Raw genomic sequence first — 115343 nt, 5'->3', positions numbered from 1 at the left:
TTGCTCCTTGGCAAACTAGAGCTAATGAAGATAAAATACTTAGTAATTTTTTCATAATTTTCCTCCAATTTTTAGTAAAAAATAATATTCAAATACCTTTATATTTGTAATACTTTATTATTGTAAAAAAATTAATTAAAAATTTCAAATCAGAGTAAATAAAAAAGAAGCTTTAACGGGCTTCTTTTTTATTATTTAATGTTGTATTCTCTTGAATCACGTAATTCAACAACGTCTAATCATTTTTCAATTTGTTTTTCGTATTCTTTAGTTCCTTCAATAACTGTTAATAAAGGATCTTGAGCTTTAATAACTTTTAATTGGAAGATTGATTCAAAGTATGTATCAATTCCTCTTAATAAAGCTCCACCACCACAAATAGTAATACCATTTCTAATAATATCTCCAGCTAATTCAGCAGGAGTATTTTCCATTACTTCAACAATTAAGTCAGTAATTTTTGAAAATGGTGCTAATAAAGCATTTTTTACTTCATCTGGTGAGATAACAACTTCTCTTGGTAACCCTGAAATTACGTCACGTCCGAATGCACGGAATGTACGTCCATTATCGATTTTTGTTAATGCACCGATCTCTACTTTAATTTTTTCAGCGGTTTTAATTCCGATTAATACGTTGTACTCTGCACGAATGTATTTTCTAATTTCTTCGTCAAAGTGATTTCCAGCTGTTTTGATTGATCTAGAAATAATAATTTCTCCAGCTGAAATAATAGCGATATCAGTAGTTCCTCCACCAATGTCAACAACTAAGTGACCACTAGCGATTGAAATGTTAATTCCAGCACCGATTGCTGATAATTTAACTTCTTCTTCAACAAGAACATTTTTTGCTCCCATATCCGCAACTACTTGTTTTAATGCTCCTCTTTCAAGTTCAGTAACTCCTGAAGGGCAGGCAAGAACTACTAAAGCATTTTTAAGAATATCAGATAATTTGATACGTGAGAAAATAATTTTAATTAGGTCTTTAGCTGCGTCTAAGTCAGCGATAACCCCATCAACTAAAGGAACAACCATTCTTACGTCTTCGTTTGTTTTACCAACCATTTCGTAAGCTTGTTCTCCAAAAGCGATAACTGTGTTTGTGTGAACGTCGTATGCCATTGTTGAAGGTTCATTATAAATGATACCTTGTCCACCTAGGTATGCAACTACGTTAGCAGTTCCTAAGTCTAAAGCAACGAATTCTCTTTTACGATCTCATGATGCCATTCTATTTTCCTCCTTTGTAAAGAAAAAACCCTTCGTGTATAATTATACATTATTTGTATGTAAAATACTAGTGTATATCTGAAAGGTTTTTGTTATGAAAATTAAACAAGTAATAATTGTAGAAGGTAAGTCAGATACTGCAAAACTTAAAATTATTTTTGGCGAGTGTAATATTGAAACAATTGAAACAAATGGACTAGCCTTAGACAATTCAACTTTAGAATTGATAAGAGATATTAATAAAGCACGTGGAGTAATAATTTTTACAGATCCAGATGGACCTGGAGTTAAGATTCGTGACGTTATTAATTCCTATTTAGATTTTAAATGTTTTAATGCATTTATCAACAAAAAAAATATAAAAAATACAAAAAAAATTGGTATAGCAGAAGCAGAAGAAAAAGATATTAGAGAAGCACTAGATAATTTAATAATTTTTAATAGCAACAATAAACAATCTATATCTTGAGAAGACTTTTTAAAAAATAATTTTTACTTGCCAGATAACAGAAAAAAAATTGCAGAACACTTTAGTTGAAATGAAAAAATAAATTCAAAAAAACTTTTTAAGTGAGTAAATTTAATTGGATTAGATATAGAAAAGATAAAAAAAATCTTAGGAGAACAAAATGGAACCTGCTAAAAAAAAGTTTGGCCAAAACTTTATAACTGACAAAAATTTAATAAAAAAAATTATAAATATTTTAGATCAAGAACCAGATCATTTAATTATTGAAATTGGTCCAGGTAGGGGAGCTCTTACTTTAGAGTTATGTAATCGATTTAAAAAAGTAGTTGCTATTGAAATAGATAGTGATATGGAAATGATTTTAAAATCTAATATACCAAACAACAATTTAGACTTGATCATTAATGATGTTTTAAAAATAAATTTTGAGAATTTGATAAAAGATAAATATAACAGAATTTCAATAATATCAAATACTCCATATTACATAACAAGTGAAATAATTTTTAAAACTCTTAAAATAAGTCAAAAAATAAATAAAGCTGTTTTTATGGTACAAAAAGAAGTGGCAGAAAGAATTTGTGCAAAAGCAAATGAAAAGAATTACAATAATTTATCTGTTGCTTGTCAATTTTATAGTAATTTGAAATATGAGTTTACAGTCAAAAAAAATCTTTTCACTCCAATCCCAAAAGTAGATTCTGCAATAATTTCAATGAGTTTTATTCAAGACAACATTGGTAAAGTAAATGATGATATAAAGTTTGTTTCTTTTGTAAGAAAGTTATTTAATAACAAAAGAAAAACTATTTTAAATAATTTAACAAATATAACTAATAACAAACAAAAATCTTTAAAGGTTTTAGATGAGATAAAAATAGATTCAAATAAAAGACCTGAAAACATTAGTCTAAATGAGTTTATTAATTTATTTAATGAGGTACAAAATGAAAAAAATTAAAGCTTTTGCAAAAGTTAATCTTTATTTAGAAGTATTCCCGAAGGACTCTAATGGTTATCATAAAATTAATTCTTTAATTACATATGTAAAAGATTTATATGATGAAATAATTATTGAAAAAAATACAAATGAAGATATTGTTGTTTGTAATATCAAAGAGCTTGAAAAAACAAATTTTATATACCAGGTTCTTAAAATTTTAAGAAAAAATTTAGTTATAAAAGATTTTTATAAAATTACTTTAAAAAAAAATATACCAATAGGAGCAGGTCTTGGTGGTGGAACTAGTGATGCTATAAGTTTAGCAAAGTTCTTTAAATGTGATAAAGTTAGTGCTGAACAAATTTGTAAAAAAATCGGTTATGACTCTTATTTTTTTTATTCAAAGTATAAAACTGCTTTAGTATCAGGTTATGGAGAACTAGTTAGTAAATATAAAAAGAAAATTACTATAAGAAAAAAAGATTTAATATTTACAAATATAAATTGTGATACAAAAAAAGTTTATGAGGCTTTTGACAAACTAGACTATGAACATACAGAAAAACAAAATAATTTAACAAAAGCAGCTTGTAAATTATATCCTATTTTAAATAATTACTTAAAAATCGGACAAATGTCTGGAAGTGGCTCAACTTTTATTTATAAATATAAAATTGAAAATATAAAAAAAAGTTTCTAGTAACAGAAACTTTTTTAAACTAATGTTTCAAAATCCAAAACTTTATTTGCTCATAAAGTTGAGAAGTTTATGTCATGAGTTGTTAATAATACTGTTCCCTTAAAAGCCTGAATAGCTTCTAACAAAGCTTCTTTGGCAAGAACATCAATATGGTTTGTAGGTTCATCTAAAACAAGCAAGCTACAAGGAATCATACTCAACGCCGCTAATCTTATTCTTGTTTGTTCTCCCCCTGACAATTTTTCCATTGGTTGCATCATTAGAGAGCTTTTTAAACCAAATTGTCCAATCTTAGCCCTTGCTTCTGAATCACTAATATCAGGAAACTTATTTAGTAAATATTGAACAGGTGTTATTCCGTGTACATCTTCAATTTGTTTAAAGTAGGCATACTGAACCCCGTTACCTAATTCAACACTTCCTTCATATGCATTGATTTCTGTTGAAACTGTTTTTAAAAAAGTTGTTTTACCAATTCCATTTTTTCCACTAATAATACATTTTTCACCTTCTCTTAACTCAAAGTTTAATGCGTGTAATAGTGGATGATCATATCCAATAACTAAGTTTTTTGCTTGTAAAACAACAGCTGTAGAAGGTCTTTTATACATAAAACTAAATTTAGGTTTTACTAATTCACGTCTTTCTTGTAAAACATCAATTTTATTTAAAGTTTTAACTCTTGATTGTGCAGACCTAGAAGTACTAGCTCTAGCAATATTTTTAGCAATATATGTTTCTAGTTTTTTAATTTCTTTTTGTTGTGAAACAACTGCTTTATCATATTGATCTTTTAGCATTTGTGAGTCTTGTAAATATTTATCATAATTACCAACAAATCTTGTTAATCTAAAATTATCTAATGCATAAATTATATTGCAAGTCTTATTTATAAAATCATTATCATGAGAAACCATAATAAAGGCTTTTTCATATGCTTGTAAAAATTTAGCTAATCATTCAACTTGTTGAATATCTAAAAAGTTTGTAGGTTCATCTAGTAATAAAAAATCATTTCCGCTTAACAAAAGTTTAGCAAGCATAACTTTTCCTTTTTGTCCTCCAGATAGTTCTCCCATTTTCATATTCAATTTATCTAAACCGATTCCTAAACCATCAATTAAGTTACCGATTTTTTTATCAATCATATCAAAGTCATTGTGATTTAGTATGTCTTGATATTTTAACGCTTTAACTAACTCGTTTTCATTATATTCTATTGCCATATCTTCATAAATTTTATGAATTCTAGATTCTAATTCATATAAGTCTTTAAAAGCAAACTTTAAGTATTGATCAACTGTTAAATTTAGGTCAACATCTTGATGCTGATCTAAATAACCTATTTTTGTTTTTTCATGAATTTTTACTTCACCTTTGTCTGGTACTATCTTCTTTGCAATAATATTTAATAATGTAGTTTTTCCAGCACCATTTGGACCAATTAGTGCTATATGCTCTCCTTTATTTAATTTAATTGCTGTGTCTTCATATAGTTTTTTATCACCATTTTTGTGCGTAATATTATTTATACTAACTAATCCCATATATTTAACCCCCTAAAAACCCTTATTCAAGGGCATTTTAATAAAAAAATTTATCAAATTACTATTATTTTGATACTTTTTAGCTAAAAAAACATTGCGTAGAAGGCCAAAAGTTTTTTATCAAATGGATAATTATTCAACAATATACTCTCAAATTCAACGTTTTTTCCGCATACAAAAAAAATTATAATGTATTTCTCCCAATATAACAAACTTTTTATTATTTAATATTAATTTTTTTATGCTTATTTAAATTTGTTATTATTAAGGGGGAGATAAGTTTTATGGACAAAAGTAACATTAAAATATTTGGATTATCAGCAAGTAAAGAATTAGCAAAAAAAGTTTGTGATGCTTTAGGAGTAAAAGAATCAGTTGCAATGACTTCAAAATTTGAGGATGGAGAATTAATAGTACAATCTCTAGACTCTGTTAGAGGGCAAGAAATTTATATAATACAATCTACCAATAACCCAGTTAATGAAAATTTAATGGAGTTATTAATTGCAATTGATGCATTTAAACGTGCAAGTGCAGCAAAAATAAATGTTGTGATTCCATACTTTGGATATGCAAGACAAGATCGAAAAGCAAGAGGAAGACAACCAATTTCGGCAAGACTAGTAGCCAACTTATTAGAAACTGCAGGTGCAAATCGTGTAATTATGGTAGACATTCATTCAACTCAATCAATGGGATTTTTTAATATCCCAACAGATAATTTTTCAACTGCACAAACAGTCGCAGAAGATATCATATCTAAAATAATAGAAAAAAAATTAAATCCAGAAGAATGTATTTTAGTTTCACCAGATCATGGAGGACTTACTAGAGTTCACAATGTTGGTAAGTATACCGGGAACATTGCAAAAGGAATTGCTGTTATTGCAAAAAGAAGACCAGAACCAAATAAATCAGAAGTAGAATTTATTTTGGGGGAAGTTAAAGATAAAGTTTGTTTTGTAATTGATGATATGATTGATACAGCAGGAACAATAATAAACGGAGCAAAAGCTTTAAAAGAAGAAGGTGCAAAAGACATTTATTTAATAGCTTGTCATGGAGTATTTAGTGGACCAGCTGTTGAAAGAATGAAAAGCGCAGTTCAAGAAAGAGTAGTTAAAGAAGTTATAATAACTGATACTATTGAGCAACCAAAAGAAAAATTATTTGAAGGGTTAAAAATTATATCAGTGGCAGGATTGTTAGCAAACATGATTAAATCATCATACGAAAAACATCCTTTAACAGATGTATATCAAGAATACCAAGATTCAATTGTTGAGAAAGTGGAAAAATACATTAAGGAGATAATATAAAAATGGCCAAGTTAATAGTTGGTCTTGGAAATCCAGGAAAACAATACGAATTAACAAGACACAACACAGGATTTATAGCTATTGATTTTTTACTAGATTATTATCAATATCAAAACACAAAAGAAGATTTTAAGTCAATTTTATATTTTTCAAGTATAAATAATGAAAAAGTAATTTTTGCTAAACCTCAAACTTATATGAATCTTTCTGGCGAAGCTTTAATTATGATTATGCATTTTTATAAAATAAAAACTGAAGATATAATAATCATATATGATGACAAAGATTTAGAACTTGGAAGAATTAGATTTAGAGAACAAGGAAGTTCTGGTGGACATAACGGAATAAAAAATATAATTAAACATTTAGGATGTGAAAAGTTTAATCGTATAAAAATTGGTATTGATCCTCCAGCAGAAAATTTTAAAATTGTAGATTGGGTTTTAAGTAAATTATCTCAAGAAGAAATTCAAATAATAAAAAGTAGTGTTAATAATATAAAAAATTTTGTTAAAGACTTTGCAGCCAAAACAGAATTCAAAAAAATAGTGAGTGCTTATAATAAATAAAAGGAGAGACATGAAAAAATATAACACATTAGTGGTAGTTGGTTCACAATGAGGAGACGAGGGAAAAGGAAAAATTACAGATTACTTTTCTCAAATTACAAATCTTGTAGTTAGATACTCAGGCGGAGACAATGCTGGACACCAAATTAATTTTAATGGAGAAAAACATAAAGTTAGAATTATTCCTTCAGGGATTTTTAATAGAAATGTAGTTAACATTATTGGAAATGGTTGCGTAGTCAATTTAGAACAATTGAACGAAGAATTTGATATGATAAAAAAAACTTTTATAAATCATGGAACATTATTAATTTCAAACAGAGCACAATTAGTTTTACCTTATCATATTCAAATTGACGAAGCTCAAGAATTAGCAAGAGGTAAAAACAAAATTGGTACAACAAAAAGAGGAATAGGTCCAGCTTATCAAGATAAAGTTTCTCGTTCAGGAATTAGAGTTGGGGATGTAGGGCTGCCTAATTTTAAAGAAAAGTTTAAAAAAGTTTGAGAGTATCAAAAAGTTTTTTTAAAAAAAATGTTTGATGTTGAAATAGTTGATTTTGATCATACATATAACTCATTAATTGAAAATTATAAAAAAATAAAAGAACAAGTTATTGATTGCGGAGAATATTTAGAATCTGCAATTAAAGAAGGTAAAAAAGTTTTATTCGAAGGTGCACAAGGTGCAATGTTAGATATTGATCATGGAACTTATCCTTTTGTTACAAGTTCAAATTGTTCTGCGTCAAATGTTGCATTAGGGTCAGGAATAAGTTTTAAATATATTGATTCAGTTCTTGGAGTTGTTAAAGCATATTCAACTAGAGTTGGAGCGGGAGGGTTTCCAGCAGAACTTTTAGATGAAATTGGTGATGGTATTAGACAAAGAGGAAATGAATATGGATCTAATACAAAAAGACCAAGAAGAGTTGGATGAATTGATTTAGTTGCGTTAAGATATGCAATTAGAAGTTCAGCTATAGATAAAATTTTTATTACATTACTTGATGTTTTATCAGGACTAGATGAAATTAAATTATGTACTTCATATAAAATGGAAGACAAAAGTATTTCTTCTCCACCACCAACTGCAGAAGAGTTTGAAAAATGTGAAGCAGTATATCTCTCAACACCAGGTTGAAAAGAAGATATAACAAATGTTAAATCATTTTCTGAATTACCAGATGCTGCAAAAAACTATTTAAAATTAATTGAAAAGTTTTGTGAAATTAATGTTGCAGGTTTCTCTGTTGGACCAGATAGAAAACAAACTGTATTGTTAGAAGAAATTTTTTAATAAACAACAGGAGAAAATAAAATGATAAATAGATATTCAATTAAAGAAGTAGAAAAAATTTGAGATGAAAAAAATAGATTAGAAATATGATTAGATGTTGAAAAGTTTGTTGTAGATGCGTGAAGAGAACTAGGAATTGTTTCAAAAGAAGAAACAAATTTAGTTTATAAAAATGCAAAAATTGACGTTGAAAGAATGTTAGAAATTGAAAAAGAAACTAAACATGATGTTGTTGCATTTACAAGAGCGGTTTCTGAAACTCTTGGAGCAGAAAAAAAATGAATTCATTTAGGATTAACTTCAACAGATGTTGTGGATACTGCACAAAATAAAATGATTCAAATGTCAAATGATTTAGTTCAAGAAGCAATTGAAAAACTTTTAGAGGCTGTTTTAGAAAAAGCAAATGAAAATAGAAAACAAATTATTATGGGAAGATCTCACGGTATGTGAGGAGAACCAACTTCATTAGGGTTAAAATTTTTATTATGATTTGATGAAATAAAAAGACAAGAAGAAAGATTTAAATTAGCTCGTAAGCAAATTGAAGTTGCAAAAATTTCAGGATCTATGGGAAACTATGCAAACATCGAAATGGAAGTTGAAGAATTTGTTGCAAAAAAAATGAACTTAAATGTTGATAATATTTCTACTCAAGTTACTCAAAGAGATAGACATGCTTTTTTAATAAGTGTTTTATCAAACTTGGCTTCAACACTTGAAAAAATTGGAATTGAAATAAGACATTTTCAAAGAAGTGAAGTTAATGAAGTGTGTGAAGGCTTTGATAAAGGACAAAAAGGTTCAAGTTCAATGCCACATAAAAAAAATCCTATTAGTAGTGAAAATGTTTCAGGTTTAGCAAGATACATTAGAAGTTTTGTTACAATGGGATATGAAAATAACTTATTATGACATGAAAGAGATATATCTCATAGTTCAAACGAAAGATTAATGTTACCAGATGTTTATAACATTATGGTTTACATTTTAAATCGTATGACAAACACAATTAAAAATTTAGTTGTGAATAAAGAAAATATCGAAAATCACATTAAAGAAGCAAATAACTTATTTTTTAGTCAAAGAGTATTAACTTACATATTAATGAAGTATAATTATTCAAGAGAAGAAGTTTATGATTTCATTCAAGCTTGTACTTTAGAAGCGCAAAAAACTGGAACTGACTTTAAAAAAGCTTTAAAAGATAAAGGTATTTTAAATTTTATTAAAAGTGAAAATGAGTTTGATCAACTATTTAATATACAGTTTTTCTTAAGAAATGTAGACAAAATCTTTGAAAGGGTGTTGAAAGAAAATGGAAGAAAAAATTAATTTAATTACGCTAATAACAGAAGAAGAAATAAAAGGTGCAATTCGAAAAATTGCTGTTGAACTTGCAAAAACATATGAAGGTGAACAACTTACAATAGTTGCAGAACTTTCAAGTGCTTTTGTTTTTGTTGCGGACCTAATTAGAGAATTGCCAATTGATGTTACAATTCAATTTATAGTTAAAAATAAACAATCAGATGCTAGATCTGTAATTGATCTAGGAGTTGAAACATCATTAAAAAACCGTCATGTTTTACTTGTAACTGATGTATTTTATAGAGGAAACACTTTGAAACAAGTTTATGACATTGTCCAATCAGAAGAGCCTTTAGATGTAAAAGTCTTAGCACTAATTGATAAAAAATGCAAAACTAAAAACGAAGAAATACCAGTTATATCATTATTTAGTACAGAAGATGTATTGTTAGTTGGATATGGTTTAACACATAACGAAAGTTATCGTGGGTTAAAAGGTATTTACAATTTAGTTTTAGAAGGATAGAAAAATGAAAAAAACATTTTATGTATCAACTCCAATTTACTATCCAAGCGGAAAGTTACATATTGGACATACATACACATCTACTTTAGCAGATGTAATGGCAAGATATAAAAAAGAAAACTTTTATGATGTTTTCTTTTTAACTGGTTCAGATGAACACGGACAAAAGATAGAACAAAAAGCAAAAGAACAAAATAAATCACCAAAAGAATATGTGGATGAAATTGTTTTAACTTTTAAAGACTTATGAGAAAAATTAGACATAAAGTATGATCGATTTATTAGAACAACAGATGAAGATCATATTAAAGCTGTTCAAAAAATCTTTTCTTTTTTGTTAGAAAAAGATTTAATTTTTTTATCTGATTATAAAGGTAAGTACTGTATAAGTTGTGAGGAGTTTTTAACTTTTGAGCAAATGGATAAAGATTTTGTTCATAATGTTTGCAAAAATACCGCAATTGATTTTCAAGAAGAAACTTATATGTTAAGAGTTTCAAAATTTCAAAAGTACTTACAAGATTTATTTAAAACAGATTTCTTAGAACCTGAATCAAGAAAAAATGAAATGTTAAATAGTTTCATTAATACTGGTTTAGAAGATTTATCTGTAACAAGAGTAAGTTTTAAATGAGGTATACCAGTTTTAGAAAATGATAAACATATTATTTATGTTTGAATAGATGCTCTTTCAAATTACATAACAGCTTTAGGATATGGTAGTGATAACACTTCACTATTAGAAAAATTTTGAGCAAAAGATAGTGAGATTTTACAAATTGTTGGAAAAGAAATTACAAGATTTCATTCAATCTATTGGCCAATTATTTTAAACTCACTTAATTTAAAAACTCCTGATAAATTATTAAGTCATGGTTGAATAATTAGTGGTGGTAACAAAATGTCTAAGTCACTTGGAAATGTTATAGATCCAATTGAATTGCTAAAAAAATATTCTAGTGATGCAGTTAGATTTTATATTATAAATAACTTACCCACTGACAAAGATGGAGAATGAACAGAAGAATTATTTATAGAATCATTTAATATAAATCTTGCTAACAATATTGGTAATTTATTGTCTAGAGTTTCAAACATGATAATAAAATATTTTGATGGACTTCTTCCTAAAAAAGAAGTTGCTAAAAATAATTATTTAGTTAAAATTGGAGAAGAAACTATTGTAAATTACAAAAAGTTTATGGACAAGTATGATATGTCTAGTGCTATAAAAGAAGTTTTAAAATTATCTCAGGAGTGTAATAAATTTATTGAAGACACAAAACCATGAGCTCTTGAAAAAGAAAATAAATTAGATGAATTAAATGAAGTATTAACAATTTTACAAAAAAATATAATTATAATTTCATACTTATTAAAACCAATTTTAACAAAAAGTTTTTCATCTATGATTGAACAAATGGGATTGAAGCATCAAGAAATAAATTTTGATAGTATCGAAAAAAATAATTTTAATTATAAAAAAATAATTGATAAATTAGTTTTATTTGAAAGAATAAAAAATTAAAAGGAGGTCTTGCTATGGAGGCTGATATTGTAGTTGTTGGTGCAGGTCATGCCGGCGTTGAAGCAGCACTCGCTAGTGCAAGACTTGGTAAAAAAACAATTCTAGTAAATTTATATGAAGACAAAATTGCAACAATGCCTTGCAATCCTTCAATTGGAGGACCAGCAAAAGGAATAGTTGTAAGAGAAATTGATGCACTTGGTGGAGAAATGGCAAAAGCAGCAGATGCTACAGCTATACAAATGAAGTTATTAAACTCATCTAGAGGACCTGGTGTTTGAGCTTTAAGAGCACAATCAGATAAAATAAAATATTCTAAATATATGCATGATGTTGTTGTAAGTCAAAAAAACTTACAACTTTTAATTGGTGCTGTAAATGATATTATTTTAGATAAAAATAATAAAGTTGTTGGAGTTAAACTTGAAGATAAAACTTTGATAAATTGTAAAGCAGTAATTTTAACTACAGGAACTTATCTTACAAGTTTAATTTATAGAGGAGAAGAAAAATTTCAAAGTGGTCCTAACGAAGAAAGAACTACAACAGGATTATCGAAAGTATTTAAAGATTTAAACATAAAAACTTTTAGATTTAAAACAGGCACTCCTCCAAGAGTTAAAAAAGACTCAATAGATTTATCAAAAGCTAATTTAGAACCAGGAACAAATATGAAATTAGCTTTTTCTTTTTCAACATCTAATCCTATTGAGTTTGAAAAACAAGAACCATGTTATTTAATTCATTCTACTTTAGAAACTAAAGAAATAATTGAAAAAAACCTACATAGATCTGCTATGTACTCAGGACAAATTGAATCAGTAGGGCCAAGATATTGTCCAAGTTTTGAAGACAAGATTGTAAGATTTAATAAAAAAGATACACATCAAATTTTTTTAGAACCAGAATCACTTTCCCTTGACACATTATATGTTCAAGGTTTTTCAACTTCAATGCCTATAGAAGTTCAAGAAAAAATGTTAAAAAGTTTACCTGGATTTGAAAATGTAGTAGTAGATAAATGAGCTTATGCTATTGAATATGATTGTATTGATCCTCAACAATTAAAATTAACTTTGGAGCTAAAATATATTGAAGGGCTTTACACTGCAGGGCAAATAAATGGAACAAGCGGCTATGAAGAAGCTGCTGGTCAAGGATTAATTGCTGGAATTAATGCTGTTAAAAAAATTAACAATGAAAGACCATTAATTTTAAAAAGAAACGAATCATACATTGGTGTTATGATTGATGATTTAATTAACAAAGGTGTAATTGAACCATACCGGTTATTGACAAGTCGTGCTGAGAATCGTTTATCACTTAGAAATGATAATGCAGAAATAAGATTAAAAAAATATGGATACGAAGTTGGATTAATCAACGAAGATCAGTTTAAAGAATTTATAAAATATAAAAAGGAAATTGATCAAACAATTGAACTTTTAAAAACATTAAGATTTTCTCCTAAAACCGATTTAGCAAAAGATCTTTTAAAAAATGGAGAAGCAGAACTAACTCAAGGACTAAGTGCTTATGAAATTTTAAAGCAACCTAAAGTAAAATTAAATACTTTAAAAAAACATATTGCTGAGTTAAATTTACTTTCTAATAACCAATTACAAAATATTTTAATAAATATTCGTTTTGAAGGTTATATTAAAAAAGAAAACGAAACAATAGAAAGATTTAATAAATTAGAAGCAAAGCAAATTCCTTTAGATATAGATTATTCTAAAGTTGAAAACATTGCAGTAGAAGCAAAACAAAAGTTAGAAAAAGTAAGACCACTTTCAATTGGCCAAGCTTCAAGAATAACAGGAGTAAACCCTGCAGATATTCAAATGCTTTTATTTTATTTAAAGAAAAAATATAATGAGGCTAAATAAAAAATGATTAATATAAATAAAAAAAATAAATTCAAAAATAAAGTTTTTGAATTTTTGGTATTGTTTTCAATGACGTTTGGAATAGTTGTTGGATCTGGGATATATTTAAAAAACTCAAGTGAAAATGGAGTACTTGCTGCAGCAGGAAAAAATCCATACATTGCAATTGCTGTATGAATATTTGTTGGTGTAGTTGCATGTATGATGATGTTATCTTATATTGAAGCATCAAGTGCAATGAAAAATGAAGAACATAGTACATTATCAAAGTTTGCAGAAAAATTTGTTGGTAGAAAATGAGGAACAGTTACAGCAATTGTGTTTGCTGTTTTCTACATCCCTTTATTAACAACTATTGGATCTCTATTTTTAATCAATTCATCGTTTCAAGCAGTAGATGCTTTTATGTTGAGCACATCAAATAAAGGTATTGACGACTATCTAAGAAAAGAAACAAGAATAATACTAGAAATATTACTTAGCATAATTATTTTACTAGTTATTCAATATTTAAATTACAAAAGCGATAAAGGTGGAAAGCTTTTACAAATTATATGTTCAACAATAAAATTTATACCTTTAATAATGGTATTGGTTGGAGGAATTGCTTTATATACAAGCGGACAAGTCCAGTCTAACTCATTTAATAGTGAGCATGAGCCTTTTAAAGTAAATCAAATATTTGCAGCACTAATACCAGTATTGTTTGCATTTGATGGTTTTATTGATTCTGTCACTTTACAAAAAGACATAGAACATAAATCTGTAGTTGCTCCAGCGATGTTGTCAGGAATAATTGCTTGTGCGTTATTTTATCTACTTGTAACAGTTTCTATTTTTATATCTTCTGATGATGGAAATGTTTTAAACTTGTTCAAAGCATATCCTGCATTAGCTTTGGTATTTAAAATAATTATAGTTTTAACATTAATAACTTCTGTTAATGCATATTCAAATGTATATACAAAAGTAATTAAAGCAGCTATTTTAGAAAACAGTTATGTAAAAAACTTAAAAAATATTAATTTATCTAATAAGAAATTACAAATAACTGCAATACTAATTAACATAGGAACTCTAATATTTTTTGTAACAGTTTCATTACTTGTTACTTGAAAATCTAGAGAACCAGATTACTTTTTAGCATCGTACTATTCTGCGGACACAGCAATTCTATATGTATTTATAATATATGCAGTTATTATTGGAGGAATATTAAATAATAGAAGAACAAAGAAAATAGAAGTTAAAAAATTAAAAGGAGGTTTTTTAATTGGAGTTATAACTTTAAGTTTATTAAGTTTTATGATTTTGTATATGTATTATCTTAGTTTAATTGATAGTATAGTTATATTTTCAAAAACTAAGGACGCAAATAGTTTAATAATTCCTATATTGTGAGCAATATTTTTAGTCATCGGAAGCGGCATATATTATTTCAATGAATTTAAAATTAAAAAACAAAATAGCAATATTTCAACTAGTATTAAACTATAACCTGTCAATATATGGTAATATAATGATTGGTTATTTTTTTGTCATGAGGTTTATATGTGAGATTGATCTAAAATAGAAGAATATATTGGATGTTTAAGTGAAGAAAAAAAAAGTTTGCTTATAACCTACAAAGAATTGCTTCAAGAAGAAAATCAAAAATATAATTTAACAACTATTATTGATGACCAAGAAATTTATTTAAAACATTTTATAGACTCAGTTTTGTTTATAAAAGAGTTTGAAATTAATAATCAAAAAATTATGGATATAGGTACAGGAGCTGGATTCCCAGGACTTGTTATAAAAATATTATTTCCTGATACATCAGTGTTTTTAGTAGAATCTAATAATAAAAAAATAAATTTTTTAAATCTTGTGATTAATAAATTAGGTTTAAAAAATATTTATACAGTTAATAAAAGAGCAGAAGAATACAGTACTGAAACAAAAGAACAGTTTGATATTGTAATATCAAGAGCAATGGCACCATTAAATATTTTATTAGAAGTTGGTGTTCAAGCAATAAAAATAAAAGGACATTTTATTTGTTTGAAAGCAAAAAATGTTTTTCAAGAAATTACACAATTAAATGGTAAAGAACACTTGATTGGGTTAAAATTAATAAAAGAACAAAACCTGTTAATTGAAAATATAGGAGAAAGAATCAATCTGTTTTATGAAAAAGTAACTAAAACAAATGATAATTATCCAAGATTGTATTCACAAATAAAGAAAAAACCGTTAGGAAGTTAAAAATAGGAGAACAAATTTATGGCAAAAATTATTTCTGTAGCTAACCAAAAAGGAGGAGTTGGAAAAACTACAACAGCTATTAATTTAGCATGTGGATTAGCAATGGCTGACCAAAAAGTATTGTTAATTGATATGGATCCTCAGTTCAATGCAACAACTGGAGTTGGATTTGAAATTGATAATAAAACATTGAGTATGTATCATGTTTTTGTTGGTGAAAAAACACTTGAAGAAATTATTATTAAAGATATCAAAAAAAATGTAGACCTTGCTCCAAGTTCAATTGATGTAGCAGCAGTTGACCTTATTTTGTTGGAACAAAAAAACAATAATCAAAATGTTTTAAAAGACCAAATAAATTTAATAAGAGACAAATATGATTTTGTTATAATTGATTGTCCTCCAAGCTTAGGGCTTATTAATAGAAATGGTTTAGCAATATCAGATACTGTACTTGTTCCTATTCAAGCGGAACATTATGCAATGCATGGGGTTGCTCAACTTTTAAGAACAATAAAAAAAGTTAAAGAAACTTTAAATAAAAATTTAACAGTAGAAGGAGTTTTGGTAACAATGTTTGACTCTAGAACAAGATTAGCACATGATGTTTTAGAAGAAATTATGAAAACTTTTGGTAACAAAGTATACAAAGCAATTATCCCAAGAAATATTAAAATTTCAGAGTCATCAATTGAAGGTCAATCAATTTTTGAGTATGACAAAAGTGGACCTGGAGCATTAGCTTATGTTGAGTTTGTAAAAGAGGTGTTGAAAGAAAATGGCCGCATCTAAAAAGAAATATAATTTTAAAGGACTAGATGACATATTTGGAGAATCAGTTACAGATATAATTGATGTAATTGAAAATGATAAAAAACTTGCAAAAGAAAAAACTTTAATAATATCTGTAGACTTATTAAAACCAAACCCTTATCAACCAAGAAAAGTTTTTGAGCAAGAAGAACTTGTTAATTTAGCAGAATCAATAAAACTACATGGAATAATTCAACCAATCATAGTTAATGATAAAAATGAAATAGTTGCAGGGGAAAGACGTATGCGTGCTGCAAAACTAGCAGGATTAAAAGAAGTACCTGTTATAGTTTTAACTTTGTCAAATGCACAAATGGAAGAGTTTGCAATTATTGAAAATATTCAACGTGTTGATTTAACAGATATTGAAGAAGCAAATGCTTATAAACAATTATCAATGAGTTTAAAATTAAAACAAGAAGAAATTGCGATTAGAGTTGGAAAATCAAGATCTCATATTGCTAATATAATGAGACTTTTAAATTTACCAAAAAAAGTTCAAGATGCTTTATTGCAAAAAAAAATAACAATGGGTCAAGCAAAACCACTACTAACAATTTTAGGAAATGAGTCATTATTAGAAGATATATTTCAAAAAACTATCGATCAAAATTTAACTGCTAGAGATGTTGAAAACTTAGTAAAAAATGCTGGAAAAGAAAAACAAGAAACAATTAAAGAACCAAAAAGTCCAAATATAATTCAAACAGAAAATAGAATTATGAGAAGACTTGGTACAAAAGTTACTATTGATAATAAAAAAATTACAATTGGTTATTCAAGTGAAGCTGATTTAAATAGAGTATTGGAAATTTTAGGATTATTAGAAGAAGATTAATTTTAGAAACAGGAGATAACAATGGGATTACAAGTCGGAATTGTTGGATTGCCAAATGTAGGAAAGTCAACTTTATTTAATGCAATTACAAATTCAAAAGTAGAAGCAGCTAACTATCCTTTTGCAACAATCGAACCTAATGTTGGTGTTGTAGAAGTGCCAGATAGAAGATTGGATAATTTAGCAAAAATATTTGGAAGTAAAAAAACAATTTATACCACAATTGAGTTTGTTGATATTGCAGGATTAATAGCTGGAGCAAGTAAAGGTGAAGGGCTAGGTAATGCTTTTTTAGCAAATATTAGAGAAACTGATGCTATTTGTGAAGTGGTAAGATGCTTTGATTCAAAAGATATAACTCATGTTGAAGGGTCAGTTGATCCAATAAGAGATGTTGAAATTATAGAATTAGAATTAATATTATCTGATGAAGCAAGTGTTAAAAAAAGGTTAGCAAAAGTAGAACCAAAGTTTAAATCAACAAAAGAAAAAAATATAATTGCTGAATACAACTTGTTAAAAAAATGTGAGCAACAATTAAGCGAGGGAAAATTATTAAATAAACTTGATTTTGATTCTGAAGAAGAATCTTTATTAAGATCATTTCAATTGTTAACAACAAAAAAAATAATCTATGTTGCTAACGTATCTGAAAGTGAAATCTTATCAGATAATGATTATGTAAAAAAATTAAAAGACTATGCAAAAGAAAATAACTGTGAAGTTGTTAAAATTTCTGCAAGAATTGAAGAAGAATTAAGCGAATTAGACTCAGAAGAAAAAGAAGTTTTTTTACAAGATGCAGGTATTGAAGAACCAGGTTTAGAAGTTTTAATTAAAGCAGCATATAAAACTTTAGGTTTAAAAACTTTTTTTACAGCTGGTCCAATTGAAGCAAGAGGATGACAGTTTAAAAATGGTTATACTGCACCTCAATGTGCAGGAATTATTCATACTGATTTTGAAAAAGGTTTTATTAAAGCAGATGTATATAAATGTGAAGATATTTTTGAACTTGGAAGTGAACAAGCTTTAAAAGCAAGTGGAAAAATTAGACTAGAAGGTAAAACCTATTTAGTAGAAGATGGAGATGTTTGTTTCTTTAAATTTAATAATTAAAACTTATCATTTGATAAGTTTTTTTGTACTTTATTTATAACTATAATCAATTAATAGATTTATCAAACTTAATTAATTAGGTATAATCTATTAGAGGTAAATTTATGTTTAAAGTAGGTTTTTCAAAAGACATGCACAGGATTTTTCCGTTATCTAAAAATGGTATATTAGGCGGAATGAATCACCAAAGTTTTCCTAAAATTATGAATGCATATAGTGATGGAGATGTATTGTTGCATTCATTATGCGAAGCTTTTTTAGGGGCAATGGGATTAGAAGATTTAGGAACATATTATAATAGCAAAACTAAACCTAAAGATTTTAGTTCACTTGAAATTGTTAATGATATTTTAAAATTATTAGAAGAAAGAAATTATAATATATCAAATATCGATATATTAATTGAATTAGAAAAACCAAATTTGAAAGATATTAAACCTGCAATAAAAAATAATATAGCAAAATTATTTAATATTAATTTAGATCAAGTATCTATAAAAGCAACTACAACAGAAAAATCAAATTATGAATTTATTTCTGTTTTTAGTAATGTATTAATTTATAAAGGAGAAAAATAAAATGGCAAAGTTTAGATTAAGATATGCACCTTCACCAACTGGATTTTTACACATTGGTAATACAAGAACTGCACTTATGAATTATTTATTTGCTCATCATTATGGTGGAGATTTTATTGTAAGAATTGAAGATACAGATATTGAAAGAAATGTAGAAGGAGCTATTGAATCACAATTTGATAATATGGATTGACTTGGGATTAGTCCTGATGAATCGTTTTTAAAACCTGTTGCAAAATATGGTGAATATATGCAATCAAAAAAATTTGATCGTTATAAACAATTAGCGCATGATTTAATTGAAAAAGGATTTGCTTATAAATGTTTTTGTACACCTGAAGAACTTCAAGTAGATAGAGAAGTGCAAGAAGCAAAAGGAATTGTTGCAACAAAATATAATCGAAAATGTTTAACAAGAACTGATTTAAAAGAGCAAGAAGGTAAACCTTATAATATAAGATTTAAAGTTCCAGATGAAAAAATAATAAAAATAAATGACATAGTTAGAGGAGAAGTTGAGTTTAATACAAAAGAGCTAGGAGACTTTGTTATTTTAAAATCAAATGGTATTGCAACTTATAACTTTGCAGTTGTTATTGATGATGTTGATATGGAAATTACTCATGTTGTTAGAGGAGAAGAACATATTTCAAATACACCAAGACAGTGTTTAATTTACTCTGCATTCGGATGAAAAGAACCTATCTTTGGTCATTTAACTCTAATTGTTGATGAAACTAAAAAGAAACTATCTAAAAGAAGTGGTAATGCAATGTTTTTTATTTCTCAATATCGTGAACAAGGATATTTACCCGAAGCTCTATTTAATTACATCTCTTTACTTGGATGAAGTCCTAAAGGAGAGCAAGAAATTTTTTCAAAAGAAGAATTTGTAAAAATGTTTGATGAAGCAAGGTTTTCAAAATCACCAAGTACATTTGATATGTTAAAAATGAAATGAATTAATCATCAATGAATGAAAAAAATGGATGAATCTTCTTATTTAGAATTTACAAAAAAATTTATTGATTCAAATAGATTTGATATTTCAAAAAAAGATAATGATTGATTAAACAAAGTTTTATTACTTTTTAAAAAAGAATTAGAATATGGAGAACAAATTAATAATCATTTAGATATATTTTTTAATGATGTAGCGATAAGCGAACAAACAAAAAAAACTTTATCAACACTTTCAGACTATGAAAATATGATTAAAGATTTAAAAGAAGGATTATCTAGTCTTGATATTTTTGAAGAAGAACAAATTAAAACTATAATCTCAGAAGTAGGAAAAAAACATAATAAAAAAGGAAAAGACTTGTTTATGCCAATTAGAATTTTTACAACTGCCTCAGAGCATGGACCAGAATTGGCAAAAACAATTTCATTAATAGGAAAAGAAAAAGTAATGAATAACATAAGTTCATTGGTGTAGGTGGGTTATGGAATATATAAGAGATAATGTTCATGGGGATGTAAAAATTGAAGAGTCTGTTATTGCAGATTTAATAAACACATCTGAGTTCCAACGTTTAAGAAGAATTATTCAGCTTGGTGGAGGTCAATTTGTTTTTCCTGGTGCAAATCATACACGTTTTTCACATTGTATTGGTGTGTATCAAGTAATTAGAAAGTTTTTGGCTAATGAAGATATTAAAAGTCAAATAAATAATTATGACAGAAAAACAGTTTTAATTGCTGGACTATTACATGATATTGGTCATGGTCCTTTTAGTCATACTTTTGAAAAAATTTCAAAAGCTCAACAACATGAAGTGTATACAATTGATATTATTCTTGGCAATACACAAGTTAATAGTGTATTAAAAAAACATTTAATAGATCCAAATGATGTTGCAAATATTATAAATGGAACACATAAAAATACATTTTTGAACTCTCTTGTATCAAGTCAATTAGATGCTGATCGTTTAGATTATCTTTTAAGAGATTCTATTAATACTGGAGTAGATTATGCAAATTTAGATTTAGATTGAATAATTAGAAATGCAAGATGTAAAGATAAAAAATTAGTTTTTAGAAAAAAAGCTTTATATGCAGTTGAAAATTTCTTACTTGGTAGATTTTTTATGTTTAAACAAATTTATCATCACAATGTTAGTTATAGATTTGATTGCACTTTTAAATCTTGATATATGAGATTAAAAGATTTGTATTTGCAAAATTATAATTTCAAAAACAATGAAGTAGTTGAAGTTTTTAAAGACTTTTTTGATGATAAGGTATGTAATTTAGAAACTTATTTACGATTAGACGATTATTCTATGATTGAGTTTATGAAAAAAACATCAGAAGAAGATGATGAAGTACTAAGAGACTTTTCAGATCGTATGATTAATAGAAGATTCTTAGCAGTTTCAACAAACATTGAACAAGAAAAACTTAACAGCTGGAAAAATAATGTCAAAAAAGAATATCAAAAGTATTACTTTGATAAAATTGATAAAATAACTTTAACAATATATTCAAAAGATGAAGAAAAAAAGAAAATATATTTCATAAAAGAAGATGGATCATTAGTTGAAATGAGTGAAATCTCTGAAATTTTAAGAGAAGTAACAACAAATATTGAAAAAAATTTGTTTGTTTTTGTAAATGATAATGTACAATAGAATTTATGGAGGAATTTAAAAATGGCAACCACACCAACAATTGAATTAGCATATAATTACTTACAATCAAATAAAGGTGATGCTAGTTTTGAAGACATCTGAAACAATATTTCAAAAGATATTCCAGCTTCTAAAAAGTCTAAAAATGAAATAATCGCTGAACTATATAGTGATTTAGTACTAGATAATAGATTTGCATTGACTTCAGAAGGTAAATGAGGTTTAAGAGATTATTTAAAATTTGATGACATTAAAAAGCAATATGATTATGTTGATAAGTTCGAAACTACAGAAGAATTTGATGATTTAGATTATATGAGTTCAGAATCATCTTTATTTGACGACGGAGACACAACTAGCAAATTAGAAACTGCTAAGTTAAAGCTAAATGCAGATGATTATGACGACGAAGATGACATTGATGAATTAGATGAAGAAGAAGATGAAGAATCTGATGAAATTACATTAGTAGATTTAGAAGACGATTATGATAATTAAACTTAAGATAAAGTAGTTTTTTGTGACTACTTTTTATTTTTTAAAGGAGGTAAGACAATGGCAAAATATATTTTTATAACAGGAGGAGTTGTTTCTGGTTTAGGAAAAGGAATTACAGGAAGTTCACTAGGAGTTTTATTAAAAAATTCTGGATTAAAAGTGTTTATGCAAAAATTTGATCCTTATTTAAATATTGATCCTGGAACTATGAATCCAATTGAACATGGAGAAGTTTATGTAACTGTTGATGGTGGAGAAACAGATTTAGACCTTGGACATTATGAAAGATTTATTGATGAAAATTTATCAAAAGTTTCTTCATGAAGTGCTGGAAGAATTTATTCAGAAGCTCTTAATAAAGAAAGAAAAGGTGGGTATTTAGGAAAAACGGTTCAAGTTATTCCTCATATTACTGATTTAATTAAAGAAAAAATTTATAAAGCAGAAGAAAAAAGTAAAGCAGATATTATAATTAGTGAAATTGGTGGAACAGTTGGAGATATTGAATCACAACCTTTCATAGAAGCAATTAGACAAGTAAGAATGGAAAAAGGAAAAAACAATGTTATGTTTATCCATGTTGCATTGTTACCTTATTTAAAAGTTTCAGGTGAATATAAAACAAAACCAATTCAACACTCAGTTAAAGAAATGCTAAGCTTAGGAATTCAACCTGACATAATTGTTGCAAGAACAGAAAGTTCAATAAAAGATCGCTTGAAATCAAAAATCTCATTATTTTGTAATATACCAATTTCAAATGTTATAGTTTGTCCAGATAGTGATTCAATTTATAAAGTGCCTTTAGTTTTAAAAGAAACAAAAATGCATGAAATTGTAGCTAAACATTTAGATTTAAAAATTAAAGAACTTAGGCTTGAAGGATGAGAAAAATTTAATCAAGACATAATTGAATCAAAAGAAAAAATAAAAGTCCATATTGTTGGAAAATATGTTGAGCTAAGTGATGCTTATCTATCGGTAATGGAATCATTAAAAATAGCAGGATATGAATTTCATAAAAAAATTGAGTTTGTTTGAGTTAACTCAAGATTTTTAAATAAAGACAACATTGATTCAGAACTTGAAGGAGCAAAAGGAATACTTGTTCCTGGAGGTTTTGGAGAAGAAGGTGTAGAAGGAAAAATCTTAGCAGCAAATTTTGCCAGAACAAAAGACATTCCTTATTTAGGAATTTGTTTAGGAATGCAAGTTGCATGTATTGAATTTGCAAGAAATGTATTAGGATTAAGTGAAGCTCATTCTACAGAAATCAACCCTACGACAAATAATAAAATATTTGATCTTATGGAAGGTAAAGATAGAGAAAATATTGGAGGTACTTTAAGATTAGGAGAGTATCAAGCGGATTTAAAACCAGGCTCACTTGCTAATAAACTTTATAATTCAAACATTGCTATTGAAAGACATCGTCACAGATATGAATTTAATAATGATTTTATAAAACAATTTGAAGATAACGGAATGATTTTTTCAGGAAAATATTTAGAAAAAAATTTAGTTGAAATTGTTGAAATACCTAATCATAAATTTTTTATAGCAAGTCAATATCATCCTGAGTTTACATCAAGACCAATTAAACCAAATCCGTTATTTAAAGGATTTGTAAAAGCTATAATAGACAATAAATAACATTGTTTTAAAGAATAATGATAATAAAGAAACTTATAGTTGTATAATAGATTGTGGGAGGAATATTTTTATGTCAAGAAAATATCATGCAAAGCTAGTTAATGCTAGCAAAATGGTTAAAGATGCACACACTGGAAAATATGCAATTGGGCACTTTAACATTAACAACCTTGAATGAGCGAAGGCTATTTTAGAAGCTGCGCAAGAATCATCAACACCAGTTATAATTGCAACTTCAGAAGGTGCAGTTAAATACATGGGAGGTTTAAAAACAATTGTAGGAATGGTAAATGGATTATTAGATGAAATGAACATTACTGTACCAGTTGCTTTACACTTAGACCATGGACAATCAGTTGAGATGGCTAAAAAATGTATTGAAGCAGGATATTCTTCAGTAATGTTTGATGGATCACACTTACCATACGAAGAAAACTTAGCAAAAGTAAAAGAGTTAATTGGATTTGCTAAAGAACACGAAGTTTCAGTTGAAGCAGAAATTGGTTCAATTGGAGGAAACGAAGATGGAGTTGTTGGTTCTGGAGAACTTGGAGATCCAAAACAAGCAGAAGAAATGTCAAAAACAGGAATTGACTTCTTAGCAGCAGGTATTGGAAACATTCATGGTAAATATCCTGAATGATGAAAAGGATTATCATTTGACACATTAAAAAGCTTACAAGATGCTTGCGATATGCCAATGGTTTTACACGGTGGTTCAGGAGTTCCTCAAGATCAAGTTGAAAAAGCAATCAGCTTAGGTATTTCAAAAATTAATGTAAATACTGAATTACAATTAGCATTTAGAGATGCAACAAGAAAATACATCGAAGAGAAAAAAGACTTAGACGATGAAGAAAAAGGATTTGATCCTCGTAAATTATTAAATCCTGGATTCAAAGCAATGAAAAATACATTTGTAGAACTTACAAAAGTATTTGGATGCTATGGAAAAGCTAAATAGTTAGTGAAGGATAGATGAAAATGCATTTAACAGCTGATGAAAAAATTAAAATCATTGAAGATTTTAAAAAATCAGGCGTTACAGCATCAAATTTTGCGCCTACAAGAAACATAAGTGTTGTTTCCTTGAGAAATTGAATTAAAAAATATGAACAAGGTGGCATAGACGCATTAAAAACAAAATACGAAAAATAGGTTAACACCTATTTTTTTTCTAAAAAAGTTTAAAATATTTAAAAGGAGTTAAGAGAATGGAAAAACAAATAAAAATTCATGTAGATAGTTTAGATTGTGCTGCATGTGCTGCAACTATTGGTAAAGCATTTGAAAAAATTAAAATCATTAACCACAATGTTATTATTCCTTTAAAAGAAGTTTATGTTAATTTTGATGAAGAACAAATTGATGAAGAACAAATTTTAAAAACTTTAAAACAAAGTGGATATAAAGGCAAATTAGTTAATGATTAAAAAAATCAATTTTGGAGTTTTAATATTATTATGATTAATCGGTATTTGAATAATTATAAGTATGTTTTTGCATAATAAAACTGATAACACTTATATTAACGTTGGTCATAATAGATATTTTTTATTATCTCTTGGACTATTTTCAACTTATATTTTTGGATATAAATATATTAAAAGATGCTATTTTGAGATTTTTAAATGAAAAAAATTAGGTATGAATTTTTTAGTTTTTTTGTCAACACAAACTGCAATTTGTTTTTCAATTTATCAATTTATAATAAATGAAAATCTAGATTTAATAGAAGTTACGATTTTTGTTAGTTTGTTTTTGCAAACTGGTGATTTAATAAATGATAAATTAAAAAGTTTTATAGCAACTGATTTAAAAAATATTTTATCTATTCAACCAAAAAAAGTTTTGTTGATTGAAAATAATGAAGAAAAATTAGCAAATACAACTTCTATAAAAGTTGGATCAATAATTAAAGTTCTAAAAAATCAAATTATTCCTTTAGACGGTAAAATTATTAGTGATGAGGTTTTATTAAATACTCAAATAATTGATGGAGAAAATGAATCTAAAAGATTTGTAAAAAACGATGTTATATTTGCTGGAATGTTAAATTTATCTGAAGAGTTAATTTTTAAAAACACACAAAATAGTTTTGATTCATTTTTATCTAAAATAACTATGAAAGTATCATCGATTCAATCTGAAAAATCAAAACTTAAATCAACAATCGATATGCTAATAACAATTTTTACTCCAATAGTTTTATTACTATCTTTAATAGGTTTTTTAGTTTCATACTTTTGATTAAACTATTATAGTTTTTATGAAAGTATAAAAACTTTAATAACAGTTTTGGTTTCTGCATGTCCTTGCGCTATTGGTATAGCTATACCTTTAGCAATTGCTATAGGATCATCTAAGGCTGCAAAGCAAGGAGTTATTTTTAATAAACCTGATGCTTTTTATAAATTAGCAAATATTAATGTTATTGGTTTTGATAAAACTGGAACTTTAACTGTAGGAAAAGTAAAAGTTAAAAGTTATGAAGGAAGGCAAAATTATTTAAATATAATTGCTTTGATAGAAGAACAAATTGATCATCCAATTGCGAATGGATTTAAAAATTATATTAGAGAAATAAACTATGAAACTTCAAAATTAGAGGTTAAAAAAATAGAAGATTTAAAATATAAAATAAATAGTAAAACCTATGAACTGTTACCAATCTTTAAATACAAAAACGAAATGAAGTCAAGTATTAATATAGATTTTAAAAGTATTGACAATACAGCAACTTTACTTTTAGAAGATAATGTAGTAGTTGCAAAAATTGAATTTGAAGATGAATTAAGAAGGGATGCAATTTTAGCAGTTAACAAATTAAAGAAACAAGGATATGAACTTGTAATTGTTACTGGAGACAACTATACAATTTCTAAAAATGTTGCTAAAAAATTAAATATAAAAAACTTATACGCTGAACAATCAGCTGAAGATAAATTAAATGTAATTAAAGATTTTCAAAATCAAAAAAAAGCAATTGCTTATGTAGGAGATGGAATAAATGATATTCTCGCTATACAAAAAGCAGATCTTTCAATTTCAATATTATCAAAAAATGCTTTTTTAAATCTTGAGTCTGATATTAGCTTATTAAATCCAAATATTGATTTAATAGTTGAATCAATAAAATATGCCAAGTATACAAAAAAAATAATATTTACTAATTTATTTTGAGCGTTTATATATAACGCTATTGTATTACCACTTGCGATTTTTGCAATATTAACTCCATTTATAGGAATGATAGCAATGTTTTTTTCAACATTATTAGTATTATTAAATTCATTACTGTTTAAATTAAAAAAATAATGTTAATTAAATATTTACTATATATTTAAAAAATATGGTATTATTACTTTTGTATGACCTATATTATATGGTTTTAAAAAAGGAGTTGGAAATATGCCAAAAACAGATATACATCCAAAGTACTTCGAAGCTAAATTTGTATGTACAACATGCTCTAATGAATTTATTTCAGGTTCAACTAAAGGAGAAGAAGTTAGAATAGATACTTGTTCAAACTGTCATCCTTTCTACACAGGTAAACAAAATTTTGCAAATGCAGAAGGAAGAGTTGAAAAATTTAAAGAAAAATTTGTTAAAAAAGAAGCTAAGGTTGCCGAAAAAGAAGCAGCAAGTAATAAACAAAAAGAAGCTAACAAAGCTAATAAGTCTGCAAAGTCTAAATAGTTTTTCGAAATCTTTATAAAAAAATCTTGAATACTTAAATTGTATTTAAGATTTTTTTATTCAATTAATATTTAATTATCAAAAACTTTTTTAAGATGCTTATCAATAAATTTAGATATTTCTTCTTGAACAGGACTAGATCTATCATTTATCATTCTTCAATCCTTGTTATACTGAGGAAGAGCTTCCTTAAGTTTTTTATATTATTGTTATATTTAACCTCACATTCTGCTAGTTTTTCACTAATCTTCATGGCTTTATCTAATGCAGCTTTTACTAAATGAATAAACATATCTTGAATTTCACTTAGTTCGTTAAACTCAATCTCGTATTCGTCTTGTAGATTAGTTAATTTTATAAAATCTTCATTTTCTAAATAAGATTTATCATCATAAATTGCTATTATTTCCTTCATTTCTTTAAGTTTTATTTCTTCATTTTCTATTATATCCTTTTTTTCAGTGGCTAATAATGCAGCTTTTTCCACACCTATTTTACAAATATCAAATAATTTTTAAGTTGTTTTTCATATAAATCAACTTTTTTATTTAAGTTTTTATTCTCTGCTGCTAGTTTTATAAGTCTATCTCTTTTATCAACATTTTTTTTTAAATCTTTTTATGTATTTTTCTAAAAAATTTATAAAATCTTTCATAAATATCCCTTTCCTTAGACTTGCTTTTGATATATTTTATAATTAATAAAAAAATAATATATTTTAAGGTAATTTATAGACTAAAAAAAACTTAATTAATATTAATCAACTTTATATTAATTAAAAGACCTTTTTGATATTTTAAATGAAAATAATAGAATCTAAATAGATATCTTATAGCTTTAAAAGTATATTTTGAATCAAAAAAAGGAAACATAGTTTCCTTTTTTATCATCGGGTATATTTCGACCCTTTCCTCGTAATGGCTTTCGCCAACCCAAACCATTTAGATTTGATTAAGAATATTTTATAATATATATTTTCTATTTTCAAGTATAAATTATTTATATTAAACTTTAAATTGTCAATAACATATGATATTTTCCCTATATATAACAAATAAAAATTTCCCAAATATATAATTTATAATGGGGGATTTAAATATGAGGAGATATTTAAAAATGAATGAAAAAAATAAAATGGAAATAATTAAAGCTGTAATTGATGAAAAACTATCTAAAAAAGCTGCAGCTATAAAAATCTGTCAAACAATAAGAAATGTTAACTTATTAATTAACAAATATAAAAAGTATGGTTACACAGCATTTATCCACAAAAATACTGGAAGAATATCAAATAAAAAAATAAAACATCAAATAAGTGATCAAATTATTGACTTGTACATTAATAAATATGAAGAATATAATTATAAACACTTTTTAGAAAAGCTTTTATCAAACCATCAAATAAGTGTTTCATATACTTACTTAATCAATTTATTAAAAAAGAATAATTTATATTCACCAAGAATTCATAAAGTAACTAAAAAAATGATTAAACAAAAAATTACTAACTTATTAAAAAATGAAAATATTAAAAAACTTGAGAAACGAGAGTATTTGAATACTTTGCTTTCAATAGAAAATATTCATCCTATGCAGAATCGAAAAACAGAGTTTGGTGAGCGCTTGCAAACTGATGCTTCAGTCCACTACTGAGTTGATAATGAGAAATGGTATTTACATGGTTTTATAGATGATGCAACAGGTAAAGTTTTAGCTTTATATTTTGATAAAGAAGAAACTCTTATGGGATACTACAATATAACAAAAAAAGTTTTATTGGAGTATGGGGTTCCAAAGGAGATACTTACTGACAAAAGGACTGTATTTTGAAGTCAAAAAGAAAAAGAGTCAGATCTTCACTCTGACTCTTTAACACAATACGGATTCTTATGTCATAACTTAGGAATAAAGCTAACAACTTCAAGTGTTCCTCAAACAAAAGGCCGTATTGAAAGGTTGTGAAATACACTTCAAGATCGCCTACCAAAGGAACTCAAAGAAAATAATATATCAAATATAAATGAAGCAAATTCATTTTTAAATGAATATATTAAAAAATATAATTCACAGTTTTCCCTTCAATTAAATAATATCATTAACTCTTTTGCTATTTTTAAAGAACATAAAAACATTGACTTTTATTTATCAAGAAGATTTGAAAGAACTATTAATAAAGGTTCTACAATAAAATACCAAAATAAATTTTATTTACCACATTCGAATGGCGAGCCAGTCTTTTATAAAAATAAAACAAAAATTTTTGTAGTAGAAACTTTTGATGGGCAATTATATTCAAACTCTTTTAGTGAATGAATGCCTTTAATTGAAGTTCAACAAAACTCCACTTATAAAGAAGCTTATGAAGATAAAAGTGTTTATGATATACAAAAAACACATAAGCAAATTAAAACAAATAGTCCATGAAAATATACTAATTGAATATTTTACAAAAACTCTAAAAATAAAGTTTTGGGAAAAATTGATTAGTTATTGACAGTATAAATTATTTATATTAAACTTTAAATGTCACTATCACTTTAAATAAAAATTAATAAATTCTTATTTTTAAGCATCAAAAATTCTTTCGTTTTCTTCTGAATCTAAAAATCTTTTAATTTTCATATTAATATCATAAGCTATGCCTTTAAGTTCTTGTTCGATATAATCTCACTTTTCTAATAATATTAGTGATTCTTTTCAAACTTCTTTTTGTTTTTTATTTGTTTCTTCACTTATTTTATTTATTTCTTCATTTCATTTATTTATTTCTTCACTTCTTTTATTTATTTCTTCATTTCATTTATTTATTTCTTCATTTCATTTATTTGTTTCTTCACTTCTTTTATTTATTTCTTCATTTCATTTCAAAGCTTGATTAAATTTTTTATTTGTTTCTTCAATTTTTTTATTTGTTTTTTTCATTCATTTTTTATGCTCTTTTAAAAAATCATCCATAAAATATCCTTTCTCTAATAATTTAAATTTTACTATTAATTTCATTTTATAGTTTTTTTGTTATTAAATTTATTTTAAATTTAGATCATTAACAATTTATTATATAAACTGTTCTTTAATTTTAGTGCAAAAATATATTAATTAAATTTTTTATAGTGATTTTTAATAAAAAAAACACTAAAAGTGCTTTAAATCATGTTCAAAGGGGCCACCCTACCTAAAAATACTTAGGCCTGTATCTCTTCCTTTTTTTGGAAGTATTAATATTATACAAGATATTTTTAATAATTAAATTATTTATAAATTTAACTTTTATTTGTAATTTTTAACCAAACTCACTATAAATCAAAAAAAGGAAACATTGTTTCCTTTTTTATCCTCGGGTTTTTTCAACCCTGTCTGTGTAATGGCTTTTGCCAACCCAAACCATTTATATTTGATTAAGAATATTTTATATTATATATTTTCTATTTTCAAGTACAAATGATTTATTTTAAATTTTAAATGTACTATCACTTTAAATTAAAATTCTTAAAAAAACATTAATTAATTTTTTATTTTTAAGCATCAAAATCTCTATCTTGATTATCTGAATCTAAAAATCTTTTAATTTTCATATTAATATCATGAGCTATGCTTCTAAGTTCTTGTTCAATATAATCTCACTTTTCTAATAATATTAAGGATTCTTTTCCAACTTCTTTTTGTTTTTTATTTGTTTCTTCATTTCTTTTATTTATTTCATCATTTCACTTATCAAGTTTTTTCATTCTTTGTTCGTGCTTTTTAAAAAATCATCCATAAAATATCCTCTCTCTAATAATTTAAATTTTACTATTAATTTCATTTTATAGTTTTTTTTATTAAATTTATTTTTAGTTTTTTTAACCGTTTTAAGTCTTATGATTTTCCAACATAAAGCTTTTAGCTTTGCTTAATTTTAATTTATTTTAGCATTTATATGTTGTTATTATCAAACAACCTTATATATGTTTAATAAGGTTTTATTTATTTTAGGGTTTTTGTTATACAATAAAAAGAGCAAAGGAGGTACTATATGAGTTTTTATATAAGAAATGCCAAGTTTTTAAATAAAAAAGTACTTCCTCAAGATGTTACTTTTGATTTAAATGATGGAGAAATAATTAATGTAATTTCAAGTGAAAAAAATTTATTAAAAAACTTCAAAAATATATTACAAGGAAAACATTTAGTAAAAAGTGGTTATTTTAAAGTTGATGGATATGACAAAGTTAATAAAAACTGAACTAGTAAAAAAGTAGCTCTTATAAAGCCAGGAGTGAAACTTTTAAGAAAATGACCAGAAAAATTATGACTATACTATTCTTTACTGTTAAATAAGAACTTTTATAGTCAAGCAAAAATAAACTTTATAAATTCTAAATACACTTATCTTTCTTTTGCAACTTCTAAAAACAATAAAACTGATTTAGAGATGAGAGATAAAGTTGAAGAAATGGTTGAAAAGTTTATCAAAAACTCTATTGAAATAGAAGAACAATGATTAAAAGAATTTTTAGATCATATTATTGATTTTAATGATACAAAAATTGATAACGATAATAACGAAATCCCAGATCACATTAAAATTATTATTAAAGATTATTATTTTTTAAAAGAAACTAATAGCAATCTTGAATTACTACAAACTTTTTTACAAAGTCTTTGAGATAAAGTTTATTCTTTTATAGATTTAAATTCTTTATGTAATTGTGAGTATAATGCAAAAAATAATAAAGATAAATCTATAAAGAAAAAAGCAAAAGAACTTTCTTTTAAACAACAAAATTTTGTTATCAGAAAACAGTTAAAAATTATAGATTTAAAAATTAGCACAATAAAAAGAAAGCTTACAAAAAATAGATTTATTATTAAAAGCTTAGAAAACCAAATTAAATTTGAAATTACAAAATTAGAAAACTTTTTTATAAAAAAAATAAGAACTGTTGATGGATTGTTTAATTGAAGACAACTTGCAATTGATCAACGTTTTGAATTTAGAAAAAAACAAGAAAAAATGTTTTTTGAAGCATTATTAGATGAGTCAACTATGATTAGAGGAAAAATAGTTGAAGTTATGCATAAGTATCATAAATATGTTTTGGAAAATAAAATTGAAGATGGAAATAAAAAAGAATTTAATAAAAGTAAGCAAGAGTATAAAGATGCTATAAAAAAAATATCTGTTCAAGCAAATGAATGAATCGATTTAACTGCAAAAGATTTAAAGATGAACTTTAGTATTAAAAACAATTTATTTAAGTTCAGTTCTATTAACAATGTTTACTTTCAGCTGTTAGAAGCAATCTATAATAAGAAATACAACATAGTTTTTTACAATGTGTTTCAAAAATTATCACGTGAAGAAAGTGATCAATTAGTTGAAGTTGTACAAAACTTAAAAAAAGTTAACAAAAAATTTTGTGTAGTATTTTTAGAAAACAGTTTAGAAAATATTTATAAATTAAAAGATAGAGTTTATTTAGTTCAAGAATCAAAAATTGAGGAAACAAATTTTTCAAAAATATTAAAAGAAAAATGAAATACATATGGAAGTGCTTTTTTTCATAATAAAAATAGATTAGCTTATACATATGATGGTAAAAATTTAAAAATAGCAAAAGAAAAATTTAAATTAAAAGAAGAAAATTTAAAACTAAATGAAAAAGGACAACTACTTGTTGATCCTTTAAAAATTTTTTCAACAAAAAAAGATTCTCAAGGAGATTGTATAGAATTTTCTGGAATTGTAAATTTAACAGATTCATTCAAAGATAAAAATGTTTATGAGTTTAATTCTAAACATGGTATAAAATTATTTTTTTATTCACCTAATAAATATGAAGGAAAAGAAAAAATAAAAGTTTATCTAACAAAAGATTCAATACTTAAATTTATATAGGAGGCAATATGTTTAATAAAAAAGATTCACAAAAATTAGTGAATAAAATAAAAGAATATAAAAACATAATAATTGCAAAACATGAAAGTCCAGATTGAGATGCACAAGGTAGTGCTATTGGCATGAAAGATATAATTGTGAATAACTTTCAAAATAAAAATGTTTTTATTGTAGGACATATTGTTGGAGACGAAACAAAAATTTTTGAAGATGAAAAACTACTTAATGACGAAATTATAAAATCATCTTTATTAATAACTGTTGATACAGCAAATTTAGAAAGATTAGACTTTCAAAATAAAAATGAAGTAAAAGAAATTTTTAAAGTTGATCATCATATTAAAGTTGATAATTATGGAAACGAAGAATTAGTTGATGAGTCAGCAATTGCTTGTACTCAAATAATTGCTTTATGAGCAAAAGAAAATAGTTTTACACTTACAAAGCAAGGTGCAGAAGGTTTGTACTATGGATTAATTACAGATTCAAATCGTTTTATGTATGATAAAACAAACAATGAAACATTTGAAGCTGCAATGTTTTTAATAAGTTTTGGAATTGAAATAAAAAAAATATATGACTCATTATATTTGAAAAATTTAAAGTCAGTTAAATGATTGAATAAAGCTTTTCAAAAGGCTGAATTTGTTATGGGATATCCAATTGCTTTTATAAAAATTGAAAATGCAGATCATGAAAATTTAAACCTACACGAAGAAGAAGTTAAATCAGCTTTATATACAATGTCAAATATAAAAGAAATAGCAATTTGATTTATTGCATATGAATCAATTCTTTCAGACAAAATAAAAGTTTCAATTAGATCAAGAGATTATGATGTAAATAAAGTAGCAAAAATGTATAATGGTGGTGGACACAAACTTGCAAGTGGAGCAAAACTAAATAATTTTAAAGAAGTAGATAATTTGATTGAAGATTTAAAAAAATTACTTGATAATAAACTATAGCGTAAAAGTTTTTGAAGAGGAAATTATATGAGTTACAGAATAAATCCTAAAAGTAAAACAGGTTGAATAGAATTAATAACTGGTTGTATGTTTGCTGGAAAAACAGAAGAGTTTATTAGAAGAATAAAACGTTATGAATATGCAAGACAAAAAGTTTTAGTTTTTAAACCTGAAATGGATAAAAGATATGCAGAAAAGAGTGTTGTTTCTCACTCAGGAATAAAAGTTCCTGCATATTCTGTTTCAAATAGTGAGCAACTTTTAGAAGTTATAAATAAAGATCACGACTTTGATGTTTTAGCAATTGATGAAGTACAATTTTTTGATACAAATATAATTTCTATATTAGATGATTTTGCAAATCAAGGAAAAATAATTATAGTAAGTGGATTAGATAAAGATTATAGAAATGATCCATTTCAAAATGTTGATAAACTTTTATATATAGCAGAGTATGTTGATAAACTTTATGCAATATGTTTTGAATGTGGTGGAAATGCAAGTAGAACTCAAAGAATTGTTAATGGAGTGGCTGCAAAATTAGATGAACCTTTAGTTCAAATATCTGGATATGACAAATATGAAGCAAGATGTAGACATTGTTACATTGCTCCAAATTAGAAAAGGAATTTTATTATGAATAAAAAAACAATAGAAGCGTTAGATACAATTTTAAAAAGAGTAGAAAAGATTGATGAAGATTTATTAAAAGACAATATTATTTCAGATATCAAATTAATGACAGAACTAAATAAAGAAAGATCAACTCTTGAAGATAAAGCAAATAAATATTTAGAGTATAAAAAAGTTTTAACTGAACTAGATGATGCAAAAGATGTTTTGACAAATGAAAAAGATCCTGAAATGAGAGAGCTTGCAAAAATGCAACTTGAAGAAGCACAAACTCAAATTGAAAAATTAGAAGATGAAATACAACTGTTGCTTTTACCAAGAGATCCTAACGATGATAAAAATGTTATTTTTGAAATTAGAGGAGCTGCTGGAGGAGATGAGGCAAATATCTTTGCGGGAGATTTATTTAGAATGTATACAAAGTATGCAGAAAAAAATAACTGAAAAATAGATATTCTTGATCAATATGAATCAACAGCTGGGGGATTTAGTCAAATTTCATTTATGGTAAAAGGTGATGGAGTATATTCAAAAATGAAATATGAATCAGGAAGTCATAGAGTTCAAAGAGTTCCTAAAACAGAATCAAAAGGAAGAATTCAAACTTCAACAGCAACAGTAGCGGTATTACCAGAAATTAGTGATGTTGAAATAGATATTAAACCATCAGACTTGAGAATAGATACTTATAGAGCAAGTGGAGCTGGAGGTCAACATATTAACACAACTGACTCAGCAGTTCGTATTACTCATATTCCAACAGGAATAGTTTCTTCATCTCAAGACGGAAGAAGTCAACATGATAATAAAGACAAAGCAATGACAATGTTAAGAGCAAGAATTTATGAAAGTCTTTTAGAAAAACAACAGTCAGAAGCAGCAAGTTTAAGAAAAAATGCTGTTGGTACTGGAGCAAGAAGTGAAAAGATAAGAACTTATAATTATGCCCAAAACAGAGTGACAGATCATAGAGTAAATGTATCTTTGAATAAACTTGATCAATTTATGGAAGGAAACATAGACGAAATAATTGTTGAGTTAATTAATGAGGCTCAAAAACAATTAATCGCTGATCAAATTGAAAATGCAAGCTAGAGAATTATTTGAAAAAAACAAAAATATTATTCAAAAAAACCAGTTTGAAGAATTAATCATGCATATAAAAAAAATATCTTCAAAAACTTTTTTGTATGATATTTTTTTATCTAAAACAGAAATTAAAAAATTTAATAAGTATTTAAATAAAATAAAAAAAGATTATCCTTTAGAATATATAACTAAGAAAAAATACTTTTTTGAAAATGATTTTTTTGTTAATAAAAAAGTTTTAATTCCTAGACCGGAAAGTGAATTACTAGTTGAAGAGTTATTAAAATACGATTTAATTAAAAAAATTATAATTGATATTTGTTGTGGCTCTGGTTGCATTGGTATAAGTATTAAACTAAAAAATAAAAATGCAGATTTATTTTTATCAGACATATCAAAACAATGTTTAAAAGTTACTAAAAAAAATTTAAAACGCTTTAATATTGAAGCAAAAGTTTATAAAGAAGATTTTTTAAATGTTATATTTAAAAACAATTTAACTCCAGACTTTTTAGTAATTAACCCACCTTATATTGAAATTGATGATAAAAACATTGGTACTAGTACTTTAAAACATGAGCCCAGTTTAGCATTATTTGCAGATCAACTTGGATATAAATTTTATAATATATTATTTGCTGATTTAGATAGATTATTTTTAATTAATAAGAATTTAGTAATTATTTGCGAGTTTGGTTTTAATCAAAAGGAGCAATTAGAATTAAATTTTGAAAAATATAGAGTAAAATATAAAATAGAATTTAATAAAGATTATTCTGGTCACTGAAGATATTTTAAAATCACAAATAAGGAGACTTATGACTAAAAATTTGATACATGACAAAAAAGATAACTTAACCGCAAAATCAGTTATAGCTTGCGGTGTTTTTCTTTTAATATTTTTATCATCAATAACATTTATAGGTATTTATTATGGTAATCCAAATATGAGAGTATATGTAAAAAATTACCAAATGATTAATGATATTTTTGGTTATAAAGCAGCTCCATCACCTTTATTTATGGAAATAGCAATGTGAATGGGTTTATCACTTCTTTTAATCGCTTTTATAAATATATTATGTTCAAAATTTGTTTATAGAAAAAAAGCTAAAAAAAGTTATTTATTACATATTTACATAGTTATGATTATTGCCTTGTTATTAATATCAAGTGCTCTTTTTACAATAGCAGAATATAATTATTCTTTTTTTTACAGCTTATATTGTTATATTGCTCAAATGAATAAAACAGATAATGAAACTTTAAATAATATTATTGATTTATATAGTAACAATTATGTAAATAATTACAATTTTCAATGAAGTGGAGATATTCTTTCTTGATGAGTTTGTCTATTTCAAACTATTATGATCATTATTTATTTTTCAATGTTCAATAATAATTTTAAAACTAGAACTAAATCAAGTTCTGAAGAAGCAACTGTTGTCAAAAAAAACTTAGGTGAAAGTAAAATCGGATTATTAATTAGCAAATTAAGTTTAAGTTCAGAAAAAAATATAAGTATAATTTTATTAATTAGCTCATCTATAATTTTTGTAACTCAGTTTGCTTTTGTTATAAACTTGTCTTCTTCAAACTCATTATTGTCTTCAATACTGCAATGATCATTTATTGCTTCATCTTTGTTAAAAGATCAAGCAACAGAATTTTATAATGCGATTAGCGATTTAAATTTATCCTATTTTATAGTTGTTCATTTACCAATTGTTGCATCTTCATTTTTACTAGCAACAATTTGTGTGTTTGCAATTATTTATGTGAAACGAATTGAAACTACAAGAACATTTTTTATATCTCAATTTTTATGCATGTTTATTGAAATATTAGTTGTTATAGGAATAAATTCTTATTCAAATCATGAAATAAATCGACTAATTGATGTATGAAAAGAAAAAGATTTAGTAAGCTCAATTGCAAATTATGTTGATAGAATACCATTTTTAAATACTAACTTTTTAAATAATGAGATTTCATATCCATGATTATCAGGAAATCAATTTACTTGTGAAATTATAATTTCTTTATGCGTGACTTTAACAGTTAATATTATATTAGTATCTAAAATGAGAGATGTAATTAAAAAAGCAAAGTTTATAGATTCTTCACAGAATAACAACTTGCAAAACAATAGCAAAAAAAATTCCTTATAAGGAGTTTTTTTGGTAATGTTTCTTTTATGCTACAATTTTATTAAAAGGGGTATATAAAATGCTTTTAAGTCCTTTACAAAAAGAATTAGCAATTAAGCTTTTGAAAAGTAATGAAATAATAATATTACCAACAGACACTATATATGGATTAAGTGCTTTAGTTAGTGAAGAAAATAGAATTAAAATAAATAAAAAGAAAAATAGTTCTTTAGATAAACCATTAATAATTTTAGTTTCCAGCTTAGATCAAGCTAGCAAGTTTATTGACTTAAATGAAGAAATAATAAAAGTTTTAAAAGATGATCAACCAACAACTGCTATTTTTAAAAAAGAGTTTGCTAATGAAACATATGCAATTCGTTTAGTTAAAAGAAAAGATATTTGTGAAATAATTGAAAATGTAGGTCCTATTTTTTCAACAAGTGTAAATATTTCAAATGAAAAATTTTTATCAAATCAAACAGAACTTGAAAATTTTATAGGAAAAAAGAATTGTTTTTATACAGATTTTTTAGATGCAAAACCTTCAAAAATCCTTGATTTTACTAGTAAATCTATAAAAAGATAGAATATATAATACCAAAGTATAATTGCTATTGCAACAATTTATACAACTTTTTTACATTTTTTGTGCTATAATTAAAGTGTTAAAAAGGAGGTATTTCTATGTATGTAAACCCGTTTGAAAGAATGCGTAAAAAAAGAGAAGATGAAGAAAAAGCAAAATTAGAAGCTGAAAAAGAACGTGAAAAATATGCAAGATTAGGGGCACAAATGGGGTTGACTCAAGAAAAAGGAATTATGCCTTCTTTTATCAAAAGTCTAATTGGAGAACAAAAAAACAAAAATATTCCTCCATTTGGGATGTCAATCACTTCAAATGAACCTATTTCAAGCACAGATAATACTATTACAAGCTTTGAAAATGAAAGCAAAAAAATTAATATTCCAAATATATCTGAATTACCACTTACAAGTGATCAAAGCATTTTAAATAATTTTAATACAAACCATTTAAATGAACACTTACCAAGTTTTGCACAACCAAGTGTTACACAAAGTTTTGCACAACAACCAATGGAAATGCCAAGTTTTAATCAACCAAATATGCCTCAACCAATAGACATACCAAAACCAAGTTTTCCACAACCAAGTGTTACACAAAGTTTTGCACAACAACCAATGGAAATGCCAAGTTTTAATCAACCAAATATGCCTCAACCAATAGACATACCAAAACCAAGTGTTACACAAAGTTTTGCACAACAACCAATGGAAATGCCAAGTTTTAATCAACCAAATATGCCTCAACCAATGGACATACCAAAACCAAGTTTTGCACAACCAAGTGTTACACAAAGTTTTGCACAACAACCAATGGAAATGCAAAGTTTTAATCAACCAAATATGCCTCAACCAATGGACATACCAAAACCAAGTTTTGCACAACCAAGTGTTACACAAAGTTTTGCACAACAACCAATGGAAATGCCAAGTTTTAATCAACCAAATATGACTCAACCAATGGAAATGCCAAGTTTTAATCAACCAAATATGACTCAACCAATGGACATACCAAATCAAAGCAAAGAAACGTTTAACCAAAATAACAATGATTTTGAAAAAGACCTACCTGGACCCATAAAAAGTATTTTATCATCTGACTTTGATGAGCAAACTTTTAAAAATAGTTATCAAAAAAATAATATTAAACCATTAACTTTTGAATCTCAAGAAATAGAAAAAAATAGATTTATTGATCCAAAAGTAGCTTGCTTAATGTTTAAAGATTTAATTGAAAATGTTGAAAAAAATAGTTTGAAAAAACAATTTTATGGACTAGTAGAAAATGGTTCTAAGAAACTGTCTGAAGATTTTGTTGATTTAATTGATATGGATAAAATTGAAGAGATTGAACTTGAAGAAGTTTTCTTATATGGAACACCCTACTTATTTTTATTAAAACAACTTATAAGCTCACTTCCAGAAGTTGATTTAGAAGATAAAAGAGTATTATGAGAAAAATGTTCATTGTTTTTAGTGGCGACAGAATATGGAAAAACAGGTTCTGATGTTGATGATATTATTGAGGAAATGGATATATTTGATCCAATTGGTTCAATAAAAAGTGAGTTCAAATCATTATTAAATGGATATAAGTTATTGGATAAATCAATCTTTGTAGTATTAAAAGGTTTTGAAAAATTGGATGAAATAAAAATTTATGAAAGTTTAAGCTTTTTATACAAAATACTGCATAAAGTAAAACCAATTAAATTTGTATTTGACATAAGTGCTCACATTTTAAAAGACTTTAAAGATAGTGAATTATTGAAAAAAATAAATCATTTAGTTGAAATAGCTATTTTTGAAAATGAAACTCATAAAGCAAAAGTATTTAACAATCAAGTTGAACCACCATTATTTGAGCAAAATGATTTTGTAAATACAACTGATACTTATAACTTTTCAAGTGATGATTTATTAAAATTTCCCAGCGAACATGCATTTGGGATACCAAACGAAAATAATTTAAGTAGTTTTACACAAAACCAACAAACAAGTTTTGATCAAAATATAAATCAACCTAGAGATAATTTAGTTAGTTCATCACTAAAATCACCTTTGGGTGAAATGAACTTAAATATGGAAAATCATTATTCAAACAACAATCAAAACCACTCTTCTATACCGACTTACCCTGGATTTGATTTACCAATAAATCAACCAATGATAAATCAATCTCAATCAAATGTAAGTTTTGGATTTCCAAGTAGTTTAAAAATTGAAGAAGAAGATCAAGTTCAAAAAGAAGAATATGATTCAGGAATTGATAAAAGCATTAGAATTCGAATAGATTTAAATTTAAAACGAAAAGAACAAGAGCTTAAAGAGAGAGAAAGATTAGAAGAAGAAGAGCGTTTAGAAAGACAAGGAGGAAGGGTTGGATTCAATCCTGCAATCCTTGTCGAAAACAATGAATTACAATACAAACAAAATCAAAACAATAGTTTTATAAATCATTTTGATACAAACAACTCAAGTTTAGTGGCAAAGAATGTAGCACTAGACCCAAGAAGCTATGACGAAGTCAATGGAAAATTGAGAGATATGGCTACAACATTTGCGCAAAGACCGGCAATTAATATTGCAGACAGTAAATATCAACAGGGAGGACAGAAAGATGAAAATCTTTTAAAAGTAACTGGTGATTGAAGCAAATTAAATAAATAGGAGGACCGAAATATGTTTTTATTACTTATAATACTTGCATGATCATCAGTTATGGTCGGTGCAACATTTCTAATGGCATTTGGTGTTTTATCTTTGTTAATAAAGATGTGATCATCTAGTGCATTTATGCAAAATCTATTCAACTTTTTCTCAAATCAACCTTTTGGCTTAAATTTCTTTAAATCAGGAAAATCAGCTGTTTCATTACAAAATGTAGCTGCAGGAAGTATTACTCAAACAACAATTATTATAATTGCAGCTGTAATGATAATTATAGCAGTATTCTTATATGTGATTGCAATAGTTGAGCTTGTAAGAGCTAAAAAACGTCAAAAAATATCAAAACCTTACGTTAAAGCTGTTTTAGTTTTATTGCCAGTATTAGGATTACTATACGGGCAAGTAATAACATTGTTATTATCAGGAACTTTGATTTTAGCATGAATATTATTAGAAGCAGTATTGTTTGATTCTGAAGCATTAAACAATTATGCAGAAGAAAGAAACCTAATTTCAATTTATAAAGAAGAAAGAAAATTTGAAAGAGAGGTAAATAAAGAGGGAAAGTTCACTGGCAACGCAGATTCAGTAGTCCAAAACAAATTAAAAAAGGTGTTGGACCTAACTGAGAAAGCAAACACAATTGATAATTCTGCGTTGCCTAATTCAAGCTCTTTAGAAACAACTCAAAAAGTAGAATTATCTGAAGAAATAAATAAAGAAGAAAAAGTAAATAACTCAAGTAAAGCTTATTTGGTTTGAAAATCTAAAAAAGATCAACTTGAAACTTTAAGAATTGATCTAACTAGTAAATCTGATAAATTAAATGAAAATGTTAAAACAAAATTTGCTAACAAATTTAATAGTAAAGTTTTAAAACTAAATTGTTTAGCAAGTCATTTAAACTTACCAGATGAATATAAAGTTAAATATCTAACATTTGATGAAGAAAAATCTGTAGAAACAATATCTGAAAACTTAAACATTGAAAATGAATTAAGTGAAGTTGTAAATACAAACTTCCAAACAAGTTCAATTGATGAAGCAACTTCTGCATTTGGAGGAGACTCATCAACTGCTATTGATTATGATATTGAAGATATGCATGAAAGATATAGTGGCGGAAATAAACCTGGTATACCTCAAGATTTTGTAATTCCTGAAACCTCAGTTAAAAGAACTCAACTATCAAGACAAAACTATGAAAATCAACTTAAACAGTTTATGGCATATGCAATCAACTTAGATTTTAATGACTTAAAAGTAAGTGGAGAAAATGCAAATGCAAGTAAAGTTGAAGTTTATAATGATAAAAACTTTGTCGAAAAAAATCTATTAAAAGAAGTTGCTCAAAAAAAACAGCATCAAGAAGAAGTAATAGCAAAAAAAGCTCAAGAGCTTGGAACTATGCCAGGAACAATCTCTGCTCCACCAAGTTTCACTAATGTTGGATTTGAGGATACAAATTCAGATACAAATGATAACAACTTTGTTATTCCTAAAATCAAAGGAAATGAAAGAGTTATTGAGTCTAAAGAAAATTACAAAAAAAATCTTGATCAGTATGTAAAAAATGCCGTAAATGAAGATTTAAATGAATTACCTTCTGCAAGTTATGACTCTGTCGACTTAATAAAAGATGTTTATTCTGATAAAAACTTCAAAGTTGAAAATAAACTGCTTGAAGTTGCTCAAAAAAAACAGCATCAAGAAGAAGTAATAGCAAAAAAAGCTCAAGAGCTTGGAACTATGCCAGGAACAATCTCTGCTCCACCAAGTTTCACTAATGTTGGATTTGAGGATACAAATTCAGATACAAATGATAACAACTTTGTTATTCCTAAAATCAAAGGAAATGAAAGAGTTATTGAGTCTAAAGAAAATTACAAAAAAAATCTTGATCAGTATGTAAAAAATGCCGTAAATGAAGATTTAAATGAATTACCTTCTGCAAGTTATGACTCTGTCGACTTAATAAAAGATGTTTATTCTGATAAAAACTTCAAAGTTGAAAATAAACTGCTTGAAGTTGCTCAAAAAAAACAGCATCAAGAAGAAGTAATAGCAAAAAAAGCTCAAGAGCTTGGAACTATGCCAGGAACAATCTCTGCTCCACCAAGTTTCATTAATGCTGGATTTGAGGATACAGATGAAAATCAAGAAATGCCAAATAGATTTGTAGCACCTCAAACTAAAGTGTTAAAAAATGATGAAGCAGAATCTATTAGACAATATAAAGAAAGTCTAAATAGATACAAACAAAATGCTGTTAATATTCATTTTAGCGATTTAAGAGAAGGTGACTCATTATCAATTTCATTATTAAGTCAAATTTTAAAAGATAAAAACTTTAAATTTGAAAATAAACTGCTTGAAGTTGCTCAAAAAAAACAGCATCAAGAAGAAGTAATAGCAAAAAAAGCTCAAGAGCTTGGAACTATGCCAGGAACAATCTCTGCTCCACCAAGTTTCATTAATGCTGGATTTGTTGATATAGATGAAAATCAAGAAATGCCAAATAGTTTTATTGCACCAAAAGCTGATTCTATAAAAGAAGAAATTATTGAACAAAACTCAACCAATTCAATGCCTCCAGTACAAAAACTCGAAGAAGAACACATAGTTCCTTCAATGCCTACAGTACAAGAACTCGAAGAAGAACACATAGTTCCTTCAATACCTACAGTACAAGAAATTAATGTAACTGCTAACACTTTTGAGGCAAGCGAAAATAGCTCATTATTACATAAAAGCATTGAAACTCCTAGTGTATCAAATGCATCAAATTCAGTTTTAGATGAAAAAATTGTTTCAGAATTAGAAAAAAGAATGGAAAGACTTGAAAGTGCAATAAGCTCTTTAAATAATGATAAAGCAATGAATGCTTTAAAAGATCAATTTGAACAAATCACTAAACAATTAGACAAAATTAGTAATGATGTTGGTAGTATGAAAAATACAAGTCCAAAATCAATAATTGATATTTTAACAAAAAGACATACTTATAATCAAAATAATGGTTAATACCATTATTTTTTTATACTATATAAGTATGAAAAAAATCTCGATGAATGATATATCTAGTTATGTCAGTTATGGCATAAATGAACAAAAGTTTTTTATAAAAAAGGATTTTAAACCAGCTAATATATACTTAGAAAAACTTCGTAAAAACTGCACGGGTGGATATATCAACATTATGAATACTTATGATATTCTAATAGAAAACTTCCCATATATTAATAACTTAAGTAAAGACACAATAAATAATTCTATAAATCAACAAGAATGTGTAAAAGATATGATTTATAAAAGTGTTTATCATAAAAAAGAACAAAATTTAAGATTTATAAAAAATGAATGCAATAATAAAGTTCATATTAATATGGTAAAAAGATTTATAACTGAGATTAATGCTTTTATTTATAAGCACAAGATTCATGAGGTATTTGCAAATAAGATATTTATGCACATTTCTTATAAAACACCATTTATTGGACGAGTTGATCTATTATTAAAGTCAAAAGACGAATATTTTCAAATTGAAATTAAAACAAGTAAAGTAAATTTCATTGAAAAAAACAACGCTAGTTTATTTTTAAATAAAGCTTTAATAGAAGATTCTAAGGAAATTAAGATAAAAGAATCCTTTATATTAAACATTCGAGAAAACAAAGTCATACAAGAATATCAAAAACCTAAAAAATCTCTGGAAAAAATCATTTTTGCAAAAAATTTTTAATTTTGTAAATTTCACACACTTTTTATTCTTTTCATAGTATTATTATCTTGCAACTAAACAGCATGAAATTTAGGGGCAAATGTAAGCAAATAAGGGCTTTTTTACAAGTGCTTTATAAAGGTTTAAAGCAAATAATTAAAGAATATCAATTAAACTTTTACTTTTATACAAAACAATCATATGAACAAGTTTTAAACTTTACTTACATATTCTAAATTTCTTTCCAATATTTTTTAGTTTCATAAGGGCGCTTTTTTTGTTGTCTTTATATGCAAAAAACAAAATAAAAGCTGTTTATAGTTGTTAAAAATAAGTGATTAAAGAGAGAATATAATTTGGAAATAAATTAATCACAGTTGAGAGAGGATTCATTATTATGGCAAAACAAAAAAATAGCTACTATAACGACTCAGTTTCACCTTTACAATACGCACTGGATGGATTTAAAGGAAAAATGAGATCAGTAAACTGAAATGTGATTAATGACGAAAAGGATTTAGAAGTTTGAAATAGAATTACACAAAATTTTTGATTACCTGAAAAAATCCCGGTATCAAACGATCTTAAATCTTGATCTGAATTAACACCAGATTGACAACAATTAATTACAAGAACATTTACAGGTTTAACCTTGTTGGATACAATTCAAGCTACTATTGGAGATGTAGCTCAAATTGATCACTCATTAACAGATCATGAACAAGTTATTTATACTAACTTTGCATTTATGGTAGCAGTTCATGCCAGAAGTTATGGAACTATCTTTTCAACACTATGTTCAAGTGACCAAATTGAAGAAGCACACGAATGAGTAATAAATTGTAAATCTTTGCAAGAAAGAGCAAAGGAATTAATACCTTACTACACTAGTAGTGATCCATTAAAATCTAAAGTAGCAGCAGCATTGATGCCAGGATTTTTATTATATGGAGGGTTTTATTTACCATTTTATTTATCTTCAAGAGGTAAATTACCAAATACCTCAGATATAATTAGACTAATTTTAAGAGATAAAGTTATTCATAATTATTATAGTGGTTATAAATATCAAAGAAAAATTGAAAAGCTAAGCGATCAAAAGAAAGCAGAAATGAAAGAATTTGTTTTCGACCTTTTATATAAATTAATTGATTTAGAAAAAGCTTATCTTTATGAACTTTACGATGGATTTGGTCTTGCAGAAGATGCAATTAGATTTAGTGTATACAATGCAGGTAAATTTTTACAAAACCTTGGTTATGAATCACCATTCAGTGAAGAAGAAACAAGAATTGAACCCGAAATATTTACACAATTATCTGCTAGAGCAGATGAAAATCATGATTTCTTCTCAGGTAATGGATCTTCTTATGTAATGGGTGTTACTGAAGAAACATTGGATGAAGACTGAGAATTTGACTAATGCATGACGATGTAATTAGAGTTAATAGCGAAAACGTCGTAAGACCAAAAGGAGAAATAATGGTAGTTTATTTCTCTTCAATATCAAATAATACACACAGATTTATGCAAAAATTGGACTTACCAAATCAAAGAATACCTTATGATTTAGAAGAACAATTAAATGTAAATCAAGATTATATTTTAATAACACCAACATATGCGGGCGGAGGAACCATTACAGCAGGAGCTGTTCCAAAGCAAGTCATAAAGTTTTTAAATAACGAAACAAACAGAAGTTACTGTAGGGGCGTAATAGCTTCTGGTAATACCAACTTCGGAGACACATATGCGATTGCAGGACCAATTATTTCAAAGAAACTGCAAGTTCCTTTGTTGTACCAATTTGAGCTTTTAGGAACCGAACATGATGTTAAAGAAATTAGAAAAATAATTAAGGACTTTTGACAAGAATAGGAGATTTATGGAAACAAAAGAAAAAGTATTGACTTTATCAGGTGCTAAAGAGTCTGATGAGTATATAACATTAAATGCGAGAGCTAAATTATTTACAGCTAAAGGTGATGATAATTTTAAATTAGACGCTGAGGCTGCAAAAGTATATTTAAAAAATCATGTAGAACCAAATTCTGTAAAATTTAAATCAACAGAGGAAAGAATTAAATTTTTAGTTGAAAATGGATATTATGAAAAAGAAGTGATTGATTTATATACAATTGAACAAATAGATCAAATCACAAAAGAAGCTTATGGATTTAATAGAGAATTTCCAAGTTTTATGGGGGCTTTGAAGTTTTATAATGCTTATGGATTAAAAACTTTTGATGGAAAACAATACTTAGAAAATTATGAAGATAGAGTTGTTATGAATGCATTGTTCTTAGGAAATGGGAAGTTTGAAGATGCAAGAGCTATAATGAAGCAAATTATGTTAGGAAGATTTCAACCAGCAACACCAACATTTTTAAATGCAGGAAAACAACAACGTGGAGAATATGTTTCATGTTATTTATTAAGAGTAGAAGATAATATGGAATCAATTGGTAGAGCGGTTACAACTTCTTTACAATTATCAAAACGTGGTGGTGGAGTGGCTTTATGTTTAACTAACTTAAGGGAATATGGAGCTCCCATTAAAAAAATTGCTAACCAAGCAACTGGAGTAATTCCTGTTATGAAAATTTTAGAAGACTCATTTTCATACGCGAATCAATTGGGGCAAAGACAAGGTGCGGGTGCAGTTTATTTACAAGCTCACCACCCAGATATTATGAGTTTCTTAGATACTAAAAGAGAAAATGCTGATGAAAAAATTCGTATTAAATCATTATCATTAGGAGTGGTAATTCCTGATATTACATTTGAATTAGCAAAAAATAATGAGGAAATGGCTTTATTTAGTCCATATGATGTTCAAAGAGTTTATAAAAAACCAATGTCAGATATTTCAATTACACAAGAATATTACAATATGGTAAATAATCCTGAAATCAAAAAAACATACATTAATGCAAGAAAATTGTTCCAAACAATTGCTGAATTACACTTTGAAAGTGGATACCCTTACATTTTATTTGATGACACTGTAAATAATAGAAATGCTCATTGTCAAACAGGAAGAATTGTTATGAGTAACTTATGTAGTGAAATTGTACAAGTAAGCACACCAAGTGAATTTACAGATGACTTAGGATTTAGCAAAGTTGGAGAAGATATTTGTTGTAACTTAGGAAGTATGAATATTGCAAAAACTATGGAAAGTGGACAAGAATTCTCAGATGTTATTTTTAGATCAATTGCTGCTTTAGATTTAGTTTCAAGAGCAAGTAATTTATCAAGCGCTCCTTCAATTAAAAAAGGAAATGATAATAACCACGCCGTTGGATTAGGAGCAATGAACTTACACGGATTTTTAGCAACAAACTTTATTTACTACAACTCAAAAGAAGCAGTTGATTTTACAAACATGTTCTTTTACACAATGGCATTCCATGCTTTTAAAGCTTCAAATAGATTAGCAAAAGAATATGGACCATTTAAATCATTTGCAAAATCATCATTTGCAGATGGATCATATTTTGACAAATACACAAATTGTGAAGAATCTAAATGAACTCCAGACACTGTTACAGTTAAAGAGTTATTTAAAAAATACAATGTCTCAATTCCGACTCAACAAGATTGAAAAGAATTGGTAGAAGATATAAAAGTAAATGGTATTGCAAATTCACATTTACTAGCAGTTGCACCAACTGGTTCAATTAGTTATTTATCTTCATGTACACCAAGTTTGCAACCAGTTGTAGCACCAGTTGAAACTAGAAAAGAAGGAAAATTGGGCAGAATTTATGTGCCTGCATATAACATAAACTTTGAAAATATGGCTTATTATGCATTAGGGGCATATGAAGTTGGTCCCAATCCAATTATTGACATTTGTGCAGCGGCACAACAACATGTTGATCAAGCAATTTCACTAACTCTATTTATGACAGATAGTGCAACAACACGTGATTTAAATAAAGCTTATATTAAAGCCTTTAAACAAGGCTGCGCATCAATTTATTACGTAAGAGTAAGACAAGAAGTTTTAGAAGATAGTGAAAATTATGAGTGTGACGCTTGTGTTGTTTAAAAAAATTCCTTTTAAAGGAATTTTTTTATTATAATCTATTTATTGGGGTGAAACGATGTATATAGATAAAGAACCTAGAATTAGGTCGCAAATGTCAAAATCATTAGGTAAGTTTGCTTGAGCTTGAGTAGGTCTAAACGGTGTCCTTTTATTATGTGCAATTATTTCACTTAGTGTAATTGATTTTAAAAACGGACCTGAGTTTACTATTTTTCAATTAAAATTTACAGATATTTGTTTAGTTATTATTTTAGTAAATGTACCATATCTACTTGGTTTAGTTAAAGAAAGTAGTTTTGAATCATATTCAATTTATGTTTGTATAATTTTATTTTTTTATGAAGTGTTTATTTTAACAACACAAATATTGTTTGCTTTAAATATTTTTAAGTTTAAAAATAAAAAACTACATAAAATATTATCTTATCTAAGTATTTTGCATATATTTGTTTTAACTGATTTACTTTTTCCTATAATTGTTTTTTGTCATAAGTATGTAATTTATACTTTAAATAAGGATGCGGTTTATATGAAAAAATATAATCAAGCTCAAAAACCAAAAGATGATTCAGAAGATAGATTTGAAAAATTTAAAAAAACTATAGAAGATAATAAAGATGAATAAAAAAGACAGTTAATAAATATTAATCAAAATTTAAATTAACTTGTTATTTAATAGAAAAGAGATTTACAATGACTGAAAAAAATTCTATAATAGCAAAATGTGAAAAAAATATAAAACAATTATATACACAATCAAAAAAAACTTATCGTAACTTTTTATACAATATTATTTTATTTATTATTTTATTTGCTGTAGTTATTATTAATGAAATCGTTTTTAAACATAATTTAAAAGTTAAGTTAAAAGTTAATTATGTTTGTATTGCTTTTTTTATATATTTAATATTTATATTTACTATAATTGGGTGATTTTCTACAGAGTATTATTACAATAATTTAAAAGTTTTTGAATATGATATAAATTTGAAAAACTCACAAACTAAAATTTTTAGAATCGTAGAGTTAAACTCTGTAAGATATATTTTTATAAATATAGTATCAAGTTTTGCTTCAACTTTAATATTTTCATATTTAATATATACAACTTTTGAAGAATACACAAGTCATAAGATTTATGTAGAAATCGGTATACTTTCAATTCACTTATTGTTAATTCCTGCATTTGTTAAAATGTTTGAAACTATTTTAGAAATAATAAATAAATATAAAAAATTATTAAATCACTATTTAACAGCTCAATTCGATAGTTTAAAAGATTTATTTGAAGATGCTAAGTTTGATTCAAATTATACTCATGTTAATTTTGAAGAATATAATTTAAAATCTAAACATAATATTTTCTTATTGTGTTCAAAAACATTCGATGAAGAAGATAAAAAAATAATCAGAGAAACAAATGAAAAAATCCTAAATCGATATAAAGAATTATGAAAAGAGTATACACAGTTATACACAATTTTTAGACAAGCAGATCACAAAAAAAATAAAGCTATAATAAAAAAATTAAGAAACGTTTTAATTATTTATATAAATATTTGAAATGACTTTTTTATTTTTTAATTTAATCAATGTTACTAATTTGTTGCTAATATGTAGAAAAATGATAAAATTAATATATTGTATTAGCAAGGAGAATAGTATGACAAAAGAAGAGTTAAAACAAAAAGTGGTAAGTATTGATGATAAAGCTTCAGCTAAACACGAAGAAATTCAAAATCAAAAACAAGAAATAAAAAGAGCAAATATTCGTTTAAAAAAACTAAAGAGAGAATTAAAAAATATCAAATCTGAAAAAAAATTAGTCAAATCAAGTTACAAAAGCTCAAATATGTAATTTTAATAAAAAAAATCAAATATCATAATCTGGGAAAAATAAATTCTACAGTTTTAAATATTAACGTCAGCACAAGCTGACGTTTTTCTATTTAAAACTTTTTGTATTCTTTTGTTATTATACCAATCTACATACCAATTTATATGGTTAAAAATTTCATTAAAGTTCATTTTGCTTGTATTAATATGATTTAGCTATTCTCCTTTTAAACAACTAAAAAAATATTCAATTTCTCTATTATCTAAGGAATTACCAATTCTACTTATTGAAGTTTGGCAATTCATTTGTTTTACTAATTCAGTAACCTCGTTACTTGAATATTGAGAACCATGATCTGAATGTAGAATAAAGTTAGATTTATTAATTTTAGTTATAGTATCAACAACCAACTGTGTATTGTTATTTTTTGACAAGCATCATGACTCAATTTTTTTAGTTTTATGACTAATAGCTGCAGATAAATAATAATTATTTCCTTCAACCAAACCAGGTATGTAAGATACATCAGTTGCAATAATATTATCAATGATTGGATTATAATCACGTTTAACTAAGTCTTTATATTTAGCATAAATATTTTTTTATTCTTGTTTTTATTACAAAACCTCATCTTTTTAAATAATGTCTTAAAGTTCTATCATTTATAAATATTTTTTCTTTTTCTAGTAATATACTTATTTTTCTGCTGCCATAGATAAACTTAGACTCACTTAATATATTCATAACTTCACTTTTTAAATTATTGTATTTATAACTTCTAATTTTTTGTTTTTTATAAAAAGTTGTTATATACATTGATATAATTCTTGCTTTCATACTAATATTTAGGGATGTTATTTTATTAATTGCTTCTTTTTTTCTTTTATCTCTTTGATTTTTTATTCAATCTTCAATTATTCGTGTTTTTGTTCTTCTGTTAGATCATCAATTATTCCAGGGATGTCAGAATCATCTCTCTTTTTATATCTTCCTGAACCTTTTTTCTGTTTAAACTTTTCATACCATAATTATCTAATAAATAAGCCTTTTGTTTTATTCTTTTTTGAAGAATTCGCAAAAATTTAATTTCTTTTGCTTTAAATTTACGAAACTTTTGTTCAGTTATTTTAATTCCTTGTTTTTTATATATTCCAATTATTTCAACTCATTGTTCTATTGATAAATTTTTGACATAAAAAATTCTACACCTCTTTCTTGTGTAGAATTTATTTTTCCCTGTTTATATCAATTGTGATTTTTTTAGTTAAAACTCAATTATTTTAGGATATTTAGATTTTAACTCTACTTTTAAATCGTCATATCCAACGTTTTTTAGTTCTTTAAAATAGTCTTTTGTTGCTTTTGCTTTGATTTTATTTTTACTTGCTGAAATAAGAATAAAAATACCAATGATTACAATACATAACACTGCCCCAACAATTTTAAGACCAATATTAGATCCCTCTTTATTATTTAAATATTGAATATCTGCTTTGGTATACACTAAATCTCTTGTTGAATCAATATAAGAGTTTCTTGCTTTTTCTAATTTGGCAGCATCCCTTAAAAACGCTGCAAGATAATATAATTCATAATCGGTTAAACCGGCAAAAACTCTATCTTCTATATAAACTTCTTCTTTTACTGGAGGTCTATAAACAGGATTAATTTGTACTACAGGAGCAACTGGTTCTGGTGCTTGAACTTCTGGTTTTGGTTTAGGAATTTCAATATAAGTAAAGTTTTGTTCAACAACCGGTGGGTCGGCTTTATTTGGTGTTGTAATCACAACTGGCTGGATAACTTTTGGAGAATCAACTTTTTTTCTAACATCAATTACAGGTTTTTCGCCAGGCATATTTACAGTTGGTGTCGAATTTCTTTTTAAACTAATGTTTAAATTTTCTCTTTTTGGTTTTTCTAATTTATCAAAACTTAATTTTCTTCCTGTTGCACTTCACGAATTATCAATTAAATCTTCGATGTTTGACTGTTTTCTTTCACCTTGGAAATTTGGTTTAGATGGTTTTGGTGGTGTAGCTTTTTTAACAAAAGTGACAACAAAATTAGTTTCACGATCACTTGTACTTTTTGATTGACTTTGAATAGTTAAGTTATCTTCGTAATATAACTGTAATAAAACATGTTTAACAGTTGGGTTGGAAACTAAATTAGTAGGTAAAGAGTTATATAATTGTTGAACACTTATAGTTCTTGATTTTTGAATTATATCTAAAAGTTGTTGTTTTGTAGCTTGATATTGCGGTGATGATCTATCACTTGTAAAGTTTGGTCCACCAGTATTTGTAATACCTCTTGTTCTTAAAGCATTATTTCTACAAAAATCTGCTCAATCTAGAAATTCCCTTGAATTTGACTCTCCTCATACCATATTCTTGCTACCTCTTTTCTTCTATGATATTATAATAACAAATTAAGATAATATTCCATAATCATAGAAAAGAGTATAAATAAATGCAAAAAGAAATAAAGCCAATTGAATATGAAAAAATAATAACTAATGCAATTAATGAAGTATACAAAAATTTTCAAAAAAATGTTTCAAAAGACTTTATAGTTCCAGAAACAATTCAAGATTTATTTAAACAATTAAAAGAAATTAAATCAAAAAAAGATTTAGATACCTTTGGACTAACATTTGATAAGTCTTTTCCTGATTGAAAACCAGCAGTTGAAAATAGTGATCAATTAATTATGTTAAATCATTTAATGTCAATCTTTCAAAACGCAGCAGTTGTAATCATGTCAATTGATAATAACTTAGAAGAAGAAAAACTACCTAAAGGTGTTGTAAGTGAAATGGGTGGATTAGATATAATTGTAACAACAACTGTTCAAGCATTTGGAGTTAAAGCAAATGAACTTATTAAAGCTTATGAAGAGAGAGTAAAAAATGATAGCGAATTAAACATGTATGAAAATATTCACAACAGTTTAAAAAAAATTATTAATATTCCAGCAGAACAAGCTTTTAGAGATTTAGTACAAAATTTAGTTGATTTTTTTGAATCATATTTCTTAGCTTATAAAAAACTATCAGAAGCAAAAGAAATTAATTGAACTAAAGATAAAATAGATATGTTAATGGATTATGTAAATTCATTTTACTTATTAGCATTGTTTATGAGATTAGTATTAACTTATCCAAAACAAGAAGGATTAATGACTGAAGAAGTATTTAATCGTATTGTTCCAAATATCAATATTTATTAATTTATAAAAATTTAAAGTCTAATAGGAGGAATAAGGCAGTGTCAATAGCAGCGATTTTACTATGATCCAATCATAATAATAGATAATTTAATAAACAAATAATTTCTTAGTAAGATCAATTTTTTTTACGTCTAACAGAAGTTAGATTTTTTTGTTTTATAAAAACAAAAATTAGAATGAGGAAAATAATATGAGATTTATAGACACAGCCAAATTTAATATTAGATCTGGAAATGGCGGAAAAGGTGCCATTGGATTTGATATTTTTTATAAAGGAAAACCGGATGGAGGAAACGGAGGCAATGGAGGAAACATTGTTTTTATAAGTGATAAAAACGTTTCTAACTTAATGGATTTAAAAAGTAAAAAAATTTATATAGCAGAAAATGGAACTGATGGTAAGAAACAAAATAAAAACGGTAAAAATGGAAAAGATACAATTATTTATGTGCCAGTAGGAACATCAGTTTTTAATGAAAAAAATGAGCTTTTAGCAAGATTTGATATAAATAATCAAAAAATAGTAATAGCAAAAGGTGGACAAGGAGGAAGAGGAAATAGAAATCTATATGATAAAAATAAAGTTGCAACTATGCATGAATTTGAATATGGGAAACCAGGAGCAAACTTTAATATAAGAATTGAAATAGATGTTTTAGCTGATGTTGGTTTTGTAGGACTTCCCAATGCAGGAAAGTCAACAATGTTAAGAGTCATATCAAATTCAAAACCTGAAATTGCAAACTATCCCTTTACGACTTTAAAACCACACTTAGGGATTTGCGTTGATAAAAAAAATAGAACCTTTACAGTGGCAGATTTGCCAGGTTTAATAAAAGGAGCAAATCAAGGGAAAGGTTTAGGTGTAGAATTTTTAACTTATATTGAAAAATGTAAAATAGTTTGTCACATTATTGATATGAGTGGAAACTATGGGACAGAAAATGTAGTTAAAAATTATGAGATTATAAGACATGAATTAAAATCTTATAATTTAGATTTAGATAAAAAACCAGAAATTGTAGTTGCAAACAAAATAGATTTAGAGTTAGCAAAAAATAATTTAGATTTATTTAAAAAAACTTATAAAAATATAACAATTATTGAAACATCAGGACTTATGAAAAATAATATTGATAATTTATTATTAAGAATAGGAGATTTTATTGATCAATTAGATAAAAATATTGAATAGAAAATATATTTTAAATTGTTTATACTATTAATAATATTTATTGAGGTGAATTATGAAAAAATTATTAATTAGTTTAAGCTCTGTTTTTGTTCCATTCTCTGTTTCTTTATCCGTTGTTGCATGTAATAACAACGAAACAAGCGGACAAACAACTACTGATAATCCAAAAGAACCAGAAAACCCAAGTAACCCACAAACACCATCTGAACCAAACAATCCAGGAACAAATACTAATCCTGGATCAAATCCAAATAATCCACAAACTCCAACTGAACCTGAAAATCCAGTTGTTCCCGAAAACCCTTCAGAACCAGAAGGTTGATCAAAAAATAAACTATTAATTGGTTATTGATATGATTGAGGTGGAAATTATCAAATTAAAATTAATTTTAATGAGATTGATGATTCTTATAATGTAATAAATTTATCATTTTTATATGCACAAACTGCAAACGCAATGCCAATATTTCAACCAAGTAATCCTACTGAAGTTAAAAATGGAATTAAATACTTACATAGTAAAAATAAAAAAGTGTTAATTTCAATGGGTGGACAAACTGGAGAAGGAATGCGTTTTAATGAAAACCAAAAAAGTGATTTAAAACAAACTATCTCAAATGTAGTTAAAGAATATGATTTAGATGGAATTGATTTAGATTGAGAAGGAAGTTGTTTGGCGGATAGAACAAGTCAAAAAGTAACTTCTGAAGCATTAATTGAAATAAAAAATGAATGAGCAAAACAAAATAAACATTTTTTTATAAGTATGGCCCCAGAACTTCCATATTTAAAAGAAAGTACAGAAGCAAGCGGAAATAGTTATATACCATTTTTTAAACAATTAGATAAATACTATGATTGAATAAACCCTCAATGTTATAATGGATGAGCTTATGGCCCTTATGTTGATCAAGAAGAAGCAACAGAACTAGGGTTAGGATATGGTAGCGTAATTACAAATGATGATTATGCAAACAGAGGTATATTTTATTATTTAATGACAAAATATTTAACTACTAAAAAAAGTAATTTAAACGGATTTTATTTAATAGATCCAAATAAATTTGTTTTAGGAGCCTCAACAAATGAGCCTGCAGGAAGAGGTGCTGCATATGAAGGTGCTATTAATAAATTTTATGAGTTAACAAAGCAAAATAATATTAACATTAGAGGTTTAATGACTTGAGCATTAAATTATGATGGATATGATGGACCAATAGAAAATGCTGGTCAAACAACATGAAAAAAATGAAGTTTTGCTAAATGATTTAGAGATACTTTTGCTAAGTAACATAATCATTTAAAACTTCCTTTTTTTTGTTTAATTTATTTCTCTTTTTAATTTGGTTAGGAAATCAGATAATACTTCTATATTCTCCTAATGTTCCTCCCCCGCCGCCACTAATACCACCATATATGCCAACCAAAGCTAAAACAGTTATTCCACCAATCACTGTTATAATAGAAGTTAATCAAAAGAAACAAGTTGCAAATAGTGATCTTTTTTTGGCATAAGATCAAAGGTTAATACCAATTCCATGAATAATAACTAATAAAATAAAACCAATTATTGAAAAGGCAACTATTACAATAGTTTTATTTTCACTACTCATTGCATATAAATTTGTTATCATTATTTCGTACTCCTTTATATTTATTATATTTTACCTTTTTATATATAATAATAAAAAATTTTTATACAGTATCACTTTTTACTATATAATATATTTTGTGTGTGAAACAATACACTCGGTAAAGTGGAAAAGAGGAAAACCTAAAAATGGCAACAATAAACCAATTAGTTAGAAAACCAAGAAAAGCAAAAACTTGAAAAACTAAAGCACCAGCTTTAAATAGAGGTGTAAATACATTACTTAAAAAAGTAACTAAAATATCTTCACCTCAAAAAAGAGGAGTTTGTACAAGGGTTGCAACAATGACACCTAAAAAACCAAACTCAGCTTTACGTAAATATGCAAGGGTTAGATTAACAAACGGAATGGAAGTAACAGCTTATATTCCTGGAGAAGGTCATAACTTACAAGAACATAGTGTTGTTCTTATTCGTGGTGGAAGGGTAAAAGATTTACCTGGGGTACGTTACCACATAATCCGTGGAACTTTAGATACAACTGGAGTAAATGGAAGAATGCAAGGTCGTTCTTTATACGGAACAAAACGTCCAAAAGAAAAAAAATAAGAGTGTATACACAAATTAACAATTTAAATAAAATGAAAGGAAAAACAACTCAATGCGTAAACATCAAGCAGAAAAAAGAGATGTGCTTCCAGATCCAATTTACAGTTCAAAATTAGTTACTAGAGCAGTAAACAAAATTATGTTGGATGGTAAAAGAGGAACAGCACAACACATTCTATATAAAGCTTTTGAAAAAATTAAAGAAAAAACTGGAACTAGTCCAATCGAAGTTTTTAATAAAGCAATTGAAAACATTAAACCTCACTTAGAACTTAAAGTTCGTCGTATTGGTGGAGCTAACTATCAAGTTCCTGTAGAAGTTTCAGGAGATAGAAAAGTTACATTAGCATTAAGATGATTAATTAATTATTCAAGATTAAGAAATGAAAAAGAAATGATTGATAGATTAGCTAATGAAATCATTGATGCATCAAACGGTATTGGTGGTTCTGTTAAAAAACGTGAAGATACTCACAAAATGGCAGAAGCAAATAAAGCATTTGCTCATTATCGTTGATAATAGCAAATTAATTAAATATATATAGGAGAAAAAAATATGGCAAGAGAATTTAGTTTAGATATGACCCGTAACTTTGGTATTATGGCTCATATTGATGCTGGAAAAACAACTACAACAGAACGTATTTTATTCCATACAGGTAAAATTCACAAAATTGGTGAAACTCACGAAGGTGAATCACAAATGGACTGAATGGCACAAGAACAAGAACGTGGAATTACTATTACTTCTGCTGCAACAACAGCATTCTGAGCTGATCACCGTTTTAACATCATCGATACTCCAGGTCACGTTGACTTCACAGTTGAAGTTGAAAGATCATTAAGAGTTTTAGATGGTGCGGTTGCAGTTTTAGATGGACAAAGTGGAGTTGAACCGCAAACTGAAACGGTTTGAAGACAAGCAACAACTTATAAAGTTCCAAGAATCGTTTTTGTTAACAAAATGGACAAAACTGGAGCTGACTTCTTATATTCAGTAGAAACAATTGGAACAAGATTAGGAGCAAAAGCAGCTCCAATCCAATTACCAATTGGAGCAGAAGATCAATTTGATGGAATCATCGACTTAGTTGAAATGAAAGCATGACATTTTGATGGTGCTGCAGAAGAAATAGCAAAAGAAATTGAAATCCCAGTTGATTTAAAAGATACAGCTGAAGCATTAAGAGCTCAATTAGTTGAAGCAGCAGTTGAATACGATGAAGAATTAATGATGAAATTTTTAGATGGTCAAGAAATTACTATTCCAGAACTAAAATCAGCAATTCGTAAAGGAGTTATATCTGCAGAATTCTTTCCGGTTTTAGCTGGAAGTGCATTTAAAAATAAAGGTGTTAAATTATTATTAAATGCAGTTGTAGATTACTTACCATCACCTTTAGATGTACCTTCAATTAAAGGACATTTATTAGATGGAACTGAATCAGAAAGACATTCATCAGATGACGAACCTTTCTCAGCTTTAGCATTTAAAATTATGACAGACCCATTTGTAGGAAAACTAACATTCTTTAGAGTTTATTCAGGAATCCTTACAAAAGGAAGTTATGTACTAAATGCAACTAAAGATAAAAAAGAAAGAGTTGGACGTTTATTAAAAATGCATGCTAACAATCGTGAAGAGATTGAAGAAGTTTATGCTGGAGATATTGCAGCTGCAGTTGGTTTAAAAGATACAACAACTGGAGATACTTTATCAGATGAAAAAAATCCTATTATTTTAGAATCAATGATATTCCCAGAACCAGTTATTCACTTAGCTTTAGAACCGAAAACTAAAGCTGACCAAGAAAAATTAGGGTTATCATTAAACAAATTATCAGAAGAAGATCCAACATTTAGAACTTATACAGACGAAGAAACTGGACAAACAATTATTGCTGGTATGGGTGAATTACACCTAGACATTATAGTTGACCGTTTAAAACGTGAATTTAAAGTTGAAACAAACGTTGGAGCACCACAAGTTTCATATCGTGAAACAATTAGAGAAGCTACAAAAGCTGAAGGAAAATATGTTAAACAATCAGGAGGACGTGGACAATATGGTCACGTTGTGATTGAATTTGAACCAAATCCAGATAAAGGATTTGAATGAGTTGACAAAATTGTTGGAGGAAAAATTTCAAAAGAATATATTAATGCTGCAAGAGTAGGATTAATTAATGCTTTAGAAAACGGAATCATCGCTGGTTATCCAATGATCGATGTTAAAGCAACAATTGTTGATGGATCATACCATGATGTCGATTCAAATGAAATGGCATATAAAATTGCAGCTTCAATGGCTTTAAAAGAATCTGCAAAAAGAACAAAACCTGTCATACTTGAACCAATTATGTCAGTTGAAGTTACTGTTCCAGATGAATATTACGGAGATGTAATGGGAAATATTTCATCAAAACGTGGATTAATTGAAGGATCAGAACAAAGAGGAAATGCTCAAACAGTTAAAGCAAAAGTTCCATTATCAGAAATGTTTGGATATGCTACTGAACTAAGATCATTTACTCAAGGACGTGGAAATTACACTATGATTTTCAGTCACTACAACGAAGCACCAAAAAGCATCGCTGAAGAAATTATTAAAAACGCAAGTAAATAAAATATTTATCTACTATAAAAAAAACTATTGTATTTTGACAAAAATAAATTACAATTAAGTAAGACATTTGTCGCAAATTCAAAATGAAGGGGAGAAATCAAAATGGCAAAAGAATCATTTGACCGTAGTTTACCTCACGTTAACATTGGTACCATTGGACACGTTGACCACGGTAAAACTACTTTAACAGCTGCTATTACAAAAGTATTAGCCGAAAAAGGAGGAGCAGAATTTAAAGATTATGCAAACATCGACAATGCTCCTGAAGAAAGAGAACGTGGTATTACTATTAATACAACTCACGTTGAATATAAAACAGATAAAAGACACTACGCACACGTAGACTGTCCAGGGCATGCCGATTATGTTAAAAACATGATTACAGGTGCTGCACAAATGGATGGGGCTATCTTAGTTGTTGCTGCAACTGATGGACCTATGCCTCAAACAAGAGAACACATCTTACTATCAAGACAAGTCGGAGTTCCTGCAATTGTAGTATTCTTAAACAAATGTGACATGGTTGATGATGAAGAATTAATTGACTTAGTTGAAATGGAAGTTAGAGACTTATTATCAAGTTATGACTTTGATGGAGACGGAGCACCAGTTATTAAAGGTTCTGCTTTAGGAGCTTTAAACGGTGATGCTAAATGAGTTGCTAAAGTTGAAGAATTAATGAACGCAGTTGATGATTACATTCCAACTCCAACACGTGACAAAGATAAAACTTTCTTAATGCCAGTAGAAGACGTTTTCACAATTACAGGACGTGGAACTGTTGCTACAGGTAGAGTTGAAAGAGGAATTGTTAAAGTTAACGAAGAAGTTGAAATCGTTGGATTAGTTGAAGAAAGCAAAAAAGTTGTTGTTACAGGATTAGAAATGTTTAGAAAATTACTAGACTTTGCTGAAGCTGGAGATAACGTTGGAGCTTTATTAAGAGGGGTAAACAGAGAAGATATCGAACGTGGACAAGTTCTTGCAAAACCAGGAACAATTAAACCACATACTAAATTACAAGCTTCTGTTTATGCTTTAACTCAAGAAGAAGGTGGACGTCACAAACCATTCTTTAATAAATACCGTCCACAATTCTACTTCCGTACAACTGATGTTACTGGTGAAGTAAAATTACCAGAAGGAACAGATATGGTTATGCCTGGGGATAATGTTGAATTAACAGTTGAACTAATTAAACCAATTGCTGTTGAACAAGGTACTAAATTCTCAATCCGTGAAGGTGGAAGAACTATTGGTGCTGGAAGCGTAATTTCAATCGTTGAATAATTAAAACAAGTAAAACAAAAATCTTTTTTAAAATAAGTTTTAATACTTAATTTAAAAAAGATTTTTTTTAGGAGAAAATATGAGTATTAAAGTTAATGATTATTGAAATAAGTATTTAGAAAAAAATAAATTAAGTAAGAGCTTAAAATTTACTGAAGCATTTTATTTTGGCAACACAAAAGAGATGGCTGATGAATTAGGTGATTTAGTTGCAAGAGGTATTAAAACTGCTACAACATCATGTGATGTTTTATATGATTTAGAAAAAGAAAATAAACCAAAAGTGGGAGATATATCTATAGTTACTGATTTTAAAAATAACCCTATATGCATAATTAAAAACTTAAAAGTTACTTATTTATATTTTAAAGATATGACTTTTGATTTATGCGAAAAAGAAGGGGAAGATATAGATTTAAATTCTTGAAGAAAAAAACATACTGCTTTTTTTAGTGATGCTTTTAGAAAAAAAACAAATAACATTTAGCGAAAATGAGGTTATTATTTTTGAAGAATTTAAAGTAATTTATATATAAATTACATATAACTTTTTTAACTAAGAAAAATAATTCTATAGTTTTTATTTAGCTGTACATATTAACTTATTTTATTATTGTTAAATGGATAGTTATAATAATTACATTAGTGAAATTAGATTTAAATTTTTTTGCAAGATAGTAGGTATAAATAATGACATAAATAAAGAAATTAAAAAATATAGACATAATCTTTTAAAAAAAGAGTTGCCAAAGCAAAAATATTAAAAAAAATATAAACCCATTAAATTGACTTTCTAATATTAAAATTATTTTATATTTTAATATTAGCAATTTTGATAATAGCTGTTATACTAACATTTACATTTCACAAATTTTTTCAAAACACATCTATGGTTGTATATTTATCAAGCATAATTTTTCCAGCAATTGCGGGAGTTATTATTTGTGTTTCTTATAAAGTAATAGAAAGTTTAAAACATAGAAATCTTATTAATCTGACTGAATTAAATTAAACTAAAATATTTGAAAGTTGTTTATCAAATAAGGAAATTAACATAAAAAATAAAAATAGCTACTTCATATTTTAAATACTCTGACGTTAGTAAAGCATTAAATAGTTTTGATAAAAGAAAATAAATATGGATAATAGTATTGTTTTTACATTCAAAAATAAAGAGTTTGAATTAATACACTCGATTTATATATCAATTTCAAGTTACAAAAATTATTTTTAAGAGTCAAAATCAGCTCAGAGCAAAATTGTATGATAAAAAAACCCGATAAATATGAATAAGATCATTTTTACAATTTAATATTAAATAATGAAAATAAAATAGAATATGATATTATAACTTGCTAACTATAAGATATTTGTAAAATAAGATCAACTCAATACCATTTAAATAAAAGTATTTATAATGACATTGATGTTAAAAAATTTATTTTATATTTATTGGGTAATGAAACTAACATATCAAAAAACTATTTTGAAGCACAAAGCAAAGTAATTATTTTTTGGTATTAAAAAAACTAAAAACTTTATTAAAATATGTATATAAACAAAACAAAAACCTTAGGCTTAAGGGTTTTTGTTTTGTTATTCTAATTTGTTTTTTTAATTCTATTTTGATATTTTGTTTTAATTTTTATTATTAATTCTTCTCATCATGTATTGTGTAATTTCATATCTTTGTCTTTTTTATATATTGGTTTAAAAAATATTGTTAAACTTAATCCGATTCATAAATAAAGGTTACCCACAGATAAAATAAACACCAATACTCAAGGTCTAGGTCATTTTAATCCAAATGCACCAGTTACTTCTCCAACAATGAAATCAGTTCCAAAATATAAATTATATATTTCCACAAGTGTAACAGTAATTAAACCAGTTAACATTGATTTTAGAAGTGCTTGTTTTCCAAATTTATACTCTGTATGTCCGTATAAGTACATATATAGTGCACCAAACATAATACAAGCGTGTCCAAAGAAAAATGTAAATCAATTTAAGAAGTTGGAGTCTCAAAATAAGGGTTTTTCAGTTGGGAATATAAATGTTACAACTGGTCCCATTATCATAAATGGAAAAAAACATTCCATTAAAAGTTTATTTGGAAAAATTAAGATAATTATTATTACATAAGAGCAAATTGTACAAAAATATAATAAAAAATAATTTATCGGATTTTGATACCATTGTTGTCCTACATATGTTGTTGGATTACTATTTTCAATATAATTTTGTTGATGAATGGGTCCTAAATATACAGTTCTTTGCACTTCTGTAAAAAGCAAGAAAACTACTAATACAATTCGGATTGTTAAATAAACTTTTTTGTTTCTATAATAGTTTGGGAACATCGAAAGTGATGCTCACATAAAAACCGCTAAAACTATAGCTATAGCTCATGCTAAATTTTCCATTAATATCTATCCTATTCTATTCATATAATTAATGATAACAATTTATAAACTAAAAGATTTTTAAGTTGGTAATATCTTTTTACAATTCATTTAAAATAATATATATAAATAGATAGTTAAGAGAGCTTGTTTATGAAAAATGATTATGATAAGAAACTTTGACTTATAAAAAAAGTAAAAACATCTAAACTAGAAAAATTTAAAATGATTAGTCAAGAGTATTGCAATAAGGCTATTAGTGGTGTTATTACAAAATATCAAGTTTATGATGTTAAAAGTTTAGAAAAACTAGATAGCAACATTTCAGGCGTATATATAATTTTTTCTTTAGATTTAGGTAATAATTTAAAGTTTAGTTATATTGGTGAATCAAAAGATATAAAAAAAAGATGAAAATCTCACATCAACAATTATAAAAATAGCAAACCTGCTGCAAAAAAGCTAATCTATAAAGAAAAAGATTTAAATAATATTAGATTTGCGATTTTAAAACAAGAAGAAGATCAAAACAAAAGATTAAAAAAAGAAACTTATTATATTTATCAGTTTCGCTCGAAGTTTACAAATATAAATTCAAAACTAGCTAATATGAAAATGAGATGTGATTTCGGACATGGTGTAAAAAAAACGTATTTAACTTATGATAAAAATAAGGCAAAGTTCAGACTTTATATTTTTGGAGTGTGTAAAAATAAGCAATGTAATAATAAATTTATAATTAGTTAGGTTATAAAATTATGATAATATCACTAATAAAGGAGAACTTAAAATGATCACATGTAATCAAAAGTCTTTTAATATCACATTAAAAGCAATAACAAAAGAGAGCGACGTAAATCCACTTGTTATTAAAGAAAATAAAGAGTTTACATTAATATCTGAAGAAAAGACTTTATATGTATGTATGTGCCCTAAAATGACTTTATTTAAAATGCAGGCATTTATCTTAGATTTTGTAAAATCAAATAATATGGATTTAAATGTTGATTTAGATTCTTTTGTAGAAATTTATCAAAACAAAGAAGAAGTATTGCAATTACTAGTTGAAACATTTATGTTTGCAAATCACAAGCAAATTGAAATGAAAACAGAAGAAACCAAACATAAATCATATGATTTAATATTTTCAGCACAGTATGAAAACATTTATGAAAATTCTAAAATTAAATTAGAGTATCAAAACTTTGCAAGAGATTTACAAGATTTGCCTCCAAATTTAGGAACATCAATAACTATTGCTGACAAGATTATTGAAAAAGCAAAAGAAAATAAAGAAATTAAAGTAACAGTTTATGGCAAAAAAGAAGCTGTAAGTTATGGAATGAATTTATTTTTAGCAGTTAATGCAGGATCAAATATTGATCCAAGAATTGTAGTTTTAGAATATTGTGGAGATTCAAGTAAACCGAAAACAGCATTAGTTGGAAAAGGAATAACTTTTGACTCTGGAGGATATAATTTAAAACCTGGAAACTACTTAAAAAATATGAAATATGATATGTCTGGAGCAGCAGTGGTAAGTGCAACTGTAATGGCTCTTGCTAAAAGAAAAGCAAAATGTAACGTTGTATCAGTTGCGATGTTAACCGATAATAAAATTGGTGGATTAGCAACACTTCCTGAATCAATTGTTAAATCAATGAATGGGTTAAATGTTGAAATTGCAGATACAGATGCTGAAGGAAGATTGGTTCTTGCTGACGGAATGACTTATGCAATTAGAGAAGCAAAAGCAGAAAGATTATTTACTGTTGCAACATTGACAGGATCAATATTTTCAGCATTAGGAAAATGACAAACAGGAGTGTTTGCAAATAATGATGAATTTTTTGAAGAATTTAATCAAGGAGTATTAAAAGCTCAAGAAAGAATATGAAGAATGCCGTTGTTAAGTGAACATTTAGAGCCACTTGAATTCACAAAAATTGCAGATATTGCAAGTTGTGAACTATCAAATAAAGATGGAGCATACTCATGTACAGCTGCTGCATTTTTAAATCAGTTTAGTGAAGAAAAACCATATCTTCACTTAGATATTGCAGGAACTGCTGACTTTGATGCTAGAGGTTTAGCGCCAATGCAAAAATCATTGTACGAATTATTAAATAAATAAAAAGAGAGGAATTTATATATGATAACTACAAATAAAAAATTACACAGTATAACTGTTAAAGCAATAACAAAAGATGCAAAAGTTAATCCAGTAGTAATATTAGAAAGTGGATCTTTGACTTTAGTATCAGAAGATAAAACAATTTATTATTGTTTAGATCCAAAAGCAAAAGCTAAATGTTTAGCAAATGCTGTAAGCTCAATTGTGGGATCAGCTAAATATGACTTGAATGTTGACGTTAATTCATTTTTAGAAATAGTTGAAGAAAAAGAAGGAGCATTTCAAGCAATAGTTGAGCAGTTTTTATTCTTAAACCATAAACCATATGAAATGAAAAAAGAAGGCTCAAAACAAAAATCATTTGATCTAATTTTTGATTCTAAATATCAAGATGAATTTAATAAAGCAGAAATTAAATTAGAATTTGTAAATTTTGCAAGAGACTTGCAAGACTTACCACCAAATGTTGGTACTTCAGTTATAATTGCAAACAAAATAAAAGAAAAAGCAAGCTTAATTGAGGGATTAAAAGTAAGTATAATGGGAAGAGCAGAAGCAGAAAAACTGGGAATGGGTTCATTCTTATCTGTAAATGACGGTTCGCATGTTGAAGGACAAATTGTTGTTTTAGAATATTGTACTGATAGTTCTTTACCAAAAACAGCTTATGTTGGAAAAGGAATCACATTTGACTCAGGAGGATATAACTTAAAACCTTCTGCATCATTGGCGGGAATGAAGTTTGATATGTCAGGTTGTGCGATTGTTAGTTCAACTGTAATGGCACTAGCAAAAGCAAAAGCAAAATGTAATGTTGTAGCAGTTGGTATGTTAACAGATAACAGAATCGGTGGGCATGCGACTTTAACCGAATCAGTAGTTAAATCAATGAACGGTCAAACCATTGAAATTGGAAATACAGATGCTGAGGGAAGATTAGTATTAGTTGATGGAATGACTTATGCTATTAGAAATTTGAAAGCAGAAAGATTAGTAACTGTTGCAACTTTAACAGGAGCAATGACTTTCTCATTAGGAAGATGATTTACAGGAACATTTACTAATAACGAAGAATTCTTAAAAGAATTTAATAATGCTGCAAAAGATGCAAATGAACCGGTGTGAAATTTACCTTTAATTAAAGAACATTTAAAAGTAATGCAAACCTCAAAAATTGCAGATTTATCAAACACAGGAAATATTAGAGAAGCAGGTTCTTCAACTGCAGCTGCATTTTTAAATGCGTTTAGTGAAGAAAAACCTTACATTCATTTAGACATTGCTTTAACAGCTGATAGAGATGGACGTGGACTTGCTCCAATGACAAGAACTTTATTTGAAATGTTGAATAAATAAGACTAACATATATAAAAAGTTGTTATAATTTTTTATATATGTTTTTTTATTAAGGAGAGATAAAATGAAAAATCGAGTTTCTTCGATAGAGCTACTTAGATTATTTTTAGCATTTTTTGTTATTGCAAATCATGTTTGAGGAGAGAACGATAGTGCACCAAATTTATATTTTTTTACATATCTTTTTCCTATTAATATGACACACATTTCAACATTTGCTTTCATTACAGGATTTTTTTTGGCTAACAAAGGAAAACCAAAAAAATTATTTAAGTATGTTACAACTTTAATTTTTTATTTTGCTTTTAATTTCATAGTGTCATTTTTTGTAGAGTATTTTTATTATGATGTAACAAGTTTATCAACAATTTATAATTTTACTATTGAAGCTTGATGATATGCTTTTTCGATTATATTTGTTTTTGCATTATATATTTTCTTTTCAGATAAAATGGCAAAACTAGATTGAAAAGTTTTTCTGTTAATATTAATTATTTTACTTATAACTTTATCTGTTTTTAATAATTATACAGGATGACAAGCAACATGATTAATTTTAGTTGCACTATTTGGATCATTTTCAAGGTTACATTTAGTAAATCTAATGAATAAAAAATGGTTTTTAATTGTTAGTATTTTAGTTTTAGTAATTACAACAATTGCTATGGATGTTATATTAAGTTTAGGAAAAATAGAAGATGATGAATTATTAAAAACAAGTTTATTCTTTAAAGAAAATAATCCATTGGCCTTTGTTTTACCTTTATTTATTTTCACAATCTTTTATAACATAAAAATAAAAAGTAAATTTATAAATTACATTTCTTCATTTACCTTAGGAATATATTTATGTATGACAATTTATAATCATTTATTATATTCTTTACTAAGCACATATTTAATTAAGTTAAATGATGTAGAATTAAATTTTGCTTTAATAGGTTTAACATTATTAATTTTTATAACAGCATTAGTTCAAACTCTTATAATTGAGCATTTAAAAAAAGGTATATTTATAATTTGTGATAAAAATTATTGGATTAAAAAAAAGATATTGATAAAAGAAAAAGAAAAACTTAAAAAATTATCTAAACATTAAAAAAAGTTTTGCTTAGCAAAACTTTTTTTATTTATTTTTTATTTCTTTAAATTTTTTTCTTTTATTTAAATATGCTTCTTTAAAATCTTTTTGCTGACTAATTAAAATATTTTTCAAACTATTTTTTTCTTCTCTTGTCAACTCTATTCTTTTTAATTCCTTAGCATATTCTTTTTTGCTATTTAAAATGTTATTTTTATATTCATCTCTTAAACTTTTTAAAAATAATATTTGTTTTTGTTTTTCAACTTCTTTAGAATTTAAAATTATTGACCCTTCTTTTATTAAACCTTCGGACTTTGCAACAATTGTTGAAGCAGCAACTCCACCAAGAACATTTGCACCAGTTCTTCCCATATCAAATAATCCATCAAGTGGTGTGATGACTGCTAAAACAGCGGCAATAAATTCTGAAAATCCAATTCCTCCAATAACCCCAACTGTTACAACAGTTGCGGTTCCAGGTACTCCTGCAATTCCAAGTGATGCAACTATTGTTACAAATAAAGAGATTATAAAGTAAGTAAATAACCCCATTGAGTGTGGAACCTGTGATCCTGTTCATAAAATACTTGTTGCTAACCCAGCTTGAATACCAGCACAAGCAATCAATCCCATTGTTGTAGAAATTGGAGCAACAGTACTTGAAACTCTTTCTGAAACTTTCATTTTTTCTAAACTTTCAAGAGAGACTGGTAATGATGCATTTGATGATTGAGTACTAAAACCTTGCACTAAAGGTCTTCATGCTTGTCTCCATCATGCTCCTAATTTTATTCTTGATAAAAATATTTGTAAACTTAATCAAACTATAGCAATAACAATTCCTAGGTAACCAACCCCAATTACTTTTCCAATGTTTGCAAGTTCACCAATTGGTCTTGCAGTAATTGAGGTTGAGATCATTGACATAACAGCAAGTGGCATTATTTTCATAAATGTTGATAGCATTGATGAGGTAATTTTTCAAGCGGTTTCAGAACCTTTAACAATTGCTGCCATTTCAACTTTGTGTCTCTTTGCTAAAATTTTAACAGACATTCCTGCAATAGCTGCAATAACCATGACAGGTATGATAGTGTTTGTTGAAAGTGCTGCAAAAAAGTTTTCTGGTAAATAATTTCAAATAATTTGAGGTAAAGGAATATTGTCTTTTCCTGTTGGAGTTGATCCTGCTGCTTCATCAAAAACACCTTTACCAACCTTAGTGACAATCCCTAAAAAGAATGTAATTGTAAACATCACTCCAACATTAATTAAAAGTAGAGCAATTCCTTTTAAAGTTATTCTTGCTAAACCAGATTCTCCAGGTTTAGCTGTTATTTTAAATATTGCTATAAATACCACGGGAATTGTAAGCAAATAAATTCCTCTAATAAAAATATTTTTAAAAAATTGAGATCAAATATTTAATTCGTTAACTCAATATATATTACTTTCGCTATCTTTAAATCCTGCTGATAAAGTTTCTTGATCAGGAAACTTAATAATTGCTTGAATAGCAATTCCAAAAACTAATCCTATAAGCATTCCTATAATAACTCTGTACATAAAAGTAATTTTTATTTTTTTTAAAAATATGAAAAATCCAATTTGTAATGCAACAAAAATTAGAATAGCGACTGCAGATTGTCATTTACTAATAGCTAAAAAATCTCTTAGAATATTATTTTTATTCTCTGCTAAAATTTGCATTTCTTCCTCCTTATTTATATAAATTTTGATATTGCGATATGAATAATATCAAATGATTTTGCGAATGGTGGAGAATATGGAAGGTCAATTTGTTCTAGTGCTTCATTAACTTTAATTTTACTTCAAACCATTGTTGCTAAACTATAAAATCTTAATATTGAATCTTTATGCGAAAACATTTGTGCACCAATTAATTCATGTGTATCTTCATTCATAATTAATTTTAAATGTACATCACTTTGTCCTTTTAAATAATGTGTATGGTCTTTATCCTTTATGTAAGAAACTTTTGTTTTAATATTTAAATCATTTGCTTCTCTTACTGTTAAACCACATCTTGCTATTGCTTTGTCAAATAATCTTATAATTGAACTTTGAATTGTTCCGTTGAATCTTGATTCTATTTTACAAATATTATTTGCAATAACTTTTGCTTGTTTTGATGCAACTGTCGCTAATGGAGAATAACAAAATTGATTTGTAATTTTATTCATGATTGCACAACAATCTCCTCCAGCATAAACATCTTCTATGTTTGTTTTTCCAAACTCATCAACAATAATTGCATTATTCTTATAAAAATTTAATCCAGTATTTAATAATAATTCAGTATTAGGTTTAAAACCTGTTGCAGTAATAACTAAATCAAATTCATATTCTTTATCACTTATGTTAGCTATAACTTTGTTTTCTTTTTTATAAAAATTATTAACAAAACTATTTAACATTAAATTAATTTTATTTTTTTCAAGAGTAGTTTTGATTAATTCAGATATTTCTGCATCATATAAATTACTTAAAATATCTTTTTCTATTTCAACCATTGTTACATTTTTATTCAAGTCTTTTAAATTTTCTGCAAGTTCTAATCCGATAAAACCAGATCCTACTATTAAAATATTATTAATATTTTTTTTCTCAACAATATTTCTTAAGGCTAGTCCATCTTCAAACTTAGTTAATTTAAAATGTTCAATAGTATTTAGCCCTTTAATATTTGGACTAATAGCATCAGCACCAGTTGCAATAACTAATTTATCAAAAGTAATTTCTTTGTTATTAACAACAACTTTTTTATTTTTTAAATCAATTAATTTTATTTTTGAATTTATAATTATTTCTATTCCTGATTCATTAAATTTTTCAATAGTTCTTGCAAATAACATGTTTGGTTCATCAAAATTTTTACCTACATAATAAGGCAAACCGCATGCACCTAATGAAACATAATTTCCAGTCTCAATTACTAAAACTTCACAGTTTTTATCATTTCTTTTAACTTTAGCAGCAACTCCCATTCCAGTTGCTCCTCCACCAAGTATAACTATTTTCATATTCTCTCCTTTTGACGATAAAATATGTTATGCTTTAACTTAATTTGTTAAAACATACTTATTATATTACATTTAATTTTTTATTTTTTAATAAAAAGTGTAAATTAAAAAATCGCTACAAAAGTATGTATAGCGACTTATATATTTGATAAAAAATAAATATTTTTATCTTCATAAATAAACTAAACAGTTTGCAGGTTTTCCACAGCCACAAGTTCCACAATTATCTTTATATTCTTTTAGTTCTACATTTGCAAAACCATTACTCATTTTGCCTTCTTCTAGTGATGCTTTTAATTTTTCTCCACATTCTAAAGCAGCTAAAACAGTTTTTCCTTCGTTCAAAATTTTATCTATTTCCTTAAAATCACCATTAGTGACATGCACATAATTATTTTTATCTAAACTCATATTTACCTCCTTTCTTTAATATAATAAGATAGAGCATTAAAAAATAAAAGTAGTTACTTTTAAGTAACCTTAAAAAGGAGATTAATAATGGAAGTCTGCCCTGTTGAATTAAGTTTAAAAGTTTTAAAAAATAAATGAACTATTTTTATAATTCGTGAGTTATTAGTATCAAAAAAAAGATTTAACGAATTAAAAAAAAGCTTAAAAGGTGTCACTACAAAAGTTCTTGTAGAAACTTTAAAACATTTAGAACAATTAAATATTTTAAATCGAAATTCTAATAACGAGTTTCCTTTAAAAGTAACTTATTCATTAACTGAATTAGGAAAAAGTTTAAAATTGGTTTTAGATGCTTTATCATCATGAGCTTGTGAAAATGAAGAGTTTATAAAATTTAATTAATAATAAAAATTAATTTCAAAAAATATTTAATATAATATTATAAAAATAGATAGGAATAGAAAAATGATTTTAGTAAATGAAAATAATTTTGAATTAACATTAAAAGCTTTTGAAAAAGATAGCTTAAAAAATAATTTAATAGTAAACGAAAGTGGTTCAACAACTTTATCGCTTGAAGAAAAAGTTTTATATTTATGTTTAGATAATAAAATGAACAAAAAAAGTTTAGAAAAAACTTTTTCATCAATAGTATCTTCAAGTAAATATGATATGAATATCGATTTAGATTCAGTATTAAATATCTTTGAAAATAAAAAAGAAGTATTTCAACTAGTTGTAGAAATAATTTTATTTAGTTTACATCAACAATTTTCAATGAAAGAAAAAAACTCTGAATTTAAATCATTTAGTTTATTATTTGATAACAAATACAATGATATTTATGAGACTTCAAAAATTAAAGTAGAGTATGTAAATTTTGCAAGAGACTTACAAGATTTACCACCAAATATTGGAACTTCAATTGAAATAGCAAATAGAATTGAAGAAAAAGCAAAAAAAATAGATGGATTAAAAGTTACAATTTTAAATAAAAAACAAATTGAAGATAATAAAATGGGATTACTTTTAGGAGTTAATGAAGGATCTCATATTGATGCTAGAGTTGTAATTTTAGAATATTGTACAGATGATAAATTACCTAAAACCGCATATGTAGGAAAAGGAATCACATTTGATACTGGAGGATATAACTTAAAAGGTTCACAATTTTTAGCAAACATGAAATTTGATATGTCAGGATGTGCAATTGTTAGTGCTGCAGTTTTAGCTTTAGCTAAGAAAAAAGCAAAATGTAATGTTGTATCAATTGGATTATTAACTGATAATAGAATTGGTGGTCATGCGACTTTAACTGAATCTGTTTTAACTTCAATGAATGGTAAAACTGTTGAAATTGGAAATACAGATGCTGAAGGAAGATTGGTTTTAGCTGATGGTATGACTTATGCAATTAGAAAGTTAAAAGCAGATCGTTTAATAACAGTTGCAACTTTAACTGGTGCAATAAGAGTTGCGTTAGGTCCGTGATATACAGGTGCATTTTCTAATAATAACGAATTTTATAATGAGTTTGAAAATGGATCAAAAAAATCTTTTGAAACAATTTGAAGATTACCAATGGATTCAGAACATTTAAAAGTTATGCAAGGATCGAAAATAGCTGACTTAGATAATTCTGGAACTACTGGTTTTGCAGGTTCTTCAACTGCAGCTGCCTTTTTAAATGCATTTAGTGAAGATAAACCATATATTCACTTAGATGTTGCAAGTACAGCTTATGAAGATAAAAGAGGAAAAGCAACAATGGCAAGAACTCTTTTTGAAATGTTAAATAAGTAATCTAAAAAAATAGGAGTGTTTTTTATGGATAAAGATAAAAGTTTATCTTGATTAACAAGAAAATATTGATGAAAAGATGTAGATAAAAAAATTATTGACGGATGAGTTTTTAATATGTTTTTAATAAGAACTATGGTTAGCTTTTTATTCTTGTTTCTTTTAATTGTAGGTTCTTATTTTATCAAAGATGATGTTAAAAGCGATTCAGAATGATTAGGTGGATTGATTTTTGGTTATATTGCTGCAACAGTTTTTATGATTTCAGGAAATATTTTATTTATATTAAAAACAAGTTTGTTTAAAATGAAATTTGATGAAAACATAAAGATAAAAAATTTATACAATACATATTTAATATTGTCTTGATTTTTTATAATAGGTTCAATAACAACACTGATTTATTATAAAAAAATAACAAAAATATTAATTAATAACGATTTTGTATTTAAAAAATATAATAAATTTTTGGATAATGGTTACATTTAATAAATCAAGCAGAAGATCTTATGAATATGTATGGAAACCAATTAACATCTCCAAAAATAACAGTTTTTAAAAAAACTCCTGAAATAAATAAACCAAAAAATATTGAAATGATATTAGGTGTTGAAGATAAACTTTTAATTGAAATAGAAGTTTTAAATATTTTAGAAGATAGCTCATTAATCATAAAAAATAAAAATAGTAAAGCTATAAGCATTGAGTTTATAGAAGACGAACTATTTTATACAAAAAAAATATATCGTTTTAACATTAAAGCACTTTCTAGAAAAAAATCAAAAGTAGTTTTAAATTATAAAAATGCAACCAAAACAAGTTTTTGAGTTAAAGTTTTATAAGAAAACTACTTTTTTAATTAGTATTTAAAAATTTTTTTAAGTATAATCTTGTTATGAAAAGAAATGAAGCAAAACAAAACTACAAGTGAGATTTTTCACATTTATATAAAAATGGAAATGAATTTAAAAAAGATCTTGAAGTTTTAAAACAACAATTTGACAAATTAGAAAGTATGAAAGGACAATTAAATAACAATAATAAATTTTTAGAATATTTAAAATTAGATAAAGAAATAGATTATCTATTTGCAAAATTAAATCAATACATTCATATGTATGATGTAGATCAAGCAAATAGTGAATTACAAGAATTACAAGGATTATTTCAAAATACATATCAAGAGTGTTTTTCAAAAGTAAGTTTTTTTGACCCAGAAGTTATATCAGTTGGTAAAGAAACTATTTTAGGATTTTTAAAAGGTAGTGAGTTTGAAAGTGAAACTTACATTTTTGAAAAATTATTTAGAAAACAAAAACATATTCTTGATGATGAAAGTGAATCTTTGCTAAGTAAAGTGGCAAGAAGTAGAGGAGCTGTAGGAGAATTATATGATACACTTGCTTATGCTGACAACATTGAAGAAAAAATATTAATTGATGGTAAAGAAGAAGTTGTGGATACAACTTTATATAGAAAAATTATGGAAGACTCAGACCCAACTGAAGATCAAAATTTAAGAAAAGAAGTTTGAGAAAAAAGATTTATAAATTATAAATCAAGAAAATATTCATATGCAAAAATTTATGAAGGTATTTTACTAAAAGATGTGGAAAATTATAAAATAAGAAACTATGAAAGCTCATTAGAAATGAGTTTAAAAAGAGATAATGTTCCTGTTAGTGTATATGAAAAACTTTTAGAAACAGGAAAAAAACATATTCAAGTTTTAAAAAATTACTATTTACTAATTAAAGAAAAATATGGTTTTAAAAAATTTAATTCTACAGATAGAGAATTAGTTTTAACAAAAGAATTTAACAAAACTTATTCAGTTGACGAAGGAATTAAAATTGTAAAAGACTCTTTAAAAGTTTTAGGAGATGAATATGTAGAATTTTTAGATAAAGCATCAAGGCCTAATGCAATAGATTATTATGAAGATAAAACTAAAAGAAGTGGTGCTTATTCATCTGGTGGATATGGAGTTGAACCTATTATTTTAATGAATTGAAGTGATAAATTAAGTTCATTAAGTACTCTAGCTCATGAGTTAGGACACTCAGTACATACATATTTATCAAATAAGTATCAACCATTCCCATTAGGGAATTATCCATTAATTCTTGCAGAAGTGGCTTCAACTTTTAATGAGCACATTTTATTTGATTACACATATAAAAATTTAAAAGATGATTCAGAAAAAGTTTATTTACTACAACAAAGAATATTCGATTTATGTTCGACATTTTATAGACAAATTCAATTTGCAGAATTTGAATATCAAGCACATAAAATGGCTGAAAAAGGTGAACCAATTACTGCAGATAGTTTAATGAATTTATTCTTAGATATTGAAAATAAATATGGTTATGACATTTTTGATGATAAAGATAGAGATGCTTTCCAATGACCTTACATTGGACACTTCTTCTTTTCACCATTTTATGTTTATAAATATGCTGTTGATATAACTGCTAGTTTTAAACTTTATGATGATTTCAAAAAAAATGGACCAGAAAGTATTTTAAATTTCTTAAAATCTGGTGGACACAAAGATCCGTTAGATATTTTAAAAGATTGTGGTGTTGACTTTAATAAAGAAGAAACATATATGCCACTAATTAACGAAATTGATCACTTAACAAAAGAATTAAAAAAATTAATTTAGTTAAAAAAATCTTAAACAATATTTTATTTAAAATAATTTTTAAATAAGTTTAAGATTTTTTTATGCAATTATAAATGTTTATATAAAAAATAGGAGATATAAAATGAAATTGAATTTTAATTACAAAAAAGGTAAAGGTAGTAATCTGTATGATGATGCAATAAAATTAAGAAAAGATATTTTTGTTATTGAACAAGAGTGTTTTGATACACCTGATGAAGATGACTTTGATGATATTGCATATCATATTGTTGGATATTATGAAAACGAGACTATTTGTTGTGCAAGAGTATTTTTTGATGAAGAAATTTTATTATGAGGTAGGATTGCAGTTGATAAAAAATATAGAGGAAAAAATTTAGGAGTACAATTACTAAATTACTTAAAAGAATTTTCTTTTGATCATTTAAAATCAAAAGAAGTTCATATTCACGCTGAGTATTATGCAATGGAGTTTTATAAAAAATTTGGATTTATTGAGTATGGAGATGTATATATTTTTGATAACATAGAACATATAAATATGAAACTAGAATTTTAGTTTATAAAAAGCAAAAACCTTTGTACAATTTTGTACAAAGGTTTTTGTTATATTGTTTTATTTGATTCATTGATTCTGGTTTTTAAAAACTCTAAAACTTCTTTTACATGTTCTGTAGGATTAACATCCATAAATGATTTAATTACTTCTAAGTTTGTATTTATAATAAAAGTACATCTTCTTGTACCTTCCATTAAAATACCATTAGTGTTTTTAAAACTCCCTCATAAAGATAACTCATTAATTAATTTTTTATCTTTATCAGCTATTAAAGGAAATTCTAATTTATTGTTGCATGCAAATTTGTTTTGATCTTCAACATTATCAGCACTTACTCCAACAATATTGTATTGTAATAAGTCAAACTCTTTTTTTAATTTAGAATATTCATTTACTTCTCTAGTACATCCGGGTGTACTTGCTTTGGGATAAAAGAATAAGACCAATCCTCTTGAACCCATCAAACCAGATAATGAACTTTCTTGTTGTGTATCTAATTCGTATATATTATTTTCTAAAAGCATATTCTTTGTCCTCCATTAAAAAAATCTAAACCTCTTCACCATTAAGAAGTCTTTCTAAATATTCTCCAACTCCACCCTCATCATTTGTGAAATTAGTAATACCATCAGCAACGTTTTTAAGTTCTGTGATACCATTTTTCATAGCAACACCATAACCAACAGTTTTTATCATATCATAATCATTCATTTGGTCTCCAAATGCAATTACATCTCTGATATCTTTGTTATAATACTGAGCTAATATACTTGCAACAAAACCTTTATTTACAATTTTATTTGTCAATGTAATCATTAAAGTTGATGCTTTTGTAATATTTCCATAAATATGACCTGATTGTATTTTTATAGTGTTTTTGAACTTCTCAAGTTGTCTAATAATATCGTCTTTTTTATCTTCTTTTGATGCAAATATACATAAATTAGTTGCAGGTCCTTCTCAACTCTCATAAGGATTTGCTATAAAATAATCATCATCGTCAACATCATCTAAGTGAAAGAAGTTTTCAATGAATTCATCTTTTTTCATAACAAAAGCTTTGTTGTATGATTCAACTAAAATATTTGTTACATTTTCTTTTACTACAGGATTATTAATAATATCAAAAACAACTTGTTCACTAATTGGAAATACTAATCTTTTAAATCTTCTTTTGTATGGATCATGAATATGTGCTCCATCAAAATTTGTCATTAAACTTGTAATTCCTAATTGTTTATAAAATCGCATTGTTGCTCTATGTGGTCTTCCTGTTACTATACAAACTGTATGACCATCTTCACAAGCTTTTTTTAGAACTTGTGCTGTTTTTTCATGAATAGTTTGACCATCAGATTTTAAAACAGTACCATCTAAATCAACTAAAATTAGTCGTTTTTTATTTAAATGTTGTAATTTCATATTATTTCCTTTCTATATTAAAAAAGTTTAATGATAAAATTATAAAACTTTTTTCTATGATTTAAAACCCATAGGACAAAAAAGTTTTAGTTATTCATAAAGAATACTTTTTTCATCTTTTACTAAATACTTATATTGTTTTCAAGTGAAAATAATAAATGATATAATTTTTTAAGGAGTGATTTTATGAAAAAGAAAAATGAAGGCACTAGTATTTTTATAAAACCTAGACAAAAAACTATTGCTGGATTATTTATGCAAGGTTGTAAACAAAAACCAATTTATGCAGCACTAACTCTTTTTTCGATAATTGCAGTTATTCTTTTTACTGTTTTTAATATTAAAATAGCAGAGAATTTAGTAAAAATCTTAACAGCTCAAAATTTAGTGGATATGATATCAAAAAAAGATGAAGCATCTCAAACTATAATTGGAGATTTGATTCAAAATGGAGTAATTACTGGAGGAGAAGATACTAAATTTGATGTTGATGCTTTATTAAGAAATGAGGCTTTAGTAAACTCAATTCTTAAAAAACTTGGGAATGAAGATGTTTTATATCGTGATGGAAGTATTTATTCAAGTATATTTGGAATTGAATTAACTTTTAGTAAATGAATTTATACATTGATGGGAAATATTGGTTTAATTGTTATTTCAATGTATTTAAGTTATTTTTTTACAGGACTTATAGCTCAAACAAAAGAAACTGATTTAAGAAAAGATACAATAACAAAAATTTTATCTCAGGATTTAAACTTTTTTAATGCAAATAAAACTCAAAGTTTAGTAACAATTATTGTAAAAGATATTGGATTTATTGGAGATCAATTAAAAATAGCACCAATTATTATTGTTTATATACTAGGTAGTTTTGTTGGAGCAACAGTTACTCTTGGAATTATTGATTGAAAAATTACACTATGTACATTGTCATTAATCTTAGGTGTTGTTTTAGTTGCGTTGCTTGTTGTATTTGTAATTTCAAAACCAACTAAAAAAATTAATTTAGAAGAAAAAAACTTAAACAACACAATGGCTGAAAGAATTCAAGCTATTAGATTAGTAAAATCAGCTGGAACTTGATTAGAAGAACAAGAAAAATTTAAATCACAATCCAAAAAACTAGATAGAGATAAAAAAATTAGTATAGCTATGACAACTTTAATTGCAGCTTTATTAGTTGGGGGAATTGGTAGTTTTACAATGGCTTCTATTGTATTTGGAAACTTTATTTATACAGGAGAAACTGCTAAACTTTTAACAATTTTTAGTACTTTTACAGCAGGAATATTTGTTGTTATTACACCATTATTTCAATTAAAAGAGATTTTAGAAGGTGTCAATCGAGCAAAAAATAGTTTTAATACAATAGATAAAATCACATCGAGCATGCCAAAAATCGATGTCAACAAAGAAGCAGAAATAGAAAGTGTTGACGGAGATATTATTTTAAAAGATGTTTACTTTTCATATCCTGATGCACCTGATAAAACTATTATTAATAAGTTAAATTTAACATTAAGAAAAAATAAAAAGTATGCATTTGTGGGTCCATCAGGTAGTGGTAAATCTACAATTGCAAAATTACTACTAAGATTTTATGATCCAACCGATGGAAAAATTTTAATTAATGGAAAACAAGATTTAGCAGAATTAAATTTAAAATCTTGATTAAAACATGTTGGGTATGTTGATCAAGAACCTCAAATCTTTAGTGGAACTATTATTGAAAATGTTGCTTATGGTTTAGAAAGCTGAACACAAGAAGAGTTAGTTGAAGCTTGTAAAAAAGCTAAATTACATAGTTTAATAATGGCGCTTCCTAAAGGTTATGAAACTGTGTTATATGAAAGAGGAGCACAACTTTCAGGGGGACAAAAACAAAGATTAGTCATTGCAAGAGCTTTCTTAAAAGACCCTGCTGTATTAATTCTTGATGAAGCAACAAGCGCATTAGACAATATTGTTGAAAAAGAAATTCAACAAGAACTTGATAAATTAATGGTTGGTAGAACAACAATTAGTATTGCACACAGATTGTCAACCATTAAAGACTTTGATGAAATCTTTGTTTTAGATCCAAATTTAGGGATTGCACAAAGAGGAACATTTAATGAACTTATAAATGAACCAGGAATTTTTAAAACTCTTTATGATAGTAGTAAAAATTAAAAGTAAGCTTGTCTTACTTTTTCTTTTTATAATTTAGCAACAAGTTAAAACACCCTTATTAATATGCTAAAATTAAATTGTTATTTTTTTGCAAGGAGATAAAAATGAAAAAACTAAGTGCAAATCAAATTAGAAAAATGTGATTAGATTTTTTTAAATCAAAAAATCATTATTTTTTAGAACCAGTAAGTTTAGTGCCTGTTGATGACCCAAGTTTATTATGAATTAACTCAGGAGTAGCAACATTAAAACCCTATTTTGATGGAAGATTAAATCCACCATCACCAAGGTTAACAAACTCACAAAAATCAATTAGAACAAATGATATTGAAAATGTTGGAGTAACAGCAAGACACCAAACAATGTTTGAAATGTTGGGAAACTTTTCAATTGGAGATTATTTTAAAAAAGAAGCAATAGAGTTTTCTTGAGAATTGTTAACTTCAAAAGAGTGATTTGACATTGATAAAGAAAAATTATATATAACTGTTTTTGAAGATGATAATGATGCATATGAAATATGAACAAAAACTATCGGAATAGCAAGTAATCACATCTTTAAAGGAACAAGAGATACTAATTTTTGAGATGTAGGACAAGGACCATGTGGTCCGAATACTGAAATATTTTTTGATAGAGGCGAAGTTTGAGACCCGAAAAAAATAGGTCCAAGACTTTTAGAAGATGATATCGAAAATGATCGTTACATTGAAATCTGAAATATTGTGTTTTCACAATTTAATAATGATGGAAACAATAATTATTCTGAATTACCAAGAAAAAATATTGATACTGGTGCTGGATTTGAAAGATTAGTATCTATTTTTCAAGATACACCAACTAATTTTGAAACAGATTTATTTTTACCAACTATTAAAGCAGTGGAAAAATTATGTGATAATAGCTTTAAATACTCAATAGAAAATTATTTTAAAGAAAATAAAGAGCAAACTAAAATAAATACTGCTTTTAAAGTTATTGCAGATCACATTAGAGCTGTTGTTTTTGCTATTAGTGATGGAGTATTTCCTGGTAATAAAGACAGAGGATATATAATTAGAAGATTAATTAGAAGAAGTAGTGTATATGGAAGAAAACTTGGAATTAATAATGCATTTTTATTTAAATTAGTTGATATAGTAATTGAAACTATGAAAGATTTTTATCCTTATATTGTTGAAAAAGCTTCAACAATTAGAGAAGTAGTTGAAATTGAAGAAAATAGATTTTTACAAACTTTATCAAAAGGTTATGAACACTTAGAATCTATTATTAATAAAGAAAAAATAGTAAGCGGAAAAAATGCTTTACTATTATTTGAATCATTTGGTTTTCCAATTGAATTAACAGTAGAAATTGCAAACGACTCAAATATAAAAGTAGAAGTTGAAGATTTTTATAATTTATTTGAACAAGCAAAAGAAGTGGCTAGAAATGCTAGAAAAGATGATAAGGCTTGAAATAAACAATCAGCTGTACTAACAAGTTTAAAAGTTGAAAGTGAGTTTATTGGGTATGAAGTTGAAGAATGTAATGCAAAAATAAACTATATGTTTGCAGATGATAAAGAAATAATGTCAGCTACTGATGAAATAGTTTTTTTAACATTAGATAAAACTCCTTTTTATGCTGAAAAAGGTGGACAAGCTGCTGACAATGGAGTATTAGTAGATCAAAATGGAAATAACCATAATGTTATTGATGTTCAAACCGGTCCAAATAAGCAACACATTCATAAAGTTAAACTAAATGGAACTTTAAATGTTGGTGATGTAGTTGAAGCAAAAATAAATCTAGATAAAAGATTTTATACAATGAAAAATCATTCAGGAACTCATATTCTACAATCTGCTATTAGAGAAATTTTAGACAAATCTGCTTTACAATCTGGAAGTTATAATGATGAAAATGGCTTAAGACTTGATATTAGTTATAATCGATTACCTAGTCAAGAAGAAATTGATCAAATGCATTCAGTAATTGAAAGAGTTATAAAAGAAGCAATTCCTAGAGAAGTAATCTATTGTACATTAGATGAAGCTTTAAATGTTCATAATGCTTTAGCTATTTTTACAGATAAGTATGGAGAACTTGTAAGAGCAATTAAGTTTGGAGAATTTTCATGTGAACTTTGTGGAGGAACTCACGTTTTAAATACAAAAGATATTGAAGATTTATTAATAACTAATGTTGAGTCAAAAGGTAGTGGAGTTTATAGATATCATGCTGTAACTAGTCATAAAGAAGTAGCTGCTGTTTTAAATGAACAATTTGCTAAACAAAAAGCAGAAATCAGACCAACTATTGATAAATTTAATGAGTTTAAAAAATATGTAGAAAATAAAGAAATAGAAAAAGAAATTAATGAAATTAATAATTTATCAATCAATAAAAAAAATCTAGCAATTATAAAAATAAAAGTATTTAATTTAAAAAATAAATTTAAATTATATCAAAAATCAGTTGAAGATATTTTAATTGCAAAAAAATTAGATAGTTATAAAAATGTAGAAGCAAAATTAGTTGATGGAATAAATTATATTGATTTAGAATTAGATGATTTAGAAATGAAAGAAATGAAAGCATTATCTGATGAACTTCAAAATAAGTATGAAAATCTAATTTTAAAATTAATTAATAAAACAAATAAGGTTTATATAGTTAGTGTTGGACAAAAACTATCTGATTCATATAGTGCAATTGATATATTTAAGTCGACTAAAGAATTTGAAGTTAAAGGCGGAGGAAATAAAAACTTTGCACAAGGAAAAATAGTTTAACAATAGAAGGGAAAAAAATTGTGTTTGATATAAATAAAAAAAGTAAAGAGTTTATATTTTTATTTATCCCAGGATTAGTTATAGTTATATTTTCATCAATTAGTTTTTTAGTAACAGGTTTTTTTGATAGAGAAATTGATGCAGTTATTTCTAAAACGATTGATTATTTTCCAGTAAAAATTTGAGCTTCATTTATGGAAGAGTTTGGAATTTACAACATGATGTGTTTTGTATTTATCCTGCTTGGTGTAATTTGAGAAACTATTTTCTTTTATCAAAAAAAATTTGGTAAAAAACAATTTATAAAAAATAATCAATGAATGGTTTATATTTACTACGCTTTAGGATTTATAATTTGAGTTGCTTCAATGGCAATTGCAGTAAAAGCAGGTTTTTCAAGAGATTTTGGATATGGACCAGGAAATGATCCTTATACTTTTATAAGTCAAAAATATAGAACTTATTCAACAATATTTATAAAAATACTAGAACTGGGTGTAATGATTGTTGGTTTTGTAGTTTTAAGATTTAAATTTGCAAAGCGCGAAGATATTTTATTAAATGAGTATTGAACGGATGCATTAAAAGGATGCGTTTGAATTGTATTTATGTATATTGTTGTAGTTTTAGGGAAAATGTCATTTGGTAGACCTTATCCTTATACAGTGGATTTTGAAAATAGTTTAAGAAGAGCTCATGAAAGTGGATGAACTTATACTCCTGAAACAGGTTATTTTGGAACAGGACCAGATGGAACAAGTAATGTTGATTATTTACCATGATGAATTCCAAATGACTTTTTTAAAAACTTTAAAAATTGATTTGTATTTAATGCTTTTGAAAAAGATAACAATGGATGATGAAACCGTGATTTTCCATCAGGACATACTGCTGCTACTTCTTCAATGGTTTCAATAATGTTTTTATTTATAAACCCAAATAAAAAAAGAAAATTGACTTGATATAAATTAGCTTATATATACTTTGTCTTTTTAATTATTTTACCTTCAATGAAATTTGGTCTTATGGCTCAAAGAACTCATTGAGCTAGTGACTTAGAATTTACAACAATTTTTGCAATAGGATTTATCCCATTAGCAAATTATTTTGTAAATCGTCATGTGAGATGTTGAAAAAACAAGTTTAATGCAAAACATCATAATAAAACAAAAGGATATATAATAGAGCAAAAAATAGGATTTGTATTATATGTACAAACACCAAATTATGATAATCGAGTATGTTTATTTTATAATGGAAAAAATAAGGCTAAAAAAATTGAAAAAATCATTAAAAAATACAATATTGATTTGGTAAGAAAAGAGATCATAAATAGCATTTAAAGAGTTCTTATTCATAAAAAAACCACATTTAACTTGCAAAAGTAAAGTAAATATTATTTATACTTTTTGTAGTTAGTTATGTGGATTTTTTTTTTTTTTTGTAAAGACCTAGAAAAAGTTATTGTTATTTAACAAAATAATTATTTTATAATAAAAAAGTGGTAACAATATAAAATAACACTAATATAAGAAAGGTAAAAAATGGGTAAAGTAGTAAGAAAATATTGAGTAGGTTTTTTATTTTCTATGTTATTAAAAGTTGTTGGTGAGGTAATTTTCATTGGATCAAATTATTTTTCATACATTATATTTAACAAAGCAATATCAGAAAATGCAAAGTTAACAGATATATGATTACAAATAGTTTTTGCATTTGTAGCAACTCTTGGATCGCTAACAATAACTTATCTTTCAAATATTTTAAATTCTTATGTAGGATATAAAATGAAAATGAGATTTAAAGATGTAGTAAGTTATAAAATCAACTCTATGACAGATGAAGAAATAGAAAAATACAAAAAAGGTGAATTGCTTTCATGATATGAAAACGATGCCCCTGCAATTTATTTAGCATTAGATGCAAAATTAATAAAAATTTGACACAATATAACAATGTGTATAGTTTCAATTAGTTTGTTATTTATTTTTGTTCACTGAATTGTTGGTGTAACAGCAATAATTGGGGGAATTTTAATAATTTTTGTTCCTGTATTTTTTGGAGGAATAACTTCAAAAAAACAACAAGAATTAATGATAAAAAATGGAGAATTAACTCAAGGTATTGAAAATTTAGTTAATGGATATTCTGAATTTGCATTTAGAAACAAAAAAAGCTTATTTGTAAAATTGACTCAAGGTTTTTCAAATAAAGTTGAAAATACAAAAATAAAAATAGAAGGTTTAAACTTTATAACTAGCTTATTAATAGGTATATTCCAAGTAATTTTACAACAAGGAGTTTTTGTTGGTGCAGGAATTTTATATTATTTAGGTTATGTAGAACCAGGAGCAATGCTTGTTTCTATAAGTTTTTCAGCATATTTCATGCAAGGATTTGGTGGATTAATAAATAATATTGAAACTGCAATCAAAGGTAAAAAAATAATCAAAAAATTCTCACCAGTTGTTTTTGATAAAGATTTTGAAGGAAAAGATATTTTCTTTGAAGAACTTGCAATAAAAGGCTTAAATTATAGTGTAGAAAACAAACAAATATTTAAAGACTTTAATTCAATAATTAATGCAAATAAAAAATATTTGGTAGTTGGAGAATCTGGTAAAGGTAAAACAACTTTATTTAGAATCATATTTGGAATAATTAAAAACTACAGTGGAGATTTAGAAATAAATAAAAATATAAATTACAAAAATTTAGCACCTGAAGATTTAAAACATTTATATTCTTATTTACCTCAAGAACCAAGTGTTTTTAATGATACTTTAAGAAACAATATTAGCTTATGAGATGAAAGTATAAGTGATGAAAAAATCATTGATGCACTAAAAAAAGTTAATTTATCTAAAGTTTTAGAAGAAAATGGTTTGGATGGTGTAATTAACTTTGAAAGTAAAAACTTATCTGGTGGTGAATTACAAAGAGTTGCAATAGCAAGAGCTATTGTTGAAGATAAACAAGTAATGATAATGGATGAAATAACAGCCAGCTTAGATAAAGAAAACAGAGAAAGCATAGAAAATTTAATTGGTAGTTTGAACAAAACAATTTTATATATTTCGCATACAACAGATGCAGATAATAAAAATTTTGATCAAGTTATTAAATTATAGAAAGGATGAGTATGAAAAGATATTATTGAAAAATATGATATATATATTTAATATTTATTGTATTTGCAACGCTAGCATCTGGATTAAGTGTATATGCTAGTCTAGCATTAGGTTGAGTTGTTGATGATGTAATTAATAAAGATAAAGACAAATTTATTTTTCATATGTCATTTGCTGTTGCGGGACTTTGTGCATCTTTATTTGTTAGTTTATTAAATGATTTCATTTTTAAACCAAGAGCTATTAGAATATTAAATAACGGTTTAAGAACAACTATTGCTTTAAAAATTAATGCAATGTCATATTCAGAATATAGTGAAAATAAAAAAGGGCAATACATATCATGATTTACAAATGATGTAGATAGAATTCAAACTTATTATTTTTCTGATATTTTTGTAATATTAGAAGTTATTCCTGGTTTAGGGGTTATGGCATATGGGTTCTATGCAATAAATTGAATTTTAGGTTTAATTGCATTTTTATCTGCTATTAGTGCAATTTTATTACCATATTTGTTTAGTAAAAAAAGTTTAAAAAGACAAAATAAAAGTTCACAATTAGCAGAAGAAAAAAATGCACAAGCTGTATCTTTAATTGGTGGATATAAAGAGTTTTCATATAGAAACCAAAAAGTAAAATTCAGAAAAATGATCAGCACTGTAAATAAACCTTATGAAAAAAATGACTATAAATTAAAAATACTATTATATAGTGAAAATTGAATTTTAAATTTAATCACTGTTGGTTCACAAACATTATTATCTCTTGTGGCAATATATTTGTATACTTTAAATGATACATCATCAAGTATGAATATATCTGCAGGATCTGCACTTTCAGCACCTGTAATGGCATATACATTACTTAGTCATATTTTTAATGGATGTGGATCTATTAAAAATATGTGATCTGTTAAAGATATTAATAAAAAATTTAAAACAGAGGTTAAAAATGTCGAAGAATATGAACCAAATCCAATTGAATTTAAAAAATTAAATATTAACAATTTGTCACTATCTTATGATGAAAAACAAGTTTTTAAAGATTTTAATTTAGAAATTGGCTTAAATAAAAAATATTTATTAGTCGGAAAATCAGGAGCAGGAAAAACAACTTTATTTAAGACTATATTTGGATTAATTGATGATTATGAAGGAAAAATTGTTATAAATGATCAAAAAGATTATAAGCAAATTGATAAAAGAGACATTTGAAACTTAATAGCATATGTTCCACAAAGCAATATTGTATATAATGTCAGTATGAGAGATAATCTTACATTATTTGATGATTCAATTAGTGATGATAAAATTATTGATGTAATAAAAAAAGTAAATTTATCAAGTTGACTTGAACAAAACTCATTAGATACAATTTTAGATAACGATAATAAAAATTTATCTGGAGGAGAAGTGCAAAGAATGGCAATTGCTAGAGCACTGCTTCAAAATAAAGAGTTTATGATTTTAGATGAAATTACAGCTAGTTTAGATAAAGAAAATCGATCAAGTATTGAAGACTTGGTAGGAAGTTTAAATAAAACAATTCTTTATATATCACATACAACAGATGTAAATAATAAAAATTTTGATAAAGTAATAAGCCTATAAAAAAACCATTCTTTAAAAGAATGGTTTTAATTTTTTAATTTATCATAAAAGTTTTTATGTTTAATTTTATATTCTTGTATAGCTTTAGTTTTATCATATTTTTTTGTTCAGTTTTTAGGATTAATTTTTAAAACAAAATCGTTTTCATCAATATTGACTTTAGAAATTCTTATCTCATTAATTAAATATGCTAATAAAAGCAAAAAGGAAAAGATTATAACAAATAGTGGCTGAAGAATTTGACCAATATCGTTTAATGTAAATTTTTTGAAAATATCATAATAGATATATAATAAGAATCCTGTCATGATTGTTGAAGCGATTATATTATAATAGACACTTCCTTTGACATTTAATACATCATCAACTTTTTTGGTTTTGTGATTCATAAGTGCAGCTAGCATTAACGCAAGATATGTTGTGAATGCCATTACTACAACTGAATCTGAAATTTTATCAATTAAAAAGGTAACCGCTTGTCCTACATAATAATAGGAAGAAAGTGGATCTAAACGATTAATTGAATCACGATAAATTAATCATGAAATTGTTGATATTACTATTAATACTACAGAAATTAGTACTGAATTAATGTATCCACTCATACGATAAGAAATCATATCATTACCTTTTTTATAATAAACTAGTTGAACTCCATTATTATCAGTTGTACTAGATAAGTTTATAACACCAAAACTTGAAAACCCAGCAACTGATCCTAGTACTACAAATGCAATTAATAATTTACACAATAAAGCCCCGGTTTTGGAAAGAAGTGCAGATATTAGCGAAAATGAATCAGCATCAGTTGTTCCAAAGTACAATGCAACAGCAAATGTTACATTAACTGCAACAACCAAGATTACACCAACTACTTGACCAAAAACAAGCATTCTTTTATGAGTTATTTCTTTTTCAATACTTGATCCATACATAAATCCATCTAATTCAAATAATAGCATAGGAATAACTAAGATGAAGTAGCTTAGCTTCCATTGATTAGTATTATTCTCAACAAATGCTGTTGTACTTAAGTGGAACTTGGCATAAATACCAAGCCCAATTACAAATAATAATGGTACAAATTTTAAATTATTAAAAAAGATATGAAAATATTTAAATCAACTATTTGAAGCATGACCATTAGAAATACACATAAAAAAGATTATTATTACAGCTATAAATATTATCAAAAATGCTTCTAAATCAGGATTTATTCAAGCTGTATTTCCATAATAGTCATCAATAACTCTAAATACATAGTAAGAAACTGTTATTGAAATTAATCCTACATAAACTGGAATGTAAATTATGCAGTAAAATAATGAAAATAAGCTTCCTGTTCTTCTTCCAATAAATGTCTCTGCAAATGAAGTATGCGTGTGATAGCGGTTTTTGGCACTCGTGGCTAGTTCGATAAAAACAAACACCATAGAAACACCAACAAAAGCCATTATAAACAAAACTATTATAACAATGTAGGGGTTATGAGCAGCAAGTAAAGCTTGCTTACTCTTTAAATAAATTCCAACACCAATAGAATTTCCAAACACGATTGAAAAAACTCTTCAAAAGTCAAAAGCAGCTGACTTTCTCGTCTTTTTGTTATTAAGCTGGCTATAAAGTTTTTGTGTTGGGTCTATTCTAACACTATCTTTATTTTTGTTTTCCATTTCTTAATTCCTTTCTTTTCAATAATTGATAAAAAAATAAAAAAAATATAAATTTAATAGTTATTAAATTTATATTTACTTTTAAATATTATTTTGTTTTAAAGTATTACTTTTTAAAAAGTAGCATTATGCAAAACTAAAAAACCCAAAAAACATTCAAAAGTAAATATACCTGTAGTTTTGGCTGTCATAGCTTTTCTAGTGGTTAAAGATAATATTTGCATAGCGCTTCTCCGATCTATTTTTTATCAATTTAAAATAGGTAGGTTTTAATATATCTAAAATTAGATCATTAAACTTACACTTTTTAATTATAGCATTTTAAAAAATATTATTTAAACCCAAATTAGACGTTTTTAACATATCACAAAAACTATTTTTTTGTTGTAAAAAAACATAGTATTAATGGGAGTATAACAGTATAAAATTATGTAGTATTATATGAAAATATTTTTCAAATTATGTTGAATTGTTAGAATCTTTGTGTAATAATAATTTGGCATGTATATTTTGTGGTTATTAGACAACACACAGGAAGCGGTTGTCATTGTGTAAGGAGGATGCAAATGGCTCAACAAAAAATAAAAATCAAATTAAAAGGTTACGATCACGCTATTGTTGATCAATCAATTGCTAAAATAATTGAAGCAGCTGAATCTACTGGAGCTAAAGTTCGTGGACCTATTCCATTACCAACAGAAAAACAAATTATTACAATATTGAGAGCTACTCATAAATACAAAGATAGTAGAGAGCAGTTCGAAATGAGAACACACAAAAGAATACTAGAAATCATCGAACCAACACCAAAAACAATGGATTCATTAACAAGAGTTCAGTTACCAACAGGTGTAAACATCGAAATAAAATTATAGGATTTAACAAAGTATACATGATTATCATTTTATATTAATAACACAGGAGGAAATATCGTATGAAAGGAATCTTAGGACGTAAGTTAGAGATGACACAAGTTTTTAGTGAACGTGGTTCTCTTATCCCTGTGACTGTTATTGAAGTTGAAACTAATAAAGTTTTACAAGTAAAAACAGTTGAAAAAGACGGATATGTAGCAGTTAAGCTAGGAACTATTGATAAAAGAGCTAACTTAATCAATAAACCAGAAATGGGAGCTTTCAAAAAAGCAAATTCTGAACCTAAGCGCTTCGTTAAAGAAATCAGAGATATGGATGGATATGAAATTGGAGCCGAAATTAAGGCTGCCGACATATTCAGTGCTGGTCAATTTGTCGACGTTACAGGAGTTTCAAAAGGAAAAGGATTTGCAGGGTCAATTAAAAGACATAATTACTCAAGAGGACCAATGGGTCACGGTTCAGGATACCACCGTGGAGTTGGATCAATGGGAGCAATTATTAATAGAATCTTCAAATCAAAAAAAATGCCAGGTCATATGGGGCATGAAAAAGTAACAATTCAAAATCTTGAAATTATTAAAGTTGATAGTGAAAGAAATCTAGTTTTAATTAAAGGTTCAGTTCCAGGTCCAAGAAAAGGACTAGTTGTTATAAGAGAAAATGCTAAAGGTGCAAAAGAAACAACAGCAGTTGAATTACTTGCAAGAAATGTAAAAGAAAATGTAGCTCCTGCTGCTTCAGCACCAAAAGTTGAAGAAGCACCAGTTGCTGAATAATTGGAGGTAAAATAACATGAAAGCACAAGTTTTAGATGTTACTGGTTCATCAGTTAAAGAAATTACTTTAAATGACAAAGTATTTAATATAGAACCACACCAACAAGCAATTTTCGATACAGTTGTTTCACAACAAGCAGCATTAAGACAAGGAACAAGAAAAACAAAAACTAGAGCAGAAGTAAGAGGTGGGGGACGTAAACCTTGAAGACAAAAAGGTACAGGTCGTGCTCGTCAAGGATCAATTAGAGCTCCACAATGAAGAGGTGGGGGAATCGCATTTGGTCCTACACCAAATATAAATTACAAAAAAGCAGTTAATAGAAAAGTTAGACAACTTGCTATTAGAAGTGCTTTAAGCTTAAAAGCAAGAGAAGAAAATTTAGTAATTTTAGACAAATTCGCATTCTCAAAACCTTCAACAAAAGAAATGTTGAGTGTTATGAAAAATGTAAAAATTGATAATCAAAAAACTTTAATCGTGACAAAAGAACACGAAGAAGTAGTTGTTAAATCTGCAGGAAACATTCCTGGAGTAAAAACTTTGGATTTTCAAAAAATGAATATATTTGATTTACTTAATGCGTCAAAATTAGTTTTAACAGAAGATGCTGTAAATCGTATTGAGGAGGTGTATGCATAATGCATTTAACAGAAGTTATTAAAAAACCTTTATTAACTGAAAAATCATATGCAGGTCAACAAAATGGCGCATACACATTCATCGTTGATAAAAGATCAAACAAAGTTCAAATTAAAAAAGCATTCGAAGAAATCTTTCAAGTTAAAGTTAAGTCAGTAAGAACTGCAAACTATGATGGACAAGACAAAAGAATGGGAAGATTTGTTGGAAAAACAAACGCTTATAAAAAAGCAATCATTACTTTAAAAGATGGAGAAAAATTAGACATCTTATCAGACTTATAGAAAAGTACATGTGTACAAATTATTGTAAGTTAATAGAAAGGCGAAAAGGAAGAATATTATGCCAATTAAAAAGTATAAGCCTACGACTAATGGACGTAGAAATATGACAACTTTAGATTATAGCATTCTTACTACTTCTAAACCTGAATCTTCATTAACAGTTAAGGTTAACGAAAGAGCTGGAAGAAATAATCATGGTCAAATTACAACTCGCCATAAAGGTGGAGGGCACAAGCGTAAATATCGTATTATTGACTTTAAACGTAATAAACGCGATATCGCTGGAAAAATTGCCACTATTGAATATGACCCAAATAGAAATGCATTTATCTGTTTAATCCATTATATTGATGGAGAAAAACGTTACATCTTATTTGCAAAAGGAATGCAAGTAGGACAAGAAATAATTGCAAGTGAAACTGCAGATATCAAAGTTGGTAATGCAGCACCACTTAAAAATATTCCTGAAGGAACATTAATCCACAACGTTGAATTAAAACCAGGAAAAGGTGGACAAATCGCACGTAGTGCAGGAAGTTCAGTTCAAATCTTAGGTAAAGATGATGATGGAAAATATGTAATCGTAAGATTAGGTTCAGGTGAAGTTAGAAAAATACTTTCAGAATGTTATGCAACAATCGGAGAAGTAGGAAATGAAGAATATAGCTTGGTAAACTGAGGAAAAGCTGGAAGAAACCGTTGACGTGGAATAAGACCAACAGTTCGTGGTTCTGTAATGAACCCAATTGATCACCCTCACGGAGGGGGAGAAGGAAGAGCTTCAATTGGTCGTAAAGCTCCATTAACACCTTGAGGTAAAAAAGCTCTTGGAGTTAAAACTCGTGACACTAAAAAAGCTTCAAACAAATTGATTGTAAGAAGAAGAAATGCAACTAAATAAGGAGGGAATGTAATTTATGTCAAGATCACTTAAAAAAGGTCCTTTTGCAGATGACTACTTATTAAAAAAAGTAGAAGCATTAGGAAGCAAAAAAGAAAACATTAAAACTTGATCACGTAGATCTACAATCTTTCCTGAGTTTGTAGGTCACACATTTGGAGTTTATAACGGTAAAGAGTTCATTCCAGTTTATGTTACTGAAGATATGGTTGGCCACAAACTAGGAGAATTTTCACCAACACGTAAGTTTGGTGGACATGGTGATGATAAGAAAAAGAAAAAATAATCTTTAAAGGAAGTATTGAGAAAATATGGAAGCAAAAGCAAAATTATCAATGATTAGAATCTCACCAAGAAAAGTTAGACTAGTAGCCGACTCAATTAGAGCAAAAAAAATCTCAGAAGCAGTAGCAATATTACAAAACCAAGATAAAAGATCTTCAGAACCAGTATTAAAATTATTAAACTCAGCAGTTGCTAACGCAGTTAACAACAATGGTATGGAAGCTGACCAACTATTCGTAAAAACAATTTATGTTAACGAAGGACCAACATTAAAACGTTTTAGACCAAGAGCTCACGGAAGAGCGTATGAAATATTAAAAAGAACAAGTCACATTACAATTATTGTAAGTGACGGTAGATAGGAAGGAAGATTAGTATGGGACAAAAAGTATCTCCTAATGCAATGCGTATTGGAATTATCAGAACATGAGATAATAGATGATATGCAGAAAAAGGTGAGTATGTTAAATGATTACACCAAGACATTAAAATTAGAAAAGCTGTTTTGAAATTATTGAAAAACGGAGCTGTATCTAAAGTTGAAATTGAAAGAACACAAAAAGAAATTGTTCTTATTATCCGTACTGCTCGTCCAACTATCGTTCTAGGTCAAGAAAACAAAAATATCGATAATATTATTTTAACTGTTAGAAAAACTGTTAAAGACAAAAAAGCAGCAGTTAAAGTTAATGTATTAGAAATCAAAAATCCAGATGTTGATGCAAGATTAGTTGCACAATTTATTGGAGAACAAATTACAAATCGTGCATCATTTAGAACAGTTCAAAAATTAGCTATCAGAAAAGCACTAAAAGCTGGAGCAAAAGGAATTAAAACTAGTGTTTCAGGAAGACTTGGTGGAGTTGAAATGGCAAGAACTGAAGGTTATTTAGAAGGATCAGTGCCATTATCTACTTTAAGAAGTGATATTGATTATGCTTTATATGAAGCAAGAACTACATATGGTCAAATTGGAGTTAAAGTTTGAATTAACCATGGTGAAATTTTAGGTAAACCAGGACAACAAAAAAACCAAGACAAAGTTATAGCAGACAAAAAGTTTGATAGAAAACCACCGGTTAGGGGGGCTAGATAATTATGTTAATGCCTAAAAGAGTTAAATTCCGTCGTCCTCATAGAGTTAGTTATGAAGGAAAAGCTAAAGGTGGTAAATTCATTGCCTTTGGAGAATATGGATTAATGTCATTAGATGGAGCTTGAATTACTACAAGACAAATTGAAGCTGCTCGTATTGCTATGACTCGTTATATGAAACGTTTTGGAAAAGTTTGAATCAGAATTTTCCCACATATGGCAGTTACTAAAAAACCTTTAGAAGTACGTATGGGATCTGGGAAAGGTTCGCCAGAAGATTGAGTAGCAGTTGTAAAACAAGGACAATTTATGTTTGAAGTTGCAGGAGTTTCTGAAGAAGTTGCTCGTGAAGCTTTACGTCTTGCAATGCACAAATTACCAGTTCGATGCAAAATCGTTAAGAGAGGTGATGAATAATGTCTAAAGTAGCAGACCTTGTATTGGAATTAAGAGCAAAATCAGTAGCTGATTTAATTAAACAAAGTGAAGATCATAAAGCTGAATTATTTGCTTTAAGATTTCAAGCAGCAGTTGGAAGTTTAGAACAAACTCACAAAATTAACGCATTGAGAAAAAATATTGCACGTATTGAAACATTATTAGCAGAAAGAAAAAGAGCTGGAGAAGTAACAAAAAACATTGTTGTTAAACCAGACTATGCAAAAGCTGTTGACAATGCTGAACAAGCAGGAAAAGCAGTTAGAGCAAAACAAAGAGAAATGCTTGAAAAAATGCAACAAGAACAATATGGTCAAGGAAGTGTTAGTGATAATGCAATTGAAGCTGCTATGGCAGCTGCAGTTGAAGGAAACACAGAAGCATCAAGTGACAATAATGTTGAAGCAAAATCAAGTGCAAAACCTGCAGCTAAAAAAGCTGGTGCGTCAAAACCTGAAGCACCAGTTGAAGTTGTAGCAGAAGCTAAGGCTGTAGTAAAAGAAGTTAAAGCAAAAGCAAAAGAAGTTAAAGCTGAAAACAACTTAGAAAAAGCAGAAGAAAAAGTTTCTAAAGCAAAAGCAGAAGCAAAACCAGTTGCTGAAGCAAAAGCAAAAGTGGCAAAAGCAAAAGTAGCAGAAGCTAAAGCAGAAGTAGAAGAAGCACAAGTTGAAGTTAAAGTTGCAAAAGCAAAAGTTGCATCTAAAAAATCTTCATCAACATCTGTAGAAGAACCAAAACCTGTAGGAATTGGAAAACCAGCTGTAGCAACTAAAAAAGCCAAAGTAGCAGAAGCAAAAACTATTGAAGTTGAAGTAGGAGAAGCAAAAGCTACTGGTAAAGGTAAAGCAGCATTAGGTGAAGTTAAAACTAAAAAAATAAAAGTTGAAGCAGCTAAAGGTGAAGACATTGAAGCTATCGACTTAAAATTATCAAAAAAACCAAAAGACATTAAAACATACACTTATGGTTCAAATGCTGATGAAGCAAAAAAACAAATTGACGAAGCAAACAAAAAATTAGCAGCTAAAAAAGATACTAAAACAAAAGGAGCTAAATAGGTCATGGAAAGAAAATTAAGAAAAACCTACATTGGTAAAGTTGTTTCAGATAAGATGAACAAAACTATCACTGTATTAGTTGAAACTTACAAAAACCACCCAACATATAAAAAACGTGTTAAGTATTCTAAAAAATACAAAGCACATGATGAACAAGAAGTTGCCGGGATGGGTGACAAGGTAGAAATCATGGAAACACGTCCTTTAAGTAAAACTAAAAATTTTAGACTAATCAGAGTTGTTGAAAAATCAGTTATTTAATTAAGAAGAGGTAAATAAAAATGATCCAAAATGAATCAAGATTAAAAATCGCTGACAACTCAGGTGCAAAAGAAATTTTAGTTATTAGAAACTTAGGTGGAAGTGTAAGAAAATTTACAAATATTGGTGACATTGTTGTAGCTACTGTTAAAGCTGCTACTCCTGGTGGAGTTGTTAAAAAAGGTCAAGTTGTTAAAGCTGTTATTGTTAGAACTGTTAGAGGTTTAAGAAGAGCTGATGGTACATACATTAGATTTTCAGAAAATGCAGCAGTCATTGTAAAAGATGATAAGTCTCCAAGAGGGACACGTATTTTTGGTCCAATTGCAAGAGAAGTAAAGGATGCAGGATTTGCAAAAATCGCATCACTTGCTCCAGAAGTGTTGTAGGAGGTAATTTATGACTAAATCAAAAATCTTAAAAGGTGATGTAGTAAAAGTTATTGCCGGAAACCACAAAGGAACAATCGGACCAGTTAGAAAATTATCAAAAGATAAAAAAAGAGTTTGAGTTGAAGGTGTAAATGGAACTAAACACTTTAAACCAAGTCAAACAGACCAAGAAGGTGGAATTAGAGAAATTCCAGTTTCAATTAGCATTTCAAACGTAGCTATTCAAGATCCGAAAAACAAAGGAACTGGATCAAGAATTGCTTACAAAATCGTTGATGGGAAAAAATCTAGAATAGCCGTTAAATCAAAAGCGGATATTAAATAGGAAGGTAAAGGAAATTTATGGCAGCAAAAGCAAGTGTTAATAGATTAGAAAAACTTTACAAAGAAAAAATTATCCCAGAAATGTTAAAAGAAAAACAATATAAATCAATTATGCAAGTTCCAAAAATAATTAAAGTAGTTGTAAACCAAGGAGTTGGAGATGCTGTTGCAGATTCAAAAAGATTAGATGATGCAGTAGCAGAATTAGCCTTGATTACAGGACAAAAACCTTTAATAACTAAAGCTAAAAAATCATTAGCTGTGTTCAAATTGCGTGAAGGAATGTCAATTGGAGCAAAAGTTACTTTAAGAGGTAAAAAAATGTATGAATTCTTAGATAGATTAATTTCAGTTGCACTTCCACGTGTTCGTGACTTTAGAGGTGTACCTAAAAATAGTTTTGATAAACAAGGAAATTATTCATTAGGAATTAAAGAACAAATTATTTTCCCAGAAATTGATTACGATAAAGTAAAAAAAGTTCGTGGGATGAACATAACAATAGTTACAACAGCAACAAATAGAGAAGATGCATTTTCATTAATTCAAAAAATTGGAATGCCTTTCGTTAAGTAGGAGAACAAGAATAATGGCAAAAAAATCATTAAAAGTAAAACAAGCTAAAGTTCAGAAGTTTAAAGTTAGAGAATATACTCGTTGTGGTAACTGTGGTAGACCACATGCAGTTTTGAGAAAGTTTAACCTATGTCGTGTATGCTTTAGAGATTTAGCTTACAAAGGACAAATACCTGGTATTAAAAAAGCTTCATGATAGTGAAAGGAATTAGAGAAATATGACAACAGATGTAATAGCAGATATGCTTACTAGAATTAGAAATGCTAACCAAAGATTTCACAAAGAAGTAGTAATCCCTGGAAGCAAAATTAAACTAGAAATAGCAAATATCTTAAAAAGAGAAGGATTCATTGAAGACTTCAAAGTTTCAGAAGACTTTAAAAAAGAAATCACAATAAGTTTGAAATACAAGGGTAAATTAAGAGTAATTAAAGGGTTAAAAAGAATATCAAAACCAGGATTAAGAGTATACTTACAAGCTAACAAAATTCCAAATGTACTTAACGGGTTAGGAATCGCAATCGTATCTACTTCAAATGGAATCATGACAGATAAAGAAGCTCGCCTAAAAAATGCAGGTGGAGAAGTTCTTGCATTTGTTTGATAAGAAAGGAATAGAAATATGTCACGTATTGGAAACAGAATATTAGCTATTCCAGCCGGAGTAGAAGTTAAGATTGAAGGAAATGTTGTAACTATCAAAGGATCAAAAGGAGAATTAAGCCAAAAGGTTTCTCCATTAATTGAAGTTAAAGTTGAAGGTAGCGAATTAAAAACAATTCGTAAAAATGAACTTAAACACACAAAACAACTTCACGGGACAACAAACTCTTTATTAGAAGGAATGTTGACTGGAGTTAGCCAAGGATTTGTAAAAGAATTAGAAATCGTTGGGGTTGGTTATCGTGCTGCATTAGCAGGTAACAAAATTAATTTATCATTAGGATTTTCACACCCTGTAGAATATCAAATTCCACAAGGAATAAGTGTTGAAATTCCAAAACCAACTGAAATTAAAATTTCAGGAATTTGTAAACAATTAGTTGGACAAGTTGCTGCGCATATTAGAGGTTATAGAAGACCTGAACCATATAAAGGTAAAGGAATTAAATACAAAGGTGAAAAAATCATTAGAAAAGAAGGTAAAGCAGCTGGTAAATAGGCTGTTGCTAGGGAGAAGTAGTTATGAAGTACACTAAAGCAGAAGCAAGAAAAAGAAGACACTATAGAGTAAGAAATAAAGTATCTGGAACTAGTGAAAGACCAAGGCTGAATGTATTTAAATCAAACTCATACTTTTATGCGCAAATAATCGATGATACTAAAGGAGTTACTTTAGTAGAATCTTCATCAATCAAATTAAAAAAACCAAATAATATTGAAACTGCAAAAGCAGTTGCTAAAGACCTTGCTGAAAAAGCTAAAGCTAAAAAAATTAGTAATGTAGTATTTGATCGTGGGGGATATTTATTCCATGGTAAAGTAAAAGCGTTTGCAGATGCTGCAAAAGAAAACGGAATGAAATTCTAATTAAAGGAGATAAAGTAAATGGCAGAAGATAAAAAAGTTAATGCTGTAGAAGAAGCACCAAAACCTGAAAATACACCAAAAGAACAAGCTCCAGCTGCTGCTGGAAACCAAGCACCAAGAAGAGACAACAACTCAAGACCACCATTTGGAAAACCTGGAGAAAAACGTGAATTTAATAAAGGTCCACGTCGTGATAAAAATGGAAAATTTGGTAGAAATAAAGAAGACAATCCTTTTGAAGAGCAAGTTGTAACAATTAATCGTGTTACAAAAGTTACAAAAGGGGGAAGAAGATTTAGATTTGCTGCAGTTGTTGTTATAGGAGATAAAAAAGGTAGAGTTGGTCTAGGAACAGGAAAAGCAAATGAGGTTCCTGATGCAATTAAAAAAGCAATCAAAGAAGCAAGAAAATCATTAGTAAGAGTTCCAATCACAGGAACAACAGTTCCTCATGATGTTATTGGTCACTATGGTTCAGGTAGAGTTTTAATCAAACCAGCTAAAAAAGGTACTGGTGTTATTGCTGGGGGACCAGCTCGTGCAGTTATCGAATTGGCAGGAATTTCAGATGTTTATACAAAATCATTAGGTTCAAATACACCTATTAATATGATTAGAGCTACATTAGACGGTTTAAAAGAAATGCAAACAGCAGAACAAATAGCAAGATTAAGAGGCACAGCATTACCAACAGAAAAGAAAGTTGAAGCTAAAAAAGCTTAATAGGAGGAATTAGTTTATGAAATTACATGAATTACAAAGTACACCAGGTAGCAAAAAAAGCGCAACTCGTGTTGGTCGTGGGATGGCTTCAGGTAAAGGTAAAACTTCAACAAGAGGACACAAAGGACAAAACTCACGTTCTGGTGGTGGAGTTAGACCTGGATTTGAAGGAGGTCAAACTCCATTATTCAGAAGATTACCAAAAATTGGTTTTACAAGTTTAAATAGAAAAGAATTTGTTATCTTAAACTTAGATACAATTGAAAAATTAGGATTAACTGATGTTAATCACAAAACATTAATTGAAAAAAAATTCATTAAATCTGAAAAAACTTTAATAAAAGTGCTAGGAAATGGTAAAATTACAAAAGCAGTAAAAATTAAAGTTAATAAAGTATCAAAAAGCGCCCAAGAAGCAATCAAAGCAGCTGGGGGATCTATAGAGGTGATTTAGTTTGGCAGCAAAAATAACAAGAGCAGAAAAAAAAGCTCAAAAAGCCATCAAAAAAACTAAATATAAGAACGAATTCGCTAAAGGTAATTTCTTTGTAAGAAATAAAGATCTTGTAAAACGAATCGTTTTTACTTTAATAGTACTTGTTCTAATCAGAATGGGTTCACTATTAACTGTTCCAGGAATTGAACTAAATTCTGGGTTTAGTGACGCTGTTAATGGTCAAGAATTTTTCCAATTGTTATCAACACTTGGAGGGGGTTCAATTGGTCAATTTTCAATTTTGGCTTTAGGAGTTTCTCCTTATATTACAGCATCAATTATTGTACAACTTCTTTCAACTGATGTTATTCCAGTTTTAACTAGATGAAATAAATCAGGAGAAAGAGGAAGAAGAAAATTAGATAAATTGACAAAAGTTTTAACTGTTCCTTTTGCAATTATGCAATCAATTGCAACAATATTTACATTAACTTCTCAAAATAACCAATTAATTACAGCAAAATGAGAGACAGGAGCAGATGGTCAAGGACCAGCATGATTCTATTACATTTTAGTACCATTGGTTATGTTAGCAGGAACATTTTTAATGTTATGAGTTGCAGATCAAATTACAATTAAAGGAATAGGAAATGGTGTTTCTATAATTATTTTTGCAGGGATTGTTTCAAACATGCCTACAAACTTTATAAAAACATTTAGTTTCTGAATTAAAAAAGGTGATGACCCTTCAATTCTATTTGATGGAATCATGAAATTCTTAATTTATGTTACAGCTTATATATTTGTTATATTTATTGTTGTGTTGATGAATGAAGCTGAAAGAAAAGTTCCAATACAACAAACAGGATCCGGTCTGGTCGATACAAAAGAACACACGCCCTATCTGCCGTTGAAGTTAAACAATGCAGGGGTTATTCCAGTTATTTTTGCGTCGGCGATAATATCTACTCCGATTACAATTGCACAAATTGTTGGTCAAGATAGTGGGTTCTATAAATTTACTCAGAATTACTTATCGTTTGGAACTTGATGAGGTATTGGAATTTATGGAATAATGACATTATTATTCACATTCTTATATGCTCAAGTTCAAATTAATCCTGAAAAAATTGCAGAAAACTTCAAAAAATCAGGAACATTTATTCCCGGAATTAAACCAGGAAAAGATACAGAAAAATTCTTAACAGCTACAATAAATCGATTAAGTGTAATTGGAGCAACTTTCCTTGCAGGAATTGCTGTTTTACCTTACATTATCAGTAAATTAACTGCCTTGCCAAGCTCGCTTGCAATTGGAGGAACTGGATTGATCATTATTATTTCTGTTGCAATTCAAACAACTCAACAACTAAAAGGAAGATTAATTCAACAATCATTTATTGACAAAAAATCTGAAAAATTCTCAGATGAAAATTTAAATACTCACATTTGATAAGAAAGGCAAACAATAATTTATGAACATTCTTTTAATTGGTGCCCCAGGAAGTGGAAAAGGCACTGAATCAGAACTTTTGAGTAAAGAATATAATTTTACTCAATTATCAACAGGAGATCTATTTAGAACAAATATCTCTAATAAAACTAAATTAGGTCTTAAAGCCCAAGAATATATGACTAAGGGAATATATGTACCAGATGATGTTACAAACGATATGGTAAAAGACTATTTACAAACAAAAAACTCAGGATTAATTTTCGATGGATATCCTCGTACTTTAGATCAAGCAAAAGCTTTAGATCAAATGTTAAGTGATTTAAATCAAAAATTAGATTATGTTGTTCATATTGATGTAAAAGAAAGTGTTTTATTACAAAGGTTATCTGGTAGATTAGTTTGTGAAGTTTGTAAAAGAAGTTTTCATAAAATAAATCGTAAACCTAAAGTAGAAAATGTGTGTGACTTTGATGGTGGAAAATTGATCACCAGAGAAGATGACCAAGAAGATAAAATTAAAGTTAGATTAAAAGTATACAATGAACAAACATCTCCATTAATCAACTATTATAGAGAACAAAATAAATTAGTTGAAGTTGATGGAAATGTTAAGTCAGCAATTGATTTTCATAAAGAATTAGTAGAAGCGTTAAAACTATAATGTCAATTACTATAAAAAATCAAGATCAAATTAACAAAATGAGAGTTGCTGGCAAAGTTTTAAGTGAAGCTTTGTATAACTTAAAAAAAATGATAAAACCAGGTGTAAATTGCTTGGATTTAGATAAATATTTTATTGAATTTATCACAAAAAAAGGATGCCAAAGTAACTTCAAAAATTACTTTGGCTATCCTGCTCATATATGCATATCAATAAATGAGCAATTAATTCATGGAATTCCAAATAATCGTCTTATTCAAGATGGTGATATCGTATCAATTGATGCAGGATGTATATATCAAGATTATCATTCTGATTCTGCATTCACAGTAATTTGTGGACAAGCAAAAGACGAATTACATAGTAAACTAGTAGAAGTGACTGAAAGGTCACTTTACTTGGCGATTGAACAGGTAAGAGCTGGTGTGCGCATCGGAACCATTTCTTCTACTGTTCAACAATTTGTTGAAGAATATGGTTTTCAATTGCCAAAAGATTATACAGGACACGGAATTGGATTAGAAATGCATGAAGATCCTTTTATTCCTAATACAGGAATAAAAGAAACCGGAATGCGTCTAATTGAAGGAATGGCAATTTGTATTGAACCAATGGTACAAATTGGAACTGATAAAACCGTTGTTGGAAAAGATGATTGAACAGTATCATCAAAAGATAATAGCATGGCAGCTCATTTTGAGCATACTATTTTGGTTACAAATGGAGATCCAGAAATATTAACATTATATAAACCAAAGGAGGACAATTAATCTATGGCAAAAGAAGACTATTTAGAAGTTGATGGCATAGTGCAAGAGGTGTTGCCAAATGCTACATTTAAGGTGAAACTAGAAAATGAAATAGTTATTGATGCCCACGTGTCTGGTAAAATCCGTATGAATTACATTCGCATTTTACCAGGTGACAAAGTAACTGTTGCAATATCACCTTATGACCCTACACGTGGAAGAATTACATACCGTTTTAAAAACAGTAAATAAGTAATTATTTTTAAAAAATTAAATATACAAAAATCAGGAGGTTTAAAGGATGAAAGTAAGATCATCTGTCAAAAAAATATGTGATAAGTGTCGCATAATTAGACGTAAAGGCCGTGTAATGATTATTTGTGAACAACCAAAACATAAACAACGTCAAGGTTAATTTTAATTAAAACAAAATAAAAATTGAATTAATTTAGAAAGGAAAAGAGATATGGCTCGTATAAATGGGGTAGAAATACCTAATGAAAAAAGAGTAGTTATCGCTCTTACTTACATTTATGGTATTGGTTTATCAACATCACAAAAAATCTTAGAGGCAACTAAAGTTAGTGAAGATGTTAGAGTTAAAGATTTAACAGAAGAACAACAAAAATCTATTTCACAAGAAATTTCAAAATTCAAGACTGAAGGAGATTTAAGAAGAGAAACAGCATTGAACATTAAACGTTTAATGGAAATTGGAAGTTACAGAGGAATGAGACACAGAAAAGGACTACCAGTGCGTGGACAATCAACAAAACAAAATGCACGTACTAGAAAAGGTCCTAGAAAAACTGTAGCTAACAAGAAAAAATAGTTAGGAGAGTTAAAAATATATGGCAAACCCAAAACAAAATACTGCTAACCGTAAAAAAGTTAAGAAAAATATTGCTAAAGGTATCGCTCACATTCATGCCACTTTCAATAACACAATAGTAACTGTTTCTGATGAAAAAGGTAATGTTTTATCTTGATCAAGCGCCGGAGCTTTAGGATTTAAAGGTGGTAAAAAATCAACACCATATGCTGCACAAATGATTGCAGAAGCTGCTGGAAAAGGAGCAATGGAAAACGGAGTTAAAACTATACAAGTAGAAGTTAAAGGACCGGGACCAGGAAGAGATGCTGCTGTAAGAAGTTTACAGGGTATCGGACTAGAAATCACTTCAATTAATGACACTACACCAATACCTCATAACGGTGTACGTCCTAGAAAACGCCCAAGAGGATAAGAAACATGAGACAATTCGCTAGACCAGAATTTACTTTACTAAAAGAAGAAAATAACAAAAATTATGGGGAATTTAAAGTTGAACCTTTAGAAAGAGGATTTGGAATTACTTTAGGTAACGCAATCAGAAGAACTCTTTTAAGTTCAACGCCAGGAGCAGCAGTTTATGCAATTAAAATTGCAGGGGCGGCTCATGAATTTACATCAATAGAAGGTATTGTTGAAAACGTAAGTAGAATAATTTTAAATATAAAGCAATTAGCTTTGAGAATTGACAATAATATGTTTTCATTAGATGAAGTAGTAGAATTATCAATCAAAACTTCAGCAGTTGGACCTGTAAAAGCAGGAGATATAGAATTACCAACAGGAGTAGAAGTTGTTAATAAAGACTTAGTTTTATGTAATATCGCTGATGGTGGAGTATTAGATTTAACACTATTTGCAAAAAACTCAAGAGGATATAGATCATTTAAAGATAATAAAAAAGAAAAATTAACAGTTGATTCAATTACAATTGATTCAAATTATTCACCAATTATATCTGTTGCATACGATGTTGATGCTACAAAGATTGGTAAATCAGTAGATTTAGAAAAATTAATTTTAAAAGTTAAAACTGACGGAACAATTTCAGCAAGTGATGCTGTTGCAACTGCATCAAAAATTTTAGTAGAACATTTACATTTCTTTGTTAACTTAAATGAAGAAATTAATGAGTTAAACGTAATTGGTGTAACAAGCGAAGAAGACGAAAAAGAACTAGATAAATTAATTGAAGATTTAGACTTTACACAAAGAAGTTTAAATTGCTTAAAAAGAGCAAATATAAATACTCTACGTGATTTAGTTTCGCGTAGTGAAGATGATATTCAAGAAATTAGAAACTTGGGTAGAAAATCATTAAAAGAAATTAAAGATAAAGTTGTTCAATTAGGACTAACTTTTAAACAAGACTAGAAAGAGGTGTTAATGTATGTCATACATTCAAAAACAAGGTAAGAACACTGCTTGAAGAGTCGCTTTAATGAGAAACTTAACTACTGAACTAATTATTTCAGAAAAATTAGAAATCACTGAAACTAGAGCAAAAGAGTTAAGAAAGCACTTTGATAGTATGATTACTCTTGCAAAGCGTGGAGATTTACATGCTAGAAGACAAGCTGCAGCATGATTAAGACACATTAATGCAAGTGAAAAAGAAACTGCACTACAAAAATTATTCACCACTCTTGCAAAAAGATTTAAATCAAGAAACGGTGGGTACACACGTATTTTAAAATTAGATAATCGCCGTGGAGATAATGCTCCAATGTGTATTATTGAATTAGTTTAATAAAAAAATGACCAAATTAATGGTCATTTTTTTATAATTTAACTACTTTATTAAATTGTTTAACAATATTTTGATCTAATTTATGAGCAACCATTATAATAGTTTTATTTTTATCTTTTAAAAAGATATCTAAAACTTTAAAGGCAGTTTTTTCATCAAGAGCAGAAGTGATTTCATCTAAAAATAATCACTCTTTGTTAACTATTAATCCTCGAATAATTGAAAGTCTTTGTCTTTCTCCTCCAGATAGATTTAACATATTGTCTGAAACTTGAGTATTTAACCCATCAGGTAGTTTTTTAATAATTCATCTAAATTTAGCAATTCAAAATAATTTTTAACTTCGTCTTCTTTGATTTTTTTATTAGCGATAGTTAAATTTTCAAAATAGTTCCCTTAGTTAATACTATATCCTGTCCAATATATGCACAAAGTGGTCTAATATCATATTCTTTTAAATTAACTCCGTTAATAAATACTTGTCCTTGACTAGCGTTATTTGAATTAAAAATTAATTTTAAAAGTGTAGATTTACCAGCTCCACTTTCTCCTTGTATTAAAACTTTATCATTTTTTATAATACTTAAATTAAAGTCTTTAATAACATGATTGTCATGGTCATCATATTTAAAGTTTAAGTTTTTTAGCTCAATTGAATCAAGTTTTTGTACTGCTACTAAATTTATATTATCTTTAATATCTTTAAAATCAATTTTAACTACATTTTTATAACTTAATATTCCCATTAAACTTCTTACGCTTGATCCTCCAAAGAAACAATAAACACCACTAATAATATTTAGAGTTGTAATTGTTCCGATGCTTTTTATAAATCCAGCAAGATACATTCAACTAAATAAAATAATTAAAATAACTTGTCCTAAAAATAAAATTACACTAAATAAAAGATTAGAAAAGTTTAAAATATTCTCTTTTTTTCGATTTTTTGCTTCTAAAATTTTAGATCCTGTATTAATTTTTTCAATTAATTGTTTTGTTTCATTCATACTTCAATACACTCAATAAGAATTAAAACTATCTTTTGTAGTTTGTAAAAATTTATCATTTTTATCATTTGCAATATTTACAACTTTTTGACTAGTTTTTGACATTATACTTGGCACAATAATGATTAATATTGATAAAATAATACAACTTAATAAAGATATTCAACTTATATAAGCTATAAAACCAAAACCAACAATTATTGCTAAACAGCAATTAGTTATTTCAAAAATATTTTTGTAATAACTATTTGCTAATTGATTAACTTTATTTGAGTTTAAGTTTATAAATTCTCCTGAATCTAACTTTAATTCATAGTTTTCTTTAAATGTATTATAAGCTACAATTTTTCTTAAATTATTATTTATAATTGCTAATGAACTGTTTAAAATTAAATCACAGATATAATCAAGTATTAAATGACCAAGTATTAAACCACATGCAGTTCCTGAAGCTATAAGAAATTTATTTAAATTTTTATCAATTGCACTATCAATAATGAATGAAAAAGCATAACTCATTGCAACATAACAAGCATTACTTAATAAAGACAAAAAACTATAGATAAAATAGTTAAATCATACAGTTTTATTAAATTTTTTCATAATTTTATCCTTTCATATAGGTTATAGCATAGGCTTATTTATAAGGCTTTATAGTAAGTTTATGAAAATTTGAAAAAAATTTTATTTTATAAAAAATTTAATTAATTATAAAAACTCTTTGCTTACTTATCATTTTTATATAAAATATAAATAATGATTAAATACATTTTGGTATAATTTATACAAATTGTGAAAGGACAAATTTAATATGTCAGAACAAAAACTTTTAACTACAAAGGAACTAAATGATTTTAAATTATTATTGAATGAATATAATGATAAATTAGTACGTTCTAGTCAAAAATTAATAATTGCAAAAATGAAGCTTTCAAAAGGTGAAATTACTGTAGATATTGTTAAAGAATATGAAGAAGAGTTCAAAAAAGCAAAAGCTGAGTTTAAAAACAAAGTGGATAATCAACAATTTGTAGAAAACTTGAAATTAGCAAAACAATTGTTAGCAAATCACAAAAAAGGTGATGATCAATATTGACATGCTTATCAAGATTTAAAATTAGCACAGTTTCTTTTAAAAGAATCTAAAATCGCTATGAAAGATCGTGGTCACGGGGGAGAACTATCTAAATTATCAAATACTGCATTAAAACTTAATAATATAAAATTTAGATATAATCCAAATCATCCATTTGCTGTTAACGGAGTAAGCGTTGAAGTAAATCATGGTGAATATGTTGCAATTATTGGTCATAATGGGAGTGGTAAATCTACATTATCTAAAATTATTATTGGAGTTTTAGTTCCAACAAGTGGTTCAATTGAACTTTATGGAAATAAAGTAACTTCAAGTAATATAAATATTGCTAGAAAATTTTTAGGAATAGTTTTTCAAAACCCTGATAATCAGTTCATTGGTTCAACTGTTAGAGATGATATTGCTTTTGGTTTAGAAAATAGAAGAGTAGCACCATCAAAAATGTCAGATATTATCGAATGAGCTGCAAAAAAAGTTAATATGTATGACTTTTTAGATCACGAACCATTAATGCTATCTGGAGGTCAAAAACAACGTGTTGCGATTGCATCAGCTCTAGCATTATCACCTGACATTTTAATCTTTGATGAAGCAACAAGTATGTTAGATCCAAAAGGAAAAACAGAAGTTAAAAATATTATGGTTGAATTAAAAAACACTAGAGAAAAAACTATATTTTCGATAACTCATGATATGGATGAAATTTTAAATGCTGATAAAGTTTTAGTTATGAATAAAGGGGAATTAGTAAAATTTGGAACACCAAAAGAAATTTTAGCAGATAAAGAATTTTTAAGATCTATTCACTTAGATATTCCTTTTGTTGCCCAAGTTGAAGAAGCTTTATCTAATGTTGGAATAAATCTTGAACACAGTAATAGTTTAGAAGAGTTGGTGAATAAGATATGTCAAAACTAAAAAATATGAACCAGGAGCAAAGAGCTCAAGCGATGATTGAAAGAAAAGTTTCAAAGGCAAAATATAAAGAACATTTAAGAGAACTTGCAGTACATAATCGTGAAGAAAATAAAAAAAGAAAAAAAAGACATAAAGAAATTGCAAAACTTATAAAAAAAGATAAACCAAACCAAGTTAAATATAAAAAAGAGTTTGAAGCAGTTAAAAAAGAATCATTAAAACATGTTAATGAAAGAGTTCAAAAAGTAAACGATTGATATAAAACAGTTGAAAAATCTAAATCAGTAGAAAAACATTATAAAAAACAATTAAAAAAAGCAAAACAACCAGCTTTTGATTTTAATGGAGATATTGTTTTTGAAAATGTTTCATATACTTATTCAAAAGGAACCCCATTTGAATTTAGAGCACTTAACGGAACTGATATAAGTATTAAAAAAGGAAAAATTACAGCTATCATTGGTATGACGGGTAGTGGAAAATCAACTTTAATTCAATTAACAAATGGTTTAATTATTTCAGAAACAGGTAGAACTATTATAGGAAATTATTCACTTTATGCTAAAACTAAAAAAATAAAAGAAGTTAAAGATTTGCGTAGAGAAATTGGTCTAGTATTTCAATTTCCAGAATATCAATTATTCCAAGATTCAATTGAAAAAGATATTGCATTTGGTCCAATTAACTTAGGAGCAGAAAAAACTCAATCTCTTAAAAATGTTCCTAATTTATTAAAAATGGTAGATTTACCAGTTGAATATGCTTCAAGAAATCCATTTGATTTATCTGGGGGTCAAAAACGTAGAGTTGCTATTGCTGGAATTATTGCAATGGATGGAGATACATTAGTACTTGATGAACCTACTGGGGGATTAGATCCGCAGGGTGAAGAAGACTTTATGAAACTTTTTTATAATCTAAATAAAGAAAAAGGAAAAAGAATTATAATAGTTACTCACAATATGGATCACGTTTTACAAATCGCAGATGAAGTAATTGTTATGCATAAAGGAAAAGTGATTTCTGTGGGAGATCCTTTTGAAATATTTTCAAATTTTGACTTGCTAAGAACAATTGAAATAGAACCACCAAAATTATATAAATTAGCATATAAATTAAAAGAACAAGGAATAGATATTACTACAAGTAAATTTAGAACTGTTGAAGAAGTAGCTAATGCAATTAAGCTAGCAAAAAATAGAAAGTAGGTGTAAAAAAATGAGAATGGTATTTGGTAGATACATGCCTTATAACTCAGTGGTTCATAGAATGGATCCAAGAATTAAATTGTTTATGGTTATTGCATTAATTGTTGCAGTATTTATGCCGGTTGGATTTACAGGATTTGTTTTAATAGGTACTGGGATTATATGTATGTATACAATAAGCAAGCTAAGCTTTAAAATGTTATTTAAATTATTTACACCGATTTTATTTATTTTTATAATGCTTATAATTTTAAATATCTTTGTTTTACATCCAGAAACAAACGATACAAGTATAAATTGAACTGTATTAGGTTCTAGTGGAGCAAGATATGCAGAATCAAGTGATTATGGATATATTTTTAATTATAAAAAATTATGATTTTCCGAAAAAGCTTTATATAGAGCAACATATATGACTTTAAGAATATTTTTAATGATTACTTTAACAACAATCTTAACAGGGACAACTCAACCTTTAGAGTTAACTTTAGCTATTGAAGATCTTTTATGACCTTTAAAGTTAATTGGAATTCCAGTTTATATTTTTTCTATTATTATTTCTATTGCTTTAAGAATGATTCCGACTTTAATTGATGAAGCAGGAAGAATTATGAAGGCGCAATCTTCAAGAGGAATAGACTTTAAGAATGGAAATTTAGCAGATAAAGTTAAAGGAACAACATCTTTGATTATTCCGTTGTTAGTATCATCATTTAATAAAGCCGAAGATTTAGCTTTTGCAATGGATTCAAGAGGGTTTGATCCGCATGCAAAAAGAACAAGATATAGACAAGTCAAATTTAGACTTTTAGATTGAGTAATATTTTTAATTTATATTGGTATAGCGGCAATTTTATTTTGTTATCCTTATGTTGAAGTGTTAAGACAAGTTGAAATTCCGAGAATCGATGCAATTCTAAACTTATAATGTTTTACTATTTATTTACAATTGAGTATGACGGTACAGATTTTTGTGGATGAGCTAAGCAAAAAGGACAAAAAACTATTCAAGGCGAAATTGAAAGAGCTATTAATTTAGTTACTAGAAACTCTCACTACAGAGTTGTTGGAGCATCAAAAACAGATTCTGGAGTACATGCAAAAGATCAAAAAGCCTGAATAGAATTGGATTTTAAACCAAACATATTAGGCTTTTTAAATGCTTTAAATAGAGCGTTGCCCCTTGGAATAAAAATAAGGAAAGCTAATCAAATAGAAAAAACTTTTAGAGTTAGAAATTGTATTAAAAAGGTTTATCATTATCAAATTAGTTTAAAGCCTAAAAGCGTATTTTCGAATCGATATTGATTTTTTTCAAACCAAGATTATGATTTAAGAAAATTAGAACAAGCTTTAAATCTATTTATAGGAGAACATAATTTTAAAAACTTTTCAGGTTTAAAAGGAAAAGAATTAGATACTATAAATACTATAAGAAAAATAGATTTAATATTTTTAAAACAAGAGAATGATGATATTATTATAGTTTTTGAAGCTAAAGGTTTTATAAGATATCAAATTAGATCTATAGTCGGTGTTTGCTTAGCTTATTCTTGTGGTAAAATAACTTTAGAAAATATAAAAAACGTTTTAGATTTAAAAGAAGAAAAACTACCCTATATGGCAAATCCTGAAGGTCTTATATTATATGAAATAAATTATGAGTTTGACAGCTAACTATTTATAAATTACTATATTAAAAGTGGTTAAAGAAACATTAAATAACGTCATATTTAAAAGTAATTAAATATTAAAATATAGTTTATTTGGATAAACTTTTAGTGATAAGTATAAACCTTAAGTTAATAATTAATTACCTTAACCACAAAAAAATAAAAGTACCTTTTTATTGTCAATTAAAATTGACATTAAAAATGTACTTTCTCCATACGAAATTCGTATGGAGTTTTTTTATGTTTCAACATAGGTCTAACATAATTATAAAAATCAATATAATCTGAAATTATTGTATAGATATTTGAAAAGTTTAACTCTTTTATTTTATAAGTATAAATACATTCATTTTTTATTGTTCCAAAAAAAGATTCGAACGCTCCGTTATCAGGAGAGTTACCTCTTCTTGACATGGATATACTTATCTTGTTTTCATCACATAAACTTTTTCAAGTTTCATTGGTATAAGACTAACTTGATCAGAATGAATAATATCAGGAGCGCCTCTCTTTTCGACTGCAGAGATAAGGATTGTATAACATAATTTACCATTAGGAATGTTAGATAATTTTCAATCAACAATTTCTGAATCTAAAAATCTTTTACAACAGATAAATATGCATTTCCTGAAGCTGTCTTTATGTAAGTTACATCTGTAACTCATTTTTGCTTTAAACAATCTGCATTGAAATTCTTATCCAATAAGTTTTCATATCTCAAAGGACAAGATTTGTCATATTTTGGCACTCTTTTTTTTTGAACTGCTTTTAAATTATTGATTTTCATATATCTATAAACTACTCATGGTTTTAAGTTTTGATTAAAATATTTGTTTAAAAGTAAAGTTATTACGTTGTAACCTAAACGTTTTTTAAACAAATAAAAAATAAATTTTATTTTTATAACAAGAACTCCATTGTAGTTTTTATTCATAGGTTTTCCGTTTTTTAGTCATTTTAAATAACCAAATCTTGAAACACCTAGATATTTACAAACTAAGGTTAAAGTAAACTTTTTTGAACAATTAAAAATGGCGAAGTACTTTTTCTTAGTTGTCTTCGCCAAATGCTTTTTTAGTGCTCGCTCCAATTTTAATGCTTATCTTAATTCTTCTGTTGTCATATCAACAGGGTCTTTAAAAATTCAATCATGAGACTTAAATTTCTTAATACTTCTTTTTGTTTGAATTCCATTCCCTCATTCAAGAACGCCTTCACCTTTAGTTTTAAATTCTGCTTTTCATCTTTTGACTGTACTTGTGCTAACATCATATTTTAATGCAGCATTTGTTATTCCAATTTTTTTAGACTCTTCAATAATATTAATTTTTTCGTTTTTTGATCATTGTTTTGCCATATAAAAAGAACACCTTTCAATAAATTTTTAAAAATAAAAGTACTTTTTATTGTCAATTTTATTTTAGATGTTCACTTAGCACTTTTTTTATAATATTTTATTTAGAATATAGTCGTTAATATTTTCAATAAGTTCTTTTGCAATATCTTTTACTTTGTAGTTTTTATCTAAAAGATTTTGTATTTTTAAACCATCTTCATCTTCTTTGTTATTGTACGATAAAGCATTTATTAGAGATTGTTTTATATATTTTACTTCAAGATTATTGTCAATTCCTAACAATAAAGGTTTTATTACTCTTTCATCTAGTTGAATTTTTTTTATAGTATTTCTAGCAACTCTTGAAAACTCATCTCTAATAAAAGGATTTTTAAATCTTTTTATTAAAGTTTCAACAAAACTCTTCAACTCTTTTTTATCATATTTAAAAACAACCTCAATAATATCAGACATCTCTTTTAAATAGTTTTTTAAAAAATTATTTAACTCATTATTGTCATTAGAATTTAACACATCAACTATTATTGGATTATTAAATTTAGAAAGTTGCCATTCCTTTCAAGCGAGAGAAGCGTGTGTTCCGTTCAACATTCAAACTTTTTTACAAATATCAGCATCAATATCATTGGTATAAGTCATTCCTTTTATTTTATTAATATTTTCAGGTCACTTTTCATTATCTACTACTCAAGAAAAATAAGGTTCTACTTTAACATCTAAGGATAAAACTTTTTCATTAGGTACGATTCTATCAACCATAACATCTATAAATTTTATTAAATCATCATCATATTGATAGTCTTGCTTAATAATCTGAGCAAAATAACTAGAAACTTTTTCTCCATTTTCACAGCACATTATTATTAGAGTTTGTTTGACTGCTTCTTTTTCTTTAATTATGCTAATAACACTATCTTTAATGTATTTTAAATTAACCGATGATATTGATGTTGTTATAATACTTACTGTTTTTTTATTGATTAAATCAATGTCACTAGAGTTCAAAGCTTTAAAATTCTTATAAATTTTTGTTTTATTTTCTTCATTTAATTCAATCACTTTATATTGTGCAATATTTTTTAAACTATCAATCAACTCTTTATTGCTATCTACAAAATAAAATTCTTTTATTTGGTTGCTATCAATTAGGATTGGAGCTATAAATCCTCTACCAATATTTCCCGCTCCAAAGTGTACTACATTCATTAGAAATTAAACTCCTCTAATATTCTTTCTTCTGATGGGTTTTTTATTAATTCTTCTACAAAATCAAGTTCCATCATTTTTTCGGCTATATTTGATAAAATGTCCATATGATTGTTACTTTTTGCAGCAATCCCTATAAAAAAATTAACAGGATTTGAATCATAATCAATAGGCTCTTTGTAATGAATAACTACAATACCATCTTTAATAACACCTTTTTGATCAAGTCCATGTGGAATTGCTAAATAATTGCCAATGTATACAGAAAACTTTTTCTCTCTTTCTATCATTGAGTTTATGTATTCATCTTCTATATATCCTTGACTTTTAAGTAAGTTTGCACATTGCAAAATAGCCTCGTTTTTATCTTTCGCTTTTTGGTTTATTAATATATTTTCTTTTTTTAAAATCTGATTTTGCATTTTTCCTCCTAGTAAATTTTTATAAATTGTTTCAGTTATAACTTTATGAATCTCATTTTTACTTTTTAAAATTAATATTAAAGGCATTAAAATAAAATTTTCAATTTTAAATTCGCTTATATCAACTGCAGATATAATGATGTCATACCTTTTTAAAACTTGTTTGTTAATGTTCGAAAAAGCAATATTTTCAATTTTTGCGTTGCGATACATAGATGCTAAATGATTTTTTATCATAGCACTTTGACCCATTCCGCCAATACAAATTGTTAAAATATTAATTTCAAGTTCATAAATATAAGTATCAAATCAAACCAATATGTGAATAAAAATCTCATATTGAATCAACTTTAATACCTTACTATCATTAAAAAACTTAGCTACACAATCTTTTATGACTTTTCATAATTCTGTATAAGTATTAATATATTGACTTAAATTTCTGTTGTATTCAGCTAATATTATTTCATCAATATTAGTAGAATCAAGATTAGATTTTATGTGATCTTTTATTCGTTTTTGAATATCTTTATTTAAATTAATATTACTTTTAAATAACTTTTTGATTTGTTTATTTAAATATTCAGTAAATAAATCAATCTCTTCAT

At 26.9% G+C, this 115343-nt stretch carries 121 protein-coding genes and 1 pseudogene (2 of these 122 only partly in view); 98 read left to right on the top strand and 24 right to left on the bottom strand.

What is annotated here, in order from left to right; translation table 4 throughout:
• Positions 1-55 carry the 5' end (the start) of a hypothetical protein gene (locus STABA_RS05745; protein ID WP_156007458.1) on the bottom strand. Its footprint begins 1481 nt before the window's first position, so 55 of the gene's 1536 nt are visible here — the first part of the coding sequence; it begins with the start codon at positions 53-55; the stop codon falls past the left edge of the window.
• 136 nt (positions 56-191) lie between these two features.
• Positions 192-1235: a rod shape-determining protein gene (gene mreB, locus STABA_RS05740; RefSeq protein WP_156007456.1), complete on the bottom strand. Its 1044-nt coding sequence runs from the start codon at positions 1233-1235 to the stop codon at positions 192-194.
• Between the two features lie 94 nt (positions 1236-1329).
• Between mreB and rnmV the strand changes: the two genes are divergently transcribed.
• Genes rnmV through STABA_RS05725 form a run of 3 tightly spaced genes read left to right on the top strand, consistent with a single transcriptional unit; the run spans position 1330 to position 3347 of the window.
• Positions 1330-1878, top strand: a complete 549-nt coding sequence (rnmV, locus tag STABA_RS05735; protein WP_156007454.1) for a ribonuclease M5 — start codon at positions 1330-1332, stop codon at positions 1876-1878.
• Positions 1865-2665 (top strand): 16S rRNA (adenine(1518)-N(6)/adenine(1519)-N(6))-dimethyltransferase RsmA, encoded by an 801-nt coding sequence (rsmA, locus tag STABA_RS05730; RefSeq protein ID WP_156007452.1) that lies wholly within the window; start codon positions 1865-1867, stop codon positions 2663-2665. Before rnmV ends, rsmA begins: the two co-directional genes overlap by 14 nt.
• The gene (locus tag STABA_RS05725) at positions 2652-3347 is read left to right on the top strand and encodes a GHMP family kinase ATP-binding protein (protein WP_170264717.1); all 696 of its coding nucleotides are present in this window, start codon (positions 2652-2654) and stop codon (positions 3345-3347) included. The genes rsmA and STABA_RS05725 overlap by 14 nt, the downstream gene beginning before the upstream one ends.
• Positions 3348-3361: 14 nt before the next feature.
• On the opposite strand, the gene STABA_RS05720 is transcribed toward STABA_RS05725, so the two are convergent.
• On the bottom strand, positions 3362-4894 hold the full coding sequence (locus STABA_RS05720) for an ABC-F family ATP-binding cassette domain-containing protein (RefSeq protein ID WP_156007448.1): 1533 nt from the start codon (positions 4892-4894) through the stop codon (positions 3362-3364).
• Between the two features lie 284 nt (positions 4895-5178).
• On the opposite strand from STABA_RS05720, the gene STABA_RS05715 reads away from it, so the two are divergent.
• The 22 genes from STABA_RS05715 to rpmE all read left to right on the top strand — a co-directional run bounded on the left by STABA_RS05715 (position 5179) and on the right by rpmE (position 27423).
• Positions 5179-6213 (top strand): ribose-phosphate diphosphokinase, encoded by a 1035-nt coding sequence (locus tag STABA_RS05715; protein WP_156007446.1) that lies wholly within the window; start codon positions 5179-5181, stop codon positions 6211-6213.
• A gap of 2 nt (positions 6214-6215) precedes the next feature.
• The gene (pth, locus tag STABA_RS05710; RefSeq protein ID WP_156007444.1) at positions 6216-6782 is read left to right on the top strand and encodes an aminoacyl-tRNA hydrolase; all 567 of its coding nucleotides are present in this window, start codon (positions 6216-6218) and stop codon (positions 6780-6782) included.
• A 10-nt stretch (positions 6783-6792) separates the two neighbouring features.
• Positions 6793-8082 (top strand): adenylosuccinate synthase, encoded by a 1290-nt coding sequence (locus tag STABA_RS05705; RefSeq protein WP_156007442.1) that lies wholly within the window; start codon positions 6793-6795, stop codon positions 8080-8082.
• Positions 8083-8103: 21 nt separating this feature from the next.
• Positions 8104-9417: an adenylosuccinate lyase gene (purB, locus tag STABA_RS05700; RefSeq protein ID WP_156007440.1), complete on the top strand. Its 1314-nt coding sequence runs from the start codon at positions 8104-8106 to the stop codon at positions 9415-9417.
• On the top strand, positions 9401-9919 hold the full coding sequence (locus tag STABA_RS05695) for a phosphoribosyltransferase (RefSeq protein WP_156007438.1): 519 nt from the start codon (positions 9401-9403) through the stop codon (positions 9917-9919). The genes purB and STABA_RS05695 overlap by 17 nt, the downstream gene beginning before the upstream one ends.
• 4 nt (positions 9920-9923) lie before the next feature.
• Positions 9924-11447 (top strand): methionine--tRNA ligase, encoded by a 1524-nt coding sequence (metG, locus tag STABA_RS05690; RefSeq protein ID WP_156007436.1) that lies wholly within the window; start codon positions 9924-9926, stop codon positions 11445-11447.
• Between the two features lie 14 nt (positions 11448-11461).
• The gene (gene mnmG / locus STABA_RS05685) at positions 11462-13336 is read left to right on the top strand and encodes a tRNA uridine-5-carboxymethylaminomethyl(34) synthesis enzyme MnmG (RefSeq protein WP_156007434.1); all 1875 of its coding nucleotides are present in this window, start codon (positions 11462-11464) and stop codon (positions 13334-13336) included.
• Positions 13337-13339: 3 nt separating this feature from the next.
• On the top strand, positions 13340-14833 hold the full coding sequence (locus tag STABA_RS05680) for an amino acid permease (RefSeq protein ID WP_156007432.1): 1494 nt from the start codon (positions 13340-13342) through the stop codon (positions 14831-14833).
• A 54-nt stretch (positions 14834-14887) separates the two neighbouring features.
• Complete coding sequence (gene rsmG / locus STABA_RS05675) at positions 14888-15586, top strand: 16S rRNA (guanine(527)-N(7))-methyltransferase RsmG (protein WP_156007430.1); 699 nt, start codon at positions 14888-14890, stop codon at positions 15584-15586.
• 18 nt (positions 15587-15604) lie between these two features.
• On the top strand, positions 15605-16378 hold the full coding sequence (locus tag STABA_RS05670; protein WP_156007428.1) for a ParA family protein: 774 nt from the start codon (positions 15605-15607) through the stop codon (positions 16376-16378).
• Positions 16365-17237: a ParB/RepB/Spo0J family partition protein gene (locus STABA_RS05665; protein ID WP_156007426.1), complete on the top strand. Its 873-nt coding sequence runs from the start codon at positions 16365-16367 to the stop codon at positions 17235-17237. Before STABA_RS05670 ends, STABA_RS05665 begins: the two co-directional genes overlap by 14 nt.
• A 21-nt stretch (positions 17238-17258) precedes the next feature.
• Positions 17259-18356 (top strand): redox-regulated ATPase YchF, encoded by a 1098-nt coding sequence (ychF, locus tag STABA_RS05660; protein ID WP_156007424.1) that lies wholly within the window; start codon positions 17259-17261, stop codon positions 18354-18356.
• Positions 18357-18460: 104 nt separating this feature from the next.
• Positions 18461-18934 (top strand): 2-C-methyl-D-erythritol 2,4-cyclodiphosphate synthase, encoded by a 474-nt coding sequence (gene ispF / locus STABA_RS05655; RefSeq protein WP_156007422.1) that lies wholly within the window; start codon positions 18461-18463, stop codon positions 18932-18934.
• Between the two features lies 1 nt (position 18935).
• On the top strand, positions 18936-20372 hold the full coding sequence (gene gltX / locus STABA_RS05650) for a glutamate--tRNA ligase (RefSeq protein WP_156007420.1): 1437 nt from the start codon (positions 18936-18938) through the stop codon (positions 20370-20372).
• 7 nt (positions 20373-20379) lie between these two features.
• Positions 20380-21570, top strand: a complete 1191-nt coding sequence (locus STABA_RS05645) for an HD domain-containing protein (protein WP_156007419.1) — start codon at positions 20380-20382, stop codon at positions 21568-21570.
• Positions 21571-21591: 21 nt separating this feature from the next.
• Positions 21592-22068 carry a DNA-directed RNA polymerase subunit delta gene (rpoE, locus tag STABA_RS05640; protein WP_156007417.1) on the top strand — a complete coding sequence of 159 codons (477 nt, stop codon included), beginning with the start codon at positions 21592-21594 and terminating at the stop codon, positions 22066-22068.
• A gap of 57 nt (positions 22069-22125) precedes the next feature.
• Positions 22126-23721: a CTP synthase gene (gene pyrG / locus STABA_RS05635; protein WP_156007414.1), complete on the top strand. Its 1596-nt coding sequence runs from the start codon at positions 22126-22128 to the stop codon at positions 23719-23721.
• A 70-nt stretch (positions 23722-23791) separates the two neighbouring features.
• Entirely contained in the window at positions 23792-24685 is an 894-nt protein-coding gene (fba, locus tag STABA_RS05630; protein ID WP_156007412.1) for a class II fructose-1,6-bisphosphate aldolase, read from the top strand.
• 14 nt (positions 24686-24699) lie between these two features.
• Positions 24700-24879: a helix-turn-helix domain-containing protein gene (locus STABA_RS05625; protein ID WP_156007410.1), complete on the top strand. Its 180-nt coding sequence runs from the start codon at positions 24700-24702 to the stop codon at positions 24877-24879.
• A 56-nt stretch (positions 24880-24935) separates the two neighbouring features.
• Positions 24936-25154: a heavy-metal-associated domain-containing protein gene (locus STABA_RS05620; protein WP_156007408.1), complete on the top strand. Its 219-nt coding sequence runs from the start codon at positions 24936-24938 to the stop codon at positions 25152-25154.
• Positions 25147-27039, top strand: coding sequence for a heavy metal translocating P-type ATPase (locus STABA_RS05615; RefSeq protein WP_156007406.1), 1893 nt, complete (start codon positions 25147-25149; stop codon positions 27037-27039). The genes STABA_RS05620 and STABA_RS05615 overlap by 8 nt, the downstream gene beginning before the upstream one ends.
• 93 nt (positions 27040-27132) lie before the next feature.
• Positions 27133-27423: a 50S ribosomal protein L31 gene (rpmE, locus tag STABA_RS05610; RefSeq protein ID WP_156007404.1), complete on the top strand. Its 291-nt coding sequence runs from the start codon at positions 27133-27135 to the stop codon at positions 27421-27423.
• A gap of 148 nt (positions 27424-27571) precedes the next feature.
• Here the strand turns inward: rpmE and STABA_RS05605 are convergent, their stop codons facing one another.
• Complete coding sequence (locus STABA_RS05605) at positions 27572-27910, bottom strand: hypothetical protein (RefSeq protein ID WP_156007402.1); 339 nt, start codon at positions 27908-27910, stop codon at positions 27572-27574.
• A gap of 629 nt (positions 27911-28539) precedes the next feature.
• Between STABA_RS05605 and STABA_RS05600 the strand changes: the two genes are divergently transcribed.
• Positions 28540-29910 carry an ISNCY family transposase gene (locus STABA_RS05600; RefSeq protein WP_156007400.1) on the top strand — a complete coding sequence of 457 codons (1371 nt, stop codon included), beginning with the start codon at positions 28540-28542 and terminating at the stop codon, positions 29908-29910.
• Positions 29911-29988: 78 nt separating this feature from the next.
• Here STABA_RS05600 and STABA_RS05595 read toward each other — a convergent pair whose 3' ends face one another.
• Together STABA_RS05595 and STABA_RS05590 are read right to left on the bottom strand one after the other, a co-directional pair.
• Positions 29989-30378, bottom strand: a complete 390-nt coding sequence (locus tag STABA_RS05595; RefSeq protein ID WP_156007398.1) for a hypothetical protein — start codon at positions 30376-30378, stop codon at positions 29989-29991.
• A 560-nt stretch (positions 30379-30938) separates the two neighbouring features.
• Positions 30939-31148 (bottom strand): hypothetical protein, encoded by a 210-nt coding sequence (locus STABA_RS05590; RefSeq protein WP_156007396.1) that lies wholly within the window; start codon positions 31146-31148, stop codon positions 30939-30941.
• A 287-nt stretch (positions 31149-31435) separates the two neighbouring features.
• Between STABA_RS05590 and STABA_RS05585 the strand changes: the two genes are divergently transcribed.
• The 16 genes from STABA_RS05585 (at position 31436) to STABA_RS05510 (ending at position 51035) form a co-directional block, all read left to right on the top strand.
• Complete coding sequence (locus tag STABA_RS05585) at positions 31436-33301, top strand: hypothetical protein (RefSeq protein WP_156007394.1); 1866 nt, start codon at positions 31436-31438, stop codon at positions 33299-33301.
• 8 nt (positions 33302-33309) lie between these two features.
• Complete coding sequence (locus STABA_RS05580) at positions 33310-34269, top strand: DHH family phosphoesterase (RefSeq protein ID WP_156007392.1); 960 nt, start codon at positions 33310-33312, stop codon at positions 34267-34269.
• A gap of 27 nt (positions 34270-34296) precedes the next feature.
• Positions 34297-34890 carry a thymidine kinase gene (locus STABA_RS05575; RefSeq protein WP_156007390.1) on the top strand — a complete coding sequence of 198 codons (594 nt, stop codon included), beginning with the start codon at positions 34297-34299 and terminating at the stop codon, positions 34888-34890.
• 15 nt (positions 34891-34905) lie between these two features.
• Positions 34906-35997: a peptide chain release factor 1 gene (gene prfA, locus STABA_RS05570; protein ID WP_156007388.1), complete on the top strand. Its 1092-nt coding sequence runs from the start codon at positions 34906-34908 to the stop codon at positions 35995-35997.
• On the top strand, positions 35987-36817 hold the full coding sequence (gene prmC / locus STABA_RS05565) for a peptide chain release factor N(5)-glutamine methyltransferase (protein ID WP_156007386.1): 831 nt from the start codon (positions 35987-35989) through the stop codon (positions 36815-36817). The genes prfA and prmC overlap by 11 nt, the downstream gene beginning before the upstream one ends.
• A complete protein-coding gene (locus STABA_RS05560) occupies positions 36810-38165 on the top strand; it encodes a hypothetical protein (RefSeq protein ID WP_156007384.1) in 1356 nt (451 codons plus the stop codon). Before prmC ends, STABA_RS05560 begins: the two co-directional genes overlap by 8 nt.
• 58 nt (positions 38166-38223) lie before the next feature.
• On the top strand, positions 38224-38733 hold the full coding sequence (locus tag STABA_RS05555; RefSeq protein WP_156007382.1) for a Sua5/YciO/YrdC/YwlC family protein: 510 nt from the start codon (positions 38224-38226) through the stop codon (positions 38731-38733).
• Between the two features lie 98 nt (positions 38734-38831).
• A complete protein-coding gene (locus STABA_RS05550) occupies positions 38832-41399 on the top strand; it encodes a hypothetical protein (protein WP_156007380.1) in 2568 nt (855 codons plus the stop codon).
• Between the two features lie 12 nt (positions 41400-41411).
• Positions 41412-44423, top strand: a complete 3012-nt coding sequence (locus tag STABA_RS05545; RefSeq protein WP_156007378.1) for a hypothetical protein — start codon at positions 41412-41414, stop codon at positions 44421-44423.
• 28 nt (positions 44424-44451) lie between these two features.
• Entirely contained in the window at positions 44452-45141 is a 690-nt protein-coding gene (locus STABA_RS05540; RefSeq protein WP_156007376.1) for a hypothetical protein, read from the top strand.
• Between the two features lie 376 nt (positions 45142-45517).
• Positions 45518-46543: a class 1b ribonucleoside-diphosphate reductase subunit beta gene (gene nrdF / locus STABA_RS05535; protein ID WP_156007374.1), complete on the top strand. Its 1026-nt coding sequence runs from the start codon at positions 45518-45520 to the stop codon at positions 46541-46543.
• Positions 46543-46998, top strand: coding sequence for a class Ib ribonucleoside-diphosphate reductase assembly flavoprotein NrdI (gene nrdI / locus STABA_RS05530; RefSeq protein ID WP_156007372.1), 456 nt, complete (start codon positions 46543-46545; stop codon positions 46996-46998). The genes nrdF and nrdI overlap by 1 nt, the downstream gene beginning before the upstream one ends.
• A gap of 7 nt (positions 46999-47005) precedes the next feature.
• Complete coding sequence (nrdE, locus tag STABA_RS05525) at positions 47006-49177, top strand: class 1b ribonucleoside-diphosphate reductase subunit alpha (RefSeq protein WP_156007370.1); 2172 nt, start codon at positions 47006-47008, stop codon at positions 49175-49177.
• A gap of 55 nt (positions 49178-49232) precedes the next feature.
• Entirely contained in the window at positions 49233-49802 is a 570-nt protein-coding gene (locus STABA_RS05520) for a hypothetical protein (protein WP_156007368.1), read from the top strand.
• A gap of 68 nt (positions 49803-49870) precedes the next feature.
• A complete protein-coding gene (locus STABA_RS05515; protein WP_156007366.1) occupies positions 49871-50761 on the top strand; it encodes a hypothetical protein in 891 nt (296 codons plus the stop codon).
• Between the two features lie 79 nt (positions 50762-50840).
• Entirely contained in the window at positions 50841-51035 is a 195-nt protein-coding gene (locus STABA_RS05510; protein ID WP_156007364.1) for a hypothetical protein, read from the top strand.
• Between the two features lie 194 nt (positions 51036-51229).
• Here STABA_RS05510 and STABA_RS05505 read toward each other — a convergent pair whose 3' ends face one another.
• The 3 genes from STABA_RS05505 to STABA_RS05495 all read right to left on the bottom strand — a co-directional run bounded on the left by STABA_RS05505 (position 51230) and on the right by STABA_RS05495 (position 53406).
• A complete protein-coding gene (locus STABA_RS05505) occupies positions 51230-51520 on the bottom strand; it encodes a DDE-type integrase/transposase/recombinase (protein WP_170264716.1) in 291 nt (96 codons plus the stop codon).
• A gap of 79 nt (positions 51521-51599) precedes the next feature.
• The gene (locus tag STABA_RS05500) at positions 51600-51851 is read right to left on the bottom strand and encodes a hypothetical protein (RefSeq protein ID WP_156007360.1); all 252 of its coding nucleotides are present in this window, start codon (positions 51849-51851) and stop codon (positions 51600-51602) included.
• A 427-nt stretch (positions 51852-52278) separates the two neighbouring features.
• On the bottom strand, positions 52279-53406 hold the full coding sequence (locus tag STABA_RS05495) for a hypothetical protein (RefSeq protein WP_156007358.1): 1128 nt from the start codon (positions 53404-53406) through the stop codon (positions 52279-52281).
• An 83-nt stretch (positions 53407-53489) separates the two neighbouring features.
• On the opposite strand from STABA_RS05495, the gene STABA_RS05490 reads away from it, so the two are divergent.
• From STABA_RS05490 to STABA_RS05480, 3 genes are all read left to right on the top strand, one after another.
• Positions 53490-54248 (top strand): hypothetical protein, encoded by a 759-nt coding sequence (locus tag STABA_RS05490; protein ID WP_156007356.1) that lies wholly within the window; start codon positions 53490-53492, stop codon positions 54246-54248.
• Between the two features lie 190 nt (positions 54249-54438).
• Positions 54439-55443 (top strand): Obg family GTPase CgtA, encoded by a 1005-nt coding sequence (gene cgtA, locus STABA_RS05485; RefSeq protein WP_156007353.1) that lies wholly within the window; start codon positions 54439-54441, stop codon positions 55441-55443.
• A gap of 52 nt (positions 55444-55495) precedes the next feature.
• Positions 55496-56734 (top strand): glycosyl hydrolase family 18 protein, encoded by a 1239-nt coding sequence (locus STABA_RS05480; RefSeq protein WP_156007351.1) that lies wholly within the window; start codon positions 55496-55498, stop codon positions 56732-56734.
• Here STABA_RS05480 and STABA_RS05475 read toward each other — a convergent pair.
• Positions 56727-57077, bottom strand: a complete 351-nt coding sequence (locus STABA_RS05475; protein ID WP_156007349.1) for a hypothetical protein — start codon at positions 57075-57077, stop codon at positions 56727-56729. The two genes, STABA_RS05480 and STABA_RS05475, sit on opposite strands and share 8 nt — an antisense overlap.
• 146 nt (positions 57078-57223) lie before the next feature.
• Between STABA_RS05475 and rpsL the strand changes: the two genes are divergently transcribed.
• From rpsL to STABA_RS05450, 5 genes are all read left to right on the top strand, one after another.
• Entirely contained in the window at positions 57224-57643 is a 420-nt protein-coding gene (gene rpsL, locus STABA_RS05470; RefSeq protein WP_156007347.1) for a 30S ribosomal protein S12, read from the top strand.
• A gap of 52 nt (positions 57644-57695) precedes the next feature.
• On the top strand, positions 57696-58163 hold the full coding sequence (rpsG, locus tag STABA_RS05465; RefSeq protein WP_156007345.1) for a 30S ribosomal protein S7: 468 nt from the start codon (positions 57696-57698) through the stop codon (positions 58161-58163).
• A 36-nt stretch (positions 58164-58199) separates the two neighbouring features.
• Entirely contained in the window at positions 58200-60269 is a 2070-nt protein-coding gene (gene fusA / locus STABA_RS05460; RefSeq protein WP_156007343.1) for an elongation factor G, read from the top strand.
• A gap of 102 nt (positions 60270-60371) precedes the next feature.
• Positions 60372-61559: an elongation factor Tu gene (gene tuf, locus STABA_RS05455; RefSeq protein ID WP_156007341.1), complete on the top strand. Its 1188-nt coding sequence runs from the start codon at positions 60372-60374 to the stop codon at positions 61557-61559.
• 79 nt (positions 61560-61638) lie between these two features.
• A complete protein-coding gene (locus STABA_RS05450) occupies positions 61639-62046 on the top strand; it encodes an ASCH domain-containing protein (RefSeq protein WP_156007339.1) in 408 nt (135 codons plus the stop codon).
• A gap of 1114 nt (positions 62047-63160) precedes the next feature.
• On the opposite strand, the gene STABA_RS05445 is transcribed toward STABA_RS05450, so the two are convergent.
• Entirely contained in the window at positions 63161-63985 is an 825-nt protein-coding gene (locus STABA_RS05445; protein ID WP_156007337.1) for a TMEM164 family acyltransferase, read from the bottom strand.
• Positions 63986-64117: 132 nt separating this feature from the next.
• On the opposite strand from STABA_RS05445, the gene STABA_RS05440 reads away from it, so the two are divergent.
• From STABA_RS05440 to STABA_RS05425, 4 genes are all read left to right on the top strand, one after another.
• Positions 64118-64711, top strand: coding sequence for a GIY-YIG nuclease family protein (locus tag STABA_RS05440; RefSeq protein ID WP_156007335.1), 594 nt, complete (start codon positions 64118-64120; stop codon positions 64709-64711).
• Positions 64712-64754: 43 nt separating this feature from the next.
• Positions 64755-66098 (top strand): M17 family metallopeptidase, encoded by a 1344-nt coding sequence (locus STABA_RS05435; RefSeq protein ID WP_156007333.1) that lies wholly within the window; start codon positions 64755-64757, stop codon positions 66096-66098.
• 18 nt (positions 66099-66116) lie between these two features.
• Positions 66117-67454 carry a M17 family metallopeptidase gene (locus STABA_RS05430; RefSeq protein ID WP_156007331.1) on the top strand — a complete coding sequence of 446 codons (1338 nt, stop codon included), beginning with the start codon at positions 66117-66119 and terminating at the stop codon, positions 67452-67454.
• A gap of 64 nt (positions 67455-67518) precedes the next feature.
• On the top strand, positions 67519-68553 hold the full coding sequence (locus STABA_RS05425) for an acyltransferase family protein (RefSeq protein ID WP_156007329.1): 1035 nt from the start codon (positions 67519-67521) through the stop codon (positions 68551-68553).
• A 27-nt stretch (positions 68554-68580) separates the two neighbouring features.
• On the opposite strand, the gene STABA_RS05420 is transcribed toward STABA_RS05425, so the two are convergent.
• From STABA_RS05420 to STABA_RS05410, 3 genes are all read right to left on the bottom strand, one after another.
• Positions 68581-70248 carry a dicarboxylate/amino acid:cation symporter gene (locus STABA_RS05420; RefSeq protein ID WP_156007327.1) on the bottom strand — a complete coding sequence of 556 codons (1668 nt, stop codon included), beginning with the start codon at positions 70246-70248 and terminating at the stop codon, positions 68581-68583.
• A gap of 14 nt (positions 70249-70262) precedes the next feature.
• Positions 70263-71582, bottom strand: coding sequence for a CoA-disulfide reductase (locus tag STABA_RS05415; protein ID WP_156007325.1), 1320 nt, complete (start codon positions 71580-71582; stop codon positions 70263-70265).
• A gap of 165 nt (positions 71583-71747) precedes the next feature.
• Entirely contained in the window at positions 71748-71993 is a 246-nt protein-coding gene (locus STABA_RS05410; RefSeq protein WP_156007323.1) for a hypothetical protein, read from the bottom strand.
• 87 nt (positions 71994-72080) lie between these two features.
• On the opposite strand from STABA_RS05410, the gene STABA_RS05405 reads away from it, so the two are divergent.
• From STABA_RS05405 to STABA_RS05380, 6 genes are all read left to right on the top strand, one after another.
• On the top strand, positions 72081-72395 hold the full coding sequence (locus STABA_RS05405) for a winged helix-turn-helix transcriptional regulator (RefSeq protein WP_156007321.1): 315 nt from the start codon (positions 72081-72083) through the stop codon (positions 72393-72395).
• Positions 72396-72458: 63 nt separating this feature from the next.
• Positions 72459-73796 carry a M17 family metallopeptidase gene (locus STABA_RS05400; protein ID WP_156007319.1) on the top strand — a complete coding sequence of 446 codons (1338 nt, stop codon included), beginning with the start codon at positions 72459-72461 and terminating at the stop codon, positions 73794-73796.
• 24 nt (positions 73797-73820) lie between these two features.
• On the top strand, positions 73821-74282 hold the full coding sequence (locus tag STABA_RS05395; RefSeq protein ID WP_156007317.1) for a hypothetical protein: 462 nt from the start codon (positions 73821-73823) through the stop codon (positions 74280-74282).
• 20 nt (positions 74283-74302) lie between these two features.
• Complete coding sequence (locus STABA_RS05390; RefSeq protein WP_156007315.1) at positions 74303-74635, top strand: hypothetical protein; 333 nt, start codon at positions 74303-74305, stop codon at positions 74633-74635.
• Between the two features lie 53 nt (positions 74636-74688).
• Positions 74689-76464, top strand: a complete 1776-nt coding sequence (gene pepF, locus STABA_RS05385) for an oligoendopeptidase F (protein WP_156007313.1) — start codon at positions 74689-74691, stop codon at positions 76462-76464.
• Positions 76465-76567: 103 nt separating this feature from the next.
• On the top strand, positions 76568-77005 hold the full coding sequence (locus STABA_RS05380) for a GNAT family N-acetyltransferase (RefSeq protein ID WP_156007311.1): 438 nt from the start codon (positions 76568-76570) through the stop codon (positions 77003-77005).
• Between the two features lie 47 nt (positions 77006-77052).
• Here the strand turns inward: STABA_RS05380 and STABA_RS05375 are convergent, their stop codons facing one another.
• Together STABA_RS05375 and STABA_RS05370 are read right to left on the bottom strand one after the other, a co-directional pair.
• Entirely contained in the window at positions 77053-77529 is a 477-nt protein-coding gene (locus tag STABA_RS05375) for a peroxiredoxin (RefSeq protein ID WP_156007309.1), read from the bottom strand.
• Positions 77530-77554: 25 nt separating this feature from the next.
• Positions 77555-78427: a Cof-type HAD-IIB family hydrolase gene (locus STABA_RS05370; protein ID WP_156007307.1), complete on the bottom strand. Its 873-nt coding sequence runs from the start codon at positions 78425-78427 to the stop codon at positions 77555-77557.
• A 186-nt stretch (positions 78428-78613) separates the two neighbouring features.
• On the opposite strand from STABA_RS05370, the gene STABA_RS05980 reads away from it, so the two are divergent.
• From STABA_RS05980 to STABA_RS05345, 5 genes are all read left to right on the top strand, one after another.
• Positions 78614-80602: an ABC transporter ATP-binding protein gene (locus tag STABA_RS05980; protein WP_156007305.1), complete on the top strand. Its 1989-nt coding sequence runs from the start codon at positions 78614-78616 to the stop codon at positions 80600-80602.
• A 104-nt stretch (positions 80603-80706) separates the two neighbouring features.
• Positions 80707-83382, top strand: coding sequence for an alanine--tRNA ligase (gene alaS / locus STABA_RS05360; RefSeq protein ID WP_156007303.1), 2676 nt, complete (start codon positions 80707-80709; stop codon positions 83380-83382).
• Positions 83383-83402: 20 nt separating this feature from the next.
• Positions 83403-84725: a phosphatase PAP2 family protein gene (locus STABA_RS05355; RefSeq protein ID WP_156007301.1), complete on the top strand. Its 1323-nt coding sequence runs from the start codon at positions 83403-83405 to the stop codon at positions 84723-84725.
• A 201-nt stretch (positions 84726-84926) separates the two neighbouring features.
• Entirely contained in the window at positions 84927-86513 is a 1587-nt protein-coding gene (locus STABA_RS05350; RefSeq protein ID WP_156007299.1) for an ATP-binding cassette domain-containing protein, read from the top strand.
• Between the two features lie 11 nt (positions 86514-86524).
• Positions 86525-88126, top strand: coding sequence for an ATP-binding cassette domain-containing protein (locus tag STABA_RS05345; protein ID WP_170264715.1), 1602 nt, complete (start codon positions 86525-86527; stop codon positions 88124-88126).
• A gap of 26 nt (positions 88127-88152) precedes the next feature.
• Here the strand turns inward: STABA_RS05345 and STABA_RS05340 are convergent, their stop codons facing one another.
• Positions 88153-89799, bottom strand: coding sequence for an amino acid permease (locus STABA_RS05340; RefSeq protein WP_156007295.1), 1647 nt, complete (start codon positions 89797-89799; stop codon positions 88153-88155).
• A 566-nt stretch (positions 89800-90365) separates the two neighbouring features.
• On the opposite strand from STABA_RS05340, the gene rpsJ reads away from it, so the two are divergent.
• The 29 genes and pseudogenes from rpsJ to rplQ all read left to right on the top strand — a co-directional run bounded on the left by rpsJ (position 90366) and on the right by rplQ (position 105848).
• Positions 90366-90674 carry a 30S ribosomal protein S10 gene (rpsJ, locus tag STABA_RS05335; RefSeq protein ID WP_156007293.1) on the top strand — a complete coding sequence of 103 codons (309 nt, stop codon included), beginning with the start codon at positions 90366-90368 and terminating at the stop codon, positions 90672-90674.
• Positions 90675-90733: 59 nt separating this feature from the next.
• Entirely contained in the window at positions 90734-91453 is a 720-nt protein-coding gene (gene rplC, locus STABA_RS05330) for a 50S ribosomal protein L3 (protein WP_156007291.1), read from the top strand.
• A 16-nt stretch (positions 91454-91469) separates the two neighbouring features.
• Positions 91470-92096: a 50S ribosomal protein L4 gene (gene rplD, locus STABA_RS05325; RefSeq protein ID WP_156007289.1), complete on the top strand. Its 627-nt coding sequence runs from the start codon at positions 91470-91472 to the stop codon at positions 92094-92096.
• The gene (rplW, locus tag STABA_RS05320) at positions 92096-92380 is read left to right on the top strand and encodes a 50S ribosomal protein L23 (protein WP_156007287.1); all 285 of its coding nucleotides are present in this window, start codon (positions 92096-92098) and stop codon (positions 92378-92380) included. The genes rplD and rplW overlap by 1 nt, the downstream gene beginning before the upstream one ends.
• 58 nt (positions 92381-92438) lie before the next feature.
• Positions 92439-93281 carry a 50S ribosomal protein L2 gene (gene rplB, locus STABA_RS05315; protein WP_156007285.1) on the top strand — a complete coding sequence of 281 codons (843 nt, stop codon included), beginning with the start codon at positions 92439-92441 and terminating at the stop codon, positions 93279-93281.
• A gap of 16 nt (positions 93282-93297) precedes the next feature.
• Positions 93298-93567, top strand: a complete 270-nt coding sequence (gene rpsS / locus STABA_RS05310; RefSeq protein WP_156007283.1) for a 30S ribosomal protein S19 — start codon at positions 93298-93300, stop codon at positions 93565-93567.
• A gap of 25 nt (positions 93568-93592) precedes the next feature.
• Complete coding sequence (gene rplV, locus STABA_RS05305; protein ID WP_156007281.1) at positions 93593-93928, top strand: 50S ribosomal protein L22; 336 nt, start codon at positions 93593-93595, stop codon at positions 93926-93928.
• Between the two features lie 14 nt (positions 93929-93942).
• Positions 93943-94662: a 30S ribosomal protein S3 gene (gene rpsC, locus STABA_RS05300; protein WP_156007279.1), complete on the top strand. Its 720-nt coding sequence runs from the start codon at positions 93943-93945 to the stop codon at positions 94660-94662.
• A gap of 2 nt (positions 94663-94664) precedes the next feature.
• Positions 94665-95078 (top strand): 50S ribosomal protein L16, encoded by a 414-nt coding sequence (gene rplP, locus STABA_RS05295; RefSeq protein ID WP_156007276.1) that lies wholly within the window; start codon positions 94665-94667, stop codon positions 95076-95078.
• A pseudogene (gene rpmC / locus STABA_RS06050) lies at positions 95078-95479 on the top strand (50S ribosomal protein L29); the annotation flags it as partial. The gene rplP and the pseudogene rpmC, both read left to right, overlap by 1 nt.
• A gap of 681 nt (positions 95480-96160) precedes the next feature.
• A complete protein-coding gene (rpsQ, locus tag STABA_RS05285; RefSeq protein WP_156007274.1) occupies positions 96161-96418 on the top strand; it encodes a 30S ribosomal protein S17 in 258 nt (85 codons plus the stop codon).
• Positions 96419-96438: 20 nt separating this feature from the next.
• Entirely contained in the window at positions 96439-96807 is a 369-nt protein-coding gene (gene rplN / locus STABA_RS05280) for a 50S ribosomal protein L14 (RefSeq protein ID WP_156007272.1), read from the top strand.
• Positions 96808-96817: 10 nt separating this feature from the next.
• Positions 96818-97135 (top strand): 50S ribosomal protein L24, encoded by a 318-nt coding sequence (gene rplX / locus STABA_RS05275; protein WP_156007270.1) that lies wholly within the window; start codon positions 96818-96820, stop codon positions 97133-97135.
• 17 nt (positions 97136-97152) lie between these two features.
• Positions 97153-97710 carry a 50S ribosomal protein L5 gene (gene rplE, locus STABA_RS05270; protein ID WP_156007268.1) on the top strand — a complete coding sequence of 186 codons (558 nt, stop codon included), beginning with the start codon at positions 97153-97155 and terminating at the stop codon, positions 97708-97710.
• A 13-nt stretch (positions 97711-97723) separates the two neighbouring features.
• Positions 97724-97909 (top strand): type Z 30S ribosomal protein S14, encoded by a 186-nt coding sequence (locus STABA_RS05265; protein ID WP_134298182.1) that lies wholly within the window; start codon positions 97724-97726, stop codon positions 97907-97909.
• Between the two features lie 19 nt (positions 97910-97928).
• Positions 97929-98318 (top strand): 30S ribosomal protein S8, encoded by a 390-nt coding sequence (gene rpsH / locus STABA_RS05260; RefSeq protein WP_156007265.1) that lies wholly within the window; start codon positions 97929-97931, stop codon positions 98316-98318.
• A gap of 15 nt (positions 98319-98333) precedes the next feature.
• Complete coding sequence (gene rplF / locus STABA_RS05255; protein WP_156007263.1) at positions 98334-98873, top strand: 50S ribosomal protein L6; 540 nt, start codon at positions 98334-98336, stop codon at positions 98871-98873.
• Between the two features lie 23 nt (positions 98874-98896).
• Positions 98897-99241: a 50S ribosomal protein L18 gene (gene rplR, locus STABA_RS05250; protein ID WP_156007261.1), complete on the top strand. Its 345-nt coding sequence runs from the start codon at positions 98897-98899 to the stop codon at positions 99239-99241.
• Between the two features lie 18 nt (positions 99242-99259).
• On the top strand, positions 99260-99964 hold the full coding sequence (gene rpsE / locus STABA_RS05245; RefSeq protein ID WP_156007259.1) for a 30S ribosomal protein S5: 705 nt from the start codon (positions 99260-99262) through the stop codon (positions 99962-99964).
• 16 nt (positions 99965-99980) lie between these two features.
• A complete protein-coding gene (gene rplO, locus STABA_RS05240; protein ID WP_156007257.1) occupies positions 99981-100418 on the top strand; it encodes a 50S ribosomal protein L15 in 438 nt (145 codons plus the stop codon).
• Positions 100419-100431: 13 nt separating this feature from the next.
• Positions 100432-101856 carry a preprotein translocase subunit SecY gene (secY, locus tag STABA_RS05235; RefSeq protein WP_211360481.1) on the top strand — a complete coding sequence of 475 codons (1425 nt, stop codon included), beginning with the start codon at positions 100432-100434 and terminating at the stop codon, positions 101854-101856.
• Positions 101857-101875: 19 nt separating this feature from the next.
• On the top strand, positions 101876-102517 hold the full coding sequence (locus STABA_RS05230) for an adenylate kinase (protein WP_156007253.1): 642 nt from the start codon (positions 101876-101878) through the stop codon (positions 102515-102517).
• Positions 102517-103287 carry a type I methionyl aminopeptidase gene (gene map, locus STABA_RS05225; protein ID WP_156007251.1) on the top strand — a complete coding sequence of 257 codons (771 nt, stop codon included), beginning with the start codon at positions 102517-102519 and terminating at the stop codon, positions 103285-103287. The genes STABA_RS05230 and map overlap by 1 nt, the downstream gene beginning before the upstream one ends.
• Before the next feature lie 3 nt (positions 103288-103290).
• Entirely contained in the window at positions 103291-103518 is a 228-nt protein-coding gene (gene infA / locus STABA_RS05220) for a translation initiation factor IF-1 (protein WP_156007249.1), read from the top strand.
• Positions 103519-103567: 49 nt separating this feature from the next.
• Positions 103568-103681: a 50S ribosomal protein L36 gene (gene rpmJ / locus STABA_RS05215; protein ID WP_156007247.1), complete on the top strand. Its 114-nt coding sequence runs from the start codon at positions 103568-103570 to the stop codon at positions 103679-103681.
• A gap of 51 nt (positions 103682-103732) precedes the next feature.
• On the top strand, positions 103733-104098 hold the full coding sequence (rpsM, locus tag STABA_RS05210) for a 30S ribosomal protein S13 (protein ID WP_156007245.1): 366 nt from the start codon (positions 103733-103735) through the stop codon (positions 104096-104098).
• A 19-nt stretch (positions 104099-104117) separates the two neighbouring features.
• The gene (gene rpsK, locus STABA_RS05205; protein WP_156007243.1) at positions 104118-104513 is read left to right on the top strand and encodes a 30S ribosomal protein S11; all 396 of its coding nucleotides are present in this window, start codon (positions 104118-104120) and stop codon (positions 104511-104513) included.
• Positions 104514-104518: 5 nt separating this feature from the next.
• Complete coding sequence (locus STABA_RS05200) at positions 104519-105472, top strand: DNA-directed RNA polymerase subunit alpha (protein ID WP_156007241.1); 954 nt, start codon at positions 104519-104521, stop codon at positions 105470-105472.
• 16 nt (positions 105473-105488) lie between these two features.
• On the top strand, positions 105489-105848 hold the full coding sequence (rplQ, locus tag STABA_RS05195; RefSeq protein WP_069117015.1) for a 50S ribosomal protein L17: 360 nt from the start codon (positions 105489-105491) through the stop codon (positions 105846-105848).
• A 31-nt stretch (positions 105849-105879) separates the two neighbouring features.
• Here rplQ and STABA_RS05190 read toward each other — a convergent pair whose 3' ends face one another.
• Both STABA_RS05190 and STABA_RS05185 read right to left on the bottom strand, forming a co-directional pair.
• Positions 105880-106107, bottom strand: coding sequence for an ATP-binding cassette domain-containing protein (locus STABA_RS05190; RefSeq protein ID WP_156007239.1), 228 nt, complete (start codon positions 106105-106107; stop codon positions 105880-105882).
• A 115-nt stretch (positions 106108-106222) separates the two neighbouring features.
• Positions 106223-107458, bottom strand: coding sequence for an ABC transporter transmembrane domain-containing protein (locus STABA_RS05185; RefSeq protein ID WP_156007237.1), 1236 nt, complete (start codon positions 107456-107458; stop codon positions 106223-106225).
• Between the two features lie 208 nt (positions 107459-107666).
• On the opposite strand from STABA_RS05185, the gene STABA_RS05180 reads away from it, so the two are divergent.
• The 4 genes from STABA_RS05180 to truA all read left to right on the top strand — a co-directional run bounded on the left by STABA_RS05180 (position 107667) and on the right by truA (position 111754).
• Positions 107667-108869: an energy-coupling factor transporter ATPase gene (locus tag STABA_RS05180; RefSeq protein WP_156007234.1), complete on the top strand. Its 1203-nt coding sequence runs from the start codon at positions 107667-107669 to the stop codon at positions 108867-108869.
• A 308-nt stretch (positions 108870-109177) separates the two neighbouring features.
• Positions 109178-110077 carry an energy-coupling factor transporter ATPase gene (locus tag STABA_RS05175; protein ID WP_343031712.1) on the top strand — a complete coding sequence of 300 codons (900 nt, stop codon included), beginning with the start codon at positions 109178-109180 and terminating at the stop codon, positions 110075-110077.
• Positions 110078-110087: 10 nt separating this feature from the next.
• Positions 110088-111005 carry an energy-coupling factor transporter transmembrane component T family protein gene (locus tag STABA_RS05170; protein ID WP_156007232.1) on the top strand — a complete coding sequence of 306 codons (918 nt, stop codon included), beginning with the start codon at positions 110088-110090 and terminating at the stop codon, positions 111003-111005.
• The gene (gene truA, locus STABA_RS05165) at positions 111005-111754 is read left to right on the top strand and encodes a tRNA pseudouridine(38-40) synthase TruA (RefSeq protein ID WP_156007230.1); all 750 of its coding nucleotides are present in this window, start codon (positions 111005-111007) and stop codon (positions 111752-111754) included. The genes STABA_RS05170 and truA overlap by 1 nt, the downstream gene beginning before the upstream one ends.
• A 191-nt stretch (positions 111755-111945) precedes the next feature.
• Here the strand turns inward: truA and STABA_RS05160 are convergent, their stop codons facing one another.
• The 5 genes from STABA_RS05160 to STABA_RS05140 form a co-directional block, all read right to left on the bottom strand.
• Positions 111946-112170 (bottom strand): IS3 family transposase, encoded by a 225-nt coding sequence (locus STABA_RS05160; protein ID WP_281349621.1) that lies wholly within the window; start codon positions 112168-112170, stop codon positions 111946-111948.
• Positions 112171-112342: 172 nt separating this feature from the next.
• Entirely contained in the window at positions 112343-112840 is a 498-nt protein-coding gene (locus STABA_RS05155; protein WP_156007226.1) for a hypothetical protein, read from the bottom strand.
• A gap of 9 nt (positions 112841-112849) precedes the next feature.
• Entirely contained in the window at positions 112850-113107 is a 258-nt protein-coding gene (locus STABA_RS05150; RefSeq protein ID WP_156007224.1) for a transposase, read from the bottom strand.
• 87 nt (positions 113108-113194) lie between these two features.
• Positions 113195-114313, bottom strand: a complete 1119-nt coding sequence (locus tag STABA_RS05145) for a mannitol dehydrogenase family protein (RefSeq protein WP_156007222.1) — start codon at positions 114311-114313, stop codon at positions 113195-113197.
• Positions 114313-115343: the 3' portion of a PTS sugar transporter subunit IIA gene (locus STABA_RS05140; RefSeq protein WP_156007220.1), read on the bottom strand. Its footprint extends 835 nt past the window's final position; only the last 1031 of its 1866 coding nucleotides appear in the window; its start codon lies beyond the right edge, outside the window — the gene reads right to left on this strand; it ends in the stop codon at positions 114313-114315. Before STABA_RS05140 ends, STABA_RS05145 begins: the two co-directional genes overlap by 1 nt.

This window comes from Spiroplasma tabanidicola (assembly GCF_009730595.1).
GTDB classification, from domain to species: domain Bacteria; phylum Bacillota_I; class Bacilli_A; order Mycoplasmatales; family Mycoplasmataceae; genus Spiroplasma_A; species Spiroplasma_A tabanidicola.
This window is presented reverse-complemented; position numbering and strand designations above follow the sequence as displayed.